This window comes from Mesorhizobium sp. RCAM 05099 (assembly GCF_059683685.1).
Window position 1 is genome coordinate 5,586,280 of the sequence record NZ_CM185035.1, and the last position, 113,925, is coordinate 5,700,204.

A 113,925-nucleotide genomic window follows, 5' to 3' on the forward strand; every position below is an offset into this window, starting at 1 on the left:
CACCGTGTTCCGTGACGGCGGCTATGTGGGGACCGGCACCCTGGCCGAGATCAGTCCGCAGGACGTGGTTCGCATGATGGTCGGCCGTCCGGTCGCCGACCTCTACCACCACGACAAACGCACCCCCGGCGCCGCCGTCCTCGAGGTCGAAGGACTAGCCAGCGAAGACGTCGGCCCGGTCGACCTCTCGGTTCGCGCCGGAGAGGTGGTGTGCATGGCGGGGCTGATCGGCTCGGGTCGAACCGAAGTCGGACGCCTGATTTTCGGCGCCGACCCGCGCACCGCTGGTTCAGTCAGGATCGAAGGCCGTCCCAGTCATCCGTCTGATCCCTTCGAGGCGATTGCCGACGGCATCGGCATGGTGCCCGAGAACCGCAAGGAGCAAGGCCTGTTCCTCGACCATTCGGTGGAGGACAACATTGCCATCAGTTCGCTCGACCGCTTCGTCGCGGCAGGCGTGGTCAATCGGGCGGAACGACGCGATGCCGTCATGGAGCAGATGAAGCGGCTCAAACTCCGGCTCAACGCACTCTCGCTGCCTGTGAAGGCCCTGTCTGGAGGAAATCAGCAAAAGGCGGCACTCGCCCGATGGCTGCTTCGCGATTCCAGGGTGCTGATCCTCGACGAACCTACCCGCGGTGTCGACATCGGTGCAAAGCGCGAGATCTACGAGGAGATCGACCAACTCGCCCGCGCCGGCAAGGCAATCCTGGTCATGTCGTCGGATCTGCCGGAGGCGATCGGGATAAGCGATCGCCTGCTGGTCATGCGCGAGGGCAGAATCGTGTCCGAACTGGTTTCGGAGAAAACCTCGGAAGAGGAAGTGATGCTTCATGCGACGGGTACCGCGACCCGTGGCGGAAACACAGGAATGCAACCGTGAATACTGCCCGAGACGAGACCACTCAGCCAACACCAACCACGCGGGATCGCGCCCCCTTCGATTTCGCCAAATGGTGGGACCGCGTGGGCATTCTCATGGTGCTGGTCGCGCTGGTGATCCTGATGTCGGCCATCGCTCCGAATTTCAACCGTGTCGACAACCTGCTCAACATTGCGCGCGCCATCTCGGTGAACGCTATCCTGGCGGCAGGCATGACGCTCGTCATCCTGACCGGCGGCATCGACCTTTCCGTCGGATCGATCATTGCCGTTTCTGGCGTGGTCTCCGTCATCGCCGCCATAGCGGGCGTGCCCGCCCCCGCCGCCATCCTTGTCGGCATTGCCGTCGGCGCGGCCTGCGGCCTGGTCAACGGAGCGCTGACCGCCTACCTCTCGCTCGCGCCATTCATCGTCACCCTGGGGACGATGACCTTCCTGCGCGGCCTTGCCTATACCATCACCAAAGGCCAGCCGATCGTTTCGAGTTCCCTGAATTTCAAAGACATCGGCAATGGATACCTGTGGGGCATCCCTGTGCCGGTCATTGTGATGGCAATCGTCTACCTGATCATCTGGTTCATTCTGGAGCGGACGCGCTATGGCCGCCATGTCTATGCCGTGGGCGGCAATGCCGAGGCAGCCAAGCTCGCCGGCGTGCGCGTCAAGAGGGTCATCACATCGGTCTATGTCCTGGCCGGCGGTTGTGCCGGTCTGGCGGGCGTCATCTTCTCCGCTCGCGTCATCTCGGCCCAGCCCACCGCCGGGACCGGCTATGAGCTAGACGCGATCGCGGCGGTCGTGCTCGGCGGTACCAGCCTTGCCGGAGGCCGCGGCCGAATTGTCGGCACGCTCATAGGATCGGTGATCCTTGGTGTGCTGGGTACCGGTTTGATCCTGCTCAACGTACCCTTCTTCACTCAGTTGCTGATCAAGGGTGTGGTCATCATCCTAGCCGTCGCCATCGACAGCCTGAAGCAGCGGCCGGGGCTTTTCCGCTTTCGCAAAAACGCGCCACCCGGCGCGTCCAGCCAATAACCGCCACGGCGTCTCGGCCCGCCCTGACGCGACAGGCGCGTTACCCAATTCACCACTTTCCACTGGAGGGACCTCCATGACCCTTGCCGTCACCATCACAGATCCTCTCGCAGGCCGGCGCGACCATGAGCCGATCGTCTTTTCCGTCGCCGCGGACCTGCCGCATGCCCTCTGGTGGGCTCGCGACGACGCTGGCAACCGGGTGTTGTGCCAGCGCCTGACGCAGGACGCCAAGCCAGGCGAAACGCGTTTCACGGCGACCGTGAGCTTCAGCGGCCACCTACGGCTAATGCTGGACGAGCCCTGCGACGCAGTTTCGGTTGACGCCCCCGGCATCACTGTTCTCAAAGGCAGGGAAGCGGACTGCTTCGTACGCCTTGATACGGGTGTATTCGACCTCGAGCTCTGCTCAGGCACAGCGCAAGGCCTCGGTTCGTCCAAGTGGGGAATCCGCCACTTCCGGTCATTGGCCGACGATTTCGAACTGCTGCCCTCCGGCAACAATGCCATCGGCGGCTTTTACGGGCCTTTCTTCACCCCGGAGAACGGTCTCATCAATCCTCCCGAGCATACGACCGTCGAAATCGAGACGCTGGAGCGCGGTCCGGTTCTGCACCATTACCGGATGCACGGCACGATCCCGGACGGCCTGCTGGATGAACTCAAGGGCAAGCGCTTCTCGATCGACTGGATGTTCACCCACGGGACGCCCTTTTTCCAGCGCCGCTATTGCGTCGACCCTTTCCAGACCGTCATCAACGGCCGCTCCGTCACCAACAAGATTACTGTCGGCGACGAGTTCGAGGGCGGCAAGGGCAGGCTCGTGTTCGATCGCTTCGCCGCCTATGGCGGCACGCGCTACCGTGCAGGTGACCCTTACGCAGGCGAACTCGTCGCGATGGTGGCCGACACGGTGACCAACTCGGCCAACCAGAGCCGGAAGTTCGAGGAATTCCGTTCGCACCTCGGCGACATCGAATCCGCCCATTGGGACCTCTATTGGCGGCTGTTTTGCAAATGGGAAGGCGTGCTTGGGGACGATGAGCTACGCGAACGCCTCGCACGTGTGCGCGCAGCGGCGCATGTCAAGGCTGATCTTACGGACCGGCACTGGATCCTGACAGATCAACCGGTCGACGTGTCGGCCGTCGCGCACGAAACGATCTTCCCCGGTCCAGCCGACAAGACAGTGGAATTCGACGAGGCCACGGGCCGTGCCATGATCTGGTGGACATCGGAACCGTCGGGGGCTTTCCAGATCGTCCAGCGGCGCCAGTCCGGTTGGGTCAATTGGGGCAGCAATGGCGAGAATGAATGCCCGGAACTTCCTGTCGGTGTCCAGATCAAGACCGCATACGGCCATTTCGCCGATCGCTGGCAGACTGTTGCGGATCAACTGGAGACGCCGCCAACTGTGCGCGTCGAACGGAGCGCCCCCGTGAATTCAATGGCATGACGTTCGACTGGGGCTGGAGAACCTGATCCTCGCTGTACGCCAGGGATCGATCTCGCCGGCTTCCATGGCAGATGCGCGATTCCAACTATTTGATTGCTGATCCGTCATGGGCATCGAGGCGCGGGCGTCGGACGCAAGCAATCGCGCTTCTCGAAAGTGCGCTTAGTTGGTCTGGACGCTCTGTGAGCTTCTCGCTGCCCCCGCCTAACTGCAACGCCGACCCTCCCTTTGGCGAATTGTTATTAGCAACGACGCATAGAACGCTGACTGGTCATTTTCGTTCCAATCGCCCATCTTCGCAGATGATCGTCGACGACTTTGAAGTGGATCGCCAATCGCCTTCTCGCGGGAGCGGAAGGTCGCGCCACAGCCGCAAAACATCCGGGCCATCGATTGGCGTCTGTGTGACCTCCAAAAGGCTGTGCTCGACGAACGTCGACATCATTCCCCCGGCCTCATCATAGCGGCCGCGAAACTGACGGCCGGCTTCGCTGAACGCCGTCACGTATCGACCGTCAGCGCGGTAAGCCTTACTCACAGATCCGCTACAGTTGCTCAAGGGCCTAGGCCATTGCCGTCGGCACGGGCCCTACGGGCATGCGCGGTCGATTCAAAACATTGCGACACGGCTGTGTGTAATTGTTCGCATTCAAACGACTTTACGACGCTATTTTTGCGCCCTCTCACTTGGTGATGGTGGAGGAAATCATGGAATCGCCCGAGCAGCACGCCGTCGAAATCATTCGCGACAAGAAATGGACTGTCCGCGTTACCGCCTACGGCAACACGCTGACAGTCCCATTCGAGGCTGAAAGTCACGCACGCTCCTATGCCGATGGCCAGGCGTTCCGGCTTGGCGTCGAAGTGGCGGAACGCAAGAAGAGCGCCTAAAAAGTCCCAACGATCACTTGTCGGGCACTGGTGCCGGCGTCGTCGACGATCAGCCGCGAGCGATAGCCATCGAACTCTTCATGAATCCAGTCGTCGCCTTCGGGAGGCTGCTCTACGAGCATCGGTATCAATGGCGGGATGAACTTCAAACGCATGAACTGACTCGCAAAACCGCGATTCAATTAGCGTATGCTTAATTAGTTCCGAAGCTTTTTAACGAATCGTTGACCGCGCCGTCCTATTCTGGGACAGCGCGGTCGAATCCCAACCCTGACTGCGCAGGCGGCTCCGGCAACCCACCCCCGCCGCAGTGTCGGAGCCGCTACCACACCTCCCTAGAATACCAGCAATGGTTGAATCAACTGTTACCGCACGTGCTTTCCAATTTTCTATCGCCTGCACTACGGGCGCGCTTGAACACCTGCTCGTGGCCCCTGGAAGCAGCGGTGATATAGGGTAGGTTGAGTGCGTAAAGCGGACCCAGAAGATCCTGCAGTCGCGTTCCGATCAAGTCCTTTCCGGTCCAGCCGAACCGGTCCAGCCGAACCGGTCCAGACAAACCGCATTAGGACGCGGACTCATAAAGGCGCAGCTATAGCCTGATTGACGCGAGATGTACGAAGGCTAGGTAGTTGGCGGCCAGCCTGTCGTAGCGCGTCGCCACCCGGCGACAATGTTTGATCCGGTTGAAGAACCGCTCGACCTGGTTGCGAGCGCGGTAGAGATAGGGGCTGAAGCAGATCGGATCGCTACGGTTGTGTGGCGGTGAAGCGCCACGCACCTGCGCTTGGGCCGATCACCGCTGAGCGTATCGAGCGCGCGCTCGACCGCGTGGCGGAAATTATGGTGGAGGTAGCGATCAGGATCTTCCTCTTCGCGCCTTCGCCCTTCAGAGCAAGCCTGAAAGCCAGCAGCCGAACCTTTTTAAAGCAAAAACAGTAACTTAGGGGAGAAGTCGATGGTACCGTTGGCCCGGATCGATCCGCCTAAAAGCTATTGTTTTTGCTGAGTTTTTTCTGCTTCCAAGCTCGATTGGTATCACAATAGGTAGCACATTCATGGCGACTAGCTAGATGAGCCGCGAAGCGACCGCCATCAAGCAACGTCCTCACGCAACGTCGACTCGCCTTGATGTTCAGGATCGTTACCTCGGGCCAGGCTAAAGTCCTTTGTCCCGACAAGAATTGGCAGGCCCGGAGGATGTACGAAGCTGTTGATTATATTGCGTTTTTCGTGGGCTAAAATTAGAAAGTTTCCCGTATCGTTCCGCATGGTCCCACAGCTGGTCTTTGAGTTCGAAATCCCGGCCATCCACGGCGCTGTCTCAAAAGCCGACCAGATCGCCACCCTTCAACCCCAGCATCGCTCGAGCCTCGGCTGGCGTAGCGATCTCGTGGCCGAGTTCGGTCAGGATGGTCCGGATCTTACAAACCTGTTCGGCGTTCGAGCTCGCGAGCTTGCCACGGCCGATGTAGAGCGAATCCTCGAGCCCGACGCGGACCGAACCGCCGAGCATGGCGGCCTGGGTGGCGAATGGCATCTGGAAACGGCCGGCAGCCAGCACCGACCAGCGATAGTCGTTGCCGAACAGCTTTTCGGCCTTCTGTTTCATGAAGCCGAGGTTGTCCATGTCGGGGCCGATCCCGCCCAGAATGCCGAAGATCATCTGGACGAAGAAAGGCGGCTTTACCAGGCCGCGATCGACGAAATGCGCCAGGCTGTAGAGATGTCCGACATCGTAGCATTCGTGCTCGAACCTTGTGCCATGGCCTTCGCCGAGCAACTTCAGGATCCGCTCGATGTCGCGAAAGGTGTTGCGGAAGATGAAGTCGTCGGTGCCGCGCAGATAGGGCTCTTCCCACTCATACTTCCACGACGAATAGCGGTCGGCGAGCGGATAGATGCCGAAATTCATCGAGCCCATGTTGAGCGAACACATCTCGGGCTTGGCGATCAGCGGCGCCGCCAGCCGCTGCTCGACGCTCATGTTGAGGCCGCCGCCGGTGGTGATGTTGATGACCGCGTCTGTCGCCTGCTTGATGCGCGGCAGGAACTGCATGAACACAGCCGGGTCCGGCGTCGGACGGCCGTCCTTCGGATCGCGCGCGTGCAGATGCAGGATTGACGCACCCGCCTCGGCCGCCTCGATCGACTGACGGGTAATATCATCCGGCGTGAAAGGCAGTGCATCCGACATGGTCGGCGTGTGGATGCCGCCGGTGACGGCGCAGGTGATGATGACTTTCTTCGACAGGTCGGCCACGGGCTGGTTCCTTTCCTTGCCGCCTTAGCGGCGATTGTTCTACTGGTCCTGAAAGGTCACGCGCCGGCGTATCGGCACCAGCGACAAGCCGGTCTTCTCGGCGAGAATGCCCCACAGCCCTTTCGGCGCTTTCAGCATGACCAGGATGGCGACCGCGCCGAGGATCAACAGGTAGGCGGTTCCGAGATCGGACAATGCCTCGCGCAGCAGGAAGAACAGGATTGTGCCCACGATCGGGCCCTCGATGGTTCCGATGCCACCGATGACGGCGATGAAGATGACGTAGGCCGTCCAGTCGTTGACGCTGAAGGCGGCGTCCGGCGAGATGCGCAGCTTCTGCAGGAAGATGAAGGCGCCAGTCATCGAGGTCAGCCCGGCGACCGCGACATAGACGAAAAGCTTGCTGCGCCAAATGTCGATGCCGAGGCTTTCGGAGGCGATCTCGCTATCGCGCAGCGCCGTCAACGCCAACCCCATGCGCGAGCGCAGCAGCAGAATGACGAAGGCCAGCGCCGCCAGCGCCAGCACCAGCGCCGTCCAATAGACCAGCATTTCGCGCAGGTCGCGGCTTGTCGCGATGCCGGTGACGACGCTTGCCGTCAGGCTGCTTCCGGAGCCGCCGCCGAGCGCTGAGACCTGCGCGAAGCCGAGGCGGAACACTTCGGCCAGGACCCAGGTGCCGATGGCGAAATAGGCGCCCTGCAGCCTAAACAGCAGCGGCGCGATCGGGATGGCGATCAGTGCGCCGAACACGCCAGCGAGAAGGATCGCCAGCAGCGGATGGACGCCGAGAAACATGGCAAGCGCGAACAACGCGTAGCCGCCGAAACCGACATAGGCCTGCTGGCCGACTGAGACGAGGCCGGTATAGCCGGCAAGCAGGTTCCACAGGCTGGCCAGCGCGATGAAGGAATAGATCTCGCCAAGCAGCCGGACATTGGCGCGGCCGGCCCACCAGGGCGCCGCCGCCAGGCAGACGAGCACGACAAGCGCTGCGGCTGCGGTGATACGGCTGGTCGCGGTGGAGCGCTCGATGGAGAAACTGGCGCTCATCAATCCATCCTCGGGAACAGGCCTTTCGGCCGCAGCGCCAACACCATGAAGAAGACGAGATGGCCGGCGAGGATCTGCCAGCCCGGCGAGACCTGCGCGCCGATCGCCTGCGCCACGCCGAGCACGATGCCTCCAGCCAACGTGCCCCACAGATTGCCGAGCCCACCGATGATGACAGCCTCGAAGCCGAACAGCAGGCGCGCCGGGCCGGATGAAGGGTCGAAATTGGTGCGGATGGCGAGGAAGATGCCGGCGATGGCGACGACCGCCGCAGACAGCGCCATCGCCATGCCGAAGACATGCCGGCGGTCGAGCATCATCAGTTGCGCGATCTCGGCATCATCCGAGGTCGCGCGGAAAGCGCGGCCGAGACTGGTTCGGTAGAAAATCCATTCGAGCCCGAAGATAAGCAGAACCGACACCGCGAACATGATCAGCGGCAGGATGCCGAGGCTGAGACCCGGCAGGATCTCGATGCCCGCCGTTTCGATCGGACCGGCGGCGAGCCGTCGGCTGTCGGCCGTGAATGTCGCCAGCAGGCCGTTCTGCAGGATCACCGAAATGCCGAAAGTGACGAGCAGCGGCGACAAGAGATCCTTGCCGATGGTCGGATTGAGCAGCAAGCGTTGCATTCCGTAGCCGATCGCGGCCATCAGCGGCACGACGATGACGGCTGAGGCCAGCGGATGCAGGCCGGTCGCCTGCACCACCACCAGTGCGATGTAGGCGGCGAGCACGATCAGATCGCCATGGGCGATGTTGACCAGGCGCATGACGCCGAAGATCAGCGACAGGCCGGCAGCAAACAGCGCATAGAGCCCGCCGAGCAGCACGCCCTGGACGATGGCGTTGACCCAGTCCATCAGCGATGCATCCCGAAATAGGCGGCGGTAATCGCCGCGCGGTCATGCTCGGCGGGACGGCCCGCGAGCGATACCTTGCCTTCCTGCAGGCAGACGAAGCTCCTGGCCACGCCAAGCGCCCGCGACACGTCCTGCTCGACGAGGATAATCGAGACGCCGGTGGCGGCGATCGCCGGCAAGGCGGCGTAAATGTCCTTGATGACGACCGGCGCCAGGCCGAGCGATATCTCGTCGAACAGGATGATGTCGGGATTGGCCATCAGCGCGCGGCCTATTGCCACCATCTGCTGCTGGCCGCCCGACAGCGCTGTGCCCAGGCTTTTGCGCCGCTCGCCAAGGATCGGAAACAGCCGGTAGACCGTTTCCTGTGTCCAGCGGCCGGGTTTCGCGCGCTCGCCCCCGATGACGAGATTTTCCTCGACGCTGAGCGAGCGGAACAGGCGGCGTCCCTCCGGCACCAAAGCGATGCCGCGCCTTGCGATGCGGTCTGGCCGCTCGCCGCCGATCGGCTCGCCGCGTAGCGACACCATCTCGCGGCTGCAGGGCACCAGACCGACGATCGCTTTCAGCAGTGTCGATTTCCCCGCCCCATTGGCGCCGATCAGCGCCAGCACCTCACCTGCCTGGAGGTCGACGTCGATGCCGAACAAGGCCTGGAAGTCGCCATAGCCGGCTTTCAGGCCGCGAATGGAAAGCAGCGGCTCAGCCATGCGCGGCCCCGGCGTCCAGGCCCATGTAGATTTCGGCGACCTTCGGGCTTGCCATGACGGTGCGCGGGTCACCGTCGGCGATCTTCCTGCCGAAGTCGATCACCGCGATGCGGTCGACCACGGCAAGCAGGGCGTTGACGACATGCTCGATCCAGATGATCGAGACGCCGGCCGCGCGCACATGGCTGATCGCTTCGACGAGTTCGATGCATTCCGGCTCTGTCAGCCCGCCTGCGATCTCGTCGAGCAACAGCAGTTTCGGATCACTGGCCAGGGCGCGGGCCATTTCGAGCCGCTTGCGCTCAAGAAGGGTCAGTTGGCCGGCAAGCACATTTGCCTTGCGCCTGAGGCCGGTCAACTCGAGCACCTCGACTGCCCTCGCCTCGCTGTCGCGTTCCGATGCGTTGCGGCCGAAGGCGGCACCGACCAGGATGTTCTCGTAGGTCGTCATGCCGGCAAACGGGTGCGGTATCTGGAAGGAACGGCCGATGCCGCGATGACAGCGCTGGCGTGCCGGCATGCGGGTGACGTCGGAGCCGTTGAAGTCGATCGTACCGGCGTCGGGCAGCACGGTTCCGGCGATCAGGTTGAACAGCGTCGTCTTGCCCGCGCCATTGGGGCCGATAATGCCCAGCGCCTCGCCCTCGGCGACCGACAGCGTCACATCGTCCGTGACCTGCAGGGCTCCGTAGCGCTTGCTAACGCCGTTGACAGCGAGAATGGGCACAAGACGTTCCTTGAAATGTATCGGCAGCGACCAGGCCGAGCCCAGCCGCTGCCCGGAAGCCTACAGAAGGACGAGTTCGCCGCCGACAGGAATTTCCGGCGCCTGTTTGTTGCTGGTGATCACCAATTCGAACTTGCCATCCTTCTTCTGCCACTGGCCGGCGACGAGCGGTGTCTTGGAGACGTTCTTCACCGGCCCCTTCGACCAGTCGACGCTGCCGACGATGGTCTTGAGATTGGTCGCCTTGATGGCTTCGATGATGGCTGCATGGTCCTCGAGATCGGCCGCTCGCTTGACGATGTCGGCGACCACTTCGAACAGTGCATGCTTGAAGCCGATCGGCTGCGTCCAGGGACGAGCCGTCGCCGAGACATAGCCATCGGCCAGTGCCTTCGCCGTCTCGCCGGTCAGGCTCGACGCAAAGGGATGGTTCGGCGTCCACCAGATTTCGGAGCTGAGCCCATTGCCCCGCTCGCCGAGCGATTCGATCACTGATGGGAACAGCAGCGCCTTGCCAATGGTCACGATCTTGGGCTTGAATCCCTGCTGGCCCGCCTGGCTCCAGAAGGTGGCGAAGTCGGGCGGGATCATGTTGCCGGTGACGATCTCGGCGCCCGCGCCCTTGAAAGCGGAAATCTGTGCCGAGAAGTCGTCGCTGAGCGGCTGGTAGCGGCCAGGATCGGTGAGCGCATAGCCCGCCGCCGCAAGCGGCTTCGGGAAGCCCCGCTCGGCGTCACCCCAGGCATTGCCGTCGGCATCGTTCGGGAACAGCCCACCGATCTTCTTGCCAACGCCCGGGTGATCCCACAACGCCATGAAATTGGCGATGACGTCTTCAAGGCCCCAGAAGAAATGATAGGTCGATTCGAAACCGGTATCGGGTTTGCCGTTGCGACCAAAGAAATAGGGCTGCCACGGGCAGTCCGTCGTCACGCAGGGCGTGCCGTTGAGCTCCGCCTGGTCCGAGACCGGATTGACCGTGTCGGGCGTCGAGGCGGCGACGATGATGTCGACCTCCTCCTTCAGAATCAGCTCCGATGCGACTTCAGCGGCGCGATTTGGATTGGATTGGCTATCCTTGGAGATGATCTCGATCGCCCAGGACTTGCCGTTGTTCTCAATGCCGCCGGAAAAAGCCTTGGCGATGCCGGCAAGAATATGCTCGTCGGCCTCGGCGAAACCGGCGAGCGGCCCGGTGCGCGGGCTGACATGCCCGACCTTGAGCTTCGGCGTGTCGGCATAGGCACGCGTCATCTTGAGGATCGCCGGCGCAGCAAGAGCGGCGCTGGCCGCTGTCTTCAGGAAATCGCGGCGCGTCACTCTATGTCTTGCGCCGGCTGCCTTCATCGTCTTCGCCATGTTCTCCTCCCGAGCCAGTTGGCGTTGATACGAAATTCTTCAGATACGAAAAAACCGAAGCGCGCAGCGCCTGCGCCTGGCTATCGGTCCAATGGCGAAACCCTGCGCCCGCCTTCATGCCGAGCCTGCCCGAAGCGACGAGTTCGCTCAGGTAAGGCGACGGGTCGGGCGACCGGTTCAAATGCCGCAGAACCACATTGTGGATGTCGAGCGTCAGATCGGTGCCGACGAGGTCAGCATTCTCGAGCGGACCGAGCACTGCGAGCCGGCGGCCGAAACTTGCCTTGACGACCGTGTCGACGGTCTCGGCGTCGGCGATGCCCTCCGCGACGAGGGCGATGGCCTCGCGCCACAGTGCATGCTGAAGCCTGTTGCCGACTAAGCCCGCAACGTCCTTCTTCACATGAACCGGTGTTTTGCCGACGGAAGACAACAGCTCGATCATCGCCGCGATCGCTTCGGACGACGTATCGGGCGTTCCCACCACCTCCACCAGCGGCACCAGGAAGGGCGGATTCCACCAATGCGTGCCGAGGATACGCGCGCGTGTTTCCAGGCCTTCGGCGATCTGGCCGATCGGGATGACCGATGTGTTGGAAGCAAGCAGTGCCGACTTCGGCGCCAGCCGCACCAGATCCGCGAAGACCGCGCGTTTCAGGTCAAGCTTTTCGGGTGCCGCCTCGATGACGACATCCGCGTCGGTGACCGCCTCGCCGAGGTCGGCGTGGCCGGACACATGGCGTTCCGCGCCGGTCTTGAGACCCAGGTCAGCAAGGTTTTTCGCGATGCGCGACCGCAGCGTGTCCAAAGCCGCCGGTTGCGCGTCGAAGACGCGGACACGATGCCCGGCCCGGGCAAAGACCTGCGCGATGCCATGGCCCATGAGGCCGGCGCCGACGATCGCGATGTTTTTCTTCGCCCGCGTCATGCCTCAGCCCGCCGTATAGCCGCCATCGGCATAGAGCGTGTGCCCGGTGTAGAAATCCGAAGCCTTCGAAGCCAGGAACAGCAGCGGCCCGGCCAGATCCTGCGGCTCGCCGAGACGACCCTTGGGCACGCGCGCCAGAAAGCCCTTGCGAACATTCTGCGCGTTCTCCGTGTCCTCGAACATCCAGGCTGTCAGCGGCGAGCGGAAGACGGTTGGCGCAATCGCATTGACTGTGATGCCCGTCGGTCCCCATTCGCAGCCGAGCGCCCTGGTGATGCCGTCGACGGCGGCCTTCGATGCACAATAGGCGGTGTAGCCGGCAGGATGGCCGAGCAGGCCGCGCGCCGAAGACATCAGCACCATCTTGCCTCCCTGCCCTTGTGCCAGCATCTGCTTGCCGGCGGCGCGCGCCATGAGCCATGATTGCGTGACATTGGCGTCCATCACGTCGAGGAAACGCGCCGGCGCCATCTCGGTGATTTTCGCCACGTCGTTCTTGCCCGATGCGACGACGAGAATGTCGACGCGGCCGAAGCGCTTCACCGCCCTGGCGACGATCGCCTCACAGGCAGCCTCATCGGACGGCCGGGCATTGATTGCTTCGACCTCGGCACCGAGTTCAAGACACGCTGCCGCGGTGTCTTGCAGGGCTTTTGCGTTGCCAGCAACAATGGCGAGTTTTGCGCCCGCTCCGGCAAGGACCTGCGAAGCCAGTGCGCCAAAGGCGCCGGATGCGCCCGTGATGATTGCAACCTTGCCGGCAATGTCGAACAACGACAGCGGGTTCTCCAGGAAGTCGCTCATGGCTTCGCACCTTGGGGCTTTGGGTCGCTCATGGCTTCGCTCCGGGCGGATAGGGAATGACGACCAGTATGGTGCAGACATGGTTCGTGCGATTGACGATCTCGCGCACTTCGCCGGGCGCGATGGTGCAGGAATCGTATTTTTGCAGGACCGTCTCGGCACCGCTCGCGATCACCGTCATTTGCCCCTCGAGGACGACGTAGACTTTTTCGAATGGCGTCGAGTCCGGTCCTGCTCCACCCCACGGAAGGAATTGCGACAGGCCGACCCACTGGTTTTCCGGGCCGCCGGCCTCGAAGCCCTGGAGACGAAGCCCAACAACGCCGCGATGGTTGGGCGCCTCGTAGGGCTTCGCGTCGGCAAAGCGCTTGGCAAGCATCAGAACGCCTCGCCGGGCTCGATGCGGTATTTCTGGCCCTTGTCGATCATCGCCACCAGGCGGATGATGCAGCCGTCGCCGCGGTCCCAGTTGATCGGGAAGAAGGCGAAGGTGCAGCGCTTGCCGGTAACGGCATCGAGATCACCGCCGACATTCTCAATGCCGAGGATGCCTGCCTTGAAGATCTTCTGGTGCACCGGCTCCCATTCCGGGAAAGCATCTTTCCAGTCGATGCCGCCCGACCACTGCTTGTACTCCTGCGCCAAATGCGGCAGCAGCGGACCGTTGCGCTGCGGGCCGATGGCGGTGGCCAGCGGATGGTCATTGGCCTGGGTGTCGTGCCCCACCACCTTGACGCCCTTCTCGATCATCCAGTCGGCGGCCGATGGCACGAAGCCCGGGCAGTATGGGAAATAATCGCCGTCTTCGTAGACCTTATGCCAGCCGGTGTTGATGATCAGCACGTCGCCCTTGCGGATTGCCTTGCCGCAGGCTTTCTCGAGATCGTCGCCGGTGATCTGCTCCCACTTCTTCTTCGGCAGCGACACGACGATGCCGGAGCCGAAGAAATGCGGCAGCGGTACCTCGTCGATGAAGGGGGTGCCCTGCACGACATGCGCCGGCGCATCGATATGGGTCGTCACATGCATGGTCGTGGTGATGGTCTGCGACAGCACGCCGGACTTGGCCATGTAGTGCATGCGCTCGATGCGGACGTCGCGGAAATAGGGCCAATTGGGGCACTGGTAGCCGAAACGATGGGACAGGTTGTAGAATTCGATGCCCATCGGATTATCCAGATTACTCTGGAATTCGATGCCGCGAACCATGATCGTCATGACAAAATCCTCCATCCCCCACCGAGGCAGGGCCAGATCTGCGATTGAAATGTGGGACAACTCCTCCCGAGTCTCCTGTACTGCAATTTGATACATATGTACCATATTGCAGTCAAGCTGTATCGTGATACGGTTCATCAAGCCCGCAATGAGGCTGGCGTGCTCAGGATTTCCATGGCAAACGCCAGAGCGCAGAGTTTGGAGCAGGACGATGTCGGAAGCCGACGCAGCCGAGGCGAGGAACGGCATTCAAGTCATCGCGCGCGCGGCGTCGGTGCTGCGGGCGCTGAAGGGTTCGCAGACCGGGATGAGCCTCGGCCAGATCGCCGAACGGGTCGACCTGCCAAGATCGACCGTGCAGCGCATAGTCGGCGCGCTCCAGGCCGAGCGGTTGGTGATCGTTTCCGGCGCCGGCTCAGGCATAAGGCTCGGGCCCGAGTTGCATTCGCTCGCGGAATCCGCCCATTACAACATCGCGGAGACCATCCGGCCGCTGCTTCAGAATCTGTCGCGCGATACCGAGGAGACGGTCGACCTGTCGATCCTGCGTGGCAACATCCTGATCTTCATCGACCAGATTGCCGGCACGCAAAGGTTGCGCGCGGTTTCTTCAGTCGGGGAAACGTTCCCACTGACGACAACCGCCAACGGCAAGGCCTGCCTGGCGCTCATGGAGGATGATGCAGTGGAGCACTTCACGCGCGGCGAATGGACCCGCGCGGGCATCAAACGCGAGATGCGCGACTTCATCGAAGAGATTGCGCGAGTCCGCCAGCAAGGTGTCGCCTTCGACCGCGATGAACATACATCAGGCATTTCGGCGGTCGGCATCGCCTTCAAGGACTGGAAGGGTGATTTCTACGGCGTGTCGATCCCGACGCCGTCGACGCGCTTCAAGCAAGGCGAGGCCGGCTTCACGGCGGCTATCCTGAAACTGCGCCACGACATAGAAGCGCTGACCGGTGGATGATTTTGTGCGCTGGGGGGCTGCTCGGAGCCGGCGTGACGGCATCCGACAATACCGTCACGCCCTTGTTAGAGAAGCGATTGTCGCCTCAAGCGATACGCTCAAGGCATTGGAAAGGCCTGCCCTTCTGCCAAATCGCGACGCAGGCAGAGCGCGGATGCCACCGGCTTGCTTCTCGGCGATCTGTTGCAGGCCGAGATACGGGAGAAGCAGGCCCCGCTCCATCAAATACCAGCTCGCCGTCGCCAAGCTGCCCTTAGCCAAGGACATCGAGGACTTCGACTTCACCGGCACGCCCGTCAACGAACCTCTGATCCGCGATCTCGCCGCCGGCACGTTCGTCGCCGATCAGCGCAACGTCGTCCTGGTCGGCGGAACAGGCACGGGAAAGTCGCATCTGGCGATCGCCATTGCCCGCTCACTCATCCGCAACAGCGACGCTTCTATCTGCACCATGACGCAAGTCCGAGCCCATTGGTTTTCAAGATGGCGTCAATGGTTTCCAGATGTGGGTGGAAATGATGTCTCGCAGTTCCGTGCGCACCGCGCGGAAGAGTGGGCGAAAGTTCGAGGACATCGGTCGCTGCGAGGAGGTCGCGAGGATCAGCTGTCGGGTAATCGGCGGGTCGAATGGCCAGACCTCGATGCGGCCAGCCTCGACAAGGAGATGCACGGAAGCATAGGGCAGAACCGTATAGCCAGTTCCCTCCTCCACCAGCAGCAAGGTTGAAGGCATCGCCTCCAGTTCCATCTCGACACGCGGATAGATGCCATGCTCCGCCAGGGTATTATCGATGAGCCGCCGCAGCCCGTGCGGGCGGCTGGGCAGTATCATCGGCAGCTCAGCGAAGATGTTGAGGCCGACCGGCCCGCGCGGCAGCACGCGCTCGGACAAGACCGGTCCGATCAGAAAAAGTTCGTCATCGGCCAGCGGTTCGGTCAGAATGGAAGGATGGTTCGGCGAATTGTAAAGCACGGCGGCATCGATGCGGCCGGCGATCAGCCATTCCAGGATATGGCCGCTGAAACCTTCGATCACCTGTAGCGCGACATTGGGAAACTCGTTCTTGATCTTCTTGACCAGCGGCACCGTCAGCACGGTGCCGACCGAAGGCGGCACGGCTAGCACCAACCTTCCCTTCGGCGAGGATTTGAGATTCGAGACGGCATTCTGCGCCAGCCGCATGCGCTCGACGATCTCGTCGGCATGGGCCTTCAAGAGCACGCCCGCCTCGGTCAGCACGACACCGCGGCCGTTGCGATAGAACAGCTCGACGCCGAGTTCCTCCTCAAGCCCGCGAATATGGCGCGTGACCATCGGCTGGGTGACGTTGAGGTCGAGCGCGGCCTTCGAGAAGCTGCCAGCCGCACCGACGGCGATGAATACCTGTAGCTGCTTCGTGTCCAACTTTCACCCTAACCATCCGCTGCTGCGGCGCTTCCAGGCTCGCCCAGTGGTGTCACGTGCCGAACGGGTACTTCTGGCCTCGGACATTCAGGAACACGGCATAGACCGATGTTGTCGCCGTGATGAACAGCCTATTGTTGCGCGGCCCACCAAAGGCCAGGTTCGCAACCATCTCCGGCACCTGAATTTTCCCGATGAGTTCACCTTCGGGCGTATGGCATTGTACGCCATCCCATGCGCTGATCCAGAGATTGCCCGCGATATCAACGCGAAAGCCATCCGGAATGCCAGGCGATATGTCGGCGAAGACGCGGGAATTTACCAATCTGTCGCCGTCGACGTCAAACTGCCTGACGTGATGCGGAGCGCTGCGATCGGTGAGAAAGCCGGAGTCCGAAATATAAAGGCGCTTCTCGTCGGGCGAGAAGGCGAGCCCGTTCGGCATGGAGAAATCATCGGTAACGACAGTGATTGCTCCCGAGCCGGGATCGATCCGGTAGACGTGGCAGCCAGTCTGCTCCTGCAAGCCCTTGCGCCCGACATAGTCCGAAATGATCCCGTAGTTGGGATCGGTGAACCAGATGCTGCCGTCGGACTTCACGACCACATCGTTCGGGGAGTTCAACGGCTTGCCATCGAACGAATCGGCCAGCACGGTGATCGCACCGTCCCATTCCGTGCGCACGACGCGGCGCTCCCCCTGCATGCAGGTGACCAGCCTTCCGTTCCGGTCGCGTGTATTGCCGTTCGGGTTGGAAACATGGCTTCGGAACAGCGAAACCGCCCCCGTGTCCTCGTCCCAGCGCAGCATGCGGTCGTTGGGAATATCGCTCCAGAGCAGCGAGCGAAGGTCGGCGAAATAGACCGGTCCCTCCGCCCAGCGATTTCCCGTATGGATGGTTTCGAGGAATGCGACCGGATCGATCAGATCTCCGAACCGCGTGTCGATCGTCTCGTAGCAGGACATTGACCGCCTCGCCTATGGTAGCCGGATCGCGACGGTCTTGGTCTCTGTGTAGAGCTGGAGCGCCTGTTCGCCAAGTTCGCGCCCCCAGCCCGATTGCTTGAAACCGCCGAACGGCATGGTGACGTCGTTGAAATTGTGGCAATTCACCCAGACAGTGCCGGATTTGATCTTCGCGGCCAGCCGATGCGCGGCGCCCAGATTGTTGGTCCAGATTGATGCGGCAAGTCCATATTCCGTGTCGTTGGCGTCCTTGGCGAGGCTGTCCAGGTCCTCGTCGTCGAAGGGCATTACGCAGGCCACCGGCCCGAATATCTCTTCGCGGATCACCGACATGTCCGGCCGCGTCCGGGAAATGACCGTCGGCTTGACGAAATAGCCAACTTCGCCGGCGCGCGCGCCACCGGTGACGATTTCAGCACCGTCGCTCCTGCCTTGCGAAATCAGCCTGATGATGCGTTCCATCTGTTGCTGTGAGACGACGGGGCCGAGCTCGGTTGAGGGATCAAGCCCGGCGCCGAGCTTCAGCTTCTCGGCTCGCTCGGCAATGCCGGACATGACCTTGTCGTAGATCTTCTTGTGAACGAAGAACCGCGCTCCCGCGCCGCAGCTCTGCCCGGCGTTGAAGAATGCTGCGCTTGAGGCGCCCGCCACCGCCATGTCGATATCGGCGTCGCCGAGCACGATGGTCGGCGCCTTGCCGCCAAGTTCCAGGCTGACCTTCTTGAGATTGCCGGTCGCGGCTCGCGCGATCAACCGGCCGACTTCGGTCGAACCGGTGAAAGCCACCTTGTCGATATCTGGATGGGCCGCCATCGCCGCCCCAACCGTTTCGCCAAAGCCGGTCAGGATGTTGACCACGCCTTCCGGAAAGCCGGCGGCCTGGGTCAGCTTACCGAAGTAGAGCGCTCCGAGCGGCGTCTGCTCGGCCGGCTTGAGCACGATCGTGCAGCCGGCCGCCAGTGCCGGCGCCACCTTCCAGGCCAGCATGCTGAGCGGGAAATTCCACGGGATGATCTGGCCGACGACGCCGACCGGCTCGCGGCGGGTGTAGGCGTGCCAGTCACACGGCGCGTTGATGGTCATCGTCTCGCCATTGATCTTGGTGGCCCACCCCGCATAGTAGCGGAACGTCTCAGCCGTGAACGGCACCTCGCCATTGCGGGAATCGCCAATCGGCTTGCCGCTCTCATAGGAATTGAGCGTCGCCAGCATATCGACATTGGCATCAATCAGATCGGCGAGTTTCCAGATCAGCCTGGCGCGCTCGGCCGGCACCATTTTCGACCAGGGGCCGTCAATCGCCTTGCGCGCGACCTGGACCGCCAGATCGACATCGGCACCATCGCCGGCCGGCACATTCGCGATGACCCGGCCGTTCGAGGGGTCGATGACGTCGAGTGAATTTCCCGAAGCTGCCGGGAGCCATGCGCTGCCGATCAGCATCGCGTGCTTGCCGCCGACGAACGCCGCCACCTTGGGATCGAGTGGCGGCACGGCATCGAAACGTATGTTCATGATTCCTCCGAAGGGACTCTTCGATCAGCGCTGGACGAACGGCGCGGGAATGGAATTCCCGGCGTCGATCCAGATGCTTTTTTCCTGAAGATATTCGTAGATGGCGGTCTGACCGTTCTCGCGGCCGATGCCCGACTGCTTGTAGCCGCCGAAGGGCGAGAGATAGCTGGTGGCGCGATACATGTTGACCCACACGCTGCCGGCCTCGAGCCGCTCGGGCAGGCGGATAGCGCGGCCGAGGTCCTGCGTCCACATCCCGGCCGCGAGCCCGTAGATGGTATCGTTGGCGATGGCCACCGCCTCGTCCTCATCGTCGAAGGGAATGACCGACAGCACCGGTCCGAAGACCTCTTCCTGGGCGATGCGCATGGACTGCTTCACGTTGCCGAAGATCGTCGGCTCCACGAACCAGCCTTCGGCAATCGATTTGTCCTCGGGTATCTTGCCGCCGAGCAACTGCTCGGCTCCCTCACCGTTGGCGATGCCAATGTAGTCGAGCACTTTCGCGCGCTGCGGCAGGGTGGTGATCGGACCGACCTGGGTCTCGGGATCGAGCGGATCGCCAATCCTCGCGGTCTTTGCGAAGGCGACCAGCTTCTCCGTCACCTGGTCGTAGACAGCACGCTGCACAAGCGCGCGCGAGCCGGCGATGCAGGTCTGCCCCGTCGCGGCGAAGATCCCGGAAACGAGGCCCGGAATGGCGGCATCCATCTTGGCGTCGGCGAAAACGATGTTGGCGGATTTGCCGCCGAGTTCGAGCGTGACCTTCTTGAGCCCGCCGGCGGCCGCCTGATAGACGCGGCGGCCGGTTGCATCACCACCGGTGAAAGCCACTTTCGCGACATCGGGATGCGTGACGAGGCGGTCGCCTATTTCATGGCCGAACCCGGTCACGATGTTGACGACGCCGTTGGGAAAGCCCGCTTTCTCGAAAAGCCGGCCGAAGAACAATGCCGACACCGAGGAGAATTCCGACGGCTTCCAGACGATCGTGTTGCCGGCAGCGAGCGCTGGGGCAAGCTTCCACGTCGCCAGCATCAAGGGCGAGTTCCACGGCGTGATGGCGGCCACAACCCCGAGCGGCTCGCGGCGCGTGTAATTGAACACGCCCGGCTTGTCGATCGGGATGACACGCCCCTCGATCTTGTCGGCAAGGCCGCCAAAGAAGCGGAACCATTGCGGAATGTATTTGCACTGCATCCGCATTTCATTGATCAGCTTGCCGTTGTCGCGGGTTTCGAGAACGGCCAGGTTTTCGGCCTCCTCCGCCACGAGGTCGCCAAAGCGCGTCATGATCTGCCCACGCGTGCTTGGGGTCATCGTCCGCCATTCGCCGCGGAAGGCGGCCGCGGCTGCCTGAACGGCCGCATCCACATCGGCAACGCCGGCGCGCGGAACCAGCGCCCAGGCTTTGCCGGTGAAGGGATCGAAGGATTCGAAAAAATCCCCCGACTGCGCGGCGGCCGAACGGCCGCCGATCAGCATCGAAAGCTTTTCCGTGGCCAGCGGCGGACGGGTTGTCATGCTCCGACTTCCTGCATGGCCTCGCGCGCCACTCGGAAGGAATCGACGCCTGCAGGCACGCCGGCATAGATCACGACCTGTAGAAGGACTTCGCGGATTTCGTCTTTGGTCACACCGTTGGTCAGCGCACCCTTCACATGCATCTTCAGCTCGTGCGGACGATTGAGCGCGGCAAGCATGGCGAGGTTCAGCATGCTGCGGGTCTTCTTGTCGAGCGTGTCACGGCCCCAGACAGCGCCCCAGCAATATTCGGTCACGAGTTCCTGCAGCGGACCATTGAAATCGTCGGCGCTGGCGAAGGATTTCTCGACGAATTCGGCGCCCAGAACCGCTTTGCGGATTTCAAAACCCTTGTCGAATACGTCTTTGCCCATTGGATTGTCCTTTCCGGTTGATTGGGAGATCAAAGGCCGGGAGTCGGCCGATATTTGCGGCCGCGCGCGATGACGTGGCCGAGCGAGCCGTCGGTCAGGTAGATCTGCGTCGCCTTGGAATCGTAGGGCACGTTCTCCTGGCCGGGATAGCCGATCAGTTCGCGCACGCGCGGGCTCATATAGTAGGTGGCGATGGCAATCGTTGTGATCGCCGAGAAGGCTTCGCCATCCTCCTTGTTGAGGCTTTCCAGGCGAGCCTCGGCGCCGTTGGCCGGATCGACTGCGATGCCGCGCGCAAACCCCGGCTTCAGATCAATACGAAAATCCAACGACTTCTCGACATCGGCGTAACCGCAGACATCGCTGAACTTCGGCATCTTGCCATGGGCCGGGATGAGGAAATCGGCGAGCGCGAAGAAAGTGTTCTGGTTCGACATGTCAGGCCACCTTCTGGTTGCGGCGCTCGGCGATCATGCGGCGCGTATTGCGCAGCGCGACCGCCATGATGGTCGCCGTCGGGTTGGTGGCGCCCGAGGTCGGGAAGGTCGACGCATCCATGACGTAGAGGTTAGGCACATCGTGGCAGGCGCCCCATTGATCGACGACCGAGCGCTTCGGATCGTTGCCCATGACGGTGGTGCCGATGAGATGCCAGCCTGATTCACGCACCGGCGTCGAAACCAGCGTCTCGATGGCGCCGGCGGCGCGCACCGATTCCAGGCAGCGGTCGATGTTAAACTTCAGCAGCCGGTTGGAGTTTTCGTTGACCTTGTAGACGATTTGCGGCGCGGGCAGGCCATCGGAATCCACCAGATCCTTCGACAGGACCACCTGGTTGCTCTCCTCCGGAAGATCCTCACCGACAATGCCCCAGATCAGCGAGTGGCCGAAGCGGCGCGCTACATTTTCATGCAGGTTGGCGCCCCAGAAATCCTGGAACCGGCCGCTTTCGGCGACATAGACCTTGGACCCGGTCGCGCCGGATACGCCGACCGGGCCGCCAGACGGCATGCAGTTCCATTTCGAGCCGCGTACGAAGCCGCGGCTTTCGTCGGTCTCGTAGAATTCCAGCGAATAGACCTGCTGGCCGAAGGGACCGCGCCAGGAATCCAGCGGATCCTGGTAAGAGGCGAGTACGCTTGCAAAGGGATGCATCATCAGCCGCTTGCCGACCATGCCCGAGGAGTTGGCAAGGCCGTCCGGGTTCCCGGCTCCTCCCGACATCAGCAGCAGCCGGGGCGTGCCGACGCCGTTGGCGCACAGGATCACCACCTTGGCGCGCTGCCGCCGGTCGCGACCGTTTGCATCGACATAGACGACACCGGTCGCCAGTCCTTGGTCGTTGGTCTCGATCTCCTTGACACGGGCACGGGTGACGAGCCGCGCGCCGGCTTTCAGGGCCAGTGGCCAATGCGACCGGTCGGTCGTCGATTTCGCGCCCTCCGGACAGCCCGTCAGACAGGTTCCGCGGCGCACGCAGGGATTGAGTTCGCCGAACTTCTCCGACGGGATGGCGTTGCTGCCGGGCCACCAGTGCCAGCCCATCTTTTCCATACCCAGCGCACCGCGCTGGCCGACGGAGCCCATGGGGAGCGCCGGAAAGGGGTAGGCGCCGCGCGGCGGATAGGCCGGATCGCCGGCAAGGCCGGAAACGCCCACTTCGCGCTCGATCTCGAGCTGGTAGGGCAACAGGTCTTCATAGGTGAACGGCCAGTCCTCGGCCACGCCATCCATCGAGCGCACGCGGAAGTCGGACGGCAGGAAATGCATCCATTGCGCGCCGTAGAGCGTCGCGCTGCCACCGACGCCGGCAAACATCAGCGGGTTGATGTCCGTCGTCGAGGTGTCGACGGGATAGTCGTTCGGGTTGTCGCGGACGTTGGGATTGGGGTGCCAGAGCTTGGTGCTGACAAGCTCGTGCTCCGGACGGGCACCGGTATAGTCGGCGTAATCCGGCCATTCGCCCTGCTCGAGCACGACCACGGAAATGCCGGCGCGTGCCAGATGGAGGGCTGCGACCGAGCCGGATGGACCGGCGCCGACAATCACGACATCGACTTCCTCGTCGCGCCTTGCCCGTGCACTGCGATCCGCCAGAACTTCAACGGTCATTTTCTTCCTCCCTTGCGGTCCAATGGCAACATCGTGTCAGACGAGCCGCGTCCGGTAAAACGCCGCCGCGCCGATGATGATGATGCCCTTGATGATGAGCTGCATCTCGATCGGAAATCCGAGCAGCAGTACGAGATTGTTGATCACCATCAGCACGGCCACGCCAAGCAGCGCCGCAAAGATGTTGCCGCGCCCCCCGGTCAGCGCGACACCGCCCATGACGGCGGCGACGATGGAGTCCAGTTCGTAGCCCTGGCCGACCCAGTTCGAAACTGTGCCGACATAACCGAGCAGGAACAGCCCGCCTATTCCCGCGCAGACCGAACAGATCACGTAGCACAGGATGATCACGCGATCGGGCGCGACGCCGTTGAGGAACGCGGCCTTGGGATTGGTTCCGACCATGAATATTTCGCGTCCGAGGCGCGAGCGATGCAGTACGATGCCGAAAGCAATCGCCAGCACCGCAAGCGTCATCAGGTTGATGGGAACGCCAAGAATGCGCCCGGAGGCCAGAAAGCCCATGCCGGGGGGCAAGGTGCTGATCGGCGCACCGCCGGTGTAGGCGAAGCGGATGCCCTGCAGGATGATCATCATCGCCAGCGTCGCCAGGAACGGACTGACGTTGCGCCTGGCCACCAGCCAACCGTTCAGCAAGCCGACAATGGCCGAGAAGACGATCGCCGCCAGGAAGATCAACGGAATGGCATCGTTGGTTGTGGCCTTGAAGGCTGTGGCGAGCACGGCGACCGTGGCCATCAGGGACGCCACGGACAGGTCCAGCCCGCGCACCAGGATCACGAATGTCTGGCCGATCACAACCATGCCAAGCGGTGCGGCGATGGTCAGCACATTGACCAGGTTGGCCGGCCGCAGGAAGGTCGGCGACGCCGCCGCAGCTACCGCCATCAGCACCACCAGGAAGATCACGAGCCCGTAGCGTTCGAAGATGGTCGCGAGCGACAGGCCTCGTGAGCGCGGCATCGGAGTATCGAGAGGCGCCATCGTTATCTCCGCCTCGAAGTGTGGATGCCGACCGCGATGATGATGATGAGACCCTGGATGACCCACTGGTAGTAGGACGAGACGTTCACGAAATTCAGAAGATTGTTGAGCATGGTGACCAGCAGCACGCCGAGGAACGTGCCAAGCACGCCGCCCCTGCCGCCGGCCAGTATGGTGCCGCCAACCACGACAGGCGTCACCGATTGAAGTGTCAGCGCAGCACCGATGCGCGGGTCGCCGACGCCAGTGCGGGCGGTGAGAAAAATCGCCGCAATGCCGGCGCACAGGCCCGACAGCGCGTAGGCAAGCACGACGATGCGGTCGACGGGCAGGCCGTTCAGCCTTGCCGCTTCCCGATCGCCGCCGACGAAATAGATGCTGCGGCCCGAACGGGTCCGCTGCAGCCAAAGGCCGGCCAGAGCGAAAATGGCGACGAGGATGATGGCGCTGACCGGAATGCCGGCGACCTTGGCATAGGCGACGTCGGCGAAGGCGCGCGGCACCGAACCGCCGGGCTCCTTGCGATACATCAGCGTACCACCGAAAATGACAGAGGACATGCCGAGCGTCACGATCAGCGAATGGACGCGCAGCACGACCGTCAGCAGCCCATTGAGCGCCCCCACAGCGGTCGCGGCCACCAGGGCAAGCGGCAGCGCCAGCCAGACCAGGTCCGGCCGCCATTCGAGGAAGTTCGCCAGGAAGACCGTCAGCGCGCTTACCAGCGAGCCGATCGCCAGGTCGATGCCGCCCATCAGCACGACGAAGGTCTGGCCAAGGCTGACCATGCCCAGCACGATAAGCTGCTGGAACAGATTGCCGATGTTGCGCCAGGTGAGGAAGCGGTCGGATAGGAAACCGCCGGCAACAGCCAGCACGACCAGAAGCACGGCGACGATCAGGTACGACATCATCAGCCGGTTGCGGCGAATATCCATGGCGATGGCGCTCATGCGATCTCCTCCGCCGTCGCCTTGTGACGCTCGATCGATCTGACCGCGAGATCCATGATTGCCTCCTCGCCGAGAGCGTCGCCTTCGACTTCGCCGACGACGCGGCCCTGGGCCATCACGAAGACCCTGTCGGACAGACCAACGATTTCGGGCAGTTCGGAACTGATCATCAAGACGCCGACGCCCGAATCCGCCAAACGCCGGACGATGCGGTAGATCTCGACCTTGGCGCCGATATCGACGCCGCGTGTCGGCTCGTCGAGGATGAGCAGCCGATTGGCGATCCTGGACCAGCGACTGAACAGCACCTTCTGCTGGTTGCCGCCAGACAGATTGCCGACCTTCACATCGGGCGAAGGTGTTGCGACCGAGAAATCGTGGATCTGGCGCTCGGCCAGCGCACGCTCCCGCGAGCGGTCGATCAGGCCATATTTCGTGATGCCCTGGAGGTCCGGCGCCATGATGTTGGCGGAAATCGGAAGGCCGAGAAAGAGACCCTCGTCCTTGCGGTTCTCGGTCAGGAAACCGAGGCCACCGGCGATGGCATCCTTCGGCGCTCTCCCGGGAACGGCTCGCCGTCGAACTCGATCACACCGCCTTCGACGGCGCGCGCGCCAAAAATGGCCTCCGCGACTTCCGTGCGCCCCGAGCCGACCATGCCGGCCACGCCGACGATCTCTCCGGCCTTCACGCTCAGACTGACGTCGCGCACGCGCGGACCGGCCCGCAGGTTGCGAACGCTGAGGATGTCCGGCCCGTCCGCCGACGCCGCGCGCCGCGCCGGATAGATCTGGCTGAGGCGGCGGCCAACCATCTTGGTGATCATCTCTTCGCGGCTGATCTCGCCCACCGGGCTCGTGCCGACGACCTGGCCGTCCTTCAGGATTGTCACCCGGTCGGCGACCTCGAAAATCTCCTCGAGCCGATGCGAGACATAGACGATGCCGACGCCCTCGTTGCGCAGCCTGCGCATGTTCTCGAACAAAAGGTCGACCTCATGGCCGGCAATGACTGCGGTCGGTTCGTCCAGGATGAGCAGCCTGACCTTGCCGACCAGCGCTTTTGCAATCTCGACCATCTGCTGGTCGGCAAGCGGCAGTTCGTCGATCCTAGCATGCGTGGGAATGCTGACCCCGAGTTGGGCGAGGATTTCCGCGGCGCGGGCGTGGCGGGCGCGATTGGAGATGAGCCCGAACCGGCCGCGAGGCTGTGCGTCGACCAGAATGTTCTCGGCCACCGAAAGTTCGGGAAAAAGCGCAAGTTCCTGATGAATGACATGGATGCCGGCGGCTCGCGCCGCCTTTGGCGATTGCCAGGAGACCCGCTTGCCGAGATAGTTGATGGCGCCGAAATTCGGCTTTACGGCCCCGCCCATGACGCGGATAAGGGTCGACTTGCCCGCGCCATTCTCACCGAGAAGGGCATGGATCTCGCCTGGCTGCACGGCGAAATCGACCTTGTCCAGGGGTTTTACGCCGGGATACTCCTTCTCGATCTGGCTGAGTTCGATAACAGAAATGGACATTATCCGACGCTCAAAACAATCAAATCACACTCGGGTGCGCGTCCTGGACGCACACCCGGTTGAGCTGGGAGGCTCACTTCGGATAGTCGGGATTGAACGTGCTGGGGTTGTATCCAGCCGGCAGTCCATTGCTTGGCGACAGGTCGCCCGGGTCACTCATGCTGACATGGTCGAGCAGATGCCGGTCGCCCTTGACGGACACCGTATCGGCGCCAGGCGACGTCACCACCTGGAAGCTGACTTCGACCTTGTCGGGAACCGAAATGCCCTTGAGCACGTCGAGCGCCGTTTCGATGCCGGTGATACCCATCGACGTCGGATAGTCGATACCGACCATCTTGATGTTGTGCTGGTTGGCCAACTGATACATCCGCGCAACGTCGCCGCCGGTGATCGGCGGAAATTCGCCGTCCTTGTAGCCGGCGTCAAGGAACGCCTCGATCGCGCCATAGCCCTGCAGCGCACTGTCGGACAGCACACCGTCGATGGCCTTGCCGTGCTTCTGGATCAGCGCGGCCATCACCGATTTGCCCGTGGCCGGGTTCCAGTCGCAATACTGCTTTTCCAGCACCTTGATGCCGGGGAACTTGGAGAACACTTCCTCGTTCGCCTTGATGCGGATTTCCGCGACGCTGGATCCGGCGATGCCCGGCAGCATGACTATGTTGCCCTTGCCGCCCAGCGTCTCGCACAGCCACTGTGCCTCGAGACGGCCCAGCGCCCAATCGGATGCGGTGACGTAGGTGATGTAGTTTGCCGGCGTCTTCACCTTGCGATCGACCATGACGACGGGAATGCCCTGTTCCGTGGCGCGGCCGACGACGGAATCGAGCGCGTCCTCGGTAGAGGCCGCAATGAGGAGAATATCGACGCCCTGGCTGATCAGATCCTGGATGTCGGCAATCTGCTTGGAGGGATCGTCGTTGGCGTCGGTGACGAGAAGATGGGCAATCTCGTCGCGATGCTGGCCGGCCGACCAGAGCACGCCATGCTGGAAGGCGACGCGCCAGGCATTGGAAATCGACGCATTGGAAAAGCCGATCGTATAAGGACCCGCCTTCTTCCACTTCGACGTGTCGACCATGCTGTTGGCATTAGGGTTCCACATCCAGGTGCGTGGCGCACCATAGTAGCCGGGCTTGGTTTCGGCTTCAGCCGCGGCGGCCGGGGTGGCCTGTGCAAGCTGGAGCCCCGGCACGGCGGCTATCGCCGCGGCGGCGGCCGGCATACCCCTGATGAAGCTTTTGCGTGATATCTTGTGGTCTAGGATGCTCTTTATTGACATTGGTTCCTCCTCCTGAACGTTCGACAGAGCGCCTGAAATTCTCCTCGGAAACTCTCACACGCGGGACAGTATAAACAAAGAATAGATGTTTATATCCCGGGAAAATCGCACGGCTATCTTCCTGATACCCTCCAATTCAGGAAAATTCGATTGATCGCGATTTGACGCAAATTAGCAGTCGATTACCCACGATCGTCAATCTGCCGTCTTGTAATAGCTGCTATTACCCTTTTCGCCATTGGGGGCGGCGAAGAATACGACTTATCTAGCGGCCGGTGCCGGGCGCTTGAGGTGCGTTCCGTCGGAGGAGAGGCCGTGAATATTCTTGTTGTCTTGCGCATGATCCCGGATTCCGCGGGCGAGCTACAGCTCGCTGAGGACGGGCGCAGCATCGATCGGGAGTGGCTCGATTTCCAGCTCAACGATTTCGACGATCATGCTCTTGAGGAAGCAATCCTGCTCAAGGAAGCCAGCGGTGCGAAGGTGACAGCGGTGGCCGTTGGCGAAGGCGCCAACCGTGTCCTGCAGATGGCTGCCGCGCGCGGTGCCGACGAAGTCGTGGCGCTTCAATCCGAGGAGGACGCTATGATCTCCTCACGCGAGATCGCGGCGTCCATCGCTGCGATGGCGCGGGCGAAGTCGGCCGACCTTGTGCTGTGCGGCGTTCAATCCACCGAAGATGTCTTCGGCCAGCTCGCGCCTTATGTCGGTGCATTGCTCGACTGGCCGCACGTTTCAGGAACCGCCCGTATCGTTGCGAACGGCAGCGTGCTTCGCGTCACGCAGGAGCGCGGCGCGGGTGTCGCCGTCACCTATGAGTTGGCCACGCCGGCGGTGCTGGGCGTGCAGACGGCGTCGAAGGCGCCGCGCTACGTTTCCGGCAGCAAACTTCGCGAGGCGTCCAAGACGCCGGTCGGCCGCGCCACTCCAGAATCGTCAGGCTTCGAGCGTTCCGCCGAGATCATCACATTGCGTCTGCCCATCCAGGGCGGCTCTGGCGAAAACCTGGGCGGCAATGCCGAGACAGTAGCGGATCGTCTTGTCACCATCCTGGCAGCCAAAGGCCTGGCAAGGAACTAAGTCATGAAATTGATTGCCTGTACGGAAAGCCACTCCAGCAAGATCGAAGCCTTCTCGCTCGAAATGATCGCTGCGGCACGCTCTGCCGCCAGGGCCGGCGACGAGGTCGTCGCCTTTTTCGCCGGCCGGGATGCGCAAGCGGCGTCTGCTTCGTTCGGCGCGGCCGACCGGCTGATCGCGGCCTGCGCGGCAACATCGGATCTCATTCCGGCCGAGGCCTATGCACGAGTTCTGCGCGACGTCATCGCCGCCGAGAGCCCAAGCCTCGTGCTGGTGCCCTATTCGGCGAACGGTCTGGATGTGGCCGCCGACATCGCGGCAAGAACCGGCTGGCCGCTCATCTCCTATGTCAATGAAGTCAAGCGGGACGGCGAAAGCCTGACGGTCGTCGCGCAGATGTATGGCGGCAAGATCCTCGCTGAATGCGTAGTGCAGATGCCGGCGATCCTGATGATCAATCCGGGCGCCTTTGCGGAGGCGGCATCTGGCCCGATCGATACAGCGTGGGTGCGCACGATCGATGTCGAACCCGTGCTCTCCGGCAGCAAGGTGAAGATGGTGGCCATCGACGTGCCCGACTATGCCGACGTCGATCTGACGACGGCCGAGAGGATCGTGTGCGTGGGCCGAGGCATCGGCGACGAAGCCAGCATCGACCTAGCGCGCGATCTGGCGACGATGCTGGGGGCGGAGATCGCCGGCAGCCGTCCGGTCGTCGACAATGGCTGGCTGCCAAAGCTGCGCCAGGTCGGCAAATCCGGGCAGAAGGTCAAGCCGAAGCTTTATCTAGCGCTCGGCGTGTCGGGCGCGCCCGAACATCTCGAAGGCATGTCGCAGGCCGATCTCATCATTGCCGTCAACACCGATCCGAAGGCGCCCATTTTCAATGTCGCGCACTATGGCGCGACCTGTGACCTGTTCGATCTCGTCGCCAATCTGAGCGACAGGCTGCGGGCCGGCTCTGGCCGCTGAGATGGCATCGACCCTGCCACTCTGGATTCTGGTCATGGCGGCACTGTTCCTGACGGGCTGGCGCGCGCGACACTACGCCTTTGCTCTCGCCAAGGCGCCAGCCGCCGGCCGCTTCGACCAGCCGATACTACGTCTCGAAGGCGTCATGGTCGCCATCGGCCTGCATCGGAAAATGCTTCGCAAGCCACTTTCCGGCGTGCTGCACGCCATCATCTTCGTGTCGTTCTTCGTGCTGTTCACCGCCACCATCGATGCCTTCGGCTCGCGGTTGTTCCCGGGGTTTTCGCTCGCACCCATTGGCGGCGAGACTTGGATCGCCTCGTTGCAAGATATCTTTTCGGTGCTGATGCTGGTTGGCGTCGGACTTGCCCTCTATCAGCGCTACGTGCTGAGGCCTGCCCGCTTCGACGGCTCGAGCGGCAGTGATGCGGCAATCATCTATGTGCTGATCGTCCTGATCGTGGCGTCCCTGCTGCTTGAGGCGGCGGCGCGCATAACCGGTGGTGCCGATGGCTCGTGGCGGCCGGTCGCCTCAGCGCTGGCAGGTCTGCTCGATCGTGCCGGCGTAGCAGCGCCTGCCGCTGAAGAGGTCTTTTACTGGATTCACGTCGGCGCCATTCTGGCGTTCCTTGTCTATATCCCCGGGTCGAAGCACCGGCACATGTTTCTTGCCGCGCCCAACATCTACTTCCGCGACCTCGAACCGCGTGGCCTGGCGCCCGCGGTCCCGGAAGCGCGCGAGACTCCAGGCATCGACAGCCTGGCGCAGTTCGACTGGAAACAGCAGCTCGACCTTCTGTCCTGCACCGAATGCGGCCGGTGCCAGGCGGTCTGTCCAGCCTATGCGGCGGGCCTGCCGCTCAGTCCGAAGACGCTGATCACCGACATGCGCGACGCCCTTGCCGCGCCGACCGCTCTCTCACTGGTCGGCGGTGTGATCTCGCAGGAAACACTGTGGGCCTGCACCACGTGCCGTGCCTGCATGGAGGCTTGCCCGGTCGAGATCGAGCATCTGCCGAAGATCATCGACATGCGCCGTCACCTGGTCGACGAAGGCCGTGTCAGCCCCAGTCTCCAGGAGGCGCTATCCAACCTGACCCGTCTCGGCAACTCCATGGGCAAGCCTTCCAAGATGCGGGCGCGCTGGACCAGGGAGCTCGGCTTTCCGGTCAAGGACGCGCGCGAGGAACCCGTCGACGTTCTGTGGTTCGTCGGAGACTACGCGTCCTATGATCCGCGCGTTCAGGAAATCACCCGCAAGGTTGCCGAACTGCTGACAGCAGCCGGTGTCGATTTCGGCATTCTTTTCGATGCCGAGCGCAACAGCGGCAACGATGTGCGGCGAGCCGGGGAAGAGGGTCTGTTCGAGACGCTCGCCCAGTCCAACATCGATGAGATCAATGCGTGTCGCTTCAACCGGATCATGACCACGGATCCGCATAGCCTGAATGCGCTGAAGAACGACTATCGGCATTTCGGCGCGGCGTTCGAGGTGCTGCACTATACGGCGCTGCTGGCGGAACTCATCGCGGCGGGAAAACTCGACCTGCATGTCGCCGACGGCGCCAGGGTCACCTATCATGATCCCTGTTATCTTGGGCGCTACAATGGCGGCTTCGATGCGCCGCGCGCATTGATCCGCGCCGCCGGCTACACGCTTCATGACATGCCGCGCTGTCGCGAGAATTCCTTCTGCTGCGGCGCCGGCGGCGGGCGCATCTGGCAAGGCGACGACGGCGTGACCGAGCGGCCGAGCGAGAACCGCATCCGTGAAGCACTGAGCCTGGGCGACGTCGCGTATTTCGTCGTCGCCTGCCCGAAGGACAAGGTGATGTACACCGCCGCGATCGATGCGCTCGGCGTGGCCGAGACATTGAAGGTCATGGACATAGCAGAACTCCTCGTGCCGCGCACAAGCGGGACGCTCGAAATGCCCACAGTGGAAACGACCTGACGGAATACGATCGAAGAGATCGAGACCAAGCACCATGGGCTAAGGCCCCGAATGAGGAGAGAGCGATCATGTCGACCCTGAAAATCGGCTTTGTTGGCATCGGAAAAATGGGAACGCCGATGGCGACCCGTCTCATCAAGGCCGGCTACGAAGTGACCGTCTACGACGTCGACAGCAAAGCCGTTGCGGAGTTGGCCAATGCGGGCGCGAAAGCCGCCGCCGGCGCCCGCGATGTTGCCGACAATGCGGAGATCGTCTTTGCCAGCCTGCCCAGCCCGCTGATCCTGGAAAAGGTGGTGCTCGGCGAAGGCGGCATCGCCGAGGGCAAGGCGGTTCGCATCTTCATCGACATCTCGACGACGGGCCCGCGGACGGCCGCCAAGGTTGCCGAAGGCCTTTCAGCCAAGAACATCGCCATGATCGACGCGCCCGTCAGCGGAGGATTGAAGGGGGCGCGCAACGGCACGCTCGCCGTCATGGTGTCTGGGCCGAAGGCTGCCTTCGAAACGGCAAGGCCGGTGATCGAGAATTTCGGCCGGATATTCTTCATGGGCGAGGTTCAGGGCTCCGCCCAGACCATGAAGCTTGCCAACAATCTGCTTGCGGCGGCGGCACTTGCGATCTCCTCCGAAGCGGTCGTGATGGGCGTCAAGGCAGGCCTCGATCCCAAGGTGATGATTGACGTCATCAACGCCTCGAGCGGCCGCAACAGCGCGACTGAAGACAAGTTCCCGAAATCCGTCCTGCCGCGCACCTTCGATTTCGGTTTCGCGACAGGCCTGTCCTTCAAGGATGTCCGGCTGTGCGTGGACGAGGCGGAGGCGATGGGCGTGCCGATGGTGGTGGGCAGTGCCGTGCGCCAGCTGCTCAGCGTGACGAACCAACTCTACGGGCCTGAATCCGATTTTACCTGTATGGTCAAGACGGTCGAGACATGGGCGCATGTGGAAGTCGGCTCGGCCCAGACCCCAGATGTCGCCAAAGCGAGCTGATCATGGGTGAGTCCGAACGTTATGAAATCCATGCCGTTCGCTACGGCCATTTCGAACGCCGCTCGGGTGAGAATTTCCTCGGCGGCGATACGCATGATGTTCCCATGCCACTTGACTACTTCGTCTGGGCGATCGTCGGCGAGAAGCGCACTTTCATCGTCGACACCGGCTTCGACAAGTCGACCGGCGACAAACGCGGGCGCAGTGTCGTCAGACCCGTCGATGCCGGCCTGGCGGCAATCGGCATCAACCACGCCGACGTCAGCGACGTCATCATCTCCCACATGCATTACGACCACTGCGGAAACCATCACTTGTTCCCGAACGCGACCTTTCATCTGCAGGATGCGGAGATGGAGTTCGCGACCGGCCGCTGCATGTGCCACCATGCGATGCGTCATCCCTTCGAGGCCGAAGACGTCACCACCATGGTGCGGCGGCTGTATGCGGGGAAGGTCTGCTTTCATGACCCAGAGTCGCAGATCGCGCCCGGCATAACGCTCCACAAGGTTGGTGGCCACTCGCGTGGATTGCAGGTCGTGCGGGTGGAAACCGACAATGGCGCGGTCGTGATCGCGTCTGACGCAGCCCATTTCTACGCCAACATGGAAAGCGAAAAGCCCTTTCCCGTCTTCGACCGGCTGAGCGATGTGGTCTTCGGGGTCGAGCGTATGAAACAACTCGCCAGTTCGCCTGCTCACATTGTTCCTGGACATGACCCGCTAGTGCTGAAGCGCTTCGCGCGCACCCGTCAGGATGTCGAGGACATTGTTGCGTTAAACCGACCCCAAGGCTGACGCGTTGCCGTTGGCAAGAGGTCTCTGCGGCACATCCTACAGATTTTTGGAACAACCAAGAGATCTCGTATGAACAAGTTTCACACTTGTCCGTGCATTGAACAATCGACGTCCGCTTTTGGAGGATGGCGCGGATCAGCGGAACGGCTGCAATGAGGCGGTGGGTTCAATAGGTCGTTGCAACACCTTCTGAAGCCTATCGGCCGGCGTTTCGAAGGCCAGGATGAAAGGATGGCACGCTTTTCCTGAAGGTCGAGCATGGCGTCGTCCAGCACGTCGGTGGGGCGCTTGAAGTGCTTGGCCGGCGCAAGCAGGCGATCGAGCGAAAGGTCGCATGTTCTTGGAACAAGAGAGGGATGATCGGCGAGAGCGTCTGTCGGTTCATCGATGGCCTCCGTCTGCGAAGAACTCCTCGATTGCGCTCAGGTTCCAGTTGCACAAAAGCAGCCCCAACCTCGAGTTGGATCGCTTGAGAAATTCAAGCGGGAAAATTGCGCACTCCAACAAAATAGCTGCATGATAACAGTCGGTTGGCACTCCTGATGCGTGAGTGCCAGAATTTTTGTGCCAACCTCTTGAAACCAAAAAAGCGCAAAACTAGCTCGATATGTACGCGCGATGCCTGACCACGGGTCGCAGCGTTCCGCACCGGTTTGGTGCGGAGAAACCTCAAAAATCTGTTTGTCCAAAGAGGAGAACGACATGGCGTTCCGTCCATTGCATGACCGTATCCTGGTCCGCCGCATCGAAGCCGAGGAAAAGACCTCTGGCGGCATCATCATTCCCGACACCGCCAAGGAGAAGCCACAGGAGGGCGAAGTACTCGCCGTCGGTCCCGGCGCGCGAGACGACAGCGGCAAGCTGACCGAACTCGACGTGAGGGTCGGCGACCGCATCCTGTTCGGCAAATGGTCCGGCACCGAAATCCGGCTCGACGGCCAGGATCTGCTCGTCATGAAGGAAAGCGACGTGATGGGCGTGATCGAGCAGGGCGTGCAAGTGAAGAAGGCCGCCTGACGGCTTCTTCGAAATCCAACCAGTCAACGAATGCTGCCTAGATATTGAAGGAGTGACTCAATGGCTGCCAAAGAGGTGAAATTCCATACCGAAGCGCGCGAGAAGATGCTGCGCGGCGTCAACATCCTCGCCGACGCGGTGAAGGTGACGCTCGGCCCTAAGGGCCGCAACGTTGTCATCGACAAGTCGTTCGGGGCCCCGCGCATCACCAAGGACGGCGTCACCGTCGCCAAGGAAATCGAACTCGAGGACAAGTTCGAGAACATGGGCGCGCAGATGGTCCGCGAAGTTGCCTCCAAGACCAGCGATCTGGCCGGCGACGGCACCACGACTGCAACGGTGCTGGCCCAGGCGATCGTCAAGGAAGGTGCGAAAGCCGTCGCCTCGGGGATGAACCCCATGGACCTCAAGCGCGGCATCGACAAGGCGGTCGACGCTGTCGTCGCCGAGCTCAAAGCCAATGCCCGCAAGGTGACGAGGAACGACGAGATCGCCCAGGTCGGTACCATCTCGGCGAATGGCGACGCCGAGATCGGCCGCTTTCTCGCTGAGGCGATGGAAAAGGTCGGCAATGAGGGCGTCATTACGGTCGAGGAAGCCAAGACCGCCGAGACCGAGCTTGAAGTGGTCGAAGGCATGCAGTTCGACCGCGGCTATCTCAGCCCGTATTTCATCACCAATCAGGACAAGATGCGCGTTGAGCTGGAAGAGCCCTATGTGCTGATCCACGAGAAGAAGCTGTCCAACCTGCAGGCGCTGCTTCCGGTGCTCGAGGCCGTGGTGCAGTCTTCCAAGCCGCTGCTGATCATCGCCGAGGATGTCGAGGGCGAGGCGCTGGCCACGCTGGTCGTCAACAAGCTGCGCGGCGGCCTCAAGGTCGCCGCCGTCAAGGCGCCCGGCTTCGGGGATCGACGGAAGGCCATGCTGGAGGACATTGCCATTCTCACCGGCGGCACCGCGATCTCGGAAGATCTCGGCATCAAGCTGGAGAATGTCACGCTCAACATGCTGGGCCGCGCCAAGAAAGTGGTGATCGAGAAGGAGAACACAACCATCGTCGACGGCGTCGGCCGCAAGGAAGAGATCCAGGGCCGCGTTGCGCAGATCAAGGCGCAGATCGAGGAGACCACGTCGGACTATGACCGCGAAAAGCTGCAGGAGCGCTTGGCCAAGCTCGCCGGCGGCGTCGCGGTGATCCGGGTCGGCGGCTCGACCGAAGTCGAGGTCAAGGAGCGCAAGGACCGTGTCGACGATGCCATGCATGCGACGCGCGCTGCGGTCGAGGAAGGCGTCTTGCCGGTGGCGGCGTGGCACTTCTGCGTGCGGCCAGGGCACTGGACAGCGTGCAGGCCGAGAATGAGGATCAGAAGCACGGTGTTGAGATCGTGCGCCGCGCGATCGAGGCGCCCGTGCGCCAGATTGCCGAAAACGCCGGCGCGGAAGGCTCGATCATCGTCGGCAAGCTGCGCGAGAAGCCGGAGTTCGGCTGGGGCTGGAACGCACAGACCAATGCGTTCGGCGACCTTTACAACGAGGGCGTCATCGATCCGGTGAAGGTGGTGCGGACCGCGCTACAGGATGCGGCATCGGTTGCCGGCCTGCTGGTGACCACCGAGGCGATGGTGGCCGAGAAGCCAAAGAAGGAACCGGCGGTTCCGGCCATGCCTGCCGGCGCCGGCATGGACTTCTGAGTTCTCGACCATTCCTCCCGCTCCCCTCGGTGGGAGCGGGCGCAATTGAAAGAAAGTGAGGCAAACATGGATGCAAAGGCGGGCTTCCGGACCTTGCCGGCGCCGACACATGAGGCAAAGGAGTTCATGGCATATGAAAGCGAATGCCGAAGCGTGCTGATGCCGCTGCTGACCGAACTGCTCGAGGGGGCCGTAACCGCCGGCTGGAACCGGCGGACCGCCGCATCGACGCTGATGTTCCTTGCCGCACAACAGGTGTCGGCGACCTCAGCGGCGTCCGCCGGCGGCGAATGAACGCCCTGGCGGGCCTTTGCAGGTCCTCCGAAAAGAGAATTGGCGCACCTGAGGTGGAGACATGATCGCGGGCCGTTTGCGTGAATGCTTGAAGATTTTGAGATGGGAGGCGGGCGACTTGGCCGACGAACTTGGCCGTCCGCGAGCCGAGATCGCTGCGTGGCTCGACGGCCGCAGTCCGCCGCCGCTTGCCGTTGCCGCCTGGCTCGAAGCACTGGTGAAGGCGCACAGGGTGCTGCCAGCGCCGGGTCGAGGCGTTCCGACCCTGCAGGCGAGCGGGCTCGAGCCGGACGCGATCGGCATCACCTACCCTGTGGCTCAGTTATCAGTGCAACGAATCCACTCCCATTCACCCTATCCGCGGCGGGCCGCGCTCTCCGATGCGCGGTCCGCTCCAAGTCCCGCACAATCGAGAGGAGGCACAACCCATGAATCACAGGCAGTTTGAAGAGCCGGTAATCCTGCTGGTCGGATTGGGTTGTCCGGCGAGGATTAAAAATGTGATGGAGGCGTACGTTCTGCTGCAGGATTGGCCCATCGCCAGCCGTGACGGCGCCCATGCCGCCGCGCTCAACGCCTGCAAAGCCGGCATCGCCGGCGAGATCGACCCGGAAACTGTCCGCGCAACCCTGGTTGCCTTCGCCCGCCGCCACGATATCCTCGTTCCGGACATGATTTCGCTGGCGCCCGCGGCCTTGGCCCGCGGGACCCTACGACGAGCAGGCCTTCAAGGATGACGCGGCTCATCTTCTCTATGACGAGGCACGCGTGCTGGGCGGCGACAAGCCGGCGGACGCCCGGGCGTTTTCGCAGCGTCTGGCGGCTGATCGCACGCGGCATCTCGAAGGGCTGAGCGCCCTGCAGCAAGAAACCAAATTGATGCTTGGAAATTGGTCTTCTGATGGAGATATCGGACGAGGTTGCGGAATGTATCGGCATAGCGTGGAGGATTTGTGTGAGTGGGCCAGTGCACGGGGCATAAAAATCTATCACCGTTCAAAGACGGTATGGATTGCGGCAGGGCGCTATCGAGGCCGCAACTGTGCCGCCGAGAGGCACGCTTGTTCCGCAATGCGCGCGGCGCGCAAGCAGTCGTCGTGTGAGTTACACTGCGCAAGGCGCAGCAATCTGGCGTAGTCGGCTCCCGAGAGTTGATCCGCTCCGTAGGCCCGAAGCGTGGGAAACGCTTCCAAAAGACTTGAAGCTGCAAGAGAAGCCTTCTTTACTTCGTCAGCCCGTGCGTCGAGCGCCGACGCAAGGTCGAAGCTCCACGTGCACGCCCTCGCGGGCGGCACGAGAGCGCCGTCCAAAGTAACCACTGCCCGATCCGGAAAGATCTGGATCGGTGAGCAAGCAGATTGAACCGGCAGCGGCCCATTTCTGCTGTCTGTCACTCAGCCATATCGTTCCCGCGTCCGAGAAAGTTCCGCCAGCCGCCGAATGAGGAGATGTCGGAGGCACCCGAGAGACCGGCAGTTTCTACCAGGAAACCCTTAGCCCAGGTGCCGCCGTCAAGTTCGATGGTGCCGATGCCGAGTGGCGCCGGGATGGCAGCGACGAAACGCCCGAACGCCTCCGGCTCTAGGCGCCATACCTCGACGTCGATCGGCATACCGCCGTCGGCGACGCGGATCAGGCCGGGCTTGGGCACGGACTGACCGGCCAGCGCATAAAGCCTGTAGGCGGGAGACGTTCTGGCCGCGCGCGAAAACCGCGCGCCGAGCTGGCTCAATTGGCCGTTGAGCGGCATGCCCGAAAGATGCGCCCCGACAACCACCAGGTCGATCATCTCGTCCGGCGCGCGCTCACCGGGGGGCGGGCAGCCTGCCCACGCCCAGCCGGTCGCGCCAAGCGGAAGGCCGCTCGCCGCATGGATATCGCGGGCAAGTGCCGCTGTGAGCCAGTCCCTGCCCGTTCCGGCCAGCAAGGTCACGCTCATCGGCAGCCCGTCGTCGCGCTTGCCGGTCGGTACGGCGATGCCGCACATGTCGAGCAGGTTGACGAAATTGGTGTAGATGCCGAGCCGGCTGTTGGTGGTGATCGGGTCGGCGAGCACCGCATGAAGGGCATAATGCGTCGGTGCCGTCGGCACACAGAACAGGTCGACCGAGGCGATGAGCGGCGCGAGCTTGGCCTTGTAGGCCTGGAGCGCATAAAGGCCTTTGAAGGCGTCGGCCGCCGACAGGCTTCGCGCCCCGCCGATGATCTTTCGCGTTACCGGATGCATCGCGGCTTCGTTGGCATCCATGAAGTCGCGGATCGCCGCATAGCGTTCGGCCACCCAGGCGCCTTCATAGAGCAGATTGGCGGTGGCGTAGAAATCGCCGAAGGGGATTTCGACCAGCCGGCAGCCGAGCTTTTCCAGAAGGCCAAGAGCCGCCGTGAAGCCCGCCTGCATCGAGGCATCGCCGAAGAATTGCAGGTCCGCCTTCGCCGGCACGCCGACGCTCAGCACCGGTGGGCGTGCGGCAAGGGCGGGCACCTTGATCGCGCGCGAATAGGCGTCGGCGGCATCCTTGGCGGCCGCGACAGCGAACACCGCATAGGCGTCATCGACAGTGAGTGCGAACACCGAGACGCAGTCGAGCGTGCGGCAGGCCGGCACCACGCCAGCGGCCGAGAGTGCGCCAACCGTCGGTTTCAGCCCGACAATGTTGTTGAGGCCGGCGGGGATGCGACCGGAGCCGGCCGTGTCGGTGCCGAGCGCGAAGGAGACGATGCCGCGCGCCGTCGCCACCGCCGACCCGGAAGAGGAGCCGCCCGGCACCAGACTGGCATCGACGGCGTTCCTCGGGATCGGATACGGCGTGCGCACGCCGACCAGTCCGGTCGCGAATTGGTCGAGATTGGTCTTGCCGACCACCAGCGCGCCAGCGGCCTTCAGCCGCGCCACCACGGTGGCGTCCTTGTCGGGCACATAGGCATATTCGGCGCAGGCAGCGGTCGTCGGCAGGCCGGCGACGTCGATGTTGTCCTTCACCGCGAACGGCACGCCCCATAGCGGCTTGCCCACCGGATCGAACGGTCCGAGCTCCCGCGCCTGTGCCTGCATCTCCGCCTTGCCGGCGAGATGAATGAAGATGCCGGGATCGTCAGCCGCTGTGATGCGGGCATGCACGGCATCGATCATGTCCGCGACAGTGACACCGTCGGCATAGGCCGCATGCAGACTGCCAATGTCGAAGCGAATCTCGCTCATTTGGCCTCCCCTAGAATGATCACCGGCAAGTCCCACTGGATCAGCACGACGCAGCCGTCTTTCGTCCAAACCGAATGCTCGGTCCCCACCGGGTTCAGGATGACGCTGCCTGGGGGATAGTCGCCATTCTCATCGCTCTGCGTGCCCTCGAGCACGACGATGGTTTCCAGCCCGACATGGCGATGGCGCGGCACGCCGGCGCCAGGCCGGTAGTCGAGGATCGCCACCGACGGCTCGACCGGCCCGCCCTTGAGCAGCCAGTGCACCGTGATGTCCTCGCGAAAAGGCTCGAATGGCAAATCGCGCCAGCCGCCACCGACGAGGCCGGCAAAGCTCAGATTAGTCATTCGCAAAGTCCCTGCAGCACCTGGTCGGTCGTCGCCGTCCAGCCGACAATAGCGCCCTGGGCGCGGATCATGGCGATGGCCGCCGCCTTGAACTCCGGAAAATAGCTTTCCGTGGCGTCCTCGGCCAGCAGGCACTCATAGCCGCGATCATTGGCCTCGCGCATCGTGGTCTGCACGCAGACCTCGGTGGTGACGCCGGCGAAAACCAGCTGCTGCGCGCCGAGCCGCTTCAACTCATCGCCGAAGCTGGTCGCATAAAAGGCCCCCTTGCCGGGCTTCTCGATGACGATCTCGCCGGGCAGCGGCTTGAGTTCGTCGAGGATTGCCGTACCCGGCTCGCCGACGATCAGCACCCGGCCCATCGGGCCGACATCGCCAATGCGGATCGACGGATTGCCGCGGTTGCGCTTGGCCGGTGGCAGGTCGGAAAGGTCGGCTTTGTGGCATTCCATGGTGTGGATCACCGGCAGGCCGGCGGCACGGAACCCTTCGATCAATTTCTTCACCGTCGGCACGATGGCCGTGACCCGGCTGACATCGTTGCCGAGGCTGGCGCCGAAGCCGCCCGGCTCGGCGAAGTCGCGCTGCATGTCGATGACGACCAGCGCCATCGTGTCGGGCTTGAAGGCAAAGGCGAATGGCTGTGCATCGATTTCGGCCATCAGTGATGCCCCGCCATATGCTCGCCGATGGTCTGCACGCTCGCCCCGGCGATCGGCGTCTCGTAGACCAGTGCGCCGTCCGACATGACGAAGATGCGGTCGGAAAGCTCCAGCAGCTCGTCGAGGTCCTCCGACATCAACAGCACGGCGGCACCCGCATTGCGCGCCTTCATGATGCGGGCGCGGATTTCGGCCACCGCCGAGAAGTCGAGGCCGAAGCAGGGATTGGAGACGATCAGCAGGTCGACCTCGCCGGTCAGTTCGCGCGCCAGCACGGCGCGCTGCACATTGCCGCCAGACAGCGAGGCGATGGGCGACGACAGCGACGCGGTCTTGACCTTGAACTGCTCGACCAGTTTCGCGCTGAAGGCCCTGATGGCGCCGGTACTGATCCAGCTGACCGGCTTGCCGTTGCCGTCCACGTCGAAGGTGCGGAAGGAAATATTCTCGGCGACGGTCATTTTTGGCGCGCAGGCATTCTTCAGCGGCTCTTCCGGGATGAGGCGGACATTGAGCGCGCGGGCCTCGGCGCGCGTCGCCGCATAGGTCGCGCCGCGCACCAGCACCTCGCCCGCGTCGCGCGGACGCTGGCCGGCCAGCACCTCAAGAAATTCCTTCTGGCCGTTGCCGGAAATGCCGGCGATGCCGACGATCTCGCCGGACTTCACATCGAGTTCGCCGATATTGATGGTTTTCAGGCCGGTTCGGTCGGGAGCCTTTAGCGCCTTCACCGTCAGAATCTGTCTGGCGTCGATCGGCACCGGCGCACGGGAGTCGAGCGCGGTGATCGGCTGGTCGCCGATCATCATCGCCGCCATCGCCTTGTGGTCGAGGTCGGCGACACGGCCGGTTCCGGTCAGCTTGCCCTTGCGCAGCACGCTGACATCGTCGGCGAAGGCTGTCACTTCATGGAATTTGTGCGAGATCATCAGCACGGTGAGGTCACCGGCCTTGGTCATGTCGCGCACCAGTCCCAGCACCTCCTGCGCCTCGCCGGGCGTCAACACCGAGGTCGGCTCGTCCAGCACCAGGAAGGAGCGGCCGAGATAGAGCTGTTTGATGATTTCGAGCTTCTGCTTCTCGCCGGCGGCGAGCTCCGCCACCTTGACGTCGAGCGGCAGCTTGAACGGCATGCGCTCCATGAACAAGGCGAGATCGCCACGCTCCTTGCGCCAGTCGATGATGCCGGGAACCTTTTCACGAGAGATGACGAGGTTTTCCGCCCCCGTCAGCGACGGCACGAGTGTAAAATGCTGGTAGACCATGCCGAGCCCAAGCGCCGAGGCGTCGCGCGGACTGCCGATCGCCACCTCGCGGCCATCGACCAGCATGTCGCCTGATGTCGGGTGATAAAAACCCATCATGCATTTCACCAGCGTCGACTTGCCGGCACCGTTCTCGCCGAGCAGCGCGTGGAACGAGCCCGCCGGCACCTTCACCGAGACGGCGTCCAGCGCCGTGAAGGCGCCGAAGCGCATGGTCATGCCGATGGTTTCGACGCCGACCGCTTTCCTGTCACTCATCGCGGCCTCCTCACGGCAGTTGCGCGACGAGCGCCTTCGAGTTCGACACCGCGCCGAAGACGCCGCCCTGCATCTTGATCATTTTGATCGCGGCCAGATGGTTGCCGAAGTCGGTCGCCCCGCAGCAATCCTCCAGCATCACGCATTCGAAGCCGCGGTCATTGGCTTCGCGCATCGTGGTGTGCACGCACACATCGGTGGTAATACCGGTGAGCACTATGTTTTCGATGCCGCGCTGGTTGAGGATCAGCTCCAGGTCGGTGGCGCAGAACGAGCCCTTGCCGGGCTTGTCGATGATCGGCTCGCCCTCGATGGGATAGAGATCCGGGATGATGTCCCAGCCCGGTTCGCCGCGCACCAGGATGCGCCCGCAAGGACCCGGGTCGCCGATGCCGGCATGGATGCGGCGCGAGCGCCAGCGCTTGTTGGCCGGCAGGTCGGCGAGGTCGGGCCGGTGGCCCTCGCGCGTGTGGATGACGGTGTAGCCCTTGGCCCGCATGGCCGAGAGCACCGATTTGATCGGCTCGATCGGCGCCCGCACCAGCGACAGATCGTAGCCCATATGGTCGACATAGCCGCCCGGCCCGCAGAAATCGGTCTGCATGTCGATGATGATCAGCGCCGTGTTGTCCGGCCTCAGGTCGCCATTATAGGGCCATGGATAGGGATCGGCGTCGATGTAGCGCTGGGTGATCTCGGCTCTGGCGTTCATGGCAAAAACTCCAGTTACTTGGTGATCGACAATTCGCCCGGCGCGCCGGCAAGCGAGCGTGTCGGCGACGAGGTGGCGATCATGATGATGAGGGTGAGGATGTAGGGCGCGGCGTAGAACAGATAATAGCCTTGCGTGACGCCGACCGATTGCAGCGCCGGCCCGAGCGCCCCTGCCCCGCCGAACAGCAGCGCGGCGGCAAAGCAGCCGAGCGGATTCCAGCGCGCGAAGATGACCAGCGCCACCGCCATCAGGCCCTGGCCCGACGAGATGCGCTCGGTCCAGCTGCCGGGATAGTAGAGCGACAGATAGGCGCCACCGATGCCGGCCAGCGCGCCGCCGACACCGGTGGCGGCAAGCCGCACCGTATCGGGGTTGAGGCCCATGGCCCGTGCCGCGTCCGAACTGTCGCCGACGACGCGCACGATGAGCCCGGCGCGCGTGTTGCGGAAAGCCCACCACAGCACGACCGCCAACACCGCCCCGATCAGGAACAGCACATTGACGTCGAGTGCTGCCTGCACCTGCGGGATATCGGACCAGCCGCCGAAGGGAATGGCCGGCAAGTTTGGCGCCTTCGGCTGGATGAAAGGCTTGCCGAAGAAGAAGGCGAGGCCCGAGCCGAACAGCATCAGCGCGATGCCGATGGCGATGTCGTTCACCCTCGGGAATTTGCAGATCCAGCCGTGGAACAGGCCGAAGCACAGGCCGGCCACGGCGGCCGCCAGAAGGCCGAGCCATGGCGAGTTGGTCATCACCGCGACCGCGTAGGCGGTCATGGCGCCGAAGACGAGCGTGCCTTCGAGCCCCAGATTGATGCGGCCCGAACGCTCGGTGATCGCTTCGCCCAGCGAGACGAAGATGAACGGCGTCGACACGCGGATGGCGCCGCCGAGGATGGCGAGCGGCACGCCCCAGAGGCCGATCTCGGTCGCGTCCATCAGGCGGTTCTCCTCCACAGGTCGGGATTGAAGGCCTTGAAGCGGCCGTAGAAAGTTTCGCTGAACAGGATGACGATGAACAGCATGCCTTGCAGCACCAGCACCGTGGCGTCTGGCAGGTCCAGGCGGCGCTGGATCAACCCGCCAGAGGCGTCGATGCCGCCGAGCAGGATGGCGACCGGGATGATGGCCAGCGGGTTGTGGCGGGCCAAGAAGGCGACGAGGATGCCGGTATAGCCATAGCCGGCGGCGAGCGAAGCGTTGGCGCTGCCCTGGACGGCGGCGACCTCGAGCATGCCGGCAAGCCCGGCAAAACCACCGGCCAGCGCGGTGAAGCCGACGATGAGCGGTCCGACGGCCAGCCCCTGCACCTGCGCCGCCCGCACATTGCCGCCGGCGATGCGCGCGGCGAAACCCCAGCGGGTCTTTTCAATGAGCACCCAGGAGAGGATGCAGGCGACCACGCCGACCACCAGCCCCCAATGCACATCCATGCCCGGTATGTTGCCAATGCGGTAGATGTCCGCCAGCGGCTGTGTCGACGGCTTGTTGAGCGAGGCTGGATCGCGCAGCGGCCCTTCCACCAGCTGGTTCATCAGCGCGATGGCGATGTAGGCCATCAGCAGGCTGGAGATGGTTTCGTTGACGGCCCGGTAGTGGCGCAGCGCGCCGACGGCACCGATCCAGATGCCGCCGGCGGCCATGCCCGCCACGCCCATGGCAAGAATGACTATTGGGGAAGGCGCGCCGCTGAGCGCCACGCCAATGGCAGCGGCGGCGACGCCGCCGAGCACGATGGCGCCCTCGCCGCCGATGACGACGAGGCCGAGCCGAGCCGGCAGCGCCACGCACAGCGCCGCCAAAAGCAGAGGTGCGGCCCGCGACAGCGAGTTCTGGATGGAGAACCAGGAGCCGAAGCCACCCCGCCACATGGTCTCGTAGATCAGGATCGGCGACTTGCCGACAAGCGCAATGAATAGGCTGAATAGCACCATGCCGACGATCAGCGCCGCGAGCGGAATGACGAACGCCTCTGCCCGCCGCGCGATCCATTCCAGTGCCGCTGGATAGAACCTGGCACTGAAGAGTGTCGGCGCACCGGCTCCTGTCACCGTATCCGTCATCGCCCCGCTCCCCTCAGATCACGCGGTCGAGCCGACGACGCCCTCGACCAGATAGTCCATGCTCTCAAGCTCGATGGCGGTCTCGACGAAGGCCTGGCCTTCGGCGGCGACGACGACGCCCTTGTTGCTCTTCAACGGACCCTTGATGACGGCGAAGCCGCCCTTCATCATTTCGGCCAGGGTGGCGTCGAACTGCTTGCGCGCCGGTTCGCCGACGGCGGGACCAAGCGGGCTCATCTTGACGAAGCCGTCGGCCAGGCCGCCGCGCGTGAAGTTCGGCAACGGCGTGCCGGCAACGAGATCGTCGACGAACATCTTGTAGACCTTGGCCCAGTTCCACTCGGCGCCGGTCAGGTATTTTTCAGGCGCCAGCGGGCTCTGGTTGGCGTGGTAGCCGCAGACGAAGGCGCCGCGCCCGGCGGCCGTCTCGACCACCACTTTCGGGCTGTCGACATGGCAGGTGATGACATCGGCGCCCTGGTCGACCAGCGCGTTGGTGGCTTCCGCTTCCTTGACAGCCAGCGACCATTCGCCGGTGAAGATGACCTGGCAGGTGATGGTCGGATCCACCGAGCGCGCGCCGAGCAGGAAGGAATTGATGTTGAGCAGCACCTGCGGAATGGGCTTGGCGGCGACGAAGCCGAGCTTCTTGGTCTTCGAGGTGTGGCCGGCGACGACGCCATTGAGATACTGGCCCATGCCGATATAGCCGAAATAGGAGCCGGCATTCATCGGGTGCTTGGCCTTGTCCCACATGCCGCCGCAATGGCGGAACTGCACGTCGGGGAATTTCGCGCACATGGCCAGCATGTGCGGATCGAAATAGCCGAAGGAGGTCGGGAAGATCAGCGAGGCACCGTCGAGATTGATCATCGATTCCATCGTCTTCTGGACATCGACCGTCTCCGGCACGTTCTCCTCCTCGACGACGGTGATGCCCTCGATGCCCTTCAGCGTCGCCGCACCTTCGGCATGCGCCTGGTTGTAGCCATAGTCGTCCTTCGGCCCGACATAGATGAAGCCGACGGTGGCGGAGGCGGCGAAGGCGCGGCTGATCGGAAAGGATGCCGACGCCAGGCCGAGTGCGGCTCCTGCGGCGGAGGTCTTGAGCAATTGGCGGCGGTTAAGCATGAATCTCTCGGTCATAGTGAGTGCTCCCCTTTTAGGACCCTTTTCCGGGTCGGTTAACTTGCCGTCAAGAAAGTGCATGCAATCACCGTGCCAGTTTCCGGATTGAAATTTATCCAATGAAATCAGTCATCATATCAAAAGCTCCTGCCCACACCTGAGGCAATTGCATGCACTTTTTGCCTTGTAAATAGCCAGTTTGACAGGCAGATTAAAATAGAGGCATAGAGGGCATATCGAGTCGAAGCGGCCAACGAGTCGGCCGACTCCACGAGAAGACGCAACGGAGGAAACTTGTCGGGGAAGCGCAACTTGATCAGGTCGGGCACGACCGTGGATCAGATGGTCAGGGCGATCGGCGACCGGATCGTCACCGGCTACCTGCGCCCCGGCGAAAAGCTGGACGAGACCTCACTTGCCGCCCGCTTCGACGTATCACGCACCCCGGTCAGGGAGGCGCTCGGCCAGCTCAGCGCCATGGGCCTGGTCGAAAGGCGGCCCAACAGGGGCGCCATCGTCGCTGTCGTGACGCAGGAGCATCTCGCCTCGATGTTCGAGAGCATGGCCGAACTGGAAGCGATCTGCGCGCGCTTCTCGGCCGAGCGCATGACCAGCAGCGAGCGTCGCGCGCTCGAGGTCGAGCACCAGGCTTCGGCGCGGATGGTGCGGCTGGGCGCCGAGGAGGACTACGAGTATTTCAACACCGAGTTCCACACCCGGCTCTATCGCGGCGCCCACAACATGCATATCCACGATCTCACCGTGATGACCCGCAGCCGGTTGGCACCTTTCCGCCGCGCCCAGTTCATGTTGCCCGGACGGCTGGCGAAATCCTGGCAGGAACACGAACTAATCGTCACCGCAATCATGCGCGGTGACGGCGTCGCTGCGGGCAAAGCCGCCAGAGATCATGTCTCTATCGTCAGCGAGGCAAGCGCGGTGTTCGCGGCTGATGGCCGCAAGCCAGTTCGGCGGGACGTGGCCTGAAAATTCCGGACAGCCCGAATCGTGGCAGACGATGTCTGCTCCCAGGCAGCGCAAAGTTTCGCGCCAACGGCTGATATGAGGCGCTTAGACGACAGGCAGCTTTTGGGGCCTTGTATGGACGGCTCTCCGTTGGCAAGGGATTTGTGAGCTTTTGCCATGCCAGCACACGCCCACGGGTCAGCTTCCTGCGAACTGCAACTTCGCCAGCCGCATCCACGCCGTGGACTTGAAACACGGACTTCGCAATATCCGGACCGATCGTCGTAACGTTCTTCATCATAGCGCTCCTCCAGCTCTGATCCCGCGATCATACCGCAGGAAGGGAGGAGAGCCGTCCACCGCATCAGATGCGGACGGGCAGCCTTCGGGATGATCGGCTGGGAAAGCCGATTTTACCTGCAGCGTGGTACTGACCGCCGTAAGGCGGAACCGTATTTTCTGAAGCCGCAGGAGTTCTGTTCGCATCAGTGATCGGCGCCATCAGTCTTGCGTCGGAACTCTATCGCTTGGTTGATACATCTCCTCGCGATGCCTTTGGGATTACGGCATCGACCTGCCTAAAACGAACTGCTTTACCCAAAACATCGGAAGAATTTCGGAAACCGATCGGGATTTCCGAGGCCCAAAACCGCAAGAAGATCGGGCTGGCGAAAGACAGGCCGCAACGCCTTGTCCCTCCCAGCTGAAGCATTTTCCCGGTCGCCGCATCCTCCCCCGGCGATCGCACCCTTGGTCATGGAGAACAACATGATTGCCGCACTTTTTCACAACAAGTCGCTCAGGCGCCGTCTTGTCGCCGGCTCGGTTGCCGTCCTTGCTTGCGGCGCCGCAGTAATCTGGCACGGCGCGAGAAGCGAGGCATCGAATGCAAGGCCCGCCACGCCCGAGACCAAGCTCGTCAAGGTCATGGCGGCTGCGCCGACAAAGGACGCCGACATCCGCGTCGCCATCGGCGAGATCCGCCCGCGGCTGGAAAGCGATCTCGGCTTCCGCGTTTCCGGAAAGCTCATCGAACGCAGCGCCGAGATCGGTGCGCTGGTGAGGAAGGGCGACGTTCTCGCCCGCATCGACGACCAGGATTATCGCAACCGCCTCGCCAGCGCCGAGGCCGATGTGGCGGCGGCACAGGCCGTGCTGGTCGAAGCCAGCGCCGCCGAAGCGCGCATCAGCGCGCTCCTCGCCAAGGGCTTTACCACACGCGCCAATCACGACGCGACGCTGAAGAATTTGCGCTCCGCGCAAGCCAAACTGAAATCGGCGACCATCGCCTTCGAGATGGCCAAGGACCAGCTCGGCTACACCGAACTCCATGCCGAGTTCGACGGCATCGTCACCGCCACCGGCGCCGAAGCAGGCCAGTCCGTCAATGTCGGGCAGATGGTGGTGCGTATCGCCGATCCCAAGAGCCGCGACGCGGTGTTCTCGATCGCCGAAGCCGCCTTTGCCGGCGACGGGCACGGCAGTGATATCCCTGCCGTCACCGTCTCACTGCTCAGCAATCCGGCGATCTCGACGACCGGCACGGTGCGCGAGATCGCGCCGATGGCCGACGCCGCCACCCGCACCTTCCAGGTGAAGGTCTCGCTCGAAAATGCGCCGGATGAAATGCGCTTCGGCGCCAGTGTCGCCGGCCGCGTCGAGATCGCGGGCGCGCCGGTCGTGCTGCTGCCGGGCAGCGCCCTGTTCGACAAGGATGGCCAGCCGGCCGTCTGGGTGGTCGACGCCAGTTTCGCGGTGAAGCTGAAGCCTGTCGCCATTGCCCGCTACGAGACCGACCGCGTGGTCGTCAGCGATGGGCTTGCCAAGGGTGACCGGGTTGTCACCGCCGGCGTAAACCGGCTGCGGGAACACGAAAAAGTCCGTATCATCGAGGGAGAAGGAAAATGACCATGTCCAAAACCAAGGTCCTCATCGCCGGGGCCGGCCCGACCGGCCTAACGCTGGCGCTCTGGCTGACCAGGCTCGGCGTGCCGGTGCGCATCTTCGACAAGGCCGCCGCCCCGGGCGAAACCTCGCGGGCGCTTGCCGTCCAGGCCCGCACGCTGGAATTCCATCGCCAGATCGGCATCGTCGACGACGTGCTCGAGGCAGGTGTGAAAATCGAGCGGCTCACCATCCACACCCCGGCCGGCGTCGCCGCCAGGCTGCCGCTGTCGGATTTCGGCCGCGGCATCAGCCCCTATTCCTTCGCCTTCGCGTTGCCGCAGGACATCCACGAACGCGTGCTGATCACGCATCTGGAACGCGCCGGCGTCGAGGTCGAGCGTGGCACGGAGCTGGTCGCATTCCAGGACAAGGGTGAAGCGGTCATTGCCACACTGTGCAAGGATGGGCGAACTGAAACCGTCAGCGCCGCCTATCTCGCAGGGTGCGATGGTGCCCGCAGCGCCGTGCGCCATGGGCTGAACATCGGTTTTCCCGGCGGTACCTACGAGCAGTCGTTCTATGTCGCCGACGTGAAAGGCAGCGGCGACATCACCCGCAACGGCATGGACACGACGATCAGTGCCTACGGTTTCGCCATCGTCATGCCGGTCCGGCAGTCCGGTTCGGTGAGGCTGATCGGCATCGTGCCGAAGGCGCATGAGGCGGACGAGACGATCCCCTTCGAGGCGATCCGTGCCGATGTCGAGCGTGACACCGGGGTGAAGGTGCAGGAGGTGAACTGGTTCTCGACCTATCGGGTCCATCACCGCGTCGCCGAGCGCTTCCGCGCCGGCCGCGTGTTCCTCGTCGGCGACGCCGGTCACATCCACAGCCCGGCCGGCGGCCGGGGCATGAACACCGGCATGGGCGACGCGGTCAACCTCGCCTGGAAGCTCGCCGCCGTGGTGCAGGGCCGAGCCGATGCACGCCTGCTCGACAGCTACGAGCCGGAACGCATCGCCTTCGCCCGCAAGCTGATCGAAAGCACCGACAAGGTGTTCCGCTTCGTCACCAGCCGCTCCCGGCTCGTCGGTCTGTTCCGGCGCTACTTCATGCCGAGGGTGCTTAACATCGCGCTGCACACCTCGTTCGGCTCGCGTGCCTTCTTCGGTGTGATCTCGCAGGCGGCAATCAACTACCGCGCCGGGCCGATTAGCTCGGGCATGGCGGGCAAGGTCGGCGGCGGCGACCGCCTGCCCTATGTGCCGATGCCGGGCGGCGACAATTTCGAGCCGCTGCGCTCGCTCGACTGGCAGGTCCATGTCTATGGCGAGGTCGATGCCGAGTTCCGGGCGATGATCGCCCCAAGCGGCATCCCGATCCACGCCTTCGCCTGGTCCGATACAGCCGGGAAGGCCGGTTTGCAGCGCAACGCCGCCTATCTGGTGAGGCCCGACGGCCATGTCGCGCTCGCCTCGCCGGTACAGGAAGCAGCGAGCTTCCAGCGCTATCTCGCGGGTCTCGCCATCAGGCCAAGGACGGCCGAGCGAGCTCCCTATCGCGTGGCCGGCACCATGCACAGCCTGGCCTGAACCTCCGGCGCCGGCCTGACCGGCCGGCGCCGCCCAAAGATCCGACACCCCAGAAACGTCAGCCGGCGCAGCCCGGCCGCGCGGGAAAGCGCGCGCCTGAACACAGGAGTTGCATCATGACCAGCTTCAACCTTTCCGAATGGGCGCTGCGCCATAAGAGCTTCGTCATCTACCTCATGGTGGCGGCGGCGCTCGCCGGCCTCTACGTCTATGGCGGCCTCGGCCGCGAGGAGGACCCGCCCTTCACCATCAAGACCATGGTGGTGAAGACGCTGTGGCCGGGCGCCACGACCAGCGACACGGTCAAGCAGATCACCGATCGCATCGAGAAGAAGCTCGAGGAGCTTCCCAAGCTCGATTACGTCAAGAGCTACACCAAATCAGGTGAATCCGTGGTCTTCGTCAACCTCAAGGATACGGTCGCGGCCGACGAGGTGCAGCCGCTCTGGTACCAGGTGCGCAAGAAGCTCGACGACCTCAAGCCGATGATGCCTTCCGGCGTCCAGGGGCCGTTCTACAATGACGAGTTCGGCGACACCTATTCGTTGATCTATGCGCTCACCGCCGACGGCATCAGCCATCGCGAGCTGAAGGACCTGGGCACCAGCCTGCGCGCCGGCCTTTTGACCGTGCCCGACGTCGCCAAGGTCGAGCTGATCGGCCAGCAGGACGAGAAGATCTACCTCGAATTCTCGACGCAGAAGGTTGCCGCACTCGGCCTCGATGTCGGCACGTTGACCCAGGCGCTGCAGGCGCAGAACGCGCTTGCACCGAGCGGCACGGTCGATGCCGGCCCCGAGCGCATCGCCATCCGGGTGTCGGGCAGCTTCACCTCCGAAGCGAGCCTGAAGGCCATCAACTTCTATGCCAATGGCCATTACTTCCGGCTCGGCGACGTTGCCGAGGTCAAGCGCGCCTATTCCGATCCGCCGCAGCCTATGTTCCGCTTCAACGGCAAGCCGGCGCTTGGCATCGCGGTCTCGATGACCGCGGGCGGCGACGCCCTGGCGCTGGGCGAGAACGTCAAGGAGAAGATGCATGCGATGGCGGCCGAGCTGCCGCTCGGCGTCGAGCTCGGCCTGGTCGCCGACCAGTCGCATGTGGTGGAGGAATCGGTCGGCGAGTTCACCAAGAGCCTCGGCGAAGCCATCGCCATCGTGCTTGCCGTCTCGTTCCTGGCGCTCGGCTGGCGTCCCGGCATCGTGGTGGCGGTCGCCATCCCGCTGGTGCTCGCCATCACCTTCATCACCATGGCCTATTTCGGCATATCGCTGCAGCGCATCTCCCTCGGCGCGCTGATCATCGCGCTCGGCCTTCTGGTCGACGACGCCATGATCGCGGTGGAGATGATGATCTCCAGGATGGAAGAGGGCTACGACAAGATCTCGGCCGCGACCTATGCCTACACCTCGACCGCCTTCCCTATGCTCACGGGGACACTGGTGACGATCGCCGGCTTCGTGCCGGTCGGCTTCGCCAAGAGTGGTGCTGGCGAATACTGCTTCTCGCTGTTCGCTGTCGTCGGCATCGCGCTGGTCGTCTCCTGGATCGTGGCGGTGCTGTTCACGCCGCTCACCGGTGTGGCGCTGCTGCCCGATCGCATCAAGGGTCATGACAGCCACCAGCCCTCGCGCATCGCCGGCGGCTTCCAATCGCTGCTCGAAGCGGCGATGCGGGCAAAGTGGCTGGTGCTGTCGGCGACAGCCGGGCTGTTCGCGCTCCCGGTCGTGGCGATGGGCTTTGTCGGCCACGAATTCTTCCCGAAGTCCGACCGGCCGGAAGTCATGGTCGATCTCACTCTGCCGCAGACGGCGTCGATCAAGGCGACGGGCGAAGTTGTCGACCGTGTCGAAAAGCTGCTTGCCGCCGATCCCGACATCGACCACTGGAGCTTCTATGTCGGCCAGGGCGCGGTGCGCTTCTACCTGCCGCTCGACGCCCAGCTTGCCAACGACTTCTTCGCCCAGGCCGTGGTCGTGACCAAGGGCCACGCGGTGCGCCAGGCGGTGATTGACCGGCTGGAAAGGGAGCTGTCGACCGGCTTCGACAATGCGATGGCCCGCGTCACGCCGCTGGAGCTTGGCCCGCCCGTCGGCTGGCCGCTGAAGTTCCGCGTCAGCGGTCCTGATCCGGACAAGACGCGCAGCCTGGCGCAGCAGTTCGCGCAGGTGCTGGGCAGCAATGCTGCCGTGCGCAACATCAACTACGACTGGAACGAGCCGGCCAAGGTCATCAAGGTCGAGGTCGACCAGGATCGGGCGCGCGCGCTTGGCATCTCCTCGCAGCAGCTCTCCGAGACCATCAACGCGATCCTGTCGGGCTCGAAGATCACGCAGATGCGCGACGACACCTATCTCGTCGACATCGTCGCCCGCGCCGTGGATTCGGAACGCGCCAGCATCGACACGCTGCGTGGCCTGACGATCAGCGCATCGGGCGGACGGCGTGTGCCTCTGGAACAGGTGGCGAAGCTCGCCTACCAGACCGAGCCGCCGCTGGTCTGGCGCCGTGGCCGCCTGCCGACCGTGACGGTGCAGGCCGACGTCGCGCCGGGCGAGAACGCTACCACCGTGTCGCGGCGGCTGGAGAGCGCTATCGCTGCCTTCAAGGCGGAACTGCCGGCGCGCTACAGCGTCGAACAGGGTGGCGTCATCGAGGACAGCGCCAAGGCGCAGGCCAGCATCTTCGTGGTCTTCCCGCTGATGCTGTTCATCATGGCGACGGTGCTGATGGTCCAGCTGATGAGCTTCCAGCGCCTGGTGCTGGTGCTGCTCACCGCTCCGCTTGCGATTATCGGCGTCGCCGGCGCGCTGCTCCTGTCCGGCGCCCCGATGGGCTTCGTCGCCATCCTCGGCGTGATGTCGCTGATCGGCATGGTGATCCGCAACTCGGTCATTCTGATCGCGCAGATCGACCAGCACATCGCCGCCGGCGAAGAACCCTGGGCGGCGGTGATCAGCGCCACCACGCATCGGTTGCGGCCGATCCTGCTGACGGCGGCAGCCGCCATACTCGGCATGATCCCCATCGCGCCGACGGTGTTCTGGGGACCGATGGCCTATGCGGTGATGGGCGGCCTGATGGTGGCGACCGTGCTGACGCTGATCTTCCTGCCGACGCTCTATGTCGCCTGGTTCCGGATCAAGGCGCCGGTCGAAACGATGGATGCGTCGGAGTCCGCGGAGGCCATCGTCGAACCACGGCCGCTGGCCGCCTGAACGGATATCGCCCTCGCCGACATGCCAGTCGGCGGCGGCATCACAACCGCGAGCACGTGCTCGTGGCTTACCCGCGGGACGGACGGGAAACTGCCCGGCTTGTCGCGCCAACCTCCCACTGGACGTCAACCAACATCTGGAGAAACGACAATGCGTATGAAATCCATGAAGACGTACCGCTCGGCCGCAGCTTTGCTCGCCCTCGCCCTCACCGCCGTCGAGATCGTCGGCAGCGCCGTGCCTGTCCTGTCGCTGGTCAACACCGCCGAGGCCCGCATCGGCGCCCCCTGGACGCCGCGCAGCGCCGCAGGCGTTGCTCGCCGCGCCACCACATGGCGGGTGCTGAGACACACCACGGCCTGGGTCGCCACATTACCCGCGGGCTGCGTGCGCGCCAAGGTCAACGGTTTCGACGTCTGGCGTTGCGGTGGCACCTACTACCGGGCCTATCAGGGCCGCTATATCGTGGTCGTCGTCGATTGACCGGCCTCGGGTGTCGTCTCGCCGAGGGCCAGTCTGACGCCTTCGGCGAGATGCTCGGCATCGGCCTTGTTCTCGAACGGTACCCCGCGCAGCGCATAGTCGATCGGCGAAAACGGATCGCCCTCTTCGATGAGGGCGATCTGCCGCCGAGCCCGCTCCATGTCGCCTATCTGCGCGTAGCAGGCCGCCAGCCTTGTGCGTATCCAGGGCGCCGGACGCGTCGCCAGCTCCAGCGCTTCCGCCGCCTGCCGGTATTCCCCCATCATATAGAGCGCCAGCGCTCGGTCGAACTGGTACCAGTGCGGGTGCAAGGGATCGATGCGGATGCCGCGCGCTAGCCAGTCGAGCGCCTCGAGCGGCCGGCCGCGCATGGTCAGCAACATGCCCATCTGCTCGATACTGTCGGCATCGTAGGGGTTGAGCTGCAGGGCGATGCGCAAATGATGTTCCGCCGCTTCGTGGTCGCGCATATAGAGGCGGATCAGCGACTGCACACGGTGACCGGTCGGCTGGTCCGGCGACAAAGCGAGGCCCTTGTCGGCAAGGTCGCGCGCATTTTCCAGCACCGCATCGCTGGCGCGTCCGAACTCTCCGTCCAGCGCCCGCACCAGGGCAAGATAGGTATAGGCCAGACCATAGTTCGGATCCTTGGCGATCGCCGCCTCGAACAGGATTTCCGCGCCGCGCTGGTCAGTCTGTGCGGGATCGCGCAACATCGCGAAGCCACGCAGCAGAAGCTCGTAGGCGGCAAGGCTGGTTATCGGCTTGCGTGAGGCCTGCTCCAGCCCGGCATTGGCGACCCGCGTGACCAACCGGCTGACGATCTGCTCGACGATCTCGCGCTCGATCGCGAACAGGCCATCGCCTTGTGACTGGTAGCGGTCGCCCCAGAGCTGGCTGGCGGTGGCGATATGGATGAGGCTGACGGCCACGACGACATGCTCGCCCTGACGGCGCAACGACCCTTCCACCAGATAGTCGGCGCCGATACGAGCACGGATCTGCGGCCACTCGGAGCGGCCAAAGGAGGTGAAGGAAAAACTGGAGTTCCGCGCCAGCACCGTGACGGTGCCGAAGCGTGCGACACCGTTTATCAGATCCTCGGCGAAACCGTCGACCATGGCTTCGTCGGCCGCATCTCCGCTCTCGTTGCGGAAGCGCACCACCGCCACGATCGGCTGGGCGCCGATCTCGGGCGCGGCTTCCGCCTGGGCTACCAGCATATAGCCACGCTTGGGGACGGTGCGCACCATATCGTCGCCCACTACCTTGCGGATTTCACGCACCGACTGCGTCAGCGAATCCTCGGTGACGTAGACACCCGGCCACACCACATCCATCAGCTCCGATTTCGGAACGACCCGGCCCATGTTGCGCGCAAGGTGCGAGAGCAGCGCGTAGGCCTTGGGGCGCAAGAACAGCGGCTCGTTGACGCCCCGCAGCGTGCCCATGGCGAGGTCTAACGTGAACCCGCCAAACCGGAACACCTGGTCGGCAACCGCCGCAGTCATCGGGACACCCCTCCCCGGAACTGGATCATGCCGCATCGATTCCCACATCGCGCGCGGCAGGGACACATGCATTATTGCCCAATGCGCAATTTCAATCAAACGGGGTTTCGGCGATCATGGTCCGGAGGCCGCTATGTAGCAGAAGGGCGTGGACCGCATTGATGATAGGTCGGCGAACGGGTTCTTCTGCTCGGGAGAACCGAGATGGCGATAGTAGTCGCCGTAGAGGGTTCGCAGATTCCCCATATTTCGGTTGCCGGTCGACGCCGAACGGTCTGCCTTCCCCTTTGCGGGCGCAATTCGATCCAACCAATATTTGTGCACCGCGCGCGCATCGTCGCGCGTGATTTCGCCCATCGGCCTGTCCCCAACCAGCGCGATGAAGACATCGACGCTCATTTGGCGTTTTGCCTTCCATCGTTTCTTCTGATCTGCGCTTTTGGTACGAAGTTCATCGCGCACGATCTCGTCGAAATAGAGCTTCAGTGCTTCCGATATCTTATCATCGGGGCGGGAGACGGTTCCGGTGACCGCGTCAACCGCCGGGGAGTTGGCTGGTTTTGCAATCGTGGCCTCGACGCGCTGCAGGATGGTGTCCAGCGGCTCGGCGACGAGGATGTTGGCGAGCGGCCGATAGACAAACCCCAGCGCCTCTGCGCGCTTGATAGCGCGCCGGCAACGAATACGCGCAGCTTCTGAGTTTTCGCCGAGCATGAGAGAGGACCATAACGCGTTATCGGCAGCCTCATGAAGATCACGTGCTGTGCGCGCCTTTAACCGGTCCGAGGTGTCCAACGCACTGCGGACGAATGCACCGCGACCATCGAGATCTCTTAGTCCCTTTGGGACGCGTCGGTAGTAATGGAAGCGATCGCCCCTGCGTTGCAGAAAGCGATCCGGGACTAGCGCATGAGCGTGAGGAAATCACGCGCAATCAAACAGCAAAATCAATAACTTACGGAAGAAGCCGATGGTACCGTTGGCTGGGATCGCTTGCGACCCTACTTAATTGTTTCTATTCGTTTTTTCCCGGCTCTAATCACCGATTTGTATCACAATAGGTATCACAATACGTAGCACATTTACTGCTGCTTCGTGGGCGCAACCAGAGGTACGCGGTCGAAGCCGCCGCTATATAGTGACATCCTCATGCAATGTCGACTCTGCGCGCCATCCTGCTTCTTTCCGCCGCGCCGAGCTAAACGCCCTCTTGTCCAAATGAAATTGGTGGACCCGGTTGTGGACAAGCAACGACCGATACCGACATTCGCTGATCCTAGCTATTTAAGAAAACAGAACGTGTTCGGAACCGAGCAGACAATTGTTTAGCTCAGCCGAGAGAAACGGCCTTGGGTGGGCAGCGAAACCAGTCTTTCTATTGGCCACGCCAAGCATGCCCCGAGCATGAGTGAGTCGCATCGCTCAGGCAATTTGGTGAACGATCGCCGCTGATATTTTCTCAGCAGCCATGATAATGGGTGCATTGACGTTGGCGGAGGGGATTTTCGGCAAGATCGAGCCATCAACAACGCGCAAATGTTTAGTCCCGTGCACCATGCCCACCGCATCCGTGACCGCCTCGCCGTCCGTGCCCATGCTGCACGTGCCAACTGGATGATGTTCGGTGTTTGCGACATTGCGGATAAAGGCTTCGATTTCGGCATCCGTTGAATTGCGGCCTACCGCGTCCAATTGCCCGGCACTGTGCTTGCTCCAGGCAGCCTGTCCGGCCATTTCCAGCGTCTTGCGCACGCCGTCGACCATTTCGACCATATCGCGCCGGTCATCGAAATAGTTGAACTGAATTGCCGGATACTTTTTCGGGTCCGCTGATTTTAGTCGGATAGCGCCTCGGCTGAACGGGCGCATCTGGCTGACAAAATATTGAAAGCCGTCTCCCAGCACCACTTTTCCGGACTGGAAGTCGGCCAGAAAGGGCAGAAACTCGTGCTGCAGGTTGAAATAGTCCGTGCCGCTGCCGCCATCGAAAAAGGCGCCTACTTCAAAGAAGCTGGTAGCGCCCAGCCCGGATCTGAACAGCAGCCATTCCAAACCCAGTTTGATCCGTCCGAGACTTTCCAGTTTGCGGTTGATGGCGTCGGCGCCGTTGGAACGGAAGCGCAATGAGGCCACGACGTGATCCTGCAGGTTCCGTCCGACACCGGGGCTGTGCGCGACCAACGGAATGCCATGGCTGCGCAGGTGAGCGGCCTCGCCCACGCCCGAGAGCATCAGGAGGTGAGGTGAACCGATCGTTCCGGCAGACAGGATCACCTCACGCCCCGCCATCGCCTTTTCGACCTGACCATTGCGGCTGTAAACGACGCCCGTGGCCGTCGTGCCGTCAAAAGCGATTTTCTCGACTAGGCAGCCGGTTTTGACCGTCAGGTTGGGGCGCGACATCGCCGGGCGCAGATAGGCCGCGGCGGTGGAACAGCGCACGCCTTTGCGGATCGTTGCTTGGGTGACGTGCACGCCTTCCTGGCTTCCGCTGTTGTAGTCACCGGCGTTGCCGAGCCCATATTGCTCACCTGCCCGCAAAAAAGCATCGTAAAACGGATGTTTGGCCTCGCTGCGGGTCACGCTCAACGGGCCGGAGCCACCCCTGTTGGGATCGCGCCCACCCTCAAAACTCTCCATCTTGATAAAATAAGGCAGGCAGTCGGCGAAGCTCCAGCCCTCGACGCCGAGCCCAACCCATTGGTCATAGTCCTTGGGATTGCCACGGACGAAGACCATGCCGTTGATCGACGAACTGCCGCCAAGACAGCGGCCGCGCGCCTGGCCGATCCTTCGATGGTGCAAGGCGGGTTCCGGCTCGCTTTCGAACTTCCAGTTGTAGACGTCGCTTTCTATTGGGAACGTCAGCGCGGCCGGCATCTGGATAAAGAGGCTTCGGTCCGATGGCCCCGCTTCCAGAAGGCAGACGGATACGTTGGGGTCCTCGGTCAGGCGATTGGCCAGTACGCAACCGGCTGACCCCGCTCCCACGATGACATACTCGTATTCATTGGATTTGACACTCATGAGCGAGGTCCTCGCGTGCAATCGGTTTGGTCGGAGGCGAAGTTGGGGAGTGGACTACTCGACCGTTGTCACTTTGGTGCCATTGAGGAACACCGCGGGCGTAAAACCCCGGGCAACCGCCAAAGGCACCATCATGAACTGCAGCGGGATGATTTCCAAAGCCGGCAACAAGGCAGAAGGAGCGTCCGGCAGTTCCAAGATTTCAACCCCCGACCTTCGCAACTCCTTCCGAGGATTGGAGGCGATAACAAGACAGCGTCCTCCAAAGCGAGCGATATCCTGAGCTGTAAGTTCGTTTAGCTCGCGCACCGGGCCACTTCCCAGGAACAGCACCGCTCGAAAACCTTCGCGCACCAACTCCAGCGGACCGTGGCGGAACTGTCCGCCTGTCAAGGCAGTCGAGTCGAGCTTGGTGGCCTCCACCGTCATCAACGCAGCCATGGCTGCGCTGGAATAGCTGGCGCCGCGGGCAATGAAGTTCAGCGGTTTGTCATGACCGAGAAATTCGAAAGCTTCATGCGCACCATCTTCGAACCGGTCGAGATGGGCCGCCGCTGCATCGGCCACAAGCTCTATCTCAGCCGCAGTTTCCCGAGTTCTGTCGAGGAGGATACGCTCGACAACGCAGAGCGCGATGAAACCCGCCACATAGGTCTTGGTCGAAACCGCGTCTTCCCTGCCGGCGTCGGTTGCTATGGCGCAATCGGCCCATGCTGAAAGTGAATTGGTGGGACCGTTGGTGATTGAAATCACGAAAAACGGCCGGCTGGCGCTTTCGGTCAGTTTCTTCAGCTCTACGCTTTCTCCAGATTGGGAGATCGCGATTACCAGCGTGTCGGCACGCAGCACCTCCGGCGCTTGTTGGATAAGTTCGGAGGTGTCCCAAAGCGAAACCGGCACAGCCATTGTCCGTGCCAGCCGCTGCCAACTGCCGTAGGCACTGTGTAGCGATCCCCCCATACCAGTCAAAATGATATGACGTATCCGGCCGCTGGCCACAGCAGACGAGAGCGCCTCTATCTGAGCGGCCTTTGCCTCCGTTACACCCGCCAAAGCGCGGCGTATCGCTGCGGGTTGCTCGCGGATATCGGCCAGGAAATTTTTTGCGACAGTCATGACAACTCCATCTGTAATTTTCGGGTCAGAGGCGCGGTCGCCTCATGAAAAGAGGGTTCGTTAGAACATCTGTGCCGCCGCGCCGATGATCCCCGCATCATTGCCGAGTTCAGCGATCCCGAAACTCGTGTTTTCGACGTTCGAGGGCATGCCGCGGCGCTTGGTTTCGGCAAGGATCGCATCAACGAGGATCCCGCCGGCCGCGCTGATGCCGCCGCCAACCAGAACCTTCCTGGGTGCAAAAATGTTGCACCAACTGGCCGCGGCCATTCCGATCCAGAACCCGGCTTCGGATATAATACCGATGGCCTGAGCATTGCCGTCCAAGGTGTCGCGGACGAGCGCGGCGGTAGCACTCGTGGCTTTGTGACCCGGTCGAACCCGGCGGGCATACGCCTCGATCGCCTCGCCCGAGGCTACGGATTCGAGGCACCCCAGACAGCCTTTCCGGCAGCGCACCGCATTGTCGCGCACAACAATGACGTGGCCGGCGTCGCCAAGACAGCCATTCGCAGTGCTTGTTGGCACACCGTCCACCAGGAACGCCAGACCAATGCCGGTGCCGACGGTAATCATCAGCAGTCGATCAACGTCACGACCGGCACCGAAACGATGCTCGGCAATCGCCCCTGCGTCTGCATCGTTTATGAGCCGGACAGGGCACTGGAAGCGGCGCTTGAGAATAGCGGCGATCGGCATTCCATCGAGCGCCAGCACATTGCTGTCGTCCCCACTGACATGATCCGGGAGAATGTGACCGGGGTAGCCGATGCCGATCCCGGCTAACCGCTCGACCTTTTGACCGCGCATCAGATCGTCGATGGCGTTGGCGTAGTCGAAAAGGATCTTTTCGCCGGTTGGCGCCTTCGCATAGGTCACCCGTTGACGTGCGATGATCCTGCCGTCAGGCGAAACAAGCCCAAGCTTGGTGCTTCCTCCACCGATATCCACACCCATGACGAACCTCTCGCTCATGTGGGCTCAGTCCGCGAGGCGGTAGCGACTGACATGCAGTTTGAAATCGCCGCCCCGATAGGTTGATTTCACATACTCGGCCACGTCATCGCTTTCGGTCAGCGTGACGCGCCAAACGGCCAAAAGCGGGCTCCCTGGAGCAACCTTCAACACTCGAGCCTCCTCCTCGGTCGCTGCCACAGGCTCGAACAGGGCGTCGGTCCAGGCTGGGACCACGCCCCAGCGTTCTTCGATCTGGCTGTAGAGAGAGCCTTCTCCGACATTCAACCCTTCAATGCCGGAATACATATCGACCGGCAGGTAGACGTCCTCGATCGCAATCGGCACCTCGTTTATCGTGCGAACGCGCTTGAGATAGACGAGGGAAACATTGGCCGGGTGCTGAATCTTCAGATGGTTCTGCATGTCCTGGGGCAAGGACGCCACGATTTGTCTCTCAAGGACGATGGTGCCCGGCGTGTCGCCCGTTTTGCGAACCTCATGGGTGAAGCTGTGAAATCCAGAGACGCCGCCCATGCGTGCCGCGGTCTTGAAATACCCGCGACCCTGTTCGCTATATATTAGCCCGCGCGCTTCGAGCCGTTTCAGTGCTTGCCGCACCGTCACTCGGGATACTTTGAACTCCTTGGCCAGCGTGCTTTCCGAAGGTAGTTGCGGACCTTCGTCGCTCCTCGCGCCGCTCTCAATGTCGGCCGCTAGAATGTCGGACACCTGCGCGTACATCGGTACGCCCCCTGTCCTGCGAACCCCCATCTTACGGAACCCTCGTTCGCTCATTTTGCCGGCTCCTCGATTCGTATGTTTTCATGACTCGACATTAGGATATTAGCATGTTAATACAAGCTGTCAACGCAACGCTGCCTTAGGAGAGTTCGAAGTGAGTATGAAAAGACATGCGAAACTTCTCGCCGCCGCCGCCGCCCTGGCTATCTCGGCAGCCCCGGCTTTTGCCATCGATTGGAAAGCGCAATCAGGTACGGAAATCACCGTCCTTCTCAGCGAGCACCCCTGGACAGTCGCGCTGAGGAAGAACATTTCCGAGTTCGAGGCCCTGACCGGAATAAAGGTCAACATTTCCGCCTTCGCTGAAGACCTCTACACTGATCGCATGAACCTTGCGGTTCGTTCCACGGAGCCGCTCGCCGATGCGTATATGGTTCAGATGGACTCGGCCCTGTTCGAACAGTGGGGCGCGGATGCGGTCGAGCCACTAACCCCATTCCTCAACGACGCCAACAAGACGGATGCGGCCTACGACCTGCAGGATTACCCGGCCGGGTTCCGGCTTGGCGCGACGTTTCCGGTGAACGATCCGGCGGCCCAGCTCTATTCGATCCCGATCTCGTTCGAAGCCTACACGCTGTTCTACAACAAGGATCTCGTCGCAAAATATCTCGGCGGCAAGGTGCCGGCGACCATGGATGAGCTGATGGCCGACGCCGCCAAAGTGACGGCGGCGGGCAATGGGCAGGATTTCGGCGCCGCGATGCGCGGCAAGCGATCGGCCGAACTTGTTGATACGATGACCGGGATCGTGCTGGATGCCTGGGGCGACCAGCCCGCGGCGCTGCCGGAAAATATCTGGTTCGACGGCGACTGGGCCAAACCGCGCTTCAACGATCCGCGCATTGCCAAAGGCCTATCCTACTATGCGGGCCTGCTGAAGGCTGGCCCGCCAAGCGTGCTGTCGTATGGCTGGGAAGACGCCAGCCGCTTCTTCTCCGAAGGGCACGCAGCCTTTTTCGTCGACGCTTCGGTCTTTGGCCCCGGCTTCGAGGATCCGGCTTCATCCAAGATCGCTGGCAAGGTCGGCTATGCGCCCCTTCCCCCGTCCGCTGGCGACATCGGGTATAGCGGTCACTGGTCGTGGGGCATCTCAATCCCGAAGAACTCGAAGAAGAAGGGTGCGGCCTGGCTGTTTGTGGAATGGGCAACAGGTAAGGCCATGACAGCCGAACTTGGCAAAAACACCGGCGGCGCTCCGCGCCTCTCGTCCTGGGCGGATGCCGGCTACAAAGCCGCGCTCAACCCGGGCTATGTGGCGGCGGTGCAGACCCAGATGCAGCACACCCGCCCGACCTCGGTCTTCCGTGAAGGCTGGAGCGAAGTCGTCTTGCAGATCGTCGACACGATCCACGCGATGGTCGCGGGCACGCCCCCGCAACAAGCGGCCGATGGACTGCAAGAAACGCTGGCTGGCACTTTCCAATAACGCCTTCGGCGGGGGGCGAACCGCCCCGCCCGCCGCACCGGTCCAAGATGCCTCTGATGTTGGAGACGACCATGCGGCGTACGGCGTTTAACCCTTACTGGCTTCTGGTGCCGGCATTGTTGATGCTAGCGCTCAACACTTTTTACCCCGTGATCTATTCGATCTATCTGTCTTTCACCGATTGGAACTGGGGCAAAACCAGCAATTTCGTCGGGCTGACGAATTTTATCAGCGTGCTGACCAAACCCCAGTTTCGCGGCGCATTCTTCAACACGCTGATCTTTTCAGTTTCCGCCGTTGTTGTGGAGACCCTGCTCGGGCTCGGGCTGGCGCTGGTCATCAATCGGCTCACGGTAGGCGCCGGAATAATCCGAACCATTCTTCTGATGCCCCTGATGGTTTCTGGTATCGCCGTGTCCCTGGTCTGGAAAGTGTTGCTGGACCCGACCCAGGGCATCATAAACTATTTCCTCGCTCAGATCGGCATCGCCGGCCCTGCCTGGCTGGGCACCGTGCCCACCGCCATGCCCTCCATCATAATGATCGACACGTGGTGGCAGACAGCTTTTACCTTCATCATTCTGTCCTCCGCGCTCAAGGGCCTGCCTGCCGAGCCCTTTGAAGCCGCGCAGCTTGAGGGCGCCGGCGCGTGGGCAACCTTCCGCCACATCACCTTGCCGATGCTCAAGCCCGTGCTCATTACCGTCATCATTTTCCGCACGGTGGACACGCTCAAGATCTTTGACATTGTCTTCGGCACCACCGGCGGTGGACCGCTTCGCGCCACTGAAGTCGTGCAGACGCTGGCTTACCAGACCGCCTTCAAGTTTCACCGCTTCGGCGAGTCGGCGGCGCTTTCGGTTGTGTTCTCCCTCATCATCCTGCTGCTTTGCCTTGCCTATCTTCGGCTCGACACCACGGAAGAGGACGCATCATGAGACCGGCATCCCTCGGCATCGTCTGGCGCTACGCAGCGGCAATTTTGGCCGCGATCATTTCGATCTTCCCAATCCTTTGGATCGCGATGATCGCCCTGAAAACCCGCACCGACGCCTTCGCCATCCCGCCGGTCTGGTTTTTTTCCCCAGTCTGGGAGCATTTCCAGCGCGCCTGGACCACCAGCGGATTTTCGGGGGCATTTTTCAACAGCGTGCTCGTATGCGTGATAGGCAACCTGCTCGCTTTCGCCGTCGGCATACCCGCTGCCTACATGCTGAACAAACGCCGCGTGCCGGCAAAGCGGACAATTCTGATCTGGCTGCTGATATCCTACATGCTTCCCGAGTTCCTGTTCGTGATCCCAATGTATGTGTTCTATCAATATGTTGGTCTCTATGACACGGTAATCGGCTTGGCGATCGTCTATCAGATCTTCACCTTGCCCTTCACGATCTGGCTCGTGCGCGCTTTCTTCGCCGATGTGCCCTCTTCCCTGGCTGAAGCCGCCCAGTTGGAGGGCGCCTCAACCAGCCAGATTATCTGGAAAATCTATGTGCCCATCGCCGCGCCTGGGCTTGCGGCCACCGCGATCCTGAATTCGATAAAGATGTGGAACGAGTTGACCATCGCGCTCGCTTTGACTTTCGACCGCGCCCAAACCGTCACCTTGGCCGTCGCGGGTTTTCGTGGCTATGCCTCGATCGACTGGGGCGCAATGTCGGCGGCATCCATCATCGTAATACTGCCCATGGCGCTTTTTGCCATCCTCGCGCAACGCCGCATCGTGCAGGGGTTGAGTCTCGGTGCCGTCAAATAGGCCACACGAATGACCGGCGCCGCTCGGGGCGGCTTGCTCGAATATTACAAGGATTGGAAAATGGCCAACGTCTCGCTTCGCAATATCGACATCGCCTACGGACCTGTGACCATCGTCAAGGCCCTGCAAATGGAGATTGCCGACGGCGAATTCACGGTTCTGGTCGGCCCTTCCGGCTGCGGAAAATCCACGATCCTGCGCCTGATCGCGGGGCTCGAGCCACATTCGGGCGGGGACATATTCATCGATGAAAACAATGTGTCGGCAGCCAATCCCGCCGATCGCAATGTCGCCATGGTGTTCCAGAACTACGCGCTCTACCCCAATATGACGGTCTTCGAGAATATCTCCTTTGGCATGAAGATCCGAAAAATCGATGCCACTGAAATCGATCGCGCCGTACGCGAGGTGGCCAAGATGGTGGGGTTGACGGATCACCTGCACAAGCGCCCCGGCAGGCTTTCCGGTGGCCAGCGCCAACGCGTCGCGCTGGCCCGCGCCATCGTTCGCCATCCCAAGGTTTTTCTGTTCGACGAGCCGCTGTCGAACCTCGACGCGGAATTCCGCGCTTCGATCCGGCTGGAATTGCGTCAGTTGCATCAGAAGCTGGGAGCGACGATGATCTATGTTACGCACGATCAGGTCGAGGCCATGACCATGGGCGACAAGATCGCGGTGCTTGCCCCGATCGCGGTTAAGGGCACCCACAATCTGATGCAATACGACACACCGGAAGTGATTTACAGCAAGCCGACGAACCTGTTCGTTGCGCGCTTCATCGGCTCTCCCAAAATGAATACCTTCGAAGCAGAGAGTTCAGGACAGGCAACCATACGCATCGGAGGCCAGGATATTGCCGTCAAGATAAAGCGACCCCTGCCATCCAAGGTGATTGTCGGCATACGGCCGGAGCACGTGGTTGTCGGTGCGCATGCCGAAGGCCCGACGATCACAGGACGGGTGGCGGTCACCGAAAACCTCGGACACGAGCGTCTGGTGTTCACTGAAACGAAAATTGGCCCCATCATACAGCGCGCTTCGGATCAGACGGTCTGCCCAACAGCCGGCGACGAGCTTGAACTGACATTGCTGCGCCACAGGCTTCACTTTTTCGACGCGGTCACCGAAGAGCGGATCGAGATGGTGTCAGACGCACTATAGACGCGTTATCCGCTGGCGTCGGAAAGGCTGAAGGGCCCTTACAGTATTGGCTCCGGCTCGCACTAAATCGTCGAGGTGGTTTGTTGGCGGGTCGCGTCCCCACAGGTGGTGTATCTCGGCGGTAGCGAAGCCGCTCGCGAGCGCGCCCTCAACAGCGCCGTAGCGAGCGAGCGGCTTTGCGGTGGTCATCGACAGTTCGCCGGTAAGGTCGGGTTGCTGACACCAACCTGATTCGAAGGAACCATCGATGACCGACGACATGATGAACCTGCGCGCGCTCGTGGAGAAGACTCCGGATTCCGATCTCTTGCGCGAGATGATCGGCTTTGCCGCCGAGCGGCTGATGGAGCTGGAGGTGGGAGCCGCCACCGGCGCCGCCTATGGCGAGAAGAACCCGTTGCGCACGGCCCAGCGCAACGGCTATCGTGAGCGCGACTGGGAGACGCGCGCCGGCACCGTCGAACTGCGCATCCCCAAGCTCAGGAAGGGCTCCTACTTCCCCGGTTTCCTCGAACCGCGCCGCATGGCCGAGAAGGCGCTGACCGCCGTCATCCAGGAAGCTTATGTGCAAGGTATCTCGACCCGCTCGGTCGACGACCTGGTCAAGGCCATGGGTATGAGCGGCATCTCTAAAAGCCAGGTCAGCCGGCTGTGTGAAGAGATCGACGGCAAGGTCAAAGCGTTCCTCGAAAGACCCATCGAGGGCGACTGGCCATATCTGTGGATCGACGCCACCTACCTGAAGGTGCGCCGCGGCGGCCGCATCGTCTCGGTCGCCGTCATCATCGCTGTCGGCGTCAACGCGGACGGCCGGCGCGAGGTGCTGGGCATGGAGGTCGGCACCTCTGAGGCCGAGCCGATCTGGACGGAGTTTTTGCGCAAGCTGACCCGCCGCGGCCTGCGCGGCGTCAAGCTCGTCGTCTCCGATGCCCATGAAGGCATCAAGGCGGCCGTCACCAAGGTGCTGTGCGCGACATGGCAGAGATGCCGCGTCCACTTCATGAGGAACGTGCTGGCCCATGCCGGCAAGAGCGGGCGCCGCGTCGTCTCCGCTTTCATCGCCACCGCCTTTGCCCAGGAAACGCCCGAGGCCGCAAGCACGCAATGGCGCGCCGTCGCCGACCAGATCCGGCCGAAGGTGCCGAAGCTGGCGACAATCATGGACGACGCCGAGCCCGACGTGCTTGCCTACATGACTTTCCCCAAGGAGCACCGCGCCAAGCTGCACTCGACCAACCCGATCGAGCGCCTCAACGGCGAGATCAAGCGGCGCACCGAGGTCGTCGGCATCTTCCCAAATGATGACGCCATCGTCCGCCTGGTTGGCGCGATCCTACTCGAACAGAACGACGAATGGGCCGTGCAGCGGGCGAGATACATGACGCTGGAAACCATCAGCCAAATGAGCGATGATCCTCTCATCAGCCTGCCAGCCGTGGCACGCTGATCAGCCCGGCCCCATGCCGGAGAGCGCGGCGACCAAGCCGTCAGCTACACCACTCCCTGGGACACGATCTGTTGGCGCATCATGTTCGAGCACGAGACAACCGATCTCGCTGATCTCGGATACGCGGTGCGGCGCTCGCAACTCGAGCTTATCAGTCGTAGCTCGGGCGACAATATAACCGCTAGCCGCTAGCAAAATCCGCTTGAAGGGCGCGTCAGGCGCCCACGCGATGGGCTCCGAAAGTCTCGTTTTCAATGACGATCTTGGCGCCGCCAGCATCGACTGTCGAACGTTCAGCGCTTCGACCGCTTGACGAAGGGCTTCGATGTTGGGCTTCGACGATCGCCCATCGTGGATTTCGAAGCGCCAGCGGCGTTTCAATGAGACCGTGTTGACGCGCTTCAGCCGGAGCGGGGCCGACTCGAGTTCGCGCGCACGAAGAACCCCAGCTCGGCGGCTTCAAGAGCCGTTGGCGACGACATAGACATCGGAATCTACAAGGCCGATCTGCGGGCCTCGGCCTGCCTGATGCGGCCGGGAGCGCCATGCATGAACCTGCTTGTTCACCCCTTTGACTCGACGGTTTCACGTCACACGCTGATTGTTCTCGTCGGGAGGGGGTTCGAGTCCATGTCGTGGGCAGATTTCAAAAAATACAATAAAATCAATTACTTATACAGGTATTTTGGTGGGCCCGGAGGGACATCGTCTATTCAACAAAAACAATCGGTTAGCAGGCGGTTAGCCCAGCCATATCCTTCGTATGTCTCGTATTCGGTGGCGAACCTGGTGGCGAGGACTCCGAATGAGACACCGGGCTTGTCCGACCTTCGGCTGCAGCACCAAATACCGATCAGTTGATCGATATATGGACAAATAAGGGTCGTAAACGAGGACGGGTCAATCATGGAACTCCCGTTCGACCGAATTCCTCGGCTGATTGCGTTTGCGCGGTTCGAAGAAGCGAAGAGACGATTCATAAGTGGCATGAATTAATCCATCTACTGTTCGTCCTTGTTGGCGACAGCCGTCATTGGGTAATCACTAACTGCAAAAACAGTAACAGCAAGAACTAGCCGAGAGGAACCAGAGGGTGACTATACGTGCCATTGCATGGGATATTGATGGTACCCTGATCGACAGCGAGCCTTTGCATCATGAGGCGCTGGTCACCGTCTGCAAGCGTTGGCAGGTCGACCTTTCGGAAATTCCAAATGACCGGTTCTGTGGCGTGCACATGCCAGAAGTATGGCTTTCCCTTTCGCATCGGATGCCGCCAAGGCTCACGGAGCAAACTTGGCATGATGCGATTGTTGACTATTACGCCGATAGGTGTCGCAGCCTTGAGCCAATGCCTGGCGCGATCGAAACGATCGACTGCTTCGCCGCGTGTGGCTTTGCACAGGTCTGCGTTTCAAACTCAGGTCGCAAGATCGTTGATGCCAATATGTTCACTCTTGGCATAAAGGAGCGCATGGCGTTCTCAATAAGTCTAGATGACGTGCGATACGGCAAGCCAGACCCCGAGCCCTATGCCACGGCATGTGCCAAGCTCAATCTCCGACCAACCCAGGTGCTCGCTGTGGAAGATAGTCTTGCAGGATTGCGATCCGCCCGCGCTGCCGGGTTGAAGACCGCTTTTTGTTCTCTCAATGACGCTGCTCACGTTGAGGCCGATTTTGCCGTTACGGACTTGCGGCAGCTGCGGCACATAGTCCTTCGTTGCATCGCCGAAAGAATCTCTCTCGAACACTAAATTGTGGCCAAGTTTCACCGCCTGCGGAAGCCGCGGCCAGAAACCAAGTGCTGGAAGAGATACTCTCTAGCTCAGGCCCGAGCAGCTCTCGCGGAACGGGCCGTAGCTCTAAAATCGACGGTCGCCGCAGAGGATTTCGCCACGTCAACTCGGCTGGCTCCGCGTTTGGCGTGTACGCGCGATCTTGGAGATGGAACCATCCCGGTCGGTTGTCTCAATTGCCCCCGAGGTTGACGGTACCCTTCCGAATAATGACGTTGCCGTAAAAAAGAGTTTCACCTGTCGCGATCACCGCAAATGCCTGCTTGGCCCGTTCGTAAAATGCGAAACGCTCAATACGTTTGAGCGTGAGCTTCTCGCCCGGCAGGTCATCGAGCGCCTTTTGCACCAGCCCGTGTGCTGGGACGATTTTGTCGGACTCGCCGATTACCTCCATGCCGAGCACAGGGTCTGGCTCGTCCCGATCCACCGGCATCACCGAAAGCACCGCCGTCAACATCCGCTTCAAGTCGCTCGCCTCCATGCGGATCAACCGCTGACCCACGGTTTGGGCCGGAAAGCTGCCATCAGCGATGGCGATCTCGTCTCCATGGCCCATGGCGCGCAGCGCGTAGAGTATGTCGGCGTTGAGAATGGGATCGATACCGATAAGCATGAGAGGTCCTCAAGTTAGGTCATGTAGGTCGGTCGTAATAGCCGGCCCAATCGACAATTCGGAAAAGTGAACCGTAAGCCCCGCGCGTTCTGGCGTGCAGGCGGTCGGGCCGACTTGGTAGGATGGCGCCACCGGAAACGGCGCAAGCCGCAGCAACGGCCAAAAGGAGCCGTCGCGGGAAGCCTGAATGCGGGCCGCGCCTTTGTCGATGGTGATGCGGATCCGGAAATCGTTCAACTCCTTGAAAGGCTGGGAGACCGACCAATCGGACTTGCCGTCGGTAATGACAGTCGACAAGAAGAGCTCGCCGTCAGTGAATTCGACACCAGTCTTGATCCATTTCGTCTCGTCGATCCGCACCATGAGACCGGCCTGGTCGTAGAGCGTGCGGAACTCACCACGAATGCGCATGCTGGCGGTGAAGCCACCGTCGCTGGCAAAGCCGAGAAAATGACCATTGTCGCGGGCAAAGCTGTAGTACGTCTCGCGCCAAAAGTCCGTCTTGGCATCAGTTGTCATCGTCAGGCCATTCTGATCAGCCTTCCAGTTCCTGGGCTCATTATGCCACACACCATTGTCGAAATCGGTATTCATGGAGGACCTTGCTCTGTCTAGAGTATGAGTTTGTATGCCGCCACCGCGTTGCGATGATAGAAGCGGGCGGCGATATCTGGGTGTCTATCCGACAGCCGCATGGCAATTGCCCTCACGTCACGATACGTGGCGGCAAGCGTGCAGACCGGCCAGTCAGAGCCGAAGATGAGGCGATCGGCGCCAAAGAGATCGAGCGCGATTTGCATGTAATGGTCGAAATCCTCCAGCTTCCAGGTCAGCCAGTCGGCTTCGGTGACCATGCCCGAAATCTTGCACCACACATTAGGCAGGGCCGCGATCTCTTCAAAGAGACGCTGCCACGCAACCATCGAACCGCTCGCAATCGGAGGCTTGGCAATATGGTCGAGCACGAAACGACCCTGAGGATGGGCCTTTGCCAAGTCGATTGCCGATGGCAACTCACGCGTACGCGACAGCAAGTCGTATGTCAGCCCGGCTCGGACCACCGCCTCCACCCCCGCCTTACCGCGAGGCTGTTCAACCAGCCGGCATCTGGCTCGTCATGAGCAATGTGACGGATGCCGACAAGACGACTGCCGCCGGGGATGGCTTGCAGATGCTCGATCTGGCCGGCGACATCGTCGGCCAGAAGATCGACCCAGCCGACCACGCCGGCAATAAAATCCTGCGTATCGGCAATGGCCAACAGGTCACCGGTCTCCTCGGCGTCGTGCCGGCACTGGACGACGATCGTCTTGTCGACGCCGGCTTCATCCATCAGCGGCTTCAGATCGTCAGGACCGAAGTCCGACCGCAGGGGCCGCATGGCATCGCCTGCCATCCAGGGATAGTCGCCGGTCGACAATTTCCAGAAATGCTGATGGGCATCGATGATCATGCGGTCGGCGCCTCGGCACGGATGAGGCCCCTGCCCCGCAGGTCCTCCCATAGCGACGCGGGAATAGGCCGCCGAAAGAGCTCATCGTTTTCAAGCATTTCCGCGCGGCTACGGACGCCAGTCAGGACGCTTGCGACGGCCGGATGCGCCAAGGGGAACTGGATCGCCGCGGCCTTGAGCGGTACGCCGTGCTCGAGGCAGACTTTTTCCAGCTCCAGTGCCCGGTCGATCAACGACCTGTCGGCATCCTCGTAGTTGTATTTGGCCCCTGCGCTGGGATTGGCGAGCAAGCCGCTGTTGTAGACGCCACCGATGATCACGGAGATGTTCTTCTTAACGCAGGTGGGGAGGAATTCTGCGATCGCACCTTGCTCCAGAAGCGTGTAACGACCAGCCAGCAGGAAACAATCGAAATTGCCGTTGCGGGCGAATTCCGTCAGCATCTCGGCCTGGTTCATACCCGCACCAACCGCACCGATTCTGCCCTCGGCCCGGAGCTTGTCGAGCGCCTTGTACGCACCGTCGAGCGCTTGCCGATAGTGGCTGTCCGGATCGTGAATGTGCAGCACGTCGATGCGGTCGAGCCCGAGGCGCCTCAGGCTGTCCTCGACAGAGGTCATGACTCCGTCATAGCTAAAATCGAACACTGGCCGCAGCGGCGGGGTCGCCTTGTAGTACTGGTCCTCATCCTCTGGCTCGTCGGGCAGCCGCAGCAGACGGCCCACCTTGGTGCAGAGCACGTAATTGTCACGCGGCTTGGTTTTAAGGAAAGCGCCGAGCCGTTGCTCAGCCATGCCGTTCCCGTATTGAGGGGCAGTGTCGAAGAAGCGGACTCCAAGCTCCCACGCCGCATCCATCGTCTCGTGCGCGGCCTGCTCACTTGTGGCGTTGTAGAGGCCGCCGATCGCCGTTGTTCCGAGCCCGAGCGCAGTGGCCGACAGCTCGGTGCGGCCGACTCGCCGCTTCTCGTATCCTGCTATCATGAGATCGTCCCGTCCTCGCGCCGCTTTAAGTTCGAGCCACTTTCTTAGTCTGTGAATAATTTTCTTCAAAGAAAAATCTCTTGCGTTCCACAAAAAATTTGTATTCCGTGAAACCCGAAACAATACGGAGAGATGGGGACTTGGCAAGGCATCGCCCTTCGGCGAAGGGCGCCGAGACGCATTGGATTTACGTCAGCGCTTTGCGGCAACGCGAGCGGCTTCAAGAGTTAGAGAACGAGACATCGGTACAAAGAAGGGGATCGCAATGAAAAGACGCGAATTTCTCGGTATGGCGGTGGCCACACTCGCAACGCCCGCCATCATTCGTCCAACCCAGGCCGCAGACAAGAATCTGCGCCTTTTGACCTGGGAAGGCTACGCCGACGATCAATGGGTTAAGGCCTTTGAAGCGAAGACAGGCGCGACGGTCAGCGTCAGCTATACCGGCAGCGTTGATGAGATCTTTGCGAAGATGACGGCGTCCGACGGAGCCGATTTCGACGTGGTCGCGATTGAGACCTCGTCGTACAAGCGCCTTACGCAAGAACGACTGATCCAGCCGCTCGATTTTTCCAAGTTGCCCGCGGCGCAGAACCTAGTGCCGGCCTTCAAGGCGGTGCCGGCAATCATTTTCGACGGCAAGACCTATGCAGCCCCATTTGCGTGGGGCTCAATTCCTCTGATCTACAACGCCGATACGTTCAAGACCGCGCCCGACAGCTGGGACGTCCTGTGGGATCCGAGCTATCGCGGCAAGATCATCGTCATGGACGATGCCAACAACGCGATCGTGACGACGGCATTGGTTCTCAAAGTCAAGGATCCGTTCAACCTAACCGATGCGGACTTTGATGCTATCAAAGCAAAGCTGCTCGCCCAGAAGGCGAACGTTACCAGCTACTACGCCGGCTTCGACGATGGCGTGAGCATCTTTGCACAGGGTGGCATCGACCTGATGATGTCCATGGGTGAGCCGCAGCTGCCGATGTTGGAGAAGCAAGGTGTGAACGCCGCCCTGACGATCCCAAAGGAGGGAGCGATCGGCTGGATCGATTGCTGGACCATCAGCAAAGGCGCGCGGGATGTCGACCTCGCTCACGCCTGGATCGATGCCATGCTGCAGAAAGAGGTCGGAACCTATATCAGCGAGAAAACCGGGTACGGCAACACGACAAACGCGGACGCCAATACGAAGATTGGCCTTACCTATTCGGACAAGCTGGTCTTTCTGCAGGCGCCGGAGGATTTCTCACGACGGATCGCGGTCTGGAACGAGATCAAGGCAACACCGGTTCCGTGATGTCAGTCCAGGCCAGTGCCCGCGGCGACGAAGACGAAATGGGACATTCCGACGTCCTCCGCTTGGTCGACGTGACCAAATCCTTTCGCAGCTTCAATGCACTTAAACCAGTCAATCTGAATATCCGGGATGGTGAGTTTCTCACCATCCTGGGTCCTTCCGGATCCGGTAAGACAACCATCCTGCGCATAGTTGGCGGCTTCACACCGCCAACGAGCGGGCGCATTCTTCTGCGCGGCACGGACATCGCCAAAGTCCCGATCTTCAAACGACCCTTCAACACCGTCTTCCAGGACTACGCACTGTTTCCCCATATGACGGTGGCGAAGAACGTCGGCTATGGCCTACGTATCCGACGCATGCCGCGAGCAGAGATCGACCGTCGGGTCAAGGCGGTGCTGGATACAGTCAATCTCACCGACAAAGCGGGCCGCTATCCCTCCGAACTGTCGGGTGGGCAGCGGCAACGCGTGGCACTGGCCCGCGCCATCGTTTGTGAACCGCAGGTGATCCTGCTGGACGAACCCCTGGCGGCACTCGACGCGGAGCTCAGGCGCTCAATGCAGGAATTCCTGAAGAATTTACAGCGGCGCATCAAAACGACCTTCGTCTTCATCACCCATGACCAGGAGGAGGCGATCTCCATGTCGGATCGCATCGCGGTCATGGACCATGGCAAGCTCATCCAGGTCGGCACGCCTCAGGAAATCTATTACAAGCCGAAGACCGAATTCGTGGCCAAATTTTTCGGCGAAAACAATCTGCTCCCCGCGTGCCCAAAGACGGACAGCGGCGTGTCGGTAGTTGAGACCCCGCTTGGTGTCCATGCCGCCTCGACGAGTGATCGTGACATCCTCGCCGCTATCCGACCGGAGAGCTTTGGCCTGCACGAGGAAGGCGCCGACCCCGGTCCCGGCCAGCGCGTCTCCAAAGCCAGGTTGGAGAATGTCACTTTCCTCGGCGCGACCACGCAGTTGTCGCTGTCCTTGCCAGGCGACCATCGAATAAAGGTGCGCATTCCCACGGCGGGCTGGTCATCGAGATTGCGTCCCGGCCACGACGTGGCCCTGCGTTGGGCGGAGGCCGATGTCAGCTTCTTGCCGAGGGGATGAATGATGGCGACAACCGGGATCACGGGCGAAACTCCGGCTTTTGATAGCTGGAGAAAGCGTCCGCCGCTTGGTGTAACCCTGGCTCGGACGCTAGTGTATGGCCTGCCGACCGTGATCATACTGCTGCCATTGCTCTGCTTCCTGGGCTACAGCGTCCTAGAACAGGACAATGGCAAGGTCACCGGCCGCCTGACCCTGGCGAACTACGCGGCCTTCTTTGAAAGCGGCAGCTACCTTTTTGTCTTCCTCGGCACGCTAAAACTGGCGCTCGTCGTGGCAACCGTGGCATTGCTGTTCGGCTACATCATCTCATACGTGATCTGGCGGCTCGAAGGCTCGCAACGCTACCTCCTTCTGCTCCTGAGCGCACTCCCCCTGGTGATGAATTATGTCGTTAAGATTTACGCGGTTCGCAGCATACTGGGCTACAACGGATTTCTGAATTCAATATTGCTGTCGCTGGGCGTCATCGCGCAACCCAGCAAGCTGCTAATATTCAACCAGACCGCAGTGATGATTGCCATGACTGTCATCTACCTGCCCTTCGGCATATTGCCTATTTTCCTTGCGCTCGAACGCATCCCACAATCTTTGATCAGCGCCGCAGCCGACCTAGGAGCCAAGCCGGCACAGATATTCTTAACCGTCGTCCTGCCGCTCAGCCTGCCGGGCTCCATTGCCGGCGCGCTGTTCGTCATGGTCATCTCCGTCGGTGACTACTTGACGCCGCAGATGGTCGGCGGCAGCGACGGCTTCACCTTTGGCCGCGCCATCTGGAGCCAGTTTGGCATGGCTTACAACTGGCCATTCGGCGCGGCATTGGCCGTCATCCTTCTTGTGACCGTCGTCGTTTTGATTGGTCTCGCATCGCTGATAGCGAGATCGGGGAGGATCAAATGACCCGACTGGAGCGGATCACCATTGCCGGACTCTGGCTAATAAGCGCCCTCACTTTTTTTGTGCTCTATGCGCCGGCCCTCATCGTCATTCTCCTCTCCTTCTTTGGCGTCAAGGATCATCGGATCGATTGGGCCAATCCCAGCCTGGAATGGTATGGCAAGTTTGCCGGCAATGCCCAGCTAATGGCGGCGCTCTCGAATTCGCTGCTTGTCGGCGCGATTGCCGTGATTGTCTCGACCACAATCTCTCTGGGCCTCGCCTACTATATGAAGACGGGTGTCCGCAGGGGACAGACCTATGTCGAATTCGTGATCTTTCTACCCTTCGTGCTGCCGGCGATCATCACTGGTATCTCGCTGCTAACAGCCTTCCGCGCGATCGACGTCGATCGCAGCCTGGTCACAGTAACGGCCGGTCACGTGGTTATAATATTGGCCGTTATCTATCGGATGATAATGATACGCTTGGATTCCCTTGAGAGTTCGCAGATAGAAGCGTCACTCGACCTCGGCGCAAATAATCTTGAAACCTTCTTGTACGTAGTGTTTCCGCAACTTAGATCCGCCTTGGTTACAAGCTCGCTGCTCGCGTTTGCATTGTCATTCGACGAAACCTTGGTAACCTTCTTCCTCGTTGGCGGGGAAACAACCCTTCCGATGCGCCTCTGGGCGATGATGCGTACCGGATTCACCCCGGAGATCAACGCGCTCGTGTCCGTTGTGCTATGCGTCACGTTGTTGTTTGCGGCGCTTGGCGCAATGTCGCTGCGCACGAGTATGGAGCAGAAATGACCATAGGCAGGAAAGGCGGCCCGGCCATTGGAACAATGGAAAGACATGAATGACAAAGGCAGGAACCTTGGCAAGCTGTTGCGAGAACGCCGAGCCTATCATGGGTGGACGCTCTCGGACGTGAGTTCGATGACCGGCATCGCAATGTCGACTCTGTCGAAGGTCGAGAACGGGCATGTCTCGCCCAATTTCGACACAATCCTGAAACTGTCGCACGAAGGCCGTGGACACGATGACAGCGTGTTCAAAGGACGCACTCGCCGCGGCCCAGTTGCAGCCGCAGGACATCGATCGGTTCGTGCCGCACTAGGCCAATGCCCGCATTTTTTGATGCGTTCGGCAGGAACCTCGGCATAGCAGATCAAGCAATCGTCAAAGATGATCGCCGACTACGGCAACTCTTCCGTCGCGACGATCCCGCTGTCCCTGTCGCTAGTTCACCAGATGGAGCCGCTTCAGCCAGGCGAGGAGATTCCGCTGGCGGCCGGTGCGGGTCTTAGCGGCGGTGCGCTCGTCGTCGGAATGAGCCGTGCGTCCGGTTGCAGGCGAGAGTGCCAACAACGACGGCTAGGATAACAGACGAATGCGAGAAACAGTCGTCGGCAAACTGCACGGCAACTCCGGCGCCAAAAGAGCGAAACTCCAGCAACTCGCTGAGTTTGCTGAGGTTTTCCGCCAAGACTGGGCTGCGGGAACGCGCGACCCCGACATTCACCGATCGTCGCGGTTTGAGTAAACCTATCGCATGGCTCATACGACCGTGGTGGACCCAGAGGATGTTCTGCTAAATAGGAGCTCACATTCTGCTAAGGGCAGTCCGCCTGCACGGATATTGTCGATCCACGCGACAGTCTGGCCTTAGGTCGCTATTCGCCGTACCGGCGCTCCAACGCGTAGGCAATTCGCTCGCAAAGCAATTCTGAGGTCGCGGCTGTGAGGTGGAGACGAAGGCGAACTCCGTGTGTATCGACTAGGGTAGTGACAATCCCGCGATCAGAGTACTCGGCGAGGTCGAGAACATCGTTGAGGATGAAGTCTGGTATTTCGCGCTTAGAGCGCTCATCCACCGGGTTCTCCTCCCAAAGTGGTGGCTTTCCGGGCAGGCCGAGCCTAATTCGCTGCAATTCGGCGTAGTTCTCGGCAACGGCTTGCGCGTTGAATGAATGCCGACTTACTTTACCATTTTCGACGACCTGGACAATCCATTGGCCGCCGACATTTTTCAATCGCACGTCATTCGGTTCTCCGGCAACCATATCGGTCATCCGTTTTAGCAATCAAGAATGGGGAATGGCAGTGGAAGTCCCAAGCCGCAGTATCGCTCTGTAGACAAACAACTTCCCCCTATGTGAAATTAAAATCTATCTTTTCTCACAGCATGTCGTCGATACATTATGGCATCCCTTCAATTCAGTCAGAATGCCCGACGCTCTAAGCAAACCTATCGTCGTCTTCACCGAAGACGGCATCGACAACCTTCGGCATATCGTCGATGAGCGCAGGGCTCGGAGCCACGCACCGACGAAACCAACTGCAGAAAACCGTCGCCCGAAATCAGGTCACCACGGCCCTGGCCGAATGGTTACCCGGCCGAACCAAATGATGGCTTTGTGAAAGGTTCCAAGAGGGCTTTCGCGAGAAAGGCGCTTCCCGGCCTCTGTGGTGGTACTGCCGAACGTAGAGGCCACAAACTAGAGATGTTTGCGCGGCCGCTCGCGCCGCAGGACCACCCAGTCTCGGGGAAGCCGGACATACCTTGGTTTCGAGATATTCCCCGACCTCAAACACAGCCATCTCGCGCCATACCAGACTGCTTGTAGCCACCATCAGTCGACTTGGCGGCCCGACCGTGATCAACGGGGCGAGCCAATATCAGTGTCGGTCGTTCGACTGCCGCCGCCGCGTAGTTTGTATTCTCTACTTTGCCATCGAAACGCTTCAATCGGTCAAGCATGCCGTCGCTGGAAGTGGTACCCCGACGAGACCCCCCTTGGTGTTTTCTCTGCCTTCTATGGATGCTCCCTCGCGCTGCCAATTTCATTCTGAAATGCGCGATCGTCTCGAAGGATGTCGCTAACCTCGATGTAGGGCATCTCCAGAAAATAACTTAGCAATCTTTGATTTGAGTTGCGGGTCAGCAGCATGAGTTCCCGCAGCACCGAGCGGATGTATTCGGCGTTTTTCCGTTCGGACGGTTTGAGCGGGTGACGCGGCATGCGTATCTTCCGACGGTGACGCTGCGCTTGTAGTTCCGCGTCTTCGCCAGTTGCAAGATCCGCGCTCCACGGCCTAACGCCCAAGGTTCGGACCGCCTCTAAATGAAAGTTCGATTTCAGGGCAGGCTAACCTCTCAATTGCCACTTCCCTCATCTCGAGGGCGACTTTTCTTAATGCACCCCATCATACCCTTCGAAACTATGTTATTTGTTTGCGTCATGGAGCCTGTCATCATCATTCGTCACGCCTCACCAGACATTTCGGTGACTACAGTTTTTTGCCGCCAACGGACACAAGCATCCATTGGCGGCGGTCGCAAAGTACTAGCCGGGGAGGACAGGTAGTGCTGTGCGCCCAACGCTAAAGACTGCGCTCGATCATCTTTGCCCAGAGGGGAACCAAGAAAAGACACGAGCGCTTGTTGTAAGAAGTCTAAGCGCTCCGGCTAATTTCTCCTTATTGTCAGTCATGTTCCCTCTTATGAGTGATTTCAGCCAACAGCGTCGTCGGCCGCAAAATCGGACAAGCTGACGCCCAAGGTTCGAACCAGCAGGCCCCGGGGCGCTGCGCTACTATTGAAAAAATCGCTCCCTCTCATCGCCCGATAACGGAACGTGGAAACACAGTTTCACATTGGAAACATAATGTCAACTCCGAATTTTTGTTGCGGAATTCGCCTGCTTGTTGCGTGATCTAAGTGCTCTATGCGCGATTGCGTGTCCGAAAGATCCGCCGAGTTGCACGCACGGCCCTACGCTGCAAAAGATAAATTCGCGAACTAAAGCAATATCCAACTCATGTAGGGAGGGAGCTACATCCTCAACCGGCTACGGCGATAGCAATCGCCGAAGTCGGCCTCCGTGACAAAATTTTCCCTCTTGCAACTATGTTTCTTTTGTGAAAAATAGGTAAAGGCAGTTGGTCTGCTGGGCCCCAAATCTCCCTGACAAGCACGTCCGAGGGATAGTGCGACGCGCGTTTCGATCGGTCGACGCTCCCTTGCTGGTTCAGCATTGGCGACAGATGAGGTCGATCACGGTGGTGGGCTCGTCCAAGAGGTTCTGAAATGACCCATAGAAACGGAACAAGCGGTTCCATGCGTTTGTCGTGCGACACTGGCGGCACTTTTACGGACCTCGCCGTGGAGATCGGCTCCGAGATACTGATGTTCAAGAGCCTCACGACTCCCGATGATCCCGTGCGGGGCATCTTGAATGCAATCGACCTAGCAGCGAAACATTTCGGAACGGAGACAGCCGCGTTCCTTTGCAAGGTAGATACCTTCCTTCACGCCACTACCCGCTCGCTGAATGCCGTGCTGACGGGCAATGTCGCGCGCACAGCATTCCTGACAACCAGGGGGCACCCTGACGTCCTGGTTATCCGTGAGGGCGGGCGGGCGGATCCCTTCAACTACTCCCTTCCTTTCCCCGATCCCTACATTCCGCGCTCCCTCACTTACGAGGTCGCCGAGCGGATCGACGCGAGCGGCAGGATCGTGGAGCCGCTCGACGAGGCGGCGCTCGTCGCCACCCTTCACCGAATGCGCAACGATGGTGTCGAGGCGATCGGTGTCTGCCTCCTGTGGTCGATCGCAAATTCTGCCCATGAAAGACGCGTTGGCGCGCTGATCCGAGACACTCTCCCCGGCATTCCGTTCACCCTCTCGCACGAACTAAATCCGACGTTGCGCGAGTACCGGCGTGCTTCTGCGGCCTGCATCGACGCGTCCCTGAAGCCGACGATGAACCATTATCTTCAGACGCTGAGCGATCGGCTGGTCGCAGTGGGGTTCAAGGGTCGACTTCTGATGGTCACCTCACAGGGCGGGGTGATGGACGCACAGGCGGTGGCGGCGGCACCGATCCAAGCTCTAAACTCCGGCCCTGCCATGGCGCCGGTCGCGGGCCGGCACTATGCCATGCGCGACTTCCACAGCAACGTCGCGATCGTAGCGGATACCGGAGGCACCAGCTATGACGTGTCCGTGGTGCGCGACGGACGGATCCCGAGGACCAAGGAGAGCTGGATTGGACAGCCATTTCAAGGGCATCTCACCGGCTTCCCGTCGGTGGACGTGACGAGCGTTGGAGCAGGTGGCGGCTCCATCGCCTGGGTAGACGAGGGCAACCTGCTGCACGTCGGTCCTCAGAGCGCGACTGCGATGCCGGGGCCGGTCTGCTACGGCCAGGGCGGAACGCTGCCCACGGTCACCGACTGCGCCGCGATCCTGGGTTACATCGATCCTGCATATTTTCTCGGCGGCACGATGCCGCTCGACGTTCCCGCTGCGCGAGCGGCTCTCAAGAGCCATGTCTCTTCACGCCTAGGGGTCAGCGTGGAGGAAGCCGCACTGGCGGTCATGGCTCTGACGACTGAGAAGATGGTCGGCGCCATTGAGGAAATCGCCGTAAACCAAGGCATCGACACAACGGTGGCGACCCTTATCGGTGGTGGTGGGGCCGGAGGCCTGAACGCTGTCTCGGTCGGGCGCCGGCTGAACTGTCGATCAGTGATAGTTCCTGAAAGCGGTGCGACGCTGAGCGCCGTGGGCGCCCTGATGTCGGATCTCTATGGCGAGTTCACGGAAGTCGCCTACATGACGAGCGCTCGCTTCGATTCGTTGACAGCAAAGAAGGTGGTCCGTAGCCTTCGGGCGAAATGCGAGGCCTTCATCGCCGAATACGGCGAAGGTTCGCTGCGCAGCTCAATCGAAATCGCCGTGGAAGCGCGTTATCCCAAGCAGGTCTGGGAGATCGAAATTCCTGTCAACAATGAGAATTTCGACGACCCGATCTCCGTCGCGGAGCTCGTGCAAGGCTTCCACACCGAGCACAAGACCCTCTTCCAGATCAGCGACGACGCGTCGGGAATTGAAATCATCGCCTGGCGTGCATTCGTGCGATGCGTGCTGAAGGAAACTGAGAGCAGGGCCGAGGTGGCTACGACCCCATCAATGGAAGAGACGCGGCGGCCGGTATATCTCTCCGGAAAGGGTTGGACCGACGTGCCTGTTCGAAAAGTTGGTGAGATGCCCAGTGGCCACGCCCTCACCGGTCCGGCCGTGATCGAATCGCCGTTCACCACCGTCGTGATTGATTCCGGCGCCGTCGTTACTCGGACCGCCGGCGGCGGCCTCGTCGTTCAATTCTGAGGAGAGTTCCATGAGCGGGTCCGTTTCTGACGGCGGAATTGAAATGGCGATCTTGGCGAGCCGCATCGACAGCATCGCCCGCAAGATGGCTAATACGCTATTCCGAACGGCCCGTTCGGGAGTTCTCAACAGCGGCCATGACTTTTCGTGCGTCGTGCTCACCGCGGACTGCCGGTTGGTTGCGGGCGCGGTCAGCCTACCCTCGCATGTGATGTCCGGGCCAGACGAGATGGCCCGCTACATTGCTTCGATGCATCCCGGCATGGAACGCGGCGACGCATTCCTTCACAACTCGCCGTACCACGGCAACTCGCACGCCGCCGACCATTGCCTTTTCGTACCCGTCATCGACGACGACGGCGTGCATCATTACAGCGTGCTCGCTAAGGCCCATCAGGCAGATTGCGGCAACTCGAAGCCCACCACCTATATCGGCGACGCGGTAGACCTCTACGAAGAAGGTGCCTTGATCTTTCCTGCGGTGCAGGTACAGCGCGCCTACAAGGACATTGGTGACATCATCCGCATGTGCCGCGCACGCATTCGCGTGCCCGATATCTGGTGGGGCGACTATCTCGCGACGCTCGGGGCCGTGCGGATCGGCGAGCGCGAATTGCTCGCCCTCGGCCGGGATGTCGGCTGGGATCGTCTGGCTCGTCATGTGGAGAACTGGTTCGACTATTCGGAGCGCCGCATCGACGCGGCCATCCGCCGCCTGCCAAACGGCAGCGCGACGACAATCAGCAGTCATGACCCCTTCCCCGGTGCCCCTGACGGTATTCCGGTCAAGGCTCACGTCACGGTCGATGCACAGAATGCCCGCATAGCCATCGATCTGCGCGATAACCCCGACTGTCTGCCCTGCGGCCTCAACCTGACGGAGGCCACGGCTCGCAGCGGAGCACTGCTCGGTGTCTTTAACGCGCTAGGCGACCACACTATTCCCTCCAACTTCGGATCCTTCCGCCGCATCGAGATCGCTCTTCGCGAGAACTGTGCTGTCGGTATTCCAATCCATCCGTTCAGCTGTTCGGTCGCCACGACGAACCTCGCTGACCGTGTGGTAAGCGCCACTCAGAGCGCGCTCGCGACAATCGCAGCAGGCTACGGCATGGCAGAGGCAGGACCGATCTATCCAGCTGCCGGCGGTGTAATTTCAGGCCGCGACTCGCGACTTGACGGCGAGGCCTACGTCAACCAGGTCCACCTCGGAATCTCCGGCGGACCGGCGACACCGCATCAGGACGGATGGCTGACGCTCATCCATGCCGGAAATGCCGGCATGTGCCGCCACGACGCGATCGAAGTGGACGAACTTTCATATCCGATGCGGATTTTCGAGCGACGCATATTGCCAGATACCGGCGGTGCCGGGACGTTCCGCGGAGCGCCTTCCATCAGGGTCGAGTTCGGCCCAGCCCACGATGCGCCAATGCGGGTGTTCTACAATGCAGACGGCATGACCAACGTTGCCAAGGGCGTCCGCGGCGGTCATGACGGCGGGGCAGCCACGGTTTTGAAGCGCACTGCCGATGGCAGCCTTGAGGTGCAACCGGCTTGCACGGGTGTCTGGCTCGCCAAGGGCGAAAGCATCCTCTCGGTCTCGTCCGGCGGCGGTGGTTATGGCGATCCCGCCGAACGCACAGAAGCGTCGGTGGTTGGCGATCTTAGAGAAGGGTACGTTTCCCAGGAACAGGCCACGAGCGTCTACGGTGTAGTTTTCGACGATTTTGGCAATGTCAATATCGACGCCACGCGCTCTGTGCGGCTGGCTCGGAAACGGGACACGAGAGCGGACGTCGGGGGTCCTTCCGTTGCAGCTCGGGCTTTTTGACAATCAAGGTGACCTAACAGCAGGGCTTAACTAAGCACAGCGGTATTGGAGAATCGATATGGGCAATGATTCCCCCAGGAAAATCCTGGTAGCAGGCGCTTCCCGTGGCATCGGACTGGGTCTCGCGAGGGCTCTTTCCTTTTGCGGCCATGAAGTAATTGCCACAAGCCGCAATGGCGACAGGAACAACAAAATCAATGTTTGGCTGCCGCTGGACATAAATGACAAGACTTCTCGTATGAACCTCGTTGCCGATAAGCGCTTGGCTGCACTAGAGCACGTTGTGATTTCTGCAGGGGTTATGCCGAAAGACATTGATGAGACTCTCGATCGCGACCAGGTTTCCAACCTCTTTTTTACAAACGCCATCTCACCCGTTGCGTTTGTGGAGGATGTGTTGCGCGAGCATAGCCGATCGGTACGCGGAGTAACGATGCTTGGATCTAGAATGGGATCAGTGAGCCTTAATGAGATTGGAGACCATTGGCTCTATCGATCCAGCAAGTCCGCATTGACGTCGGCTGCCCGGAGCCTGTCCATTCGCCACCCCAACCTGATCGTCACGGTCGTTCATCCGGGCTGGGTGCGGACCGAGATGGGGGGCGAGGATGCGGACATAGACGTCGACACATCCGTTCGTGGTCTGATGTCGCTGATCTTGTCCGATCGCGAGGAGCCAAGCTTCCTGTATTGCAACTACCTAGGCGAGACCATTCCCTATTGACGGGATCTTTTGCGATCCAACATTCCCAACAAGGCCCAGCACTTTTTGGCTAGCCTATACGTACGATCAGCAAAGTGACTTGCCCGTAGCGGGCGGCACTGGTTCAGACTGCTATTTTGATCGCGAAAGTTGCCAGCAGCGGGATTGGCAGAGGGCACACCAACCGGCTGCTTTTCTTTGCGCATTGGAGATTCCCGTCGCGTGACCAATCGCGCTCCAATCGTACTCCCTTCAGAGTTTGAGGTCGGATGACTTCTGCTTCGGCGGCATCCGCGCTACGCTGCATAGCTCAGGCAACGGGCTCTTACGCGTGTACTGCGTAAGAGCTCCCGCCACATGGCTTTGATGTTTCCTTCAATTTCATGTATGAAACGTCATATCAAGAATTGTACGGCTTGGCGATGAGGTCGGCGGGCCACGGGCGAACGATAGGTGAGCGTGGAATGGATGACGAACGAAAGACCACCGGAATGAGCAGCTCCGCTAGGCGAGCGCCCCCAATGATCGGTCAAGTTCTTCGAGAACGTCGGGGCTACCATGGCTGGACTTTGGCCGACGTCGCTGAGAAGACGGGTATCTCCAAATCGACCCTGTCGAAAATAGAGAACGATCTAATTTCACCATCCTATCAAACGATTATTCAGCTTTGCGCTGGTCTTGACATCGAGATCGGTGACCTCTTGGCCCCTAGTTCCAACGGCCAGGAGCCCAAGCATTTGATGGGGCGTCGCAGCATCAGTCGTCAGCACGAGGGTCTGGTGATGCAAGATAATAACTACAAGTATGTGTATCTTTGTACCGATATCGCACATAAGCGCATTATCCCTATGGTCATCGACGTAAAGGCCGACTCGCTGGAACGTATCGACGGACTTTGGAATCATGTCGGCGAGGAGTTCGTCTACGTTCTCGAGGGGGCCGTTACCCTGTACACGTCACTCTACGAAGAGACTGTGCTGGAAGCAGGCGACGGTGCCTACTTCGACAGCACCATGGGACACGCGTATATCGCCACCGGCGGCAAGCCCACCCGGCTGCTTGTCATGTGTTCGAGTGCGACCCCAAACTTGGCCCAGACTCTCCGGGAGATACTGAAGCAGCGCCTCAATGCGACTGACAAAGACGACCCTACCCCGGAATGAGAGTTTACGGGATTTTCTCTTCGGAAACTCTTGACAACTTCAAGCGCCGAAGACATGATTCCTTGCAAGGCGTGGCAAGGGATCACGAAGAAATATGACCAACTTTGGCGCCTGCTCCAAGGACGAAGATAGTTGATCTTCGATGGTTGCCGGGACCGGACATGCCCTGTTCGCCGCCTGAAGGTCAACAAATGGCTCCGGGGGAGACTATGCTCTTTCGTGCTGATTGGTCGGACGAGTTCTACAAGCCGCTGCTGGAAGGCATTGGCTACGAGCGATCTCCCCCAGCGCCTGCCGCGGAGGCGATTGAGTTTCTATACAAAAAGGGTGCGGCACATTGGGGTAAACGGTCGTGGCATCGGCGCGATGCATGACAATACGCCGCATTGGGCCGCACTCGGCTGTAGCATGTATGCGACCGAAAAACTTACCAACCTTGGCAAGTCGCCCACACCCGGCGCAATATTCGTATTCCCGCCTAACAATTTCAAGGTTGGGACCGGTGGCACGGGGGCGATCGCCCCAATCGCGCAAGCTGTCGCCAGTTTCCGTGGGAAATAGAGACGCGGCAGAAGCCTCGAGAGTCCCAGCGAGAGGGGCGGTTTTGATTACAGGTTACATCAAGACAATGAGAAAGAAACAGAACCGATCCAGTGAGTTGATGTTCCTCTTTTTCGGGAGCCGCTTCGCCACTTGAGTGGGGGGCTGCTGACCCTTCCCGCTACGCCAATTCCAGGGAAACTATAGTGATGCCGACTAAGGTAGCCGTAGTGCCTCACAACCAGGCGCCACAGATTTTCGAGATAACCGGTCGAACGCGGGTGTTGGGTATTCTTGCTCATCCGACGGAGCATGTGAAAGCTCCCCCTGAAATCAATCGAATCGCGCGTGAACGAGGCCGAGACGCTGTGATGATCCCGATGAACATCACACCTGAGGACCTGCCTGCCCTCATCGCTAGTTTGCGAAAACTGAGAAGTTTCGACGGGGCAATTGTGACCGTCCCGCACAAGCAGGCGATTCTCGCATTTTGTGATGAACTTACGCCGCATGCGAAAGCCGTTGGGGCGGCCAATGTTCTTCGCAGGGAGGCGGACGGCCGCCTGGTCGGCGGCCAACTGGACGGCGTCGGATTCGTCGAGGGCCTGCGGAGCCAGGGAATACCTGTTGCCGGCAGATCGATCTACCTTGCCGGAGCCGGAGGTGCGGCGAGCGCCATCGCTTTCGCGGCAGCGGAAGCGGAAGCGACCCGTATCACGCTCGCCAATCGAAGCATCGAAAAGATCCTTGACCTCAAGGAACGACTGTCCGTCGCGTATCCTGACGTCGCGGTCGCGCTCGGCACCGCGGATCCCAGCGGCCATGACGTAGTCATCAATGGGACGACCTTGGGCATGAAACCGAGTGATGCTCTGCCGCTCGATGTGACTCTACTTCGACCGGACATGGTCGTGGCCGAGGTCATCATGGAACCGGAGGTGACCCCGCTGCTGGCAGCCGCAGGAAGCGTGGGATGCAAAGTGCATCTCGGTATGCATATGCTGAACTGTCAGCTGCAACTCATGGCTGACTTCATGCAGCTTTGAAGGGGTTGATCTGGCCTAGAGAAGAACATCGCGATCTCATAAGCCGCTAGTGATAATAAATGTCAAATCGATTCAGATTTCTGATTTCATCAGCAACGCAAAGCGCGATCCGTCGGCGTCTACCGGAAGAGCGGCGAGCATAGGACAGAAAGAGGTATGTTGCCTGGTTAATGCCGTGCTTGTCACTCCAACGGACAGCAATCGCATGAATTTTACCCTGATGGCGCAACCATTGCCGTACAGCGTTAAATCTTGAGCTCAACATTGGCGGTTCCAATGCAATCTATGTGCTCGCCGATTCGACTCGATTGCCGCGATTAGTCCAGGACATAGGAGATTTCTGAGACAACGCAGATATCGAGGTAGGCTTGCAAGCGTTCTTTCGCTTTGCGACTCGAGGTCAGAAGATGCTCTACAAGAGCCTTTTCAGCCATCTTGGCTTTGCCCGCGGCGGTTGCGTCCATGATCTCCAAATGCTCCCCCATGAAGGCATCGATCGGCATCGCGCCTCGAACTGCGCGCTGAATGTGCTTACCAGCGACAAGCACGCACCGCGTCCGCTTAAGAGCCTCGAGTACTTCAGTGTTCGCGCTGTATCGGAGCAAGTCGATGTGAAGATCCTCCTCAAGGGAGTCGAGCTCGGCCGGTTCGATTTCGGGAAAGTTGCCTATCGTCTTGATAAGCCGATCGTGCATCATTCCGAGAACGTCTTGCGGGACGCGCCCCATTGCGCTTTTCAGTGCGGCAGGCTCCAGCAGCATACGCAGCTCATAGAGGTCATGAAATCGAGCTTCGTCCAGCGGATTGATCCACCAGCGCGACTTTTCATCATTTGTGACGATGCCGGTCTTCGCCGCATGATTAAGGATATCCCCGGCTACCGTGCGCCCCACCCTGTAATGCCGGGCGAGGGCCAATTCATTGATGCGGGCCGCTCCGAAAACCGCCCTCAGAATGATCGTTCTCTCGAAATCATAATAGAAACTCTGCCAGGCAAAGGTTTTTGGGTTCGCACCGGACTCCTCTTCCAACCCCAGCATCCTTGGCGTGATCTTGACCCGGAGAGGTTCACCGCTACGGCCCGCCAAAACCCCGCGCCCCTCGAAGCGGCGCACCGCCCCCTCCGCTTCGAGCCTCGCCAGGGCCTGTTTCACCGGCGCGCGGCTCGAATCGAAGATTGCCGCAATCGGCCCTTCCAGCAGGACTGCGCCTTCCGAAAGGCTCTTGTCTTCAATCGCCTTGCGCAGCGCGGCCGCAATGACTTCGTAGGCGGGCATTCGATGCGTCATGCGTTCCTTTCAAAGTCTCAGGTCACCGCCCCTATCTGCCAAGGCACAAATTCGTTGTCACCATAATTGTAACCTTCGCTCAAGGTGCGTTCGCCCGATGCGATCGCGACTATCTTCTCGAAGATCCGTGCACCTGCAGCTTCGATGCTGTCGCTTCCGTCGACGATCCCACCGCAATTGATGTCCATGTCCTCGCTCATCCGCTCATACATCTCGCTGTTCGTCGCGACCTTTATGCACGGCGCCGGCTTGAAGCCTGAAACAGAGCCGCGCCCGGTGGTGAAGACGATTAGATTGCAGCCGCCGGCGACCTGCCCCGTGACGGCCACCGGGTCGTAGCCGGGTGTATCCATAAAAACGAAACCGGACGTCGTGATCTGCTCCGCATACTCGTAAACTTCCATCAGCGGCATGGAACCGCCTTTTGCGACCGCGCCGAGTGATTTTTCCAGAATGGTCGTCAGTCCCCCCTCCTTGTTGCCGTGCGAGGGATTGTTGTTGAGTTCGGCGTCGTTCTTCTTGGTGTAATTCCACCACCATTGGATGCGCGCCATGAGCTTTTCAGCAATTGCAGGCGTGACGGCGCGGCGGGTCAGAAGATGTTCCGCCCCGTAGATTTCCGGAGTTTCGCTGAGCACCGCCGTCCCGCCATGCTTGACCACTAGGTCTGCAGCAAAGCCGAGAGCCGGATTGGCAGTAATCCCGGAATACCCGTCGGACCCGCCGCATTGCAACGCCACCTTCAGCCCCGACAGCGGCTGCGTCGTGCGTTTCACCGCGTTGACTTCGGGCAACAGCTCCTGAATGATCGAGATGGCCTCCTCGATGGTCCTGCGTGTGCCTCCCAGCTTCTGGATGGTCATCGTGCGCAGTCGCGGCCCTTCCTCGAGCTCGAAAGCTTTCACGAGGTGGCTGATCTGGTTCGTCTCGCACCCAAGCCCGATCATCAGGACCGCCGCGAAGTTCGGGTTTTTGGCATAGCCGCTGAGAACCCGCCGCAGATACAGATAGCCCTCGGTATTCGTCGGGATCGCGCAGCCCGTGCCATGGGTAAGCGCTACAACGCCGTCGATATTGGAATAGTTGCCGAAGCCGTTCGTCTTGAAATAATCTGCAACGGCGCGAGAAACGGTCGCGGAACAATTCACCGACGTGATGATACCGATGTAGTTGCGCGTACCGACAAGACCGGACGGGCGTGCATAGCCTTGGAAAGTAAGCCGCTCGTTCTCCGGCAAGAGTGGCGTAGGCCCCCCATCGGCGGCAAAGTCATGCGATACGGCTTTGTCGAGCATGGCGAGGTTCTGCAGGTGGACATGCTCGCCGGCGAGAATGTCACAGCTGGCGCAGCCGATCACTTGCCCATACTTCAGGACGGCCTCCCCTTGAACGATAGGTCGGACCGCGATTTTGTGGCCGCTGGGAATAGCATTCAGGGCAACGACATCCCAAACGTGTTCGCCTTCCGCGATAGGGCGCGTCGCAACAACGACATTGTCCGCATGATGGAGCCGGATCACGCCCGAACCAGGTTGAACCATCGACATCCCAAGTCTCCGAAATGACTATTGCGTGCAACAATCATTCATGATAGGCCTGCGGAAGTCAAGAGTGGACTTAGGGAGTGCAGTTCTCGCGATGGTCAATCATCGACGCTATACCGGTCTTTTTCCAGTGGCTCCCACACCCTTCACCGGGAATGGAGATGTCGATTTCGACGGGCAGCGCCGCGTGCTTGATTGCATGATCGATCAGGGGGTCGATGGCATATGCATCCTGGCCAACTACTCCGAGCAGTTTTTGTTGTCGGACGAAGAGCGCCGGCATCTAACGGAACTGAGCCTCGAACATATCGCCGACCGGGTCCCGGTGATGGTCACATGCAGCCATTTCAGCACGCAGATCGCCGCAGGCCGCGCCAGGCATGCTTCCGAACACGGCGCCAAACTCATCATGCTAATGCCGCCATATCACGGCGCGGGCATCAAGCTGGATGAAATCTCGATTCGCGAACATTTCGCACGTGTCGCCGATGCCGCCGGCATTTCGGTCATGATTCAGGATGCGCCGCTGAGCGGGGTTACGCTTTCGGCCGATTTTATGGCCCGGATCGCGCAGGAGTTACCGCTGGTGCGCTATTTCAAGATCGAAGTCGCCGGCACGGCGGCTAAATTGCGCAAACTTCTAGAACGCGGCGGCGACGCGATCGAAGGGCCGTTCGACGGCGAGGAAGCCATAACGCTGATGGCCGATCTCGACGCCGGTGCCACTGGGGTGATGTCGAGCGCCTTGCTGCCAGATCTTATCCGCCCAGTGCTCGAGCACCACAAGGCCGGCCGCCGCGCGGAAGCGGCGAAAGCCTACGAGCATATTTTGCCGCTTATCAACTACGAGAATCGGCAGTGCGGACTGCGGGCGGCCAAGACAGTGATGATGGAAGGAAAGGTAATCAAATCCGACCATGTCCGCCATCCGCTCGAACCGCTGCATCGGGCGACACGAGCGGGCCTGCTTGAACTCGCGCAAGGTATGAACCCGCTTGCGCTGTCCTGGGGCAAGTAAGGCCCGCAGTCAGCCGGTTGGGGAATGATTGACGGGCGCAGCGGCGGAAAGCCGACTTGCCTCCGCGTGTTGGGGCGCATGGACAGGGCGCTCTCGAATTGGCATTCGTGTCGGAGGTAGCTGTAATGAACGAACTGGCGATTAACGGAGGCCCCCGCGCAATCGAGGGCGTATTGCCCAGCTTTCGCGATGCCTCGGGCCGCACGCTGGGCGAAGAAGAGGCAAATGCTCTCCTGGAAGTCATAAAGTCGGGCCGGCTCTCCTTCCTTACTGGCCCGAAGACCGGTGAGTTCGAACGCGCTTTCGCCGCGAAGTACGGCGTCAGGCATGCAGTGGCGGTGGCAAACGGCACTGCCGCCTTGCATTCAGCGGTTACCTATCTCAATCCAGAACCCGGCGACGAGATCATCCTGTCGCCCGTTACCGACGTGGGCACCGTCATCCCCGTGATTGCTCAACTTGCCATCCCCGTATTCGCCGATGTCGATCCGCTAACGCAAAACATAGATCCGGCGTCGATCGAGAAAAACATCTCGGCACGCACCCGCGCTATCATCGTAACGCATGTCTACGGACATCCTGCCGATATGGACGCCATCATGGCGATCGCAAAAAGACACGACCTCTTCGTCATAGAGGACTGCGCGCAAGCTCATCTTGCCTGGTACAAGGGAAAACTGTGCGGCACCATAGGCGATGTCGCGTGCTTCAGCTTTCAGCAGTCCAAGCACATGACCACCGGCGACGGCGGCATGGTGATCAGCAACGATAACGGACGTTTCGGTCGCATGCTGCGGCACTGCAGCGACAAAGGCTGGCCTCGTGAACGCGGCGGCCGCGATCATCTCTTCCTGGCGACGAACTATCATATGACGGAATTGCAGGCGGCAGTCGGTCTCGAGCAGTTGAAGAAGCTCGACCAGTTCGTCACGGCGCGCGTAAGCGCGGCCGACCGGCTGACCGAGTTGTTGGTCGATGTCGACGTGACGCCGATTCTGCCGCTGTCCGATACGGTCGGCGTCTACTTCTTCTATTGTTTCCGCCTCGATCCGTCGAAACTGTCGGCGCCGATTCCGGAGGTGATGAGGGCCCTGGTCGCCGAGGGCATAGATGGCTTTATCGGATATCCGGGGCAAGTCCCGCTCTACAGCTATCCGGTCATTCGCGAGCACAATACCTTCGGCCAGTCAGGACTTCCTTTTACCCTCGAGGGCGCCCGAAAGATCGACTATGGAAGCAACCTGTGCCCCGAGGCCGAGCGCGCCTGCCGCGAAACGGTATGCATGTGGTGGACCGACAGAATGGAGGATAGTCACCTCCGACAGATTGCGGCAGCGGTTCGCAAGGTCGTGTCCGCCTATTCAATCTCGTTAGAGAGGTGGGCCGAATGAGTATTGGAGCGACTGTGGATGAAACATTCTCTCCAGGTGTGATGGGGGATCATCTCAACGTCAGGGTTTGCAATGAACAAGGTCGTTCCAGAGATGATGGTAAGCGACAAACTCAAAGTGCACGCTACCGCCTCGCGGGCGAAGGATAAAGCCAAGCAGGCTGCGGGCCAGCTCGGTATCCCGAAGGCGTACGACAGCTATGAAGATATGCTTGATAGCCAGACCAATCTCCCGAGGGCATGCGATCTTGCGATCTTGAAAACCGGCTGCGGGATCTATCGCGACGAGAAATGAAGCCGCGCTGGCCCAAGCTCGGCTTCAAGTCAACGACAACTGCCGAAATTATCCTCTCGGGCATCGAGATGGCTCATATGATGCGCAAACGACAGGCGACGTTTGCCTACGATCCGGACGCCCTCCATTGCCAAGCAGTTCGAAATCCCTCGCCGCATGAGCGCCGCGTGACGCTCAACCTGCCTTTGCGACCTCAGCTGGAGTTTGCGACGGAACCTACGAGAAGGCTTCGGAATTACGGATTCACGCGTACAGCATTTTCCTGGCTCGCGATCGCCCGTCGGACTGCAATAATAATTCCTTCGACGGTGATCCCATAGTGCGCGTAAAGCGTCTCCGCCGGGGCAGACTCCCCGAATGTGTCTAAGCCAACGACCTCACCCTCGAGCCCAACATACTTTCTCCAATAGTCCGTAACCCCCGCCTCGACGGCGACGCGGACAATACCGGATGGCAGCACCTCGGCCTTGAAGGCGTCGCTCTGCTTATCGAAGATAAGCGTCGAAGGCATGGACACGACGCGCGTGTGAATGCCTTGGTCACCAAGTCGTTCAGAAGCTTCGACAGCGATTTGAACCTCTGAGCCAGTTGCGATGATTATGGCTTGCAAAAGCCCGGCCTCCTTTCGCAGGATATAGCCACCTCGCCTGATCGCCGTCACCTGTGCGTCCGAGCGTCGCTGAAAAGCAAGATTTTGCCGGCTGAGCGCCAGGATCGTCGGTGTTTCGGTTCGCTCCAGAGCAATCTGCCACGCGACGACAGTTTCAACCGAGTCGCAAGGACGCCAAACTGGCCTGCTGCCGGTTTCGTGGACACCGAGATAAGGTGTTTAACGGAACTGGAGAGTGGGAATGCAGAGAAGGAAGTTCAGCCGCGAGTTCAAGCTTGAGGCGGTGAGATTGATCGAGGATCGGGGCGTTGCGGTGGCCCAGGCTGCCCGCGACCTCGATGTCCACGAGAATGTGCTGCGCAAATGGGTGCGCGAGCTATCGGCCGATCCGCAGCGTGCGTTTCCCGGTCATGGGCAGATGAAGCCGGAGCAGCAGGAGATTGACCGGCTGCGTAAGGAAGTCGCGAAGCTGAAGGCGGAGCGCGACATCCTAAAAAAGGCCGCAGCCTACTTCGCGAGGGAAGTGACATGAGGTTCGCTTTCATCGCGAGGCACCGGAACATCTGGCCGGTGGCATGGCTGTGCAGTGCGCTGGATGTGTCCCGCTCGGGCTTCCATGCCTGGCTCAACCGCAGCCCTAGCGTTCGCTCCCAGCATGACGAGATCCTCGTTTCCAGGATCGACCGAAGCTTCAAGAGCAGCGACCGCACCTACGGCGCGCGTCGGGTCTGGCACGACGTTCTGGCAGAGGGGCTTTCCTGCGGACTGCATCGCATCGAACGCCTCATGCGGGAGAACGGCCTCCGGGCACGTCCACGCCGGCGCGGACTGCCGAAGGATACCGGCGAGCGAGCCGCCGTGTCGGACAACCTCCTCGATCGCGCCTTCGAGGCATCGGCCCCGAACCAGAAGTGGGTCGCCGACTTCACCTATATCTGGACTGCGGAAGGATGGATCTACGTTGCCGCCGTCGTCGATCTGTTCTCCCGCCGTGTCGTCGGCTGGGCGATGAAGGCCGAGATGACCGCGCAGCTCGTCACCGACGCTCTCATCATGGCGATCTGGAGGAGAGGCAAGCCCGACAGCCTGCTGCACCACTCCGACCAGGGATCGCAATATACGAGCGAGCAGTTCCAGCGACTGATGGCCGACCACGGCATCACCTGCTCGATGAGCCGGTCGGGCAACGTCTGGGACAACGCTGCGATGGAGAGCTTTTTCTCGTCGCTCAAGACCGAGCGGACAGCCCGCAAGGTCTACAGGACGAGAGATGATGCGAGGGCGGATGTGTTCGATTACATCGAGCGCTTCTATAACCCTCGGCGAAGGCACTCGACGCTGGGCTATCTGAGCCCCGTGGAGTTCGAGGAACAAGCTATGTTAGCTTAACCTCGTGTCCGAAAAACCGGCAGCAGGCCAAACATCCATGTTGGGTATCAGCCGCAGCGAGGCTAGATGTTCGACCGGCTGATGTGTTGGCCCGTCTTGGCCCAGTCCGATGGAGTCATGGGTGAAGACGTAGATCGCGCCAAGCTTCATCAGGGAGGCCATGCGCAAGGCATTTCGCGCGTAGTCGGAAAAAGTCAGGAACGTCCCACCGAATGGACGCAAGCCACCATGGGTCAGTATCCCGTTGATGATCGCGGCCATTCCGAACTCGCGCACGCCGAAGTTTACATAGTTACCACCGGAGGATGCCGTGACGGGATTGGCACCCTTCCACATCGTCAAATTGGAGCTTGCAAGGTCGGCCGAACCGCCAATCAGTTCGGGCACCAGATCGGCGAACTGCTGGATTGCGTTCTGGCTCGCCTTGCGGGAGGCTATAGTCTCCCCTTTCCGTATCGTCTCAGCGACAATCGCATCCGCCTTGGTGTGAAACTCTTTAGGCAGACGATGTTCCATCCGCCGTTCAAACTCTGCAGCTAGATGCGGATGGTCGACGCGATAAATTTCGAAACGACGACACCAATCGGCCTCTATAGCGCGGCCTGTTTGCAATGCGCTCCATGAGTCATAGACTTCGCTCGGAATTTCGAAGGGGCCGTGTGGCCAGCCGATGGCGAGCCGTGTACGAGCAATCTCTTCCACTCCGAGTGGAGCGCCATGGGAATCATGGCTTCCCGACTTTGTCGGAGCCCCTTTGCCGATCGTGGTTTTGCAGCAGATGAGGGTCGGGCGAAAGGCTTCCAGCTTTGCTATGCTGATCGCTCGGTCGACCGCGTCGATGTCATGCCCGTCGACCGAAGGGATGACGTGCCAACCATAGGCCTCGAAGCGCTTGGGCGTGTCGTCCGTGAACCAACCTTCGACGTGGCCGTCGATGGATATGCCGTTATCATCGTAAATCGCTATCAGTTTGCCGAGGCCTAGAGTTCCCGCGAGCGAGCAGGCCTCATGCGAAATGCCTTCCATGAGGCAGCCGTCACCCAGAAACACAAATGTGTGGTGGTCGACAATCTGGTGCCCAGACCGGTTGAACGCCGCAGCCAACGTTTTTTCGGCTATTGCCATGCCGACCGCGTTGGCAAGTCCCTGTCCGAGCGGACCGGTGGTGGTCTCGACCCCCGGCGCATAGCCATACTCCGGATGACCTGGTGTCTTGCTCCCCAACTGGCGAAACTGTCTCAGATCGTCGATCGATATGTCGTAACCGGTCAGATGAAGCAGACTGTAGAGCAGCATCGAGCCGTGGCCGTTGCTGAGCACGAACCGGTCGCGATCAGGCCATGTAGGTTTAGCCGGGTTGTGACGTAGATGTCTGGACCACAGTGCGACCGCAATCTCAGCCATTCCCATCGGCATTCCAGGATGGCCGGAAATGGAGTTCTGCACTGCATCCATCGACAGCGCGCGAATCGCGTTGGCCAGGACAATGGGCGAGACGGGCGTATTTGGACGGTCAGACACGTTTGGATTCCTTGGCGAAGCGGCTCTTAGCCTTCAATTGATGGCGAACTGCAGGAAGGTGGCGGGCGTCTCTATGGGGCGATCGGCGCGGTTATTTCGTTTTGTTCGTGAAAGAAAGACAATGTCGGAAGGCCTGCTCGCTTCCAGCACCACGTCAACGTTGGGCATGTCGTTCGATCCCACCCAACTTCGAGCGGCTTCGTCCGAATACCCAAGTTCGATCCATCGTTTCAGGAGACGACGCTCCAGTTCGGCACGGTGCACCGAAATGAAGAGCGAAAAATCGAGATACTGCGCCAGTGCGGACCACGGCGGCCTGTCGAGCAGCAGGTAGTTTCCCTCTACGAGAATGTATTTCTGCGTGGTCCCGATTATCGCCGCTCCTGCTCGCGCTACATCCATCTGGCGGTCGAAGGCGGGGATGACGACCGCGGGGGCTCCGTGGCCTGGAGCCTTCGCAATGTCGTTTCAAGACCCCAACAATCGAATGTGTCTTCGGCCCCTTTGCGGTGACGCTGGCCGATCTGTTCGAGAAGGGCGTTGTCATAAGGAAAGCCGCCCACCTAACGATTGTGGATTCGCCCGCTGGAAGGGAGTGGGCAAGCCTCCTTGATAAAGCGGATTTGTCGGCTCCGGGGGCCGGCGATTGCAACCATAACCGTTGTGCGCGTGCAGCACGATCGACGATTGCCCTCGCTATTTGGTCGATGTTCCACATGCTCAGCCGATCTTCTGGCCGGTCTTGGCCCAGTCGGCGAGGAAAGCCTCGAGGCCCTTGTCGGTCAGCGGGTGCTTGACTAGCGCCTTCAGCGTCGCCGGCGGCGCGGTGATGACATGCGCGCCGATGAGCGCCGCCTGCTTGACGTGGTTCACCGTGCGCACCGAAGCGGTCAGAATCTCGGTCGGGTAATCGTAGTTGTCGTAGATCTGCTTGATCTCGGCGATCAGCTCCATGCCGTCCGAACCGGTGTCGTCGATTCGGCCGACGAAGGGCGAGATGAAGGAGGCGCCGGCCTTGGCCGCCAGCAGCGCCTGGTTGGCCGAAAAGCACAGCGTCACATTGACCATACGGTTCATCTCGGTGCGGATGGTCTTGCAGGCTCTCAGCCCGTCCAGCGTCAGCGGCACCTTGATGCAGACATTGGGCGCGATCTTGGCCAGCACCGGGCCTCCGCCATCATGTCCTTGAATTCGGTGGCGACGACTTCGGCCGAGACCGGGCCGTCGACGATGTCGCAGATCTGCTTGGTGACGTCGGCGATCTTGCCGCCGGATTTCAGGATCAGCGACGGATTGGTGGTGACGCCGTCAAGCAACCCCAGATCGTTCAGCTCACGGATTTCCTTGGTATCGGCAGTGTCGACAAAAAATTTCATTTTCATCCTCTCTCTGCTCTACTGCAATGCACGGACGGACGGACGGACGGACGATCGTGGCGGCCTGTCCAATGGGCGCAACACAAATAGGTCAACGAAAGAATCCGAGCCTCCAAAGCGGAGGCGCGGCCCCAGTGTTACAACGAGGCTTCGTGCTTTATGGTTTTCTCGGAGCAAGGTCCGGTGGGCCTGCCCTTCCGGTGGCAAGATCGCCGCGCAGTTTCAGGATCCACCACGTGGCACCGATCGCTAGCATGAACATCGTCATGAAGGCTCCTGGGTGGCTTTCGTCAGGAATCGAAAACGTCGAAATGACAACGAGAGTCCAGAGAACACCCACACCAATCGTCGGAACAAGCCATTCTCCCAGGCCGAATGCGTCAACCGGCGCCGACGGGATGCGGTCACCACGATGGGCAAGATAGGTACCAACAAGGGTCAGGAAATAGGTTAGATAGTAAGTCAGACCAACCATTGAGTAGATCGCGGCCACAAACCCGCCGTTGGCAAGATTCATCATAGTTGCGATGACGGTAACCAGGATAATCGCGACTACAGGGGTTCCCGTCCGCTTGCTGACGCCCATCAACAGCTTGGAACCGGGCAGCATGTTATCACGTGACAAAGCATAGATCATCCGCGTGGCAACCGCCATGTTGGCGATCAAGCAGGCGAAAATCGAGGCAAATGCTACGAACAGCATGAGAAGGGCGGCAAGGTTTCCAAAACGCAGCCGAACGATGCCGATGACCGGGTTTTCGGGGTGCGCCAGAAAATCCGCGACGGACCCGGGAATAGCTAGGGCAAGCAAGGCGAAAAGACCAACCCCGAAAATGCTAGATACGGCAACTGCCCGGATCATGGCCTGTGCAGCAGCGCGGCGCGGATCCAGGGTCTCTTCTGCCAGATCAGCGGCGCCCTCCCATCCCAGCAACACGTTGACTGGGAGCAACATCGCTAGCGCAAACGTTGTCAGCGACAACGGCTCTCCGCTGGCCGGCGTGGTGTCAACCAACAAGCCAAAGCCATGCCCATCGCCAAAGAAGAAGAAGACACCGACAATAAGTCCGACCATCAGGAGCACCGTTCCGACCAACTCCACGACCGCCCCGATGTCGTTCATTTTGGTGGCAATCTTGATGCCGAAAATGTTGATCGCGCAGACGACGATTGTCGCGGATATGCTGAGCGCTTGCACCTGCCCCTGCGTCGGGTTTGCCCAAATCTCTGGCGCGAAAACCGAACCGATGGCCGCCGCCGTGCCGGCCGTTCCCGCCATGAACGAGATCATGGCGATCCAGCCCGTGAACCAGCCATAGCTTTTGTTCACGAGGCGGCTTGACCATTGGTATGCATAGCCGGTGACCGGAATGCGTGCGGACAAATGCGAGTAAACCAGCACGATGCAGGAGACAAAAGGAATAACCATAAACCAGAGCAAAACGCCGAACCCACCAACCCGATTGAATGGATCTGCAAACAGGGTGACAACGCCGGTGTTGATCGACACCATTGAGAAGGCCAAACAGAAGGACGTGAACGGACGCATCGTCCGGTGAAGTTTTTGCGTATAGCCAAGCGCCGCGAGATCGGCCTCGTCACTTGAGGTGACGCCTAGCGTAGCGGCCCCTCTGCTAAATGATTCATAGGTTTCAGTCATACTGCTCCCCCTTCTTATGCTTTCTTGCGCCGTCCTGCATCGCGGCGCTGGCACATATGTTAGGTAGGAAGCCCTTCCCCTAGAAATACATTTTTCAACATAATATATTCATGCTGCTTATTGCTGGTTATAAATGAAAATGCGCAATAACCCCAGCGCGGCTGCTATCGGCAAACAGTTTGCGCGAGCTACTGCGGGCAATATCGCATCGGTTGCCGTGGCCGGAGTTCTGCATCCGCTGCCCTAATGTCCACAACCTTTATGGCGTCACCGCCGGGGGAGCACATAAGCTTAAGGCGTCGCTCCGCCGGCCATTCCAGTTTGGCGTCGTATACCCCGCTGCGACCTAGTCAACGAGCGCCCAACATAAAGTCCTGCGCGACCCTGTTCGCCACCGGCCCGCAGCGCGCCAGCGCAAAGAGCTGAACGCTCAATAAGCGACGGTTATGAATGACCAGGTCTGGCAGATCGAGCCTACGGCAGCGCTGTCAGTGGAAGCTGGACGCTCCTTGCATGGAGCTGATTCGTAAGCTTCTCGGATTCGACTGTTGCCGCCTCGAAGACGACTTTGGCTGGCCTGTCTACCCGGTAGTACCCAGATCGACAAGGAGGAAATCGACCCCATTCTCAGCATGACCACGAAGGCCGCCTGATCATACCCTCAGGCCATCTGGGAATTTACACACCAGCTTGACGGACGTGACCCGGGTAGCAGGTCATGGGCGGCCCGGCCCGTGGTCAGGCACTGTCCAAGTTCGGGGGCCGAGCGACGATCCCGTAGACGCCTTTGGACACGCGGTGGACAGGGGAGATGAAGTCCGAAACAAGCTTATTTGGTGCAACGCGATATCCAACGGCAATAATACATTCCTGCATGTCAATAATGGGTCGAAATATGACACCGGGACGCGCGTAGTACCGAGCGGTGCTGTCGGCAGTAATGCTGATGCCTCTGCCAGCAGCTACCGCTTGCAGCTCAGACTCGACGGTCGCGGCCTCGTAGGACACTTTGGCAGGCCTTCCATCTCGATAGTCCATGGCCACCCAATAGTCGCGCCAGACTCCTGGTACCGGCGCCGCCACTATCGGCTCATCCAGAATATCGCTGACCACCACGCTCTCGCGTATAGCGAGACGGTGTCCTGCTGGCAGGCAGGCGACGCATTGTTCTCTGGCTATTTCCACCAGCTCGACATCGTCGACACCGATCGGAGGGCGCACTATCAGTCGACCTTTCTGTCCCGCAGACCAGCGCTCGGGTCTGAAAAGTCAAGCTCCTGCAAGTGGAGGCCCGCTCCCGGCCTAATCCGCTCGAACTCACGTACGATGTCCGGAATGAAGTGCACAGCGGTGCCGATCATGTAGCCCACCCGCAGTTCGTTGTTGAGCGTCAAATGCAGCGCGCTTCATTGTTAAAGGCGTCCAAAGTGGTATGCACTATGTGAGCCCTTGCCAAGAGCCTCTCGCCTGATGTCGTCAGAGCCACACTACGCGTCGTTCGCTCAAATGAGTCAAAGCCAACGGTCGCCTCGAGCTGCATGATGGTCTGCGACAGCGCCGACTGCGACACGTGCAGCCTTTCGGCGGCACGTGCGAAGTTCCGCTCCTCGGCCACCGCGATAAATGCCCGAATATGCCGAAAAAGCGTATTCATAGATCGTGTCCTAACACATGGTGTAAGAGCGCCGACCTCCGGAGAGGTCCGAGCCTGATCAGGCGGTCACAGCGGGCAGCCTAACATTGGGATTGTCGGTGACGCGGGCGAGTGCTCCAAGGCTAATGTAGCGCCGCAGAGGCGGCTGACTTGGCTCTTGGACATGCCGCCCGCGACCATTGCCTTCACAAGGTCATCGACCGCGCGTTGAGATGCCTTGCACATAAGCCTTCAGGATCACCGCCACCAAGGCCTTCTCCGCCGTCCGCCGGGGTTCAAGGAAGCTTGGCAGATAGCCCCCTGGCGTAGCTGGGGATCTCCAGCGCGATCCGCCCCGCACGGGTGTCCCAGTCCCGTTCCCGGCAGCCGTTGCGCTGGACCTCGCGCAGCGGCGAGCGCGCGCCCTTCCCGCGCCGGTGCGCAGTCCCACTTCCACCTCCGTGATCCGGTCGGCCGCATAGGCCAGCATATCGCGCACCAGATCGCTGTCGGCCTGCTTTTCAGCCAGCTCGATCAGCGCCATTCTCTTGTTGGTCATCGTCATCTCCGTCCTTGGTTTCGGGTGTCGCAACCCGAACTTTTTCCAAAGATCGACGATGACCGCCAGCGTCAGCACCGGCCGCGTACTGCGCTCCACCGAGGGGCTCCGCGCGCGGCCTCATACACCACTGTTGGGTCACGGCCTATTCATAAGCGCCATGAAATAATCGTTTAGCAATTCGTCCTTGTTGTCAGTGACCTGCCAGGCGAAAGCTAAAGTGAGCAGCAGAGGAGTTGAGGTAACCATGACCGTCGGTGGGGCAAATGAGGTTATTGAGCGAGGGAAGATGTCACTGATCCATACTTTCTGTTCGCAGCTCCCCTTCCGATCCAGAGCGGTTCGGGTTCACCGCTTCGCCCGATCCAGTTCCTTTAGGTTGGACCAACACCATGTCTAAGGTAAGCCTCAGCGGCGTGTGCAAGCGATTTGGGTCACATGATGTAGTCAGTGACATCAACCTCGAAATCGGCGACGAGGAGTTCGTCGTCTTCGTTGGCCCATCAGGCTGCGGGAAGTCCACTTTGCTGCGCATGATCGCCGGCCTGGAAGACATTTCGCAGGGCGAGATCAGCATTGACGGCACGGTCGTCAATGACCTTCCCCCGTCGAAACGGCAGATTTCGATGGTCTTCCAGAACTATGCGCTCTACCCGCACAAGACCGTCCGCGAAAACATCGGCTTCGCACTTCGGCTCGCCAAGGTCGACAAGCAGACGATCCGCGATAAGGTCGAAGATGTCGCTCGCGTTCTTGAACTTGAAGCCCTTCTGGAGCGAAAGCCAAGACAACTCTCAGGCGGGCAGCGGCAACGCGTGGCAATCGGACGCGCCATCGTGCGCGAGCCGAGGCTCTTTCTGTTTGACGAGCCCCTGTCAAACCTTGACGCCGCGTTGCGCGGTCAAATGCGCATCGAGATTGCGCGTCTTCACCAGACGTTGAAGACGACCATGATCTTCGTGACCCACGACCAGGTCGAAGCGATGACGCTTGCCGACAAGATCGTTGTCTTGAACAAGGGCCGGATCGAGCAGGTGGGAAGTCCGATGGAGCTGTATTTGCATCCATCGAACCGCTTCGTAGCCAGCTTTATTGGCTCCCCGAAGATGAATTTCATCAAGGCCCGGGTCGATTCCGTGGCGGATGGCAGCGCCCACCTGCTGGCCGCTGCCGGGACCGCTTTGACCTGCCCGATCGGCACGGAACACGGTCTGTCGCGCAAGGACGAAGTGACGATCGGCATCCGCCCGGAAGATTTGTCACTCGGCGAGCAGGGCCTGACCTTTCGTGGTGTGGCGCAGGTGGTCGAGCATCTCGGTGCCGAAACACATGCGATCGTCGAAATGCCGCAGAACGAAGTGATCACCGCAGTCCTCGACGGCAAGTCGTCGGTCAAGGTCGGAGATGTGCTCTCCCTAAGCGCAGCCACGGATCATCTGCACCTCTTCGATTCAAACGGAAAAGCAATCGCGAGCAGGGGGCGGCCTTGAAACACCAGGCGGACTGAACCGCGCCGGGTTTACGAGAGGCTGATGGACGTTAGGGCCTGACGCAGAACAAACGCTTCATCTGGTCGGTAGGCGGCAGGGTTTGGGATCGAGGCGCTGCAATGTATGGCGTCAGGAGTCGCGGCCGCGCTGCTGCCTGAGTTTTTTGATGCGACGGCGTTGATAGGTGTCGATTTCGCGGAACAAGGGGGAGCGGCGATCGAACAGAAGGTGGGTGATGGAGACGATTTGGACAGCCGTGGTGTCCGAGCCATTGATGTCGAGACAACAGGCAACAAGCTGGTCGCGATAGGCCAGGTTTAACAGCGTGGCGCCTTCTTCTGCGAGGGCAGCCTCGAATCCTTCTCGATGCGATAGGCCGTGGCTATGCTGATCGACGCCTCTGTCCCCTCGACGGCTGTCGAATTGGTCTGACGGAACTTCATGTAGAGCCTCATCTGGTGATCGGTTATGTGGCGGCCGGGCACAAAGTGATTCCTCCAAATCGGAGAAACCACCGGCATACCCGGTCGACCGAGATCACCAGATAAACGCCCCCGAAAAGGCAGCGGCGCTGGCGGGTTGAAACTCCAGTCGGGCTGCGCCCTCCCTGCGTTCCAACCCGCCAGCATTCTCGTCTTGATTGACGCAACGCTCGCAGCTTCATTGTCGCGCCGCAGAGCACTCCTGGGCCAGCATCTGCATCAACGCCACACTACGGCGCTCGCAACCAATACTGCAGACGATCAGCCGCTGTTTTGCTTGCGCGGAGGTCGCTCGATCAATCTTGGGACCATCAGCCAGACCTTTCACGCTATGGTCCCGAGCCTAAATCTGCGGATCCCACCCGGCATTTCGCCTCCACGCCTGCACGATCTGAGACACTCGTTTGCCGTTGGCACACTCTCGCGCTGGTACACGCTCGGCTTCGATCCTCAGACGAAGCTTCTTGCGCTCTCGACTTTCATGGGGCACGGCGACATCAGTTCCATTGCGGTGTATCTGACGCCGACCCCGGAGCTTCTCGAACACGCCAACCGACGCTTCCGTGATGCCGCGGCAACGCTCGCGGAGGATCGGTCATGACCCTCTCCCTCGGTACACTGATCCAATCATTTTTTGCTGATCATCTTCCGGTTCAGAAGGGGCTGCGGCTCGGTTCGATCCGCAGTTGTCGTGACACGATCCGCCTGTTCCTGTGCTTCGTGTCCGAGCAGCGTGGCCGCAGAATACTGCACTGGCCCTTGATGACCTGACGTTCGAACGGAGTCTGGCATTGCTGAAGCACCTGGGACAAGAACGCGGCAACTCGGTACGTAGTCGCAATCAACGTCGCGCTGCACTGAACACCTTCTTTGCCTACCTCGCTGTGCGTGCACCCGAGATGCTAGCGGTTTGTCAGCAAGTCGCGGCAATTCCCGTCAAGCGCACATCACTGCCTGATACGCACTTCCTGGAGCGGGAGGAGGTAGCGGCCTTGTTTCGTTCGCTGCCTCGGCAAGGGCATCTCGCGCTGCGCGACCACATACTATTGCTCTTCCTCTACGACACGGGCGCCAGGGCACAGGAAGTTGCGGATCTTCGTATCGAGCACCTCGAACTCAAGCCGCCGGCCAAAGTCCACTTGAGCGTGACCCCATCATGCGGCGGCCTAACGTCGACCGCGAAGAGAAGCGAGTGACCCGCGGGGCGACATGGTCCGGAAAATTATCGGGAGGAGCTTGACCTCAACGATCCCAATCAGAGAAGAGAAGCCTGCTAACGAGGTTCGGGATCTATAAGATTGTCCGACGACACGGCGCATCCTTCGATACACACGGGCCGAAATCCAGACGTGTCAGCCCGCATCTATTCCGGCACACCGCTGCCTGCCACCTACTGGAATCCGGTGTCGAAGTTAATGTGCTACGCACTTGGCTCGGGCACGTGAGTCTCGACACGACAAATCGTTATGCCGAGCTGACGCTGCGCGCCAAAACCGAGGCGCTACGCGCCTGCGAAGTGAGTGGTTCAGGTATTTCAACGGTACCCCGGCCACGTGTTGCCTGGAAGGACGACAAAACCCTCCTCGACTGGCTCAATTCGCTGTAGCGCATTATGTGTCCTCTCGCCCGCGGTCCACCTTCGAAATACCGGCTCAAACCGTTGCCAGCCACATAATGGCGTCGGACACAAAACTACGATTTTGTTCCCGGGAACAAAATCGTAGACGATCGCCTTCGGCACGCCGCCGAAGAAGCTCAGCGCCCGGCACTGGCCCTCGATGCAGTCTGGCAGCTTCTGGCTGAGGCTGGCGTGGGCGAAGATGAAGGTCGACGCTCCCAGCACGGCCACGAAGATCTGGGCCTGGCTGATGACGCCGGTGTCGGGATCGACGACCGATACGGAGTGCGCGGCGTAGTCGGTTTGCATGTAGGCTGGGAAGCGCGCAGCCTTCATGTGATAGGCGATGGAACGCACTTCCCGTTCGGCCAGTTCAGCCTTGAGCAGTTGTGACAGGATCGGCACGGCGGCTGCGAAGGCCAGCGCGGTTCACAATGCGAAGTGCGGTGGGCACGCGCTTACCATCAAACCGTGGGATCAAACACCTAACTACTCGCCAGCTATCGCGCCGCCGGTCATTCCCGCAACCATATAGCGCTGCACGGCGAACGCGAAGATCACTACTGGCAACACCGTCACAGTGCCGACCGCCGCGATCTGGCCCCAGAACGTCCCGATGGGAGTGAGCAAGTTTGGCACCGCCACCGGGATAGTTGCCGTATCCCGTGAGGTAAGGACCAGCGCGAAAAGGAACTCGTTCCAGGAGTTGATCAGGCAGAAGATGCTCGTTGCAGCAAGCCCGCCCCGGGTCAGTGGCAGCACGATGCGCAAGAACGCTCCAAGGTGGCTGCATCCGTCCAATCGAGCGGCTTCGTCGAGCGACGTCGGCACCGCCATGAAGAACCCGCGCATCATCCACACGGTGAAGGGGATCGAGAATGTTAGGTACGCGGCGATGACCGCCGTATAGGTGCCGCTGAGCCCCAATTGATAGGCCAGCAGAAACAGAGGCACCGACAGGACCATCGCCGGCAGCAGCCGCGTGCCAAGCAACATAAGAAGGTAGACACCCTGCAACCGCCCGCTCCGCCGGCTCAGGCTGTAAGCGGCAGGAACGCCCACCACGAGCGCGATTGCAGTGGACGCAAGCGCAACCACGACCGAGTTGATAAGGTTCCTGCTAAATCCCTTATTTTGGAACGCCTCGCGGTAGTTGTCGAGCGTCGGCGTGAAGGTCAGCTTAGGAGTCAAGGAGAAGATGTCCACGCGATTCTTGAACGAGGTGAGCACCAGCCACAGCAACGGTGACAGGTAGGCAAGGATTGCCACTGTGACGATGGCCAGGATCACCGCTTGGCCTATGCCACTGCGAGTTCGCGCTGATGTCATTGACGCATGTCCTTGCGCAGGAGGAAGTGGAACATCACGGCAGCCAAGGCCATGACCACGACAAAGGTAACCAGGCTAAGCGCCGCACCGTAGCTGAGATCCCAATTGGCGAAACTTACACGGTATTGGTACAGGTCGTTCACGACGGTCGATGACCCCGGCCCGCCGCCAGTAAGGATGTAGACCTTGTCGAACTCTCTCACGGCTTCCGTGGTGCGGAACAGGACGGCCACAGCGAGGATCGGGGTGAGCATCGGCAAGATCACGAGCCGATACTTCTGAAGCGTTGTTGCCCCGTCGATTTCGGCTGCCTCCAGCGGCTCGGTCGGAAGCGCCCGCAATCCGGCAACCACCATCAGCGCGACAAACGGGAACCATTCCCACACATCCGCAGCGATAAGAGCTACTAGGGCCGTAGACCCTTGGCTCAGCATACCGCCCGCCGGCCCGATACCCAGCCCGCTAAGGATCCAGGTCAGGTACCCGAATTGGGCGTTGAACGCAAAGTTGAACATCAAGCCGACGATCAGCGGAGCCAGGATCATCGGCAACAGCAATGCCGAAGTGACCAGCCGCTGGAAGACCTTCAGCCGATGCAGCCAGATTCCGACTAGAGTGCCGATTACAGTTTCAAGGACAACCGCCGAAACCACGAAGATGATGGTGGTGAGGATGGCGTTGCCAAAGGCGTCATCTTGAATGATTCGTTCGTAGTTGGCCAGACCGACCCACTGGCCGGTCTTGCCAGGAATGACCAGGCTGTAGCTGTGGAAGCTCAGTTGGATACTGTAGATCACCGGGGCCACAACAACGGTCAGTAGGATCAACAAACTCGGCGTCTGCATCGAGAAGTAGAACCATTGCCCGTGCTTCGGCCGCCGGCGGCTAGGTCGCGCTAGGCGGGGGGGTGTCACCCCCCTTTCTGCCGCCTCGTCACGTAGAATTGTGCTATTTCCCATGCCCAAGCCCACCTTATTTGTATGTCACCGGGAGAGCGCCGTTCAACAGCTTGGTGATCTCGTTCTGCGCATCGTCCAAGGCGCCTTGCGAGGACACCTGGCCATTGAGGGCCTGTGACAGGTGGTTGCTCAGCACGTCGTTCATGCCTCCCCATTGTGGGATGCGCGGACGCGCCTTAGACTGTTGCAGGCTAGAGAGCTCCTGGTTCCAGTACGGCAGTTTTGCCTGCAGCTCCGGGTCTTTGAAGACGGACGTCAAAGCCGGCAAGCCGCCAAGTTCGGCGAGCTTGGTCTGAGTGGGCTTTGACAGGGCCCACGCCATGAACAGTTGGGCGGCCTCCTTGTTGGCGGAGTCCGCATTCACTGTCCATGTCCAACTGCCCAAGAGCGCCTCGGGATGATCGCCAACGGCTTTAGTCGGAATGGCGGCGTAGCCAATTTTACCGGCGACCTTTGACTGGGTAGGGTCCTCAATAGCGCCTGGGGTGTCGCCCCAGGTAATGGACTCTGCAGCGATGCCCTGCTCGAGTTGAGTGGTGACCTCGTCCCATGTTGCCGAGGTGTAGCCGGGCGGCGCGTACGCCGTGAGCGACTTCTCGAAGTCGAGCGCCGCCACGTTCGCAGCAGAATTCACGGCCGGATTGCCAGACGAGTCGAATAGGTCGCCACCGAAGGTCCACATGTAGTTCATCCACTCTAGGACGGTGGCGGTGTGCCGCTTGCCCGCGAGCGCCACTCCGTACATGGGCGAGGAGAGTTCCTGACCGGCCAACTTGTCTCCGCTCTTGCGAGTGAAGAACTCCGCGATGTCCTTGTATTGCTGCCATGTTTTAGCGGGGGCGAGGTCATAGCCATACTTCGCTTTGAAGGCCTGCTGCTCGGTCGGGTCTGAAAACAGGTCCTTACGGTAGAACATCATCATCAATCCACTGTTGGACGGCACGCCGTAGCAATGCTCCTTCCACTGGGACGACGCCTTCCAGAGCACAGGAATGATGTCCGCGCTGCGATAGGTGGTGGGCGCACCCTTCGGCGGAGCATTGCAGAAATCATCCTCGATTTGGATATATTTCTGTTCAGCAAAGCTCCCGAGATACTCGTAAGGAATGGAGAGGACGTCGTACGTACCACTCTTTGTCGCGAAATTGAGCACCGCTTTCTGAACCAAAATGTCATAGGGCGCCTGCTCGAGCGTCACCTCGATCCCGGTCTTTTTCTGGAAGTCCGCAAGGAGGTCCTGTAGAACTGTCGAATTTGTCGCCGCCTCAGCGATGATCTGCAAGTGTGTTCCTTTATACGCTTGGCTCCAGCCGTCCGGACCAGTTCCAGTTTCGTCCGCATGGCCGCCCACCGCGAAAAGAAGGGTTCCCAGCATGCCCAGCGACAGCTTAGTTGGTAGATTCTTGCAGTGCTTCCGTCCCATCAGTCTTCTCCATTTCTTTCTTGCAGTCCGATAGTATTCAAAGGCTCGGCGTGTCCGTTCCACTTCGATTAGGATGCTCTCGCAATTCGTCGGGGGGAGCGGGCCGTCCAATCTGCAGGTTCCGGGCCTGTCGTGGAGTAGCAGACGCGCCTTCGGCGTCCGCAGATCATATCCGGGTCGTCGGGTCGAAGGCGCGACCTGTCTGGCCAAATCCCACCCTCTGTCACAACCGATCGACATTGGTCGCGTCCGATGACGATAGCGATCTGTCCGACCGGGTGGCCATTCTTCCGCGCAAGTTTCGCGGCGGACTCGACAGCTATGCTACCGTGGAACCAGAGACTGACCCTGCTGGGATGGCTAGTAGCGTGAGCCGAGTGGCGAGCGTGAGCAAGGTACAGGAAGCACAGTTCGACCGAACGTACGTCATTTGTTGCGCTCGGGAGTCGGCTGCGTGGAGCATGCGAGCCGGATGCACCAATGTCGTTTGGCCACGCTTGGGAGGTCAGATTCAAAAACCGACAGTCTTCAGCGTCCGGGATATTCGGCCCGGACATCCGGACGAAGGTCGAAGTAGGTTCTGCGCGGGCCGTCCAGCCGCGAAGAGGCGCTTCTTTATCCGCTTTGAGCCCGGAGGCGCTGACCTTCTCAGACCCAACCAGGCTTCCATTGGCTTTTCTGTACACCATGTTCGGCAGTCTAGAAGTTGCGCCGATGGTTGAGAATGTGAAACTTGCGATCGATTTATAAGCGGGACGTATGAATGGCCGCCAGTTTCGGGGGCGCCAATGAAGGGTGATCCAGACGGTCCGGGAGGAGTCACCTGCCGGGATTGCGAGAGGATCAGCCAACCGCCGGCGCCATTCCAACCGACCGGGGCTCGGCGGGGCCGAACCTGGTGGCCATGATCGCCTTCGAGAAGTTCGGCCATGACGTTGCCGCCTGGAACTAGTCCAGTTTGATCAGAGATTAAGGTAAGCGCGAATTTCCCCGCACCTTTTGCTGTTGAGTGCTCTGATGCATGAGGTGTCCACCAAAATAGGTTGACACCAAGTGATGGAAGAAGACGAGCAGAAACTGCGGGTGAGGCTTGTCGGTCGGAACGGGCGACGCCGATACGACCCTTGCATCGAAGGACCGTCTTGTCTCGGCCTGCCTTGAGCCTGGCGTGTCGGTATCGAGGCTTGCGCTCGAACATGGGGTCAATGCGAACCTTCTTCGGAAGTGGATAAAGAAGCGCGCGAAGACCCAGTCCCTCCCGCCATCCTCACCACCGGCGTTCATCCCGGTTCAGATTGAAAGTGCTGCCGATCGGGCCTTGCTGCGACAGAGCAGCATGGCTGCGGTGGATTTGCCGGGGACTTGCGATGAGGTGCGTGGGTCGGGCATCGAAAAGGACTGCGCTTTTTTCCTCTCCGGCCAAGGTGAGCGCGTCATTGCCGAACGGCGTGGAGTTGATGCTGGAATGTGGTGATGTGGATGCATTGACGGCGACCATCGGAGCACTGGGTCATGTTCAGACTGGGCGCTGACCTGAAGAGCGCGGTCAGAATGACATATTGTTCTCTTCGAACTGACGCGAGCCGCCGAATTGTGCGGCTGCCCTGCCGGCAAAGTACGCATTCCAAGCCGGATAGGTGCAGCGCTGTAGCAGCCCGTCGACGCCATCCACGGGGGACAGCAGAACTCCGGGGAGGGCCTCAATGTTCACGGTGCGCCTCGGCGTTCGTTCCTGCTAGCGATTAACCACCCAAAGCCATTGACAAAAGGGATGAAATAGCGGAACGATTAATTGGTGACGCTTATGAATATCCAGTTCCGGCATGTACGGTCCTTCATTGTCGTGGCGCAAGAGAAGAGCTTCTCTCGAGCGGCAGAGCGCCTGAATGTATCGCAGCCTGCCCTCTCGCAGACCATCATCCAGCTCGAAGAGAACGCCGGCTTTCCTTTGTTCGAACGTACGACACGCGCCGTGAGCCTCACCGAGCCAGGCGAGAAGCTGCTCGCAAAGGCTTTGGCGCTCAGCCGCTCCATGGACCAGTTCCAAGACGAAGCGCGGCGGCTGCAACTGGCCCTCAAAAGCGAGCTTCGCGTCGGCTTCATGATCGGTACCGCAGTCGAATTCATTCCGGCGATCGTCAGGGAGTTCGAGCGGGTGCGGCCAGACGCGATCTTGCGATTGAAGGAGTATGATTTCTCCGACCCCAGCGCCGGGCTCATTGCCGGTGAGGTCGATTGCGGCATTATCCGCCCGCCGATCGGGGCGGAAGATGTCGACATCGTCGAGATCGCCTATGAGAAATGCGTTGCCTGCCTGCCCACCGGCCATCCGCTCACGGCCAAGCCGACCGTCCTGCTCGCTGACATATTGGACGAACCTCTCATCACTTCGCCTACGCCCGGGATCTGGCGGGAGTATTGGCTGGGGAGCGAGTATCGCGACAGCAGTCGGCCGGCGACGGTCGCGCTCGAAGTGGCGACTGTCGAATCTGAACTGCAGGCCGTTGCGATGGGCCGCGGCATCAGCATTACCGCCGACAGCACTGCGCGCTACTATGCCCGTCCTGGTGTCGTCTTCCGCGACATCACCGATATGCGCGAATGCGTGATTGGCATCGGCCATCGGGGTTCGCCCGACCGGCTCGTCGAAGATTTCATCGCGGTCGTCAAGCGGGTGACAGCCAATCGCACATAGGCGTGACGGGTTAGAGTGGACACCGCAGCTCGTCGCGCCCTCATCCCTTCAGGGTCTTGAGCTTCCCGGGCGCGCACTACCCGTTTGCTGGGAATTCCTTGAAAACAGGCCCCAGCGCATCGTATAAGCGACGAAATAGCTGGTATTGCTTTTCAAACGCTCCATCGTTGGATTCCGGATCGTATACCGTTCCGACTTTAACGCATTGCGACGCAGCCTCTCCATAGCTCGCATACTCACCTACCGTGACAGCTCCAATTATAGCCGCACCTAGACTTGGTGCCTCTTCGTCGGCAGGGATAGCAACCGGCAAGCCGCAAATGTTGGCCTTGATCTGAGACCACAATGAAGATTTAGCACCACCGCCTGTCGAGATGATCTTTCCGACACATATACCGGACGCTCTGAAGTTGTCGATATTCTTACGAAGCAGACAGGCAACCCCATACATAATTGCCAAGGCGAAGTCGTAAGAGTCGTGTGCGATTGTTGCGCCAAAGAATACCCCCGTTGCGTTTCGGTCAAACTCAGGTGGATTAACGCCCGTAAGGTATGGCAGGAACGTCAAGCGGCGGTCGACCTCTTTCTTACTGGCCACCGCGTCTATCTCTTTAAAAGACACGCCAGGTAGAAATTCATTCCTAAACCATTCTAAACTAATACCGCCCGATTCACATACCGGAAGATAAACATAGCTATTATCGAAAGGTCCGCAGTATAATGGGATACGCGACGGTGAAGCAAACGGTTTTTCAACAAGTGTCGCAATAGAAGAGACCGTCCCCGCCGACTCACTGACAATTCCCTGAGTAATATTCCCCGTGCCAATCATGCCCGCGAAATGATCGAGCGTGCCTGAATTGACAGTGCAGCCAGTCGGAAAATCGAGCTTCCTTCGCACACGTGGCAGTATCTCTCCGACAATCGAGCAGGGATCTATCAACCTGGGCAATTGACATATTTCGACACCACAATATCTCAGCGGATCATCCCAATATACCCGTCTTGTCACATCGAAATAGTGAGAAAATGGGTAAATCGAATGCTCCCCAACAAAATGACCAGTCAAGTGGTATATAACGTAATCCTTGAGCAGAAAAAACTTACGCGCCTTCTTGAAACACTCGGGCTCGTTGTGTTTAATCCACAACAACTTCGTCAGCGGCCAAGTCGGGATAATTTCAGGCTGGCCGGTTATGCGATAGCATGTATCTCGGTCAAACAATGCGGACAACTCTTCGCATTCACTTTGAGAGCGCATGTCCAGCCAAGAAATGCCGTTCCGCAAGGGTTTTCCCGACTCATCGGCCACGATGAGCGACTCTGCCTGGCCGGTTAAAACCAATTGTACCGGCTGCTCCCGCCCAAGAATCGGTTGCGCTCTCCTGTAACACGATGCCACGAGATCCAAAATTCGAGCTAGATAATGCTCTGCATCGAACTCGACGATGGTGTTCTTCCGCAGGTAAGAAACCCCCGCGCTTTCCAACGCGACCAGGGTCACGTTATCCGTATACGCACCTACCTTGATATTGGTAGTCCCTAGGTCAACTGTAATAATCGCCATCGTTGCCACCACTCCAAATCGCTTCTCATCCTTCGACTTGCGCTCAAAAAGACTTGGTCCTGCGAAGATTGTGAAGACTGAGGCTGCTGTCTCCGATGGGCGTGACGAGGCCCCTACCGGTTTGCACGGATCTCTCGACTACTCGCCAACGATCTGAACCCGAACGACGCGTTCCCTCTCGCGGGTTTGATCAAGATCTGCGAAATAGATCCGCCCGAAAAGACCCAGGGTCATTTTACCGTCAAGCAGCGGTATTGCCTCCGAACGACCAAGCAAACAGGAACGTATATGCCCATCCGTATTTAGACACCATTCATTCAGTTCCCCCCGCAGCGCCAACGCTTGTTGCGTGTGGAACTCCCCAGGATGCAGATACTGTCCTTCGTACTTGCAATCCGGAATAATCTTTTCGAGACAATTGATGGTGTCCTGAAGAATGAGCGGGATTTTTCCGTAGGTCTCCCCCTCAGAGTCTTCTTGAATAAGCACGCTGCAGCTGGTGTGCTGACTGAATACGACCACCATGCCGTTTTGAATACCGGCCGCAGTGACAATCGTGGTTACTTTGTCCGTGACGTCTTCAAAATGGATACCGTGCCGCGACTTGACTGATATAGTCTCATGAAACACTGCCATAGTGGTTAAGCTCCCTTCAATTTCCGACTCTCTCGCGGTACGCGCGACTCATTTCCCTTATCATTCGTTCGAGCATGTCCTTTGGATCGGCCGCACACATCACAGCACTGGTGGAACCAGTGCCGTCGGCGCCCGCACGAACGATTTGGTAGACATCATTCTCGTCGCTAATCCCTGCTCCGTGCAGCACCTGGATTTCCTTGTCCACCTCACTCACAGCCTGGTTG

103 protein-coding genes and 12 pseudogenes (2 of these 115 cut by a window edge) are annotated in these 113,925 nt (G+C 60.8%); 51 read left to right on the forward strand and 64 right to left on the reverse strand.

The window, feature by feature from the left end; genetic code table 11:
* From AC56QQ_RS27530 to AC56QQ_RS27545, 4 genes are all read left to right on the forward strand, one after another.
* Positions 1–883: the 3' portion of a sugar ABC transporter ATP-binding protein gene (locus tag AC56QQ_RS27530; RefSeq protein WP_497124114.1), read on the forward strand. The gene continues 641 nt to the left of window position 1, outside the view; only the last 883 of its 1,524 coding nucleotides appear in the window; its start codon lies beyond the left edge, outside the window; it ends in the stop codon at positions 881–883.
* The gene (locus AC56QQ_RS27535) at positions 880–1,917 is read left to right on the forward strand and encodes an ABC transporter permease subunit (protein ID WP_497124115.1); all 1,038 of its coding nucleotides are present in this window, start codon (positions 880–882) and stop codon (positions 1,915–1,917) included. The genes AC56QQ_RS27530 and AC56QQ_RS27535 overlap by 4 nt, the downstream gene beginning before the upstream one ends.
* A gap of 76 nt (positions 1,918–1,993) precedes the next feature.
* The gene (locus tag AC56QQ_RS27540) at positions 1,994–3,373 is read left to right on the forward strand and encodes a hypothetical protein (RefSeq protein ID WP_497124116.1); all 1,380 of its coding nucleotides are present in this window, start codon (positions 1,994–1,996) and stop codon (positions 3,371–3,373) included.
* A gap of 708 nt (positions 3,374–4,081) precedes the next feature.
* Complete coding sequence (locus tag AC56QQ_RS27545) at positions 4,082–4,264, forward strand: hypothetical protein (protein ID WP_256752464.1); 183 nt, start codon at positions 4,082–4,084, stop codon at positions 4,262–4,264.
* Here AC56QQ_RS27545 and AC56QQ_RS27550 read toward each other — a convergent pair.
* Positions 4,261–4,419 carry a hypothetical protein gene (locus AC56QQ_RS27550; protein WP_497124117.1) on the reverse strand — a complete coding sequence of 53 codons (159 nt, stop codon included), beginning with the start codon at positions 4,417–4,419 and terminating at the stop codon, positions 4,261–4,263. The two genes, AC56QQ_RS27545 and AC56QQ_RS27550, sit on opposite strands and share 4 nt — an antisense overlap.
* Positions 4,420–4,856: 437 nt before the next feature.
* Positions 4,857–4,988 (reverse strand): annotated as a pseudogene (locus AC56QQ_RS27555) (transposase); the annotation flags it as partial.
* 35 nt (positions 4,989–5,023) lie between these two features.
* Between AC56QQ_RS27555 and AC56QQ_RS27560 the strand changes: the two are divergent.
* On the forward strand, positions 5,024–5,206 hold the full coding sequence (locus tag AC56QQ_RS27560) for a hypothetical protein (RefSeq protein ID WP_497129275.1): 183 nt from the start codon (positions 5,024–5,026) through the stop codon (positions 5,204–5,206).
* A gap of 382 nt (positions 5,207–5,588) precedes the next feature.
* Here AC56QQ_RS27560 and kce read toward each other — a convergent pair whose 3' ends face one another.
* The 10 genes from kce to AC56QQ_RS27610 form a co-directional block, all read right to left on the reverse strand.
* Positions 5,589–6,461 (reverse strand): 3,5-dioxohexanoate:acetyl-CoA acetone transferase, encoded by an 873-nt coding sequence (gene kce / locus AC56QQ_RS27565; protein ID WP_497129151.1) that lies wholly within the window; start codon positions 6,459–6,461, stop codon positions 5,589–5,591.
* Between the two features lie 105 nt (positions 6,462–6,566).
* A complete protein-coding gene (locus AC56QQ_RS27570; protein WP_497124118.1) occupies positions 6,567–7,580 on the reverse strand; it encodes a branched-chain amino acid ABC transporter permease in 1,014 nt (337 codons plus the stop codon).
* Positions 7,580–8,443 carry a branched-chain amino acid ABC transporter permease gene (locus AC56QQ_RS27575; RefSeq protein ID WP_497124119.1) on the reverse strand — a complete coding sequence of 288 codons (864 nt, stop codon included), beginning with the start codon at positions 8,441–8,443 and terminating at the stop codon, positions 7,580–7,582. The genes AC56QQ_RS27570 and AC56QQ_RS27575 overlap by 1 nt, the downstream gene beginning before the upstream one ends.
* Positions 8,443–9,153, reverse strand: coding sequence for an ABC transporter ATP-binding protein (locus AC56QQ_RS27580; RefSeq protein ID WP_497124120.1), 711 nt, complete (start codon positions 9,151–9,153; stop codon positions 8,443–8,445). The genes AC56QQ_RS27575 and AC56QQ_RS27580 overlap by 1 nt, the downstream gene beginning before the upstream one ends.
* Positions 9,146–9,880 (reverse strand): ABC transporter ATP-binding protein, encoded by a 735-nt coding sequence (locus tag AC56QQ_RS27585; RefSeq protein WP_497124121.1) that lies wholly within the window; start codon positions 9,878–9,880, stop codon positions 9,146–9,148. The genes AC56QQ_RS27580 and AC56QQ_RS27585 overlap by 8 nt, the downstream gene beginning before the upstream one ends.
* 60 nt (positions 9,881–9,940) lie before the next feature.
* Positions 9,941–11,239, reverse strand: coding sequence for an ABC transporter substrate-binding protein (locus AC56QQ_RS27590; protein WP_497124122.1), 1,299 nt, complete (start codon positions 11,237–11,239; stop codon positions 9,941–9,943).
* Positions 11,202–12,167, reverse strand: a complete 966-nt coding sequence (locus AC56QQ_RS27595; protein WP_497124123.1) for a 3-hydroxyacyl-CoA dehydrogenase family protein — start codon at positions 12,165–12,167, stop codon at positions 11,202–11,204. Before AC56QQ_RS27595 ends, AC56QQ_RS27590 begins: the two co-directional genes overlap by 38 nt.
* A 3-nt stretch (positions 12,168–12,170) precedes the next feature.
* Complete coding sequence (locus AC56QQ_RS27600; protein ID WP_497124124.1) at positions 12,171–12,971, reverse strand: SDR family NAD(P)-dependent oxidoreductase; 801 nt, start codon at positions 12,969–12,971, stop codon at positions 12,171–12,173.
* A 28-nt stretch (positions 12,972–12,999) separates the two neighbouring features.
* A complete protein-coding gene (locus AC56QQ_RS27605) occupies positions 13,000–13,350 on the reverse strand; it encodes a cupin domain-containing protein (protein WP_497124125.1) in 351 nt (116 codons plus the stop codon).
* Entirely contained in the window at positions 13,350–14,189 is an 840-nt protein-coding gene (locus AC56QQ_RS27610; protein ID WP_497124126.1) for a cyclase family protein, read from the reverse strand. The genes AC56QQ_RS27605 and AC56QQ_RS27610 overlap by 1 nt, the downstream gene beginning before the upstream one ends.
* 211 nt (positions 14,190–14,400) lie before the next feature.
* Between AC56QQ_RS27610 and AC56QQ_RS27615 the strand changes: the two genes are divergently transcribed.
* Entirely contained in the window at positions 14,401–15,159 is a 759-nt protein-coding gene (locus AC56QQ_RS27615; protein ID WP_497124127.1) for an IclR family transcriptional regulator, read from the forward strand.
* Positions 15,160–15,327: 168 nt separating this feature from the next.
* Positions 15,328–15,589: pseudogene (locus AC56QQ_RS27620) on the forward strand (ATP-binding protein); the annotation flags it as partial.
* Positions 15,590–15,637: 48 nt separating this feature from the next.
* Here the strand turns inward: AC56QQ_RS27620 and AC56QQ_RS27625 are convergent.
* From AC56QQ_RS27625 to AC56QQ_RS27680, 12 genes are all read right to left on the reverse strand, one after another.
* On the reverse strand, positions 15,638–16,564 hold the full coding sequence (locus AC56QQ_RS27625; protein ID WP_497124128.1) for a LysR family transcriptional regulator: 927 nt from the start codon (positions 16,562–16,564) through the stop codon (positions 15,638–15,640).
* A 52-nt stretch (positions 16,565–16,616) separates the two neighbouring features.
* Positions 16,617–17,531, reverse strand: coding sequence for an SMP-30/gluconolactonase/LRE family protein (locus tag AC56QQ_RS27630; protein ID WP_497124129.1), 915 nt, complete (start codon positions 17,529–17,531; stop codon positions 16,617–16,619).
* A 12-nt stretch (positions 17,532–17,543) separates the two neighbouring features.
* The gene (locus AC56QQ_RS27635; RefSeq protein ID WP_497124130.1) at positions 17,544–19,046 is read right to left on the reverse strand and encodes an aldehyde dehydrogenase family protein; all 1,503 of its coding nucleotides are present in this window, start codon (positions 19,044–19,046) and stop codon (positions 17,544–17,546) included.
* Between the two features lie 24 nt (positions 19,047–19,070).
* Positions 19,071–20,570, reverse strand: coding sequence for an aldehyde dehydrogenase (locus AC56QQ_RS27640; RefSeq protein ID WP_497124131.1), 1,500 nt, complete (start codon positions 20,568–20,570; stop codon positions 19,071–19,073).
* Positions 20,567–20,944, reverse strand: a complete 378-nt coding sequence (locus tag AC56QQ_RS27645; RefSeq protein ID WP_497124132.1) for a carboxymuconolactone decarboxylase family protein — start codon at positions 20,942–20,944, stop codon at positions 20,567–20,569. The genes AC56QQ_RS27640 and AC56QQ_RS27645 overlap by 4 nt, the downstream gene beginning before the upstream one ends.
* 29 nt (positions 20,945–20,973) lie before the next feature.
* Positions 20,974–21,381, reverse strand: coding sequence for a hypothetical protein (locus tag AC56QQ_RS27650; RefSeq protein ID WP_497124133.1), 408 nt, complete (start codon positions 21,379–21,381; stop codon positions 20,974–20,976).
* A gap of 1 nt (position 21,382) precedes the next feature.
* Positions 21,383–23,056, reverse strand: a complete 1,674-nt coding sequence (locus tag AC56QQ_RS27655; protein WP_497124134.1) for a GMC family oxidoreductase — start codon at positions 23,054–23,056, stop codon at positions 21,383–21,385.
* Positions 23,057–23,092: 36 nt separating this feature from the next.
* Entirely contained in the window at positions 23,093–24,061 is a 969-nt protein-coding gene (locus AC56QQ_RS27660) for an ABC transporter permease (protein ID WP_497124135.1), read from the reverse strand.
* Positions 24,062–24,063: 2 nt separating this feature from the next.
* Positions 24,064–25,014, reverse strand: a complete 951-nt coding sequence (locus AC56QQ_RS27665) for an ABC transporter permease (protein WP_497124136.1) — start codon at positions 25,012–25,014, stop codon at positions 24,064–24,066.
* Complete coding sequence (locus AC56QQ_RS27670) at positions 25,011–25,475, reverse strand: hypothetical protein (RefSeq protein ID WP_497124137.1); 465 nt, start codon at positions 25,473–25,475, stop codon at positions 25,011–25,013. Before AC56QQ_RS27670 ends, AC56QQ_RS27665 begins: the two co-directional genes overlap by 4 nt.
* Before the next feature lie 56 nt (positions 25,476–25,531).
* A complete protein-coding gene (locus AC56QQ_RS27675; RefSeq protein WP_497124138.1) occupies positions 25,532–26,539 on the reverse strand; it encodes a sugar ABC transporter ATP-binding protein in 1,008 nt (335 codons plus the stop codon).
* 73 nt (positions 26,540–26,612) lie between these two features.
* Positions 26,613–27,824 (reverse strand): substrate-binding domain-containing protein, encoded by a 1,212-nt coding sequence (locus AC56QQ_RS27680; RefSeq protein ID WP_477222433.1) that lies wholly within the window; start codon positions 27,822–27,824, stop codon positions 26,613–26,615.
* A gap of 315 nt (positions 27,825–28,139) precedes the next feature.
* On the opposite strand from AC56QQ_RS27680, the gene AC56QQ_RS27685 reads away from it, so the two are divergent.
* The 9 genes and pseudogenes from AC56QQ_RS27685 (at position 28,140) to AC56QQ_RS27725 (ending at position 37,358) form a co-directional block, all read left to right on the forward strand.
* On the forward strand, positions 28,140–28,904 hold the full coding sequence (locus AC56QQ_RS27685) for an electron transfer flavoprotein subunit beta/FixA family protein (RefSeq protein WP_497124139.1): 765 nt from the start codon (positions 28,140–28,142) through the stop codon (positions 28,902–28,904).
* A 3-nt stretch (positions 28,905–28,907) separates the two neighbouring features.
* Positions 28,908–29,876 (forward strand): electron transfer flavoprotein subunit alpha/FixB family protein, encoded by a 969-nt coding sequence (locus AC56QQ_RS27690; RefSeq protein WP_497124140.1) that lies wholly within the window; start codon positions 28,908–28,910, stop codon positions 29,874–29,876.
* 1 nt (position 29,877) lies between these two features.
* Positions 29,878–31,830, forward strand: coding sequence for a (Fe-S)-binding protein (locus AC56QQ_RS27695; protein WP_497124141.1), 1,953 nt, complete (start codon positions 29,878–29,880; stop codon positions 31,828–31,830).
* Entirely contained in the window at positions 31,827–32,822 is a 996-nt protein-coding gene (locus AC56QQ_RS27700) for an NAD(P)-dependent oxidoreductase (protein ID WP_497129153.1), read from the forward strand. Before AC56QQ_RS27695 ends, AC56QQ_RS27700 begins: the two co-directional genes overlap by 4 nt.
* A 2-nt stretch (positions 32,823–32,824) precedes the next feature.
* Positions 32,825–33,619, forward strand: a complete 795-nt coding sequence (locus AC56QQ_RS27705; protein ID WP_497124142.1) for an N-acyl homoserine lactonase family protein — start codon at positions 32,825–32,827, stop codon at positions 33,617–33,619.
* A 702-nt stretch (positions 33,620–34,321) separates the two neighbouring features.
* A complete protein-coding gene (locus AC56QQ_RS27710; protein WP_497124143.1) occupies positions 34,322–34,636 on the forward strand; it encodes a co-chaperone GroES in 315 nt (104 codons plus the stop codon).
* Positions 34,637–34,741: 105 nt separating this feature from the next.
* A pseudogene (gene groL, locus AC56QQ_RS27715) lies at positions 34,742–36,327 on the forward strand (chaperonin GroEL).
* A 126-nt stretch (positions 36,328–36,453) separates the two neighbouring features.
* Positions 36,454–36,621 (forward strand): hypothetical protein, encoded by a 168-nt coding sequence (locus AC56QQ_RS27720; RefSeq protein WP_497124144.1) that lies wholly within the window; start codon positions 36,454–36,456, stop codon positions 36,619–36,621.
* A 428-nt stretch (positions 36,622–37,049) separates the two neighbouring features.
* On the forward strand, positions 37,050–37,358 hold the full coding sequence (locus tag AC56QQ_RS27725; RefSeq protein ID WP_497124145.1) for a DUF982 domain-containing protein: 309 nt from the start codon (positions 37,050–37,052) through the stop codon (positions 37,356–37,358).
* 653 nt (positions 37,359–38,011) lie between these two features.
* Here AC56QQ_RS27725 and atzF read toward each other — a convergent pair.
* The 8 genes from atzF to AC56QQ_RS27765 are packed head-to-tail and all read right to left on the reverse strand — an operon-like array spanning position 38,012 to position 46,275.
* Positions 38,012–39,820, reverse strand: a complete 1,809-nt coding sequence (atzF, locus tag AC56QQ_RS27730; RefSeq protein ID WP_497124146.1) for an allophanate hydrolase — start codon at positions 39,818–39,820, stop codon at positions 38,012–38,014.
* Positions 39,817–40,167, reverse strand: coding sequence for a cupin domain-containing protein (locus AC56QQ_RS27735; protein WP_497124147.1), 351 nt, complete (start codon positions 40,165–40,167; stop codon positions 39,817–39,819). Before AC56QQ_RS27735 ends, atzF begins: the two co-directional genes overlap by 4 nt.
* Positions 40,164–40,829 carry a cysteine hydrolase family protein gene (locus AC56QQ_RS27740; protein WP_497124148.1) on the reverse strand — a complete coding sequence of 222 codons (666 nt, stop codon included), beginning with the start codon at positions 40,827–40,829 and terminating at the stop codon, positions 40,164–40,166. Before AC56QQ_RS27740 ends, AC56QQ_RS27735 begins: the two co-directional genes overlap by 4 nt.
* Positions 40,829–42,352 carry an ABC transporter ATP-binding protein gene (locus AC56QQ_RS27745; protein WP_497124149.1) on the reverse strand — a complete coding sequence of 508 codons (1,524 nt, stop codon included), beginning with the start codon at positions 42,350–42,352 and terminating at the stop codon, positions 40,829–40,831. The genes AC56QQ_RS27740 and AC56QQ_RS27745 overlap by 1 nt, the downstream gene beginning before the upstream one ends.
* 10 nt (positions 42,353–42,362) lie before the next feature.
* Entirely contained in the window at positions 42,363–43,064 is a 702-nt protein-coding gene (biuH, locus tag AC56QQ_RS27750; RefSeq protein WP_497124150.1) for a biuret amidohydrolase, read from the reverse strand.
* A gap of 14 nt (positions 43,065–43,078) precedes the next feature.
* A complete protein-coding gene (locus AC56QQ_RS27755) occupies positions 43,079–44,005 on the reverse strand; it encodes an ABC transporter permease (RefSeq protein WP_497124151.1) in 927 nt (308 codons plus the stop codon).
* A complete protein-coding gene (locus AC56QQ_RS27760) occupies positions 44,005–45,129 on the reverse strand; it encodes an ABC transporter permease (RefSeq protein WP_497124152.1) in 1,125 nt (374 codons plus the stop codon). The genes AC56QQ_RS27755 and AC56QQ_RS27760 overlap by 1 nt, the downstream gene beginning before the upstream one ends.
* An 18-nt stretch (positions 45,130–45,147) precedes the next feature.
* A complete protein-coding gene (locus AC56QQ_RS27765) occupies positions 45,148–46,275 on the reverse strand; it encodes a BMP family ABC transporter substrate-binding protein (RefSeq protein ID WP_497124153.1) in 1,128 nt (375 codons plus the stop codon).
* A 294-nt stretch (positions 46,276–46,569) separates the two neighbouring features.
* Here AC56QQ_RS27765 and AC56QQ_RS27770 point away from each other — a divergent pair, with 294 nt between their 5' ends.
* Complete coding sequence (locus tag AC56QQ_RS27770; protein WP_497124154.1) at positions 46,570–47,244, forward strand: GntR family transcriptional regulator; 675 nt, start codon at positions 46,570–46,572, stop codon at positions 47,242–47,244.
* A 154-nt stretch (positions 47,245–47,398) separates the two neighbouring features.
* Here the strand turns inward: AC56QQ_RS27770 and AC56QQ_RS27775 are convergent.
* Positions 47,399–47,521 (reverse strand): annotated as a pseudogene (locus tag AC56QQ_RS27775) (IS110 family transposase); the annotation flags it as partial.
* Between the two features lie 190 nt (positions 47,522–47,711).
* Between AC56QQ_RS27775 and AC56QQ_RS27780 the strand changes: the two are divergent.
* From AC56QQ_RS27780 to AC56QQ_RS27800, 5 genes are all read left to right on the forward strand, one after another.
* Positions 47,712–47,930: a hypothetical protein gene (locus AC56QQ_RS27780; RefSeq protein WP_497124155.1), complete on the forward strand. Its 219-nt coding sequence runs from the start codon at positions 47,712–47,714 to the stop codon at positions 47,928–47,930.
* 61 nt (positions 47,931–47,991) lie between these two features.
* On the forward strand, positions 47,992–49,131 hold the full coding sequence (locus tag AC56QQ_RS27785; protein ID WP_497124156.1) for an efflux RND transporter periplasmic adaptor subunit: 1,140 nt from the start codon (positions 47,992–47,994) through the stop codon (positions 49,129–49,131).
* Complete coding sequence (locus AC56QQ_RS27790; RefSeq protein WP_497124157.1) at positions 49,128–50,702, forward strand: FAD-dependent monooxygenase; 1,575 nt, start codon at positions 49,128–49,130, stop codon at positions 50,700–50,702. The genes AC56QQ_RS27785 and AC56QQ_RS27790 overlap by 4 nt, the downstream gene beginning before the upstream one ends.
* Before the next feature lie 116 nt (positions 50,703–50,818).
* Positions 50,819–53,920 carry an efflux RND transporter permease subunit gene (locus AC56QQ_RS27795; RefSeq protein WP_497124158.1) on the forward strand — a complete coding sequence of 1,034 codons (3,102 nt, stop codon included), beginning with the start codon at positions 50,819–50,821 and terminating at the stop codon, positions 53,918–53,920.
* A 150-nt stretch (positions 53,921–54,070) separates the two neighbouring features.
* On the forward strand, positions 54,071–54,403 hold the full coding sequence (locus tag AC56QQ_RS27800; protein WP_497124160.1) for a hypothetical protein: 333 nt from the start codon (positions 54,071–54,073) through the stop codon (positions 54,401–54,403).
* Here AC56QQ_RS27800 and AC56QQ_RS27805 read toward each other — a convergent pair.
* From AC56QQ_RS27805 to AC56QQ_RS27830, 6 genes are all read right to left on the reverse strand, one after another.
* A complete protein-coding gene (locus AC56QQ_RS27805) occupies positions 54,379–55,914 on the reverse strand; it encodes a winged helix-turn-helix domain-containing tetratricopeptide repeat protein (RefSeq protein WP_497124161.1) in 1,536 nt (511 codons plus the stop codon). The genes AC56QQ_RS27800 and AC56QQ_RS27805 overlap by 25 nt on opposite strands.
* Positions 55,915–56,028: 114 nt before the next feature.
* Positions 56,029–56,628 (reverse strand): hypothetical protein, encoded by a 600-nt coding sequence (locus tag AC56QQ_RS27810; protein WP_497124162.1) that lies wholly within the window; start codon positions 56,626–56,628, stop codon positions 56,029–56,031.
* Between the two features lie 708 nt (positions 56,629–57,336).
* Positions 57,337–58,941 carry a GMC family oxidoreductase gene (locus AC56QQ_RS27815; RefSeq protein WP_489859894.1) on the reverse strand — a complete coding sequence of 535 codons (1,605 nt, stop codon included), beginning with the start codon at positions 58,939–58,941 and terminating at the stop codon, positions 57,337–57,339.
* A gap of 54 nt (positions 58,942–58,995) precedes the next feature.
* Positions 58,996–60,057: an SIS domain-containing protein gene (locus tag AC56QQ_RS27820; RefSeq protein WP_497100588.1), complete on the reverse strand. Its 1,062-nt coding sequence runs from the start codon at positions 60,055–60,057 to the stop codon at positions 58,996–58,998.
* A gap of 60 nt (positions 60,058–60,117) precedes the next feature.
* Positions 60,118–61,032, reverse strand: coding sequence for an ROK family protein (locus tag AC56QQ_RS27825; RefSeq protein WP_489859892.1), 915 nt, complete (start codon positions 61,030–61,032; stop codon positions 60,118–60,120).
* A gap of 6 nt (positions 61,033–61,038) precedes the next feature.
* On the reverse strand, positions 61,039–61,755 hold the full coding sequence (locus tag AC56QQ_RS27830) for a GntR family transcriptional regulator (protein ID WP_497124163.1): 717 nt from the start codon (positions 61,753–61,755) through the stop codon (positions 61,039–61,041).
* Between the two features lie 160 nt (positions 61,756–61,915).
* On the opposite strand from AC56QQ_RS27830, the gene AC56QQ_RS27835 reads away from it, so the two are divergent.
* The 6 genes from AC56QQ_RS27835 to AC56QQ_RS27860 all read left to right on the forward strand — a co-directional run bounded on the left by AC56QQ_RS27835 (position 61,916) and on the right by AC56QQ_RS27860 (position 69,364).
* On the forward strand, positions 61,916–63,244 hold the full coding sequence (locus tag AC56QQ_RS27835; protein WP_489863641.1) for an ABC transporter substrate-binding protein: 1,329 nt from the start codon (positions 61,916–61,918) through the stop codon (positions 63,242–63,244).
* 71 nt (positions 63,245–63,315) lie between these two features.
* Entirely contained in the window at positions 63,316–64,182 is an 867-nt protein-coding gene (locus AC56QQ_RS27840) for a carbohydrate ABC transporter permease (protein ID WP_489859890.1), read from the forward strand.
* Positions 64,183–64,226: 44 nt separating this feature from the next.
* A complete protein-coding gene (locus AC56QQ_RS27845; RefSeq protein WP_489859889.1) occupies positions 64,227–65,000 on the forward strand; it encodes a carbohydrate ABC transporter permease in 774 nt (257 codons plus the stop codon).
* A 9-nt stretch (positions 65,001–65,009) separates the two neighbouring features.
* Positions 65,010–66,161 (forward strand): ABC transporter ATP-binding protein, encoded by a 1,152-nt coding sequence (locus tag AC56QQ_RS27850; protein ID WP_489859888.1) that lies wholly within the window; start codon positions 65,010–65,012, stop codon positions 66,159–66,161.
* Between the two features lie 247 nt (positions 66,162–66,408).
* Complete coding sequence (locus tag AC56QQ_RS27855) at positions 66,409–67,608, forward strand: IS256 family transposase (RefSeq protein WP_489864002.1); 1,200 nt, start codon at positions 66,409–66,411, stop codon at positions 67,606–67,608.
* Between the two features lie 1,093 nt (positions 67,609–68,701).
* The gene (locus tag AC56QQ_RS27860; protein WP_489859887.1) at positions 68,702–69,364 is read left to right on the forward strand and encodes an HAD family hydrolase; all 663 of its coding nucleotides are present in this window, start codon (positions 68,702–68,704) and stop codon (positions 69,362–69,364) included.
* Between the two features lie 214 nt (positions 69,365–69,578).
* Here AC56QQ_RS27860 and AC56QQ_RS27865 read toward each other — a convergent pair whose 3' ends face one another.
* From AC56QQ_RS27865 to AC56QQ_RS27880, 4 genes and pseudogenes are all read right to left on the reverse strand, one after another.
* A complete protein-coding gene (locus AC56QQ_RS27865; RefSeq protein WP_489859886.1) occupies positions 69,579–70,019 on the reverse strand; it encodes an RbsD/FucU family protein in 441 nt (146 codons plus the stop codon).
* A 9-nt stretch (positions 70,020–70,028) separates the two neighbouring features.
* On the reverse strand, positions 70,029–70,613 hold the full coding sequence (locus AC56QQ_RS27870; protein ID WP_489859885.1) for a DUF1349 domain-containing protein: 585 nt from the start codon (positions 70,611–70,613) through the stop codon (positions 70,029–70,031).
* Between the two features lie 17 nt (positions 70,614–70,630).
* Positions 70,631–71,523 (reverse strand): annotated as a pseudogene (locus tag AC56QQ_RS27875) (amidohydrolase family protein).
* Positions 71,469–72,455 (reverse strand): aldo/keto reductase, encoded by a 987-nt coding sequence (locus tag AC56QQ_RS27880; RefSeq protein WP_489859883.1) that lies wholly within the window; start codon positions 72,453–72,455, stop codon positions 71,469–71,471. The pseudogene AC56QQ_RS27875 and the gene AC56QQ_RS27880 overlap by 55 nt, the downstream one beginning before the upstream one ends.
* A gap of 265 nt (positions 72,456–72,720) precedes the next feature.
* Here AC56QQ_RS27880 and AC56QQ_RS27885 point away from each other — a divergent pair, with 265 nt between their 5' ends.
* From AC56QQ_RS27885 to AC56QQ_RS27910, 6 genes and pseudogenes are all read left to right on the forward strand, one after another.
* Positions 72,721–73,755 (forward strand): ABC transporter substrate-binding protein, encoded by a 1,035-nt coding sequence (locus AC56QQ_RS27885; protein ID WP_489859882.1) that lies wholly within the window; start codon positions 72,721–72,723, stop codon positions 73,753–73,755.
* Positions 73,756–73,793: 38 nt separating this feature from the next.
* Complete coding sequence (locus tag AC56QQ_RS27890; protein ID WP_497100585.1) at positions 73,794–74,867, forward strand: ABC transporter ATP-binding protein; 1,074 nt, start codon at positions 73,794–73,796, stop codon at positions 74,865–74,867.
* Positions 74,868–75,767, forward strand: a complete 900-nt coding sequence (locus AC56QQ_RS27895) for an ABC transporter permease (protein ID WP_497100584.1) — start codon at positions 74,868–74,870, stop codon at positions 75,765–75,767.
* Positions 75,764–76,558 (forward strand): ABC transporter permease, encoded by a 795-nt coding sequence (locus tag AC56QQ_RS27900; RefSeq protein WP_489859879.1) that lies wholly within the window; start codon positions 75,764–75,766, stop codon positions 76,556–76,558. Before AC56QQ_RS27895 ends, AC56QQ_RS27900 begins: the two co-directional genes overlap by 4 nt.
* Positions 76,559–76,603: 45 nt before the next feature.
* Positions 76,604–76,711: pseudogene (locus AC56QQ_RS27905) on the forward strand (RodZ family helix-turn-helix domain-containing protein); the annotation flags it as partial.
* A gap of 64 nt (positions 76,712–76,775) precedes the next feature.
* Positions 76,776–77,134 (forward strand): annotated as a pseudogene (locus AC56QQ_RS27910) (3-oxoacyl-[acyl-carrier-protein] synthase III C-terminal domain-containing protein); the annotation flags it as partial.
* Positions 77,135–77,424: 290 nt separating this feature from the next.
* Here the strand turns inward: AC56QQ_RS27910 and AC56QQ_RS27915 are convergent.
* The gene (locus tag AC56QQ_RS27915; protein ID WP_489859878.1) at positions 77,425–77,823 is read right to left on the reverse strand and encodes a hypothetical protein; all 399 of its coding nucleotides are present in this window, start codon (positions 77,821–77,823) and stop codon (positions 77,425–77,427) included.
* A gap of 744 nt (positions 77,824–78,567) precedes the next feature.
* A complete protein-coding gene (locus AC56QQ_RS27920; protein ID WP_489859877.1) occupies positions 78,568–78,774 on the reverse strand; it encodes a hypothetical protein in 207 nt (68 codons plus the stop codon).
* A gap of 1,067 nt (positions 78,775–79,841) precedes the next feature.
* On the opposite strand from AC56QQ_RS27920, the gene AC56QQ_RS27925 reads away from it, so the two are divergent.
* From AC56QQ_RS27925 to AC56QQ_RS27945, 5 genes are all read left to right on the forward strand, one after another.
* The gene (locus AC56QQ_RS27925) at positions 79,842–81,929 is read left to right on the forward strand and encodes a hydantoinase/oxoprolinase family protein (RefSeq protein ID WP_497100583.1); all 2,088 of its coding nucleotides are present in this window, start codon (positions 79,842–79,844) and stop codon (positions 81,927–81,929) included.
* A gap of 10 nt (positions 81,930–81,939) precedes the next feature.
* Positions 81,940–83,763, forward strand: coding sequence for a hydantoinase B/oxoprolinase family protein (locus tag AC56QQ_RS27930; RefSeq protein ID WP_497100582.1), 1,824 nt, complete (start codon positions 81,940–81,942; stop codon positions 83,761–83,763).
* Positions 83,764–83,821: 58 nt separating this feature from the next.
* Positions 83,822–84,487 (forward strand): SDR family NAD(P)-dependent oxidoreductase, encoded by a 666-nt coding sequence (locus AC56QQ_RS27935; protein ID WP_497100581.1) that lies wholly within the window; start codon positions 83,822–83,824, stop codon positions 84,485–84,487.
* Positions 84,488–84,987: 500 nt separating this feature from the next.
* On the forward strand, positions 84,988–85,629 hold the full coding sequence (locus AC56QQ_RS27940) for a helix-turn-helix domain-containing protein (RefSeq protein ID WP_489859873.1): 642 nt from the start codon (positions 84,988–84,990) through the stop codon (positions 85,627–85,629).
* A gap of 749 nt (positions 85,630–86,378) precedes the next feature.
* Entirely contained in the window at positions 86,379–87,215 is an 837-nt protein-coding gene (locus AC56QQ_RS27945) for a shikimate dehydrogenase family protein (protein WP_489859872.1), read from the forward strand.
* A gap of 317 nt (positions 87,216–87,532) precedes the next feature.
* On the opposite strand, the gene AC56QQ_RS27950 is transcribed toward AC56QQ_RS27945, so the two are convergent.
* Positions 87,533–88,492 (reverse strand): GntR family transcriptional regulator, encoded by a 960-nt coding sequence (locus AC56QQ_RS27950; protein WP_489859871.1) that lies wholly within the window; start codon positions 88,490–88,492, stop codon positions 87,533–87,535.
* Between the two features lie 29 nt (positions 88,493–88,521).
* Complete coding sequence (locus AC56QQ_RS27955; RefSeq protein WP_497100580.1) at positions 88,522–90,051, reverse strand: UxaA family hydrolase; 1,530 nt, start codon at positions 90,049–90,051, stop codon at positions 88,522–88,524.
* A gap of 91 nt (positions 90,052–90,142) precedes the next feature.
* Here AC56QQ_RS27955 and AC56QQ_RS27960 point away from each other — a divergent pair, with 91 nt between their 5' ends.
* The 3 genes from AC56QQ_RS27960 to AC56QQ_RS27970 all read left to right on the forward strand — a co-directional run bounded on the left by AC56QQ_RS27960 (position 90,143) and on the right by AC56QQ_RS27970 (position 92,751).
* A complete protein-coding gene (locus AC56QQ_RS27960) occupies positions 90,143–91,066 on the forward strand; it encodes a dihydrodipicolinate synthase family protein (RefSeq protein ID WP_497100579.1) in 924 nt (307 codons plus the stop codon).
* A gap of 125 nt (positions 91,067–91,191) precedes the next feature.
* Positions 91,192–92,457, forward strand: coding sequence for a DegT/DnrJ/EryC1/StrS family aminotransferase (locus tag AC56QQ_RS27965; protein WP_489859870.1), 1,266 nt, complete (start codon positions 91,192–91,194; stop codon positions 92,455–92,457).
* A 72-nt stretch (positions 92,458–92,529) separates the two neighbouring features.
* Complete coding sequence (locus AC56QQ_RS27970; RefSeq protein WP_489859869.1) at positions 92,530–92,751, forward strand: hypothetical protein; 222 nt, start codon at positions 92,530–92,532, stop codon at positions 92,749–92,751.
* A gap of 235 nt (positions 92,752–92,986) precedes the next feature.
* Here AC56QQ_RS27970 and AC56QQ_RS27975 read toward each other — a convergent pair whose 3' ends face one another.
* Positions 92,987–93,412, reverse strand: coding sequence for a transketolase-like TK C-terminal-containing protein (locus AC56QQ_RS27975; RefSeq protein ID WP_489859868.1), 426 nt, complete (start codon positions 93,410–93,412; stop codon positions 92,987–92,989).
* A 190-nt stretch (positions 93,413–93,602) separates the two neighbouring features.
* Between AC56QQ_RS27975 and AC56QQ_RS27980 the strand changes: the two genes are divergently transcribed.
* A protein-coding gene (locus AC56QQ_RS27980) for an IS3-like element ISMlo4 family transposase (protein WP_157866075.1) occupies positions 93,603–94,750 on the forward strand; the annotation gives its coding sequence in 2 pieces (ribosomal slippage) (positions 93,603–93,852 and positions 93,852–94,750; 1,149 coding nt in all).
* Here the strand turns inward: AC56QQ_RS27980 and tkt are convergent.
* The 7 genes and pseudogenes from tkt to AC56QQ_RS28015 all read right to left on the reverse strand — a co-directional run bounded on the left by tkt (position 94,742) and on the right by AC56QQ_RS28015 (position 101,499).
* Positions 94,742–96,271 (reverse strand): transketolase, encoded by a 1,530-nt coding sequence (tkt, locus tag AC56QQ_RS27985; RefSeq protein ID WP_489859867.1) that lies wholly within the window; start codon positions 96,269–96,271, stop codon positions 94,742–94,744. The genes AC56QQ_RS27980 and tkt overlap by 9 nt on opposite strands.
* A 33-nt stretch (positions 96,272–96,304) precedes the next feature.
* Positions 96,305–96,673: a nucleoside/nucleotide kinase family protein gene (locus AC56QQ_RS27990; RefSeq protein WP_497124164.1), complete on the reverse strand. Its 369-nt coding sequence runs from the start codon at positions 96,671–96,673 to the stop codon at positions 96,305–96,307.
* Between the two features lie 318 nt (positions 96,674–96,991).
* A pseudogene (gene fsa / locus AC56QQ_RS27995) lies at positions 96,992–97,647 on the reverse strand (fructose-6-phosphate aldolase).
* 157 nt (positions 97,648–97,804) lie between these two features.
* Positions 97,805–99,307, reverse strand: a complete 1,503-nt coding sequence (locus tag AC56QQ_RS28000; protein ID WP_489859864.1) for an APC family permease — start codon at positions 99,305–99,307, stop codon at positions 97,805–97,807.
* Positions 99,308–100,045: 738 nt separating this feature from the next.
* Positions 100,046–100,492, reverse strand: a complete 447-nt coding sequence (locus AC56QQ_RS28005) for a LysR substrate-binding domain-containing protein (protein WP_489859863.1) — start codon at positions 100,490–100,492, stop codon at positions 100,046–100,048.
* A 205-nt stretch (positions 100,493–100,697) separates the two neighbouring features.
* A complete protein-coding gene (locus AC56QQ_RS28010) occupies positions 100,698–100,961 on the reverse strand; it encodes a LysR family transcriptional regulator (protein WP_489859862.1) in 264 nt (87 codons plus the stop codon).
* 193 nt (positions 100,962–101,154) lie between these two features.
* Entirely contained in the window at positions 101,155–101,499 is a 345-nt protein-coding gene (locus AC56QQ_RS28015) for a transposase (protein WP_489859861.1), read from the reverse strand.
* 392 nt (positions 101,500–101,891) lie between these two features.
* Between AC56QQ_RS28015 and AC56QQ_RS28020 the strand changes: the two genes are divergently transcribed.
* A complete protein-coding gene (locus AC56QQ_RS28020; protein WP_489859860.1) occupies positions 101,892–102,989 on the forward strand; it encodes an ABC transporter ATP-binding protein in 1,098 nt (365 codons plus the stop codon).
* A gap of 123 nt (positions 102,990–103,112) precedes the next feature.
* Complete coding sequence (locus AC56QQ_RS28025; protein ID WP_489859859.1) at positions 103,113–103,310, forward strand: hypothetical protein; 198 nt, start codon at positions 103,113–103,115, stop codon at positions 103,308–103,310.
* A gap of 2 nt (positions 103,311–103,312) precedes the next feature.
* On the opposite strand, the pseudogene AC56QQ_RS28030 reads toward AC56QQ_RS28025, so the two are convergent.
* Positions 103,313–103,474 (reverse strand): annotated as a pseudogene (locus AC56QQ_RS28030) (IS21 family transposase); the annotation flags it as partial.
* Between the two features lie 94 nt (positions 103,475–103,568).
* Here AC56QQ_RS28030 and AC56QQ_RS28035 point away from each other — a divergent pair.
* The 4 genes from AC56QQ_RS28035 to AC56QQ_RS28050 all read left to right on the forward strand — a co-directional run bounded on the left by AC56QQ_RS28035 (position 103,569) and on the right by AC56QQ_RS28050 (position 105,077).
* Entirely contained in the window at positions 103,569–104,072 is a 504-nt protein-coding gene (locus AC56QQ_RS28035; protein WP_489859858.1) for a site-specific integrase, read from the forward strand.
* The gene (locus AC56QQ_RS28040) at positions 104,069–104,242 is read left to right on the forward strand and encodes a hypothetical protein (protein WP_489859857.1); all 174 of its coding nucleotides are present in this window, start codon (positions 104,069–104,071) and stop codon (positions 104,240–104,242) included. Before AC56QQ_RS28035 ends, AC56QQ_RS28040 begins: the two co-directional genes overlap by 4 nt.
* Positions 104,243–104,262: 20 nt before the next feature.
* Positions 104,263–104,667: a site-specific integrase gene (locus AC56QQ_RS28045; protein ID WP_489859856.1), complete on the forward strand. Its 405-nt coding sequence runs from the start codon at positions 104,263–104,265 to the stop codon at positions 104,665–104,667.
* A gap of 101 nt (positions 104,668–104,768) precedes the next feature.
* Positions 104,769–105,077 carry a tyrosine-type recombinase/integrase gene (locus AC56QQ_RS28050; RefSeq protein ID WP_497104070.1) on the forward strand — a complete coding sequence of 103 codons (309 nt, stop codon included), beginning with the start codon at positions 104,769–104,771 and terminating at the stop codon, positions 105,075–105,077.
* Between the two features lie 111 nt (positions 105,078–105,188).
* Here the strand turns inward: AC56QQ_RS28050 and AC56QQ_RS28055 are convergent.
* The 5 genes and pseudogenes from AC56QQ_RS28055 to AC56QQ_RS28075 form a co-directional block, all read right to left on the reverse strand.
* A pseudogene (locus AC56QQ_RS28055) lies at positions 105,189–105,407 on the reverse strand (IS21 family transposase); the annotation flags it as partial.
* Positions 105,399–105,509: pseudogene (locus tag AC56QQ_RS28060) on the reverse strand (ATP-binding protein); the annotation flags it as partial. The pseudogenes AC56QQ_RS28060 and AC56QQ_RS28055, both read right to left, overlap by 9 nt.
* A gap of 69 nt (positions 105,510–105,578) precedes the next feature.
* Positions 105,579–106,379, reverse strand: a complete 801-nt coding sequence (locus AC56QQ_RS28065) for a carbohydrate ABC transporter permease (protein ID WP_489859855.1) — start codon at positions 106,377–106,379, stop codon at positions 105,579–105,581.
* A 35-nt stretch (positions 106,380–106,414) separates the two neighbouring features.
* The gene (locus AC56QQ_RS28070; protein ID WP_489859854.1) at positions 106,415–107,263 is read right to left on the reverse strand and encodes a carbohydrate ABC transporter permease; all 849 of its coding nucleotides are present in this window, start codon (positions 107,261–107,263) and stop codon (positions 106,415–106,417) included.
* Positions 107,264–107,390: 127 nt separating this feature from the next.
* Complete coding sequence (locus tag AC56QQ_RS28075) at positions 107,391–108,800, reverse strand: extracellular solute-binding protein (RefSeq protein WP_489859853.1); 1,410 nt, start codon at positions 108,798–108,800, stop codon at positions 107,391–107,393.
* 1,056 nt (positions 108,801–109,856) lie between these two features.
* Between AC56QQ_RS28075 and tnpA the strand changes: the two are divergent.
* Positions 109,857–110,332: pseudogene (gene tnpA / locus AC56QQ_RS28080) on the forward strand (IS66-like element accessory protein TnpA).
* A 311-nt stretch (positions 110,333–110,643) separates the two neighbouring features.
* On the forward strand, positions 110,644–111,495 hold the full coding sequence (locus AC56QQ_RS28085; RefSeq protein ID WP_489859852.1) for a LysR family transcriptional regulator: 852 nt from the start codon (positions 110,644–110,646) through the stop codon (positions 111,493–111,495).
* Positions 111,496–111,571: 76 nt separating this feature from the next.
* Here AC56QQ_RS28085 and AC56QQ_RS28090 read toward each other — a convergent pair whose 3' ends face one another.
* From AC56QQ_RS28090 to AC56QQ_RS28100, 3 genes are all read right to left on the reverse strand, one after another.
* Positions 111,572–113,062, reverse strand: coding sequence for a xylulokinase (locus AC56QQ_RS28090; protein ID WP_489859851.1), 1,491 nt, complete (start codon positions 113,060–113,062; stop codon positions 111,572–111,574).
* A 138-nt stretch (positions 113,063–113,200) separates the two neighbouring features.
* On the reverse strand, positions 113,201–113,698 hold the full coding sequence (locus AC56QQ_RS28095) for a secondary thiamine-phosphate synthase enzyme YjbQ (RefSeq protein WP_497100576.1): 498 nt from the start codon (positions 113,696–113,698) through the stop codon (positions 113,201–113,203).
* Between the two features lie 16 nt (positions 113,699–113,714).
* A protein-coding gene (locus AC56QQ_RS28100; RefSeq protein WP_489859849.1) for a triose-phosphate isomerase crosses the window boundary here: on the reverse strand, positions 113,715–113,925 show its end. Its footprint extends 500 nt past the window's final position; only the last 211 of its 711 coding nucleotides appear in the window; its start codon lies off the right edge, out of view; its stop codon occupies positions 113,715–113,717.

Excerpts from the sequence above, each read along its gene's own strand:
- AC56QQ_RS27540 (WP_497124116.1), top strand. The coding sequence starts at position 1,994 with ATGACCCTTGCCGTCACCATCACAGATCCTCTCGCAGGCCGGCGCGAC.
- AC56QQ_RS27545 (WP_256752464.1), top strand. The coding sequence starts at position 4,082 with ATGGAATCGCCCGAGCAGCACGCCGTCGAAATCATTCGCGACAAGAAA.
- AC56QQ_RS27550 (WP_497124117.1), bottom strand. The coding sequence starts at position 4,419 with ATGCGTTTGAAGTTCATCCCGCCATTGATACCGATGCTCGTAGAGCAG.
- kce (WP_497129151.1), bottom strand. The coding sequence starts at position 6,461 with ATGTCGGATGCACTGCCTTTCACGCCGGATGATATTACCCGTCAGTCG.
- AC56QQ_RS27570 (WP_497124118.1), bottom strand. The coding sequence starts at position 7,580 with ATGAGCGCCAGTTTCTCCATCGAGCGCTCCACCGCGACCAGCCGTATC.
- AC56QQ_RS27575 (WP_497124119.1), bottom strand. The coding sequence starts at position 8,443 with ATGGACTGGGTCAACGCCATCGTCCAGGGCGTGCTGCTCGGCGGGCTC.
- AC56QQ_RS27580 (WP_497124120.1), bottom strand. The coding sequence starts at position 9,153 with ATGGCTGAGCCGCTGCTTTCCATTCGCGGCCTGAAAGCCGGCTATGGC.
- AC56QQ_RS27590 (WP_497124122.1), bottom strand. The coding sequence starts at position 11,239 with ATGGCGAAGACGATGAAGGCAGCCGGCGCAAGACATAGAGTGACGCGC.
- AC56QQ_RS27595 (WP_497124123.1), bottom strand. The coding sequence starts at position 12,167 with ATGACGCGGGCGAAGAAAAACATCGCGATCGTCGGCGCCGGCCTCATG.
- AC56QQ_RS27600 (WP_497124124.1), bottom strand. The coding sequence starts at position 12,971 with ATGAGCGACTTCCTGGAGAACCCGCTGTCGTTGTTCGACATTGCCGGC.
- AC56QQ_RS27605 (WP_497124125.1), bottom strand. The coding sequence starts at position 13,350 with ATGCTTGCCAAGCGCTTTGCCGACGCGAAGCCCTACGAGGCGCCCAAC.
- AC56QQ_RS27610 (WP_497124126.1), bottom strand. The coding sequence starts at position 14,189 with ATGACGATCATGGTTCGCGGCATCGAATTCCAGAGTAATCTGGATAAT.
- AC56QQ_RS27615 (WP_497124127.1), top strand. The coding sequence starts at position 14,401 with ATGTCGGAAGCCGACGCAGCCGAGGCGAGGAACGGCATTCAAGTCATC.
- AC56QQ_RS27630 (WP_497124129.1), bottom strand. The coding sequence starts at position 17,531 with ATGTCCTGCTACGAGACGATCGACACGCGGTTCGGAGATCTGATCGAT.
- AC56QQ_RS27635 (WP_497124130.1), bottom strand. The coding sequence starts at position 19,046 with ATGAACATACGTTTCGATGCCGTGCCGCCACTCGATCCCAAGGTGGCG.
- AC56QQ_RS27640 (WP_497124131.1), bottom strand. The coding sequence starts at position 20,570 with ATGACAACCCGTCCGCCGCTGGCCACGGAAAAGCTTTCGATGCTGATC.
- AC56QQ_RS27645 (WP_497124132.1), bottom strand. The coding sequence starts at position 20,944 with ATGGGCAAAGACGTATTCGACAAGGGTTTTGAAATCCGCAAAGCGGTT.
- AC56QQ_RS27650 (WP_497124133.1), bottom strand. The coding sequence starts at position 21,381 with ATGTCGAACCAGAACACTTTCTTCGCGCTCGCCGATTTCCTCATCCCG.
- AC56QQ_RS27655 (WP_497124134.1), bottom strand. The coding sequence starts at position 23,056 with ATGACCGTTGAAGTTCTGGCGGATCGCAGTGCACGGGCAAGGCGCGAC.
- AC56QQ_RS27660 (WP_497124135.1), bottom strand. The coding sequence starts at position 24,061 with ATGGCGCCTCTCGATACTCCGATGCCGCGCTCACGAGGCCTGTCGCTC.
- AC56QQ_RS27665 (WP_497124136.1), bottom strand. The coding sequence starts at position 25,014 with ATGAGCGCCATCGCCATGGATATTCGCCGCAACCGGCTGATGATGTCG.
- AC56QQ_RS27670 (WP_497124137.1), bottom strand. The coding sequence starts at position 25,475 with ATGGCGCCGGACCTCCAGGGCATCACGAAATATGGCCTGATCGACCGC.
- AC56QQ_RS27675 (WP_497124138.1), bottom strand. The coding sequence starts at position 26,539 with ATGTCCATTTCTGTTATCGAACTCAGCCAGATCGAGAAGGAGTATCCC.
- AC56QQ_RS27680 (WP_477222433.1), bottom strand. The coding sequence starts at position 27,824 with ATGTCAATAAAGAGCATCCTAGACCACAAGATATCACGCAAAAGCTTC.
- AC56QQ_RS27690 (WP_497124140.1), top strand. The coding sequence starts at position 28,908 with ATGAAATTGATTGCCTGTACGGAAAGCCACTCCAGCAAGATCGAAGCC.
- AC56QQ_RS27695 (WP_497124141.1), top strand. The coding sequence starts at position 29,878 with ATGGCATCGACCCTGCCACTCTGGATTCTGGTCATGGCGGCACTGTTC.
- AC56QQ_RS27705 (WP_497124142.1), top strand. The coding sequence starts at position 32,825 with ATGGGTGAGTCCGAACGTTATGAAATCCATGCCGTTCGCTACGGCCAT.
- AC56QQ_RS27710 (WP_497124143.1), top strand. The coding sequence starts at position 34,322 with ATGGCGTTCCGTCCATTGCATGACCGTATCCTGGTCCGCCGCATCGAA.
- AC56QQ_RS27720 (WP_497124144.1), top strand. The coding sequence starts at position 36,454 with ATGGCATATGAAAGCGAATGCCGAAGCGTGCTGATGCCGCTGCTGACC.
- AC56QQ_RS27725 (WP_497124145.1), top strand. The coding sequence starts at position 37,050 with ATGAATCACAGGCAGTTTGAAGAGCCGGTAATCCTGCTGGTCGGATTG.
- atzF (WP_497124146.1), bottom strand. The coding sequence starts at position 39,820 with ATGAGCGAGATTCGCTTCGACATTGGCAGTCTGCATGCGGCCTATGCC.
- AC56QQ_RS27735 (WP_497124147.1), bottom strand. The coding sequence starts at position 40,167 with ATGACTAATCTGAGCTTTGCCGGCCTCGTCGGTGGCGGCTGGCGCGAT.
- AC56QQ_RS27740 (WP_497124148.1), bottom strand. The coding sequence starts at position 40,829 with ATGGCCGAAATCGATGCACAGCCATTCGCCTTTGCCTTCAAGCCCGAC.
- AC56QQ_RS27745 (WP_497124149.1), bottom strand. The coding sequence starts at position 42,352 with ATGAGTGACAGGAAAGCGGTCGGCGTCGAAACCATCGGCATGACCATG.
- biuH (WP_497124150.1), bottom strand. The coding sequence starts at position 43,064 with ATGAACGCCAGAGCCGAGATCACCCAGCGCTACATCGACGCCGATCCC.
- AC56QQ_RS27755 (WP_497124151.1), bottom strand. The coding sequence starts at position 44,005 with ATGGACGCGACCGAGATCGGCCTCTGGGGCGTGCCGCTCGCCATCCTC.
- AC56QQ_RS27760 (WP_497124152.1), bottom strand. The coding sequence starts at position 45,129 with ATGACGGATACGGTGACAGGAGCCGGTGCGCCGACACTCTTCAGTGCC.
- AC56QQ_RS27765 (WP_497124153.1), bottom strand. The coding sequence starts at position 46,275 with ATGACCGAGAGATTCATGCTTAACCGCCGCCAATTGCTCAAGACCTCC.
- AC56QQ_RS27785 (WP_497124156.1), top strand. The coding sequence starts at position 47,992 with ATGATTGCCGCACTTTTTCACAACAAGTCGCTCAGGCGCCGTCTTGTC.
- AC56QQ_RS27790 (WP_497124157.1), top strand. The coding sequence starts at position 49,128 with ATGACCATGTCCAAAACCAAGGTCCTCATCGCCGGGGCCGGCCCGACC.
- AC56QQ_RS27795 (WP_497124158.1), top strand. The coding sequence starts at position 50,819 with ATGACCAGCTTCAACCTTTCCGAATGGGCGCTGCGCCATAAGAGCTTC.
- AC56QQ_RS27800 (WP_497124160.1), top strand. The coding sequence starts at position 54,071 with ATGCGTATGAAATCCATGAAGACGTACCGCTCGGCCGCAGCTTTGCTC.
- AC56QQ_RS27805 (WP_497124161.1), bottom strand. The coding sequence starts at position 55,914 with ATGACTGCGGCGGTTGCCGACCAGGTGTTCCGGTTTGGCGGGTTCACG.
- AC56QQ_RS27810 (WP_497124162.1), bottom strand. The coding sequence starts at position 56,628 with ATGCTCGGCGAAAACTCAGAAGCTGCGCGTATTCGTTGCCGGCGCGCT.
- AC56QQ_RS27815 (WP_489859894.1), bottom strand. The coding sequence starts at position 58,941 with ATGAGTGTCAAATCCAATGAATACGAGTATGTCATCGTGGGAGCGGGG.
- AC56QQ_RS27820 (WP_497100588.1), bottom strand. The coding sequence starts at position 60,057 with ATGACTGTCGCAAAAAATTTCCTGGCCGATATCCGCGAGCAACCCGCA.
- AC56QQ_RS27825 (WP_489859892.1), bottom strand. The coding sequence starts at position 61,032 with ATGAGCGAGAGGTTCGTCATGGGTGTGGATATCGGTGGAGGAAGCACC.
- AC56QQ_RS27830 (WP_497124163.1), bottom strand. The coding sequence starts at position 61,755 with ATGTACGCGCAGGTGTCCGACATTCTAGCGGCCGACATTGAGAGCGGC.
- AC56QQ_RS27835 (WP_489863641.1), top strand. The coding sequence starts at position 61,916 with ATGAAAAGACATGCGAAACTTCTCGCCGCCGCCGCCGCCCTGGCTATC.
- AC56QQ_RS27840 (WP_489859890.1), top strand. The coding sequence starts at position 63,316 with ATGCGGCGTACGGCGTTTAACCCTTACTGGCTTCTGGTGCCGGCATTG.
- AC56QQ_RS27850 (WP_489859888.1), top strand. The coding sequence starts at position 65,010 with ATGACCGGCGCCGCTCGGGGCGGCTTGCTCGAATATTACAAGGATTGG.
- AC56QQ_RS27855 (WP_489864002.1), top strand. The coding sequence starts at position 66,409 with ATGACCGACGACATGATGAACCTGCGCGCGCTCGTGGAGAAGACTCCG.
- AC56QQ_RS27865 (WP_489859886.1), bottom strand. The coding sequence starts at position 70,019 with ATGCTTATCGGTATCGATCCCATTCTCAACGCCGACATACTCTACGCG.
- AC56QQ_RS27870 (WP_489859885.1), bottom strand. The coding sequence starts at position 70,613 with ATGAATACCGATTTCGACAATGGTGTGTGGCATAATGAGCCCAGGAAC.
- AC56QQ_RS27880 (WP_489859883.1), bottom strand. The coding sequence starts at position 72,455 with ATGATAGCAGGATACGAGAAGCGGCGAGTCGGCCGCACCGAGCTGTCG.
- AC56QQ_RS27885 (WP_489859882.1), top strand. The coding sequence starts at position 72,721 with ATGAAAAGACGCGAATTTCTCGGTATGGCGGTGGCCACACTCGCAACG.
- AC56QQ_RS27890 (WP_497100585.1), top strand. The coding sequence starts at position 73,794 with ATGGGACATTCCGACGTCCTCCGCTTGGTCGACGTGACCAAATCCTTT.
- AC56QQ_RS27895 (WP_497100584.1), top strand. The coding sequence starts at position 74,868 with ATGATGGCGACAACCGGGATCACGGGCGAAACTCCGGCTTTTGATAGC.
- AC56QQ_RS27900 (WP_489859879.1), top strand. The coding sequence starts at position 75,764 with ATGACCCGACTGGAGCGGATCACCATTGCCGGACTCTGGCTAATAAGC.
- AC56QQ_RS27915 (WP_489859878.1), bottom strand. The coding sequence starts at position 77,823 with ATGACCGATATGGTTGCCGGAGAACCGAATGACGTGCGATTGAAAAAT.
- AC56QQ_RS27920 (WP_489859877.1), bottom strand. The coding sequence starts at position 78,774 with ATGCCGCGTCACCCGCTCAAACCGTCCGAACGGAAAAACGCCGAATAC.
- AC56QQ_RS27925 (WP_497100583.1), top strand. The coding sequence starts at position 79,842 with ATGACCCATAGAAACGGAACAAGCGGTTCCATGCGTTTGTCGTGCGAC.
- AC56QQ_RS27930 (WP_497100582.1), top strand. The coding sequence starts at position 81,940 with ATGAGCGGGTCCGTTTCTGACGGCGGAATTGAAATGGCGATCTTGGCG.
- AC56QQ_RS27935 (WP_497100581.1), top strand. The coding sequence starts at position 83,822 with ATGGGCAATGATTCCCCCAGGAAAATCCTGGTAGCAGGCGCTTCCCGT.
- AC56QQ_RS27940 (WP_489859873.1), top strand. The coding sequence starts at position 84,988 with ATGATCGGTCAAGTTCTTCGAGAACGTCGGGGCTACCATGGCTGGACT.
- AC56QQ_RS27945 (WP_489859872.1), top strand. The coding sequence starts at position 86,379 with ATGCCGACTAAGGTAGCCGTAGTGCCTCACAACCAGGCGCCACAGATT.
- AC56QQ_RS27950 (WP_489859871.1), bottom strand. The coding sequence starts at position 88,492 with ATGCCCGCCTACGAAGTCATTGCGGCCGCGCTGCGCAAGGCGATTGAA.
- AC56QQ_RS27955 (WP_497100580.1), bottom strand. The coding sequence starts at position 90,051 with ATGTCGATGGTTCAACCTGGTTCGGGCGTGATCCGGCTCCATCATGCG.
- AC56QQ_RS27960 (WP_497100579.1), top strand. The coding sequence starts at position 90,143 with ATGGTCAATCATCGACGCTATACCGGTCTTTTTCCAGTGGCTCCCACA.
- AC56QQ_RS27965 (WP_489859870.1), top strand. The coding sequence starts at position 91,192 with ATGAACGAACTGGCGATTAACGGAGGCCCCCGCGCAATCGAGGGCGTA.
- AC56QQ_RS27970 (WP_489859869.1), top strand. The coding sequence starts at position 92,530 with ATGAACAAGGTCGTTCCAGAGATGATGGTAAGCGACAAACTCAAAGTG.
- AC56QQ_RS27990 (WP_497124164.1), bottom strand. The coding sequence starts at position 96,673 with ATGGATGTAGCGCGAGCAGGAGCGGCGATAATCGGGACCACGCAGAAA.
- AC56QQ_RS28000 (WP_489859864.1), bottom strand. The coding sequence starts at position 99,307 with ATGACTGAAACCTATGAATCATTTAGCAGAGGGGCCGCTACGCTAGGC.
- AC56QQ_RS28010 (WP_489859862.1), bottom strand. The coding sequence starts at position 100,961 with ATGAATACGCTTTTTCGGCATATTCGGGCATTTATCGCGGTGGCCGAG.
- AC56QQ_RS28015 (WP_489859861.1), bottom strand. The coding sequence starts at position 101,499 with ATGACCAACAAGAGAATGGCGCTGATCGAGCTGGCTGAAAAGCAGGCC.
- AC56QQ_RS28020 (WP_489859860.1), top strand. The coding sequence starts at position 101,892 with ATGTCTAAGGTAAGCCTCAGCGGCGTGTGCAAGCGATTTGGGTCACAT.
- AC56QQ_RS28025 (WP_489859859.1), top strand. The coding sequence starts at position 103,113 with ATGGCGTCAGGAGTCGCGGCCGCGCTGCTGCCTGAGTTTTTTGATGCG.
- AC56QQ_RS28040 (WP_489859857.1), top strand. The coding sequence starts at position 104,069 with ATGACCCTCTCCCTCGGTACACTGATCCAATCATTTTTTGCTGATCAT.
- AC56QQ_RS28070 (WP_489859854.1), bottom strand. The coding sequence starts at position 107,263 with ATGCAGACGCCGAGTTTGTTGATCCTACTGACCGTTGTTGTGGCCCCG.
- AC56QQ_RS28075 (WP_489859853.1), bottom strand. The coding sequence starts at position 108,800 with ATGGGACGGAAGCACTGCAAGAATCTACCAACTAAGCTGTCGCTGGGC.
- AC56QQ_RS28090 (WP_489859851.1), bottom strand. The coding sequence starts at position 113,062 with ATGGCGATTATTACAGTTGACCTAGGGACTACCAATATCAAGGTAGGT.
- AC56QQ_RS28095 (WP_497100576.1), bottom strand. The coding sequence starts at position 113,698 with ATGGCAGTGTTTCATGAGACTATATCAGTCAAGTCGCGGCACGGTATC.